Annotated in this window: 107 protein-coding genes, 2 CRISPR repeat arrays and 1 riboswitch (2 of these 110 running past the window's edge); of the genes, 56 read left to right on the top strand and 51 right to left on the bottom strand. The window is 45.1% G+C overall.

The window, feature by feature from the left end; all coding sequences use genetic code 11:
• On the top strand, nt 1-829 hold the 3' portion of the coding sequence (locus CTN_RS09655) for a glycerol-3-phosphate acyltransferase (protein WP_015919185.1). 335 nt of this gene lie to the left of the window's left edge; 829 of the gene's 1,164 nt are visible here — the last part of the coding sequence; its start codon lies off the left edge, out of view; the stop codon is at nt 827-829.
• 1 nt (nt 830) lies between these two features.
• Here CTN_RS09655 and CTN_RS03435 read toward each other — a convergent pair whose 3' ends face one another.
• Nucleotides 831-1,505: a cyclase family protein gene (locus tag CTN_RS03435; protein WP_038066989.1), complete on the bottom strand. Its 675-nt coding sequence runs from the start codon at nt 1,503-1,505 to the stop codon at nt 831-833.
• A 32-nt stretch (nt 1,506-1,537) separates the two neighbouring features.
• On the opposite strand from CTN_RS03435, the gene CTN_RS03440 reads away from it, so the two are divergent.
• The 8 genes from CTN_RS03440 (at nt 1,538) to cas10 (ending at nt 11,183) form a co-directional block, all read left to right on the top strand.
• The gene (locus CTN_RS03440; RefSeq protein WP_015919187.1) at nt 1,538-2,854 is read left to right on the top strand and encodes a transglutaminase-like domain-containing protein; all 1,317 of its coding nucleotides are present in this window, start codon (nt 1,538-1,540) and stop codon (nt 2,852-2,854) included.
• Between the two features lie 2 nt (nt 2,855-2,856).
• Nucleotides 2,857-3,894, top strand: a complete 1,038-nt coding sequence (locus CTN_RS03445) for an L-Ala-D/L-Glu epimerase (RefSeq protein WP_038066994.1) — start codon at nt 2,857-2,859, stop codon at nt 3,892-3,894.
• Nucleotides 3,891-5,843: an IGHMBP2 family helicase gene (locus tag CTN_RS03450; protein ID WP_015919189.1), complete on the top strand. Its 1,953-nt coding sequence runs from the start codon at nt 3,891-3,893 to the stop codon at nt 5,841-5,843. The genes CTN_RS03445 and CTN_RS03450 overlap by 4 nt, the downstream gene beginning before the upstream one ends.
• A 519-nt stretch (nt 5,844-6,362) precedes the next feature.
• Complete coding sequence (locus tag CTN_RS03455) at nt 6,363-6,767, top strand: YkvA family protein (protein WP_038066997.1); 405 nt, start codon at nt 6,363-6,365, stop codon at nt 6,765-6,767.
• 36 nt (nt 6,768-6,803) lie between these two features.
• Nucleotides 6,804-7,226, top strand: coding sequence for a hypothetical protein (locus tag CTN_RS03460; protein ID WP_038067000.1), 423 nt, complete (start codon nt 6,804-6,806; stop codon nt 7,224-7,226).
• A 160-nt stretch (nt 7,227-7,386) separates the two neighbouring features.
• Nucleotides 7,387-8,139 (top strand): CRISPR-associated endoribonuclease Cas6, encoded by a 753-nt coding sequence (gene cas6 / locus CTN_RS03465; protein ID WP_041437564.1) that lies wholly within the window; start codon nt 7,387-7,389, stop codon nt 8,137-8,139.
• 12 nt (nt 8,140-8,151) lie between these two features.
• The gene (locus CTN_RS03470) at nt 8,152-9,762 is read left to right on the top strand and encodes a CRISPR-associated DxTHG motif protein (protein ID WP_015919196.1); all 1,611 of its coding nucleotides are present in this window, start codon (nt 8,152-8,154) and stop codon (nt 9,760-9,762) included.
• A 20-nt stretch (nt 9,763-9,782) separates the two neighbouring features.
• Nucleotides 9,783-11,183 (top strand): type III-A CRISPR-associated protein Cas10/Csm1, encoded by a 1,401-nt coding sequence (gene cas10 / locus CTN_RS03475; protein ID WP_081434635.1) that lies wholly within the window; start codon nt 9,783-9,785, stop codon nt 11,181-11,183.
• Nucleotides 11,184-11,222: 39 nt separating this feature from the next.
• On the opposite strand, the gene CTN_RS03480 is transcribed toward cas10, so the two are convergent.
• Genes CTN_RS03480 through CTN_RS03490 form a run of 3 tightly spaced genes read right to left on the bottom strand, consistent with a single transcriptional unit; the run spans nt 11,223 to nt 12,834 of the window.
• Complete coding sequence (locus CTN_RS03480) at nt 11,223-12,035, bottom strand: DUF5685 family protein (RefSeq protein ID WP_015919198.1); 813 nt, start codon at nt 12,033-12,035, stop codon at nt 11,223-11,225.
• Nucleotides 12,032-12,496 carry a hypothetical protein gene (locus tag CTN_RS03485; RefSeq protein WP_231555996.1) on the bottom strand — a complete coding sequence of 155 codons (465 nt, stop codon included), beginning with the start codon at nt 12,494-12,496 and terminating at the stop codon, nt 12,032-12,034. Before CTN_RS03485 ends, CTN_RS03480 begins: the two co-directional genes overlap by 4 nt.
• Nucleotides 12,493-12,834 carry a J domain-containing protein gene (locus CTN_RS03490; protein WP_038067006.1) on the bottom strand — a complete coding sequence of 114 codons (342 nt, stop codon included), beginning with the start codon at nt 12,832-12,834 and terminating at the stop codon, nt 12,493-12,495. Before CTN_RS03490 ends, CTN_RS03485 begins: the two co-directional genes overlap by 4 nt.
• A gap of 633 nt (nt 12,835-13,467) precedes the next feature.
• Nucleotides 13,468-13,831: a CRISPR direct-repeat array (repeat unit 30 nt; unit sequence GTTTCAATACTTCCTTAGAGGTATGGAAAC).
• Nucleotides 13,832-14,055: 224 nt separating this feature from the next.
• On the opposite strand from CTN_RS03490, the gene cas6 (CTN_RS03500) reads away from it, so the two are divergent.
• The 10 genes from cas6 (CTN_RS03500) to CTN_RS03545 all read left to right on the top strand — a co-directional run bounded on the left by cas6 (CTN_RS03500) (nt 14,056) and on the right by CTN_RS03545 (nt 25,116).
• Entirely contained in the window at nt 14,056-14,709 is a 654-nt protein-coding gene (cas6, locus tag CTN_RS03500) for a CRISPR-associated endoribonuclease Cas6 (protein ID WP_231556002.1), read from the top strand.
• Nucleotides 14,700-16,067, top strand: coding sequence for a Cas8a1 family CRISPR/Cas system-associated protein (locus CTN_RS03505; RefSeq protein ID WP_015919203.1), 1,368 nt, complete (start codon nt 14,700-14,702; stop codon nt 16,065-16,067). The genes cas6 (CTN_RS03500) and CTN_RS03505 overlap by 10 nt, the downstream gene beginning before the upstream one ends.
• A complete protein-coding gene (gene cas7i, locus CTN_RS03510; RefSeq protein ID WP_015919204.1) occupies nt 16,060-17,076 on the top strand; it encodes a type I-B CRISPR-associated protein Cas7/Cst2/DevR in 1,017 nt (338 codons plus the stop codon). The genes CTN_RS03505 and cas7i overlap by 8 nt, the downstream gene beginning before the upstream one ends.
• On the top strand, nt 17,073-17,855 hold the full coding sequence (gene cas5b / locus CTN_RS03515) for a type I-B CRISPR-associated protein Cas5b (RefSeq protein ID WP_015919205.1): 783 nt from the start codon (nt 17,073-17,075) through the stop codon (nt 17,853-17,855). Before cas7i ends, cas5b begins: the two co-directional genes overlap by 4 nt.
• Nucleotides 17,856-17,857: 2 nt before the next feature.
• Nucleotides 17,858-19,018, top strand: coding sequence for a CRISPR-associated endonuclease Cas3'' (locus tag CTN_RS03520; protein WP_015919206.1), 1,161 nt, complete (start codon nt 17,858-17,860; stop codon nt 19,016-19,018).
• Nucleotides 19,008-20,198 (top strand): CRISPR-associated helicase Cas3', encoded by a 1,191-nt coding sequence (gene cas3 / locus CTN_RS03525; RefSeq protein WP_244857413.1) that lies wholly within the window; start codon nt 19,008-19,010, stop codon nt 20,196-20,198. Before CTN_RS03520 ends, cas3 begins: the two co-directional genes overlap by 11 nt.
• A 2-nt stretch (nt 20,199-20,200) precedes the next feature.
• Nucleotides 20,201-20,719 (top strand): CRISPR-associated protein Cas4, encoded by a 519-nt coding sequence (cas4, locus tag CTN_RS03530; RefSeq protein WP_015919208.1) that lies wholly within the window; start codon nt 20,201-20,203, stop codon nt 20,717-20,719.
• A 9-nt stretch (nt 20,720-20,728) separates the two neighbouring features.
• On the top strand, nt 20,729-21,709 hold the full coding sequence (gene cas1b, locus CTN_RS03535) for a type I-B CRISPR-associated endonuclease Cas1b (protein WP_038067041.1): 981 nt from the start codon (nt 20,729-20,731) through the stop codon (nt 21,707-21,709).
• Nucleotides 21,700-21,996, top strand: a complete 297-nt coding sequence (gene cas2 / locus CTN_RS03540; protein WP_015919210.1) for a CRISPR-associated endonuclease Cas2 — start codon at nt 21,700-21,702, stop codon at nt 21,994-21,996. Before cas1b ends, cas2 begins: the two co-directional genes overlap by 10 nt.
• Before the next feature lie 77 nt (nt 21,997-22,073).
• Nucleotides 22,074-23,943: direct repeats of the CRISPR family, unit length 29 nt; unit sequence GTTTTTATCTTCCTAAGAGGAATATGAAC.
• 333 nt (nt 23,944-24,276) lie between these two features.
• Nucleotides 24,277-25,116, top strand: a complete 840-nt coding sequence (locus CTN_RS03545; RefSeq protein ID WP_015919213.1) for a GGDEF domain-containing protein — start codon at nt 24,277-24,279, stop codon at nt 25,114-25,116.
• 8 nt (nt 25,117-25,124) lie between these two features.
• On the opposite strand, the gene CTN_RS03550 is transcribed toward CTN_RS03545, so the two are convergent.
• Nucleotides 25,125-25,601: a DUF192 domain-containing protein gene (locus CTN_RS03550; protein WP_231555999.1), complete on the bottom strand. Its 477-nt coding sequence runs from the start codon at nt 25,599-25,601 to the stop codon at nt 25,125-25,127.
• An 8-nt stretch (nt 25,602-25,609) separates the two neighbouring features.
• Nucleotides 25,610-26,944, bottom strand: coding sequence for a xylose isomerase (xylA, locus tag CTN_RS03555; RefSeq protein WP_015919215.1), 1,335 nt, complete (start codon nt 26,942-26,944; stop codon nt 25,610-25,612).
• A gap of 107 nt (nt 26,945-27,051) precedes the next feature.
• On the opposite strand from xylA, the gene CTN_RS03560 reads away from it, so the two are divergent.
• The 21 genes from CTN_RS03560 to CTN_RS03660 all read left to right on the top strand — a co-directional run bounded on the left by CTN_RS03560 (nt 27,052) and on the right by CTN_RS03660 (nt 45,312).
• The gene (locus CTN_RS03560; RefSeq protein ID WP_038067045.1) at nt 27,052-28,242 is read left to right on the top strand and encodes a M20 family metallo-hydrolase; all 1,191 of its coding nucleotides are present in this window, start codon (nt 27,052-27,054) and stop codon (nt 28,240-28,242) included.
• A 4-nt stretch (nt 28,243-28,246) separates the two neighbouring features.
• Nucleotides 28,247-28,795, top strand: a complete 549-nt coding sequence (locus CTN_RS03565) for an ATP-binding protein (RefSeq protein ID WP_038067049.1) — start codon at nt 28,247-28,249, stop codon at nt 28,793-28,795.
• A complete protein-coding gene (locus CTN_RS03570; RefSeq protein ID WP_015919218.1) occupies nt 28,792-29,427 on the top strand; it encodes a class I SAM-dependent methyltransferase in 636 nt (211 codons plus the stop codon). Before CTN_RS03565 ends, CTN_RS03570 begins: the two co-directional genes overlap by 4 nt.
• A complete protein-coding gene (ecfA1, locus tag CTN_RS03575) occupies nt 29,408-30,172 on the top strand; it encodes an energy-coupling factor ABC transporter ATP-binding protein EcfA1 (protein ID WP_015919219.1) in 765 nt (254 codons plus the stop codon). Before CTN_RS03570 ends, ecfA1 begins: the two co-directional genes overlap by 20 nt.
• Nucleotides 30,147-30,902 carry a 5'/3'-nucleotidase SurE gene (surE, locus tag CTN_RS03580; RefSeq protein ID WP_015919220.1) on the top strand — a complete coding sequence of 252 codons (756 nt, stop codon included), beginning with the start codon at nt 30,147-30,149 and terminating at the stop codon, nt 30,900-30,902. Before ecfA1 ends, surE begins: the two co-directional genes overlap by 26 nt.
• Nucleotides 30,890-31,384 carry a peptide deformylase gene (gene def, locus CTN_RS03585; RefSeq protein WP_015919221.1) on the top strand — a complete coding sequence of 165 codons (495 nt, stop codon included), beginning with the start codon at nt 30,890-30,892 and terminating at the stop codon, nt 31,382-31,384. The genes surE and def overlap by 13 nt, the downstream gene beginning before the upstream one ends.
• 13 nt (nt 31,385-31,397) lie before the next feature.
• Entirely contained in the window at nt 31,398-32,369 is a 972-nt protein-coding gene (locus CTN_RS03590) for a M23 family metallopeptidase (RefSeq protein ID WP_015919222.1), read from the top strand.
• 4 nt (nt 32,370-32,373) lie between these two features.
• Complete coding sequence (locus CTN_RS03595) at nt 32,374-32,700, top strand: hypothetical protein (protein WP_038067053.1); 327 nt, start codon at nt 32,374-32,376, stop codon at nt 32,698-32,700.
• A 73-nt stretch (nt 32,701-32,773) separates the two neighbouring features.
• On the top strand, nt 32,774-33,961 hold the full coding sequence (gene metK / locus CTN_RS03600) for a methionine adenosyltransferase (RefSeq protein WP_015919224.1): 1,188 nt from the start codon (nt 32,774-32,776) through the stop codon (nt 33,959-33,961).
• 15 nt (nt 33,962-33,976) lie between these two features.
• The gene (rpsT, locus tag CTN_RS03605) at nt 33,977-34,276 is read left to right on the top strand and encodes a 30S ribosomal protein S20 (RefSeq protein ID WP_015919225.1); all 300 of its coding nucleotides are present in this window, start codon (nt 33,977-33,979) and stop codon (nt 34,274-34,276) included.
• Nucleotides 34,277-34,349: 73 nt separating this feature from the next.
• The gene (locus CTN_RS03610) at nt 34,350-35,012 is read left to right on the top strand and encodes a hypothetical protein (protein WP_015919226.1); all 663 of its coding nucleotides are present in this window, start codon (nt 34,350-34,352) and stop codon (nt 35,010-35,012) included.
• Between the two features lie 59 nt (nt 35,013-35,071).
• The gene (locus tag CTN_RS03615; RefSeq protein WP_038067057.1) at nt 35,072-35,791 is read left to right on the top strand and encodes a response regulator transcription factor; all 720 of its coding nucleotides are present in this window, start codon (nt 35,072-35,074) and stop codon (nt 35,789-35,791) included.
• A 3-nt stretch (nt 35,792-35,794) separates the two neighbouring features.
• Nucleotides 35,795-37,033 (top strand): sensor histidine kinase, encoded by a 1,239-nt coding sequence (locus CTN_RS03620; protein WP_015919228.1) that lies wholly within the window; start codon nt 35,795-35,797, stop codon nt 37,031-37,033.
• Nucleotides 37,034-37,037: 4 nt separating this feature from the next.
• The gene (locus CTN_RS03625) at nt 37,038-38,342 is read left to right on the top strand and encodes a pyrimidine-nucleoside phosphorylase (protein WP_015919229.1); all 1,305 of its coding nucleotides are present in this window, start codon (nt 37,038-37,040) and stop codon (nt 38,340-38,342) included.
• The gene (locus CTN_RS03630) at nt 38,339-40,000 is read left to right on the top strand and encodes a phosphodiester glycosidase family protein (protein WP_015919230.1); all 1,662 of its coding nucleotides are present in this window, start codon (nt 38,339-38,341) and stop codon (nt 39,998-40,000) included. The genes CTN_RS03625 and CTN_RS03630 overlap by 4 nt, the downstream gene beginning before the upstream one ends.
• Nucleotides 40,000-42,051 (top strand): elongation factor G, encoded by a 2,052-nt coding sequence (gene fusA / locus CTN_RS03635; RefSeq protein ID WP_038067078.1) that lies wholly within the window; start codon nt 40,000-40,002, stop codon nt 42,049-42,051. Before CTN_RS03630 ends, fusA begins: the two co-directional genes overlap by 1 nt.
• 1 nt (nt 42,052) lies before the next feature.
• Nucleotides 42,053-43,321 carry an alpha-amylase family glycosyl hydrolase gene (locus tag CTN_RS03640; RefSeq protein WP_015919232.1) on the top strand — a complete coding sequence of 423 codons (1,269 nt, stop codon included), beginning with the start codon at nt 42,053-42,055 and terminating at the stop codon, nt 43,319-43,321.
• A 14-nt stretch (nt 43,322-43,335) separates the two neighbouring features.
• Nucleotides 43,336-43,617 (top strand): DUF503 domain-containing protein, encoded by a 282-nt coding sequence (locus CTN_RS03645; RefSeq protein ID WP_015919233.1) that lies wholly within the window; start codon nt 43,336-43,338, stop codon nt 43,615-43,617.
• A 3-nt stretch (nt 43,618-43,620) separates the two neighbouring features.
• Nucleotides 43,621-44,217 (top strand): bis(5'-nucleosyl)-tetraphosphatase (symmetrical) YqeK, encoded by a 597-nt coding sequence (yqeK, locus tag CTN_RS03650; RefSeq protein WP_015919234.1) that lies wholly within the window; start codon nt 43,621-43,623, stop codon nt 44,215-44,217.
• A complete protein-coding gene (locus tag CTN_RS03655; RefSeq protein WP_038067062.1) occupies nt 44,201-44,857 on the top strand; it encodes a hypothetical protein in 657 nt (218 codons plus the stop codon). The genes yqeK and CTN_RS03655 overlap by 17 nt, the downstream gene beginning before the upstream one ends.
• Nucleotides 44,854-45,312, top strand: a complete 459-nt coding sequence (locus CTN_RS03660) for a YaaR family protein (protein ID WP_015919236.1) — start codon at nt 44,854-44,856, stop codon at nt 45,310-45,312. Before CTN_RS03655 ends, CTN_RS03660 begins: the two co-directional genes overlap by 4 nt.
• Here CTN_RS03660 and nadC read toward each other — a convergent pair.
• The 3 genes from nadC to nadX are packed head-to-tail and all read right to left on the bottom strand — an operon-like array spanning nt 45,303 to nt 47,766.
• Complete coding sequence (gene nadC, locus CTN_RS03665) at nt 45,303-46,124, bottom strand: carboxylating nicotinate-nucleotide diphosphorylase (RefSeq protein WP_038067065.1); 822 nt, start codon at nt 46,122-46,124, stop codon at nt 45,303-45,305. The two genes, CTN_RS03660 and nadC, sit on opposite strands and share 10 nt — an antisense overlap.
• 4 nt (nt 46,125-46,128) lie before the next feature.
• Nucleotides 46,129-47,025, bottom strand: a complete 897-nt coding sequence (gene nadA, locus CTN_RS03670; RefSeq protein ID WP_015919239.1) for a quinolinate synthase NadA — start codon at nt 47,023-47,025, stop codon at nt 46,129-46,131.
• A gap of 12 nt (nt 47,026-47,037) precedes the next feature.
• Nucleotides 47,038-47,766: an aspartate dehydrogenase gene (gene nadX / locus CTN_RS03675; protein ID WP_038067070.1), complete on the bottom strand. Its 729-nt coding sequence runs from the start codon at nt 47,764-47,766 to the stop codon at nt 47,038-47,040.
• Between the two features lie 898 nt (nt 47,767-48,664).
• Between nadX and CTN_RS03680 the strand changes: the two genes are divergently transcribed.
• Both CTN_RS03680 and CTN_RS03685 read left to right on the top strand, forming a co-directional pair.
• Nucleotides 48,665-49,162 (top strand): 4Fe-4S dicluster domain-containing protein, encoded by a 498-nt coding sequence (locus CTN_RS03680; RefSeq protein ID WP_244857385.1) that lies wholly within the window; start codon nt 48,665-48,667, stop codon nt 49,160-49,162.
• A 13-nt stretch (nt 49,163-49,175) separates the two neighbouring features.
• Nucleotides 49,176-49,544, top strand: coding sequence for a NifB/NifX family molybdenum-iron cluster-binding protein (locus CTN_RS03685; protein ID WP_015919243.1), 369 nt, complete (start codon nt 49,176-49,178; stop codon nt 49,542-49,544).
• Between the two features lie 29 nt (nt 49,545-49,573).
• Here CTN_RS03685 and CTN_RS03690 read toward each other — a convergent pair whose 3' ends face one another.
• From CTN_RS03690 to CTN_RS03700, 3 genes are read right to left on the bottom strand one after another with little or no spacing between them, the layout of a single operon-like run.
• Complete coding sequence (locus CTN_RS03690) at nt 49,574-52,171, bottom strand: valine--tRNA ligase (protein WP_038067093.1); 2,598 nt, start codon at nt 52,169-52,171, stop codon at nt 49,574-49,576.
• Between the two features lie 31 nt (nt 52,172-52,202).
• Nucleotides 52,203-52,703 (bottom strand): chromate transporter, encoded by a 501-nt coding sequence (locus CTN_RS03695; protein WP_015919245.1) that lies wholly within the window; start codon nt 52,701-52,703, stop codon nt 52,203-52,205.
• 3 nt (nt 52,704-52,706) lie between these two features.
• On the bottom strand, nt 52,707-53,222 hold the full coding sequence (locus CTN_RS03700) for a chromate transporter (protein ID WP_038067096.1): 516 nt from the start codon (nt 53,220-53,222) through the stop codon (nt 52,707-52,709).
• Nucleotides 53,223-53,322: 100 nt separating this feature from the next.
• Here CTN_RS03700 and guaA point away from each other — a divergent pair, with 100 nt between their 5' ends.
• From guaA to hflC, 4 genes are read left to right on the top strand one after another with little or no spacing between them, the layout of a single operon-like run.
• Nucleotides 53,323-54,828, top strand: coding sequence for a glutamine-hydrolyzing GMP synthase (guaA, locus tag CTN_RS03705; protein ID WP_041437575.1), 1,506 nt, complete (start codon nt 53,323-53,325; stop codon nt 54,826-54,828).
• Nucleotides 54,829-54,832: 4 nt separating this feature from the next.
• A complete protein-coding gene (locus tag CTN_RS03710; RefSeq protein WP_004082367.1) occupies nt 54,833-55,456 on the top strand; it encodes an N-glycosylase/DNA lyase in 624 nt (207 codons plus the stop codon).
• An 11-nt stretch (nt 55,457-55,467) separates the two neighbouring features.
• The gene (gene hflK / locus CTN_RS03715) at nt 55,468-56,394 is read left to right on the top strand and encodes an FtsH protease activity modulator HflK (protein ID WP_015919248.1); all 927 of its coding nucleotides are present in this window, start codon (nt 55,468-55,470) and stop codon (nt 56,392-56,394) included.
• Nucleotides 56,391-57,242: a protease modulator HflC gene (gene hflC, locus CTN_RS03720; RefSeq protein ID WP_004082369.1), complete on the top strand. Its 852-nt coding sequence runs from the start codon at nt 56,391-56,393 to the stop codon at nt 57,240-57,242. The genes hflK and hflC overlap by 4 nt, the downstream gene beginning before the upstream one ends.
• A 12-nt stretch (nt 57,243-57,254) precedes the next feature.
• On the opposite strand, the gene CTN_RS03725 is transcribed toward hflC, so the two are convergent.
• The 10 genes from CTN_RS03725 to malE form a co-directional block, all read right to left on the bottom strand.
• Nucleotides 57,255-58,064, bottom strand: coding sequence for a glycosyltransferase (locus CTN_RS03725; RefSeq protein ID WP_015919249.1), 810 nt, complete (start codon nt 58,062-58,064; stop codon nt 57,255-57,257).
• A complete protein-coding gene (gene ribH, locus CTN_RS03730; protein WP_015919250.1) occupies nt 58,036-58,536 on the bottom strand; it encodes a 6,7-dimethyl-8-ribityllumazine synthase in 501 nt (166 codons plus the stop codon). The genes CTN_RS03725 and ribH overlap by 29 nt, the downstream gene beginning before the upstream one ends.
• A complete protein-coding gene (locus CTN_RS03735; protein ID WP_038067097.1) occupies nt 58,533-59,699 on the bottom strand; it encodes a bifunctional 3,4-dihydroxy-2-butanone-4-phosphate synthase/GTP cyclohydrolase II in 1,167 nt (388 codons plus the stop codon). The genes ribH and CTN_RS03735 overlap by 4 nt, the downstream gene beginning before the upstream one ends.
• Entirely contained in the window at nt 59,665-60,246 is a 582-nt protein-coding gene (locus CTN_RS03740) for a riboflavin synthase (RefSeq protein WP_015919252.1), read from the bottom strand. The genes CTN_RS03735 and CTN_RS03740 overlap by 35 nt, the downstream gene beginning before the upstream one ends.
• Nucleotides 60,231-61,277: a bifunctional diaminohydroxyphosphoribosylaminopyrimidine deaminase/5-amino-6-(5-phosphoribosylamino)uracil reductase RibD gene (ribD, locus tag CTN_RS03745; RefSeq protein WP_015919253.1), complete on the bottom strand. Its 1,047-nt coding sequence runs from the start codon at nt 61,275-61,277 to the stop codon at nt 60,231-60,233. The genes CTN_RS03740 and ribD overlap by 16 nt, the downstream gene beginning before the upstream one ends.
• A 58-nt stretch (nt 61,278-61,335) precedes the next feature.
• Nucleotides 61,336-61,457, bottom strand: a riboswitch (FMN riboswitch).
• Between the two features lie 56 nt (nt 61,458-61,513).
• Nucleotides 61,514-62,956 (bottom strand): alpha-glucosidase AglA, encoded by a 1,443-nt coding sequence (aglA, locus tag CTN_RS03750; RefSeq protein ID WP_015919254.1) that lies wholly within the window; start codon nt 62,954-62,956, stop codon nt 61,514-61,516.
• A gap of 132 nt (nt 62,957-63,088) precedes the next feature.
• Nucleotides 63,089-64,510: a cyclomaltodextrinase gene (gene aglB, locus CTN_RS03755; RefSeq protein WP_038067101.1), complete on the bottom strand. Its 1,422-nt coding sequence runs from the start codon at nt 64,508-64,510 to the stop codon at nt 63,089-63,091.
• Nucleotides 64,507-67,008, bottom strand: a complete 2,502-nt coding sequence (locus CTN_RS03760; protein ID WP_049750495.1) for an ABC transporter permease subunit — start codon at nt 67,006-67,008, stop codon at nt 64,507-64,509. Before CTN_RS03760 ends, aglB begins: the two co-directional genes overlap by 4 nt.
• On the bottom strand, nt 67,005-68,711 hold the full coding sequence (locus CTN_RS03765; protein ID WP_422095805.1) for an ABC transporter permease subunit: 1,707 nt from the start codon (nt 68,709-68,711) through the stop codon (nt 67,005-67,007). Before CTN_RS03765 ends, CTN_RS03760 begins: the two co-directional genes overlap by 4 nt.
• Nucleotides 68,712-68,814: 103 nt before the next feature.
• Nucleotides 68,815-69,993, bottom strand: a complete 1,179-nt coding sequence (malE, locus tag CTN_RS03770; protein ID WP_038067104.1) for a maltose/maltodextrin ABC transporter substrate-binding protein MalE — start codon at nt 69,991-69,993, stop codon at nt 68,815-68,817.
• Between the two features lie 253 nt (nt 69,994-70,246).
• Between malE and CTN_RS03775 the strand changes: the two genes are divergently transcribed.
• From CTN_RS03775 to CTN_RS03805, 8 genes are all read left to right on the top strand, one after another.
• Nucleotides 70,247-71,926, top strand: coding sequence for an alpha-amylase family glycosyl hydrolase (locus CTN_RS03775; RefSeq protein WP_015919259.1), 1,680 nt, complete (start codon nt 70,247-70,249; stop codon nt 71,924-71,926).
• Complete coding sequence (locus CTN_RS10065; RefSeq protein WP_015919260.1) at nt 71,923-72,765, top strand: hypothetical protein; 843 nt, start codon at nt 71,923-71,925, stop codon at nt 72,763-72,765. Before CTN_RS03775 ends, CTN_RS10065 begins: the two co-directional genes overlap by 4 nt.
• A 6-nt stretch (nt 72,766-72,771) precedes the next feature.
• Nucleotides 72,772-73,299, top strand: coding sequence for a hypothetical protein (locus tag CTN_RS10070; RefSeq protein ID WP_015919261.1), 528 nt, complete (start codon nt 72,772-72,774; stop codon nt 73,297-73,299).
• A gap of 13 nt (nt 73,300-73,312) precedes the next feature.
• Nucleotides 73,313-73,966, top strand: coding sequence for a hypothetical protein (locus tag CTN_RS03785; RefSeq protein ID WP_038067109.1), 654 nt, complete (start codon nt 73,313-73,315; stop codon nt 73,964-73,966).
• A 10-nt stretch (nt 73,967-73,976) separates the two neighbouring features.
• A complete protein-coding gene (locus CTN_RS03790) occupies nt 73,977-75,122 on the top strand; it encodes a hypothetical protein (RefSeq protein WP_038067112.1) in 1,146 nt (381 codons plus the stop codon).
• 15 nt (nt 75,123-75,137) lie between these two features.
• Nucleotides 75,138-77,120 carry an early set domain-containing protein gene (locus CTN_RS03795; RefSeq protein WP_015919264.1) on the top strand — a complete coding sequence of 661 codons (1,983 nt, stop codon included), beginning with the start codon at nt 75,138-75,140 and terminating at the stop codon, nt 77,118-77,120.
• A gap of 17 nt (nt 77,121-77,137) precedes the next feature.
• Nucleotides 77,138-79,669 carry a type I pullulanase gene (gene pulA / locus CTN_RS03800; RefSeq protein WP_015919265.1) on the top strand — a complete coding sequence of 844 codons (2,532 nt, stop codon included), beginning with the start codon at nt 77,138-77,140 and terminating at the stop codon, nt 79,667-79,669.
• A 73-nt stretch (nt 79,670-79,742) separates the two neighbouring features.
• Nucleotides 79,743-81,488: a WD40 repeat domain-containing protein gene (locus tag CTN_RS03805; RefSeq protein ID WP_015919266.1), complete on the top strand. Its 1,746-nt coding sequence runs from the start codon at nt 79,743-79,745 to the stop codon at nt 81,486-81,488.
• Nucleotides 81,489-81,510: 22 nt separating this feature from the next.
• Here CTN_RS03805 and CTN_RS03810 read toward each other — a convergent pair whose 3' ends face one another.
• The 11 genes from CTN_RS03810 to CTN_RS03855 form a co-directional block, all read right to left on the bottom strand.
• The gene (locus CTN_RS03810; RefSeq protein WP_041437582.1) at nt 81,511-82,659 is read right to left on the bottom strand and encodes an ROK family transcriptional regulator; all 1,149 of its coding nucleotides are present in this window, start codon (nt 82,657-82,659) and stop codon (nt 81,511-81,513) included.
• 14 nt (nt 82,660-82,673) lie between these two features.
• The gene (locus tag CTN_RS03815) at nt 82,674-84,161 is read right to left on the bottom strand and encodes a sugar ABC transporter ATP-binding protein (protein WP_015919268.1); all 1,488 of its coding nucleotides are present in this window, start codon (nt 84,159-84,161) and stop codon (nt 82,674-82,676) included.
• Nucleotides 84,158-85,108, bottom strand: a complete 951-nt coding sequence (locus tag CTN_RS03820; RefSeq protein ID WP_015919269.1) for an ABC transporter permease — start codon at nt 85,106-85,108, stop codon at nt 84,158-84,160. Before CTN_RS03820 ends, CTN_RS03815 begins: the two co-directional genes overlap by 4 nt.
• A gap of 66 nt (nt 85,109-85,174) precedes the next feature.
• Nucleotides 85,175-86,206, bottom strand: coding sequence for a sugar-binding protein (locus CTN_RS03825; RefSeq protein WP_015919270.1), 1,032 nt, complete (start codon nt 86,204-86,206; stop codon nt 85,175-85,177).
• Between the two features lie 264 nt (nt 86,207-86,470).
• Nucleotides 86,471-87,307, bottom strand: a complete 837-nt coding sequence (locus CTN_RS03830; RefSeq protein WP_015919271.1) for a carbohydrate ABC transporter permease — start codon at nt 87,305-87,307, stop codon at nt 86,471-86,473.
• 12 nt (nt 87,308-87,319) lie between these two features.
• Nucleotides 87,320-88,201, bottom strand: a complete 882-nt coding sequence (locus tag CTN_RS03835) for a carbohydrate ABC transporter permease (protein WP_015919272.1) — start codon at nt 88,199-88,201, stop codon at nt 87,320-87,322.
• A 57-nt stretch (nt 88,202-88,258) separates the two neighbouring features.
• Complete coding sequence (locus tag CTN_RS03840) at nt 88,259-89,494, bottom strand: ABC transporter substrate-binding protein (RefSeq protein WP_015919273.1); 1,236 nt, start codon at nt 89,492-89,494, stop codon at nt 88,259-88,261.
• Nucleotides 89,495-89,526: 32 nt separating this feature from the next.
• Entirely contained in the window at nt 89,527-91,578 is a 2,052-nt protein-coding gene (locus CTN_RS03845) for a glucodextranase DOMON-like domain-containing protein (protein ID WP_244857394.1), read from the bottom strand.
• On the bottom strand, nt 91,523-91,975 hold the full coding sequence (locus tag CTN_RS10075; RefSeq protein WP_244857399.1) for an alpha-amylase family glycosyl hydrolase: 453 nt from the start codon (nt 91,973-91,975) through the stop codon (nt 91,523-91,525). Before CTN_RS10075 ends, CTN_RS03845 begins: the two co-directional genes overlap by 56 nt.
• A 224-nt stretch (nt 91,976-92,199) precedes the next feature.
• Complete coding sequence (locus CTN_RS03850) at nt 92,200-93,540, bottom strand: GH1 family beta-glucosidase (RefSeq protein ID WP_041437585.1); 1,341 nt, start codon at nt 93,538-93,540, stop codon at nt 92,200-92,202.
• Between the two features lie 96 nt (nt 93,541-93,636).
• Entirely contained in the window at nt 93,637-96,078 is a 2,442-nt protein-coding gene (locus CTN_RS03855) for a cellobiose phosphorylase (protein ID WP_015919276.1), read from the bottom strand.
• 306 nt (nt 96,079-96,384) lie between these two features.
• Here CTN_RS03855 and CTN_RS03860 point away from each other — a divergent pair, with 306 nt between their 5' ends.
• Entirely contained in the window at nt 96,385-97,317 is a 933-nt protein-coding gene (locus CTN_RS03860; protein WP_015919277.1) for a DUF4382 domain-containing protein, read from the top strand.
• A 58-nt stretch (nt 97,318-97,375) separates the two neighbouring features.
• Here CTN_RS03860 and CTN_RS03865 read toward each other — a convergent pair whose 3' ends face one another.
• The 17 genes from CTN_RS03865 to CTN_RS03945 all read right to left on the bottom strand — a co-directional run bounded on the left by CTN_RS03865 (nt 97,376) and on the right by CTN_RS03945 (nt 114,360).
• Nucleotides 97,376-97,555 carry a hypothetical protein gene (locus CTN_RS03865; RefSeq protein ID WP_015919278.1) on the bottom strand — a complete coding sequence of 60 codons (180 nt, stop codon included), beginning with the start codon at nt 97,553-97,555 and terminating at the stop codon, nt 97,376-97,378.
• A gap of 207 nt (nt 97,556-97,762) precedes the next feature.
• Entirely contained in the window at nt 97,763-100,795 is a 3,033-nt protein-coding gene (locus tag CTN_RS03870) for an alpha-mannosidase (protein ID WP_015919279.1), read from the bottom strand.
• A 15-nt stretch (nt 100,796-100,810) separates the two neighbouring features.
• Complete coding sequence (locus CTN_RS03875; RefSeq protein WP_038067141.1) at nt 100,811-101,701, bottom strand: glycoside hydrolase family 130 protein; 891 nt, start codon at nt 101,699-101,701, stop codon at nt 100,811-100,813.
• Nucleotides 101,702-101,713: 12 nt separating this feature from the next.
• Nucleotides 101,714-102,532: a carbohydrate ABC transporter permease gene (locus CTN_RS03880; protein ID WP_015919281.1), complete on the bottom strand. Its 819-nt coding sequence runs from the start codon at nt 102,530-102,532 to the stop codon at nt 101,714-101,716.
• On the bottom strand, nt 102,529-103,401 hold the full coding sequence (locus tag CTN_RS03885) for a carbohydrate ABC transporter permease (RefSeq protein ID WP_015919282.1): 873 nt from the start codon (nt 103,399-103,401) through the stop codon (nt 102,529-102,531). Before CTN_RS03885 ends, CTN_RS03880 begins: the two co-directional genes overlap by 4 nt.
• Nucleotides 103,402-103,440: 39 nt before the next feature.
• On the bottom strand, nt 103,441-104,697 hold the full coding sequence (locus CTN_RS03890) for an extracellular solute-binding protein (protein ID WP_038067158.1): 1,257 nt from the start codon (nt 104,695-104,697) through the stop codon (nt 103,441-103,443).
• A 29-nt stretch (nt 104,698-104,726) separates the two neighbouring features.
• Nucleotides 104,727-105,713: a LacI family DNA-binding transcriptional regulator gene (locus tag CTN_RS03895; protein WP_015919284.1), complete on the bottom strand. Its 987-nt coding sequence runs from the start codon at nt 105,711-105,713 to the stop codon at nt 104,727-104,729.
• 179 nt (nt 105,714-105,892) lie between these two features.
• Nucleotides 105,893-107,416: a ribonuclease Y gene (gene rny, locus CTN_RS03900; RefSeq protein WP_174872579.1), complete on the bottom strand. Its 1,524-nt coding sequence runs from the start codon at nt 107,414-107,416 to the stop codon at nt 105,893-105,895.
• A complete protein-coding gene (locus tag CTN_RS03905) occupies nt 107,416-107,886 on the bottom strand; it encodes a regulatory protein RecX (protein ID WP_038067162.1) in 471 nt (156 codons plus the stop codon). Before CTN_RS03905 ends, rny begins: the two co-directional genes overlap by 1 nt.
• Nucleotides 107,831-108,886 (bottom strand): recombinase RecA, encoded by a 1,056-nt coding sequence (gene recA / locus CTN_RS03910; protein ID WP_015919287.1) that lies wholly within the window; start codon nt 108,884-108,886, stop codon nt 107,831-107,833. Before recA ends, CTN_RS03905 begins: the two co-directional genes overlap by 56 nt.
• The gene (thpR, locus tag CTN_RS03915) at nt 108,879-109,442 is read right to left on the bottom strand and encodes an RNA 2',3'-cyclic phosphodiesterase (RefSeq protein WP_015919288.1); all 564 of its coding nucleotides are present in this window, start codon (nt 109,440-109,442) and stop codon (nt 108,879-108,881) included. The genes recA and thpR overlap by 8 nt, the downstream gene beginning before the upstream one ends.
• A 3-nt stretch (nt 109,443-109,445) precedes the next feature.
• Complete coding sequence (gene pgsA, locus CTN_RS03920; protein WP_038067167.1) at nt 109,446-109,967, bottom strand: CDP-diacylglycerol--glycerol-3-phosphate 3-phosphatidyltransferase; 522 nt, start codon at nt 109,965-109,967, stop codon at nt 109,446-109,448.
• The gene (rimO, locus tag CTN_RS03925; RefSeq protein ID WP_015919290.1) at nt 109,964-111,256 is read right to left on the bottom strand and encodes a 30S ribosomal protein S12 methylthiotransferase RimO; all 1,293 of its coding nucleotides are present in this window, start codon (nt 111,254-111,256) and stop codon (nt 109,964-109,966) included. The genes pgsA and rimO overlap by 4 nt, the downstream gene beginning before the upstream one ends.
• Complete coding sequence (locus CTN_RS03930) at nt 111,253-111,792, bottom strand: DUF4416 family protein (RefSeq protein WP_038067169.1); 540 nt, start codon at nt 111,790-111,792, stop codon at nt 111,253-111,255. Before CTN_RS03930 ends, rimO begins: the two co-directional genes overlap by 4 nt.
• Nucleotides 111,780-112,355, bottom strand: coding sequence for a helix-turn-helix domain-containing protein (locus tag CTN_RS03935; RefSeq protein WP_038067172.1), 576 nt, complete (start codon nt 112,353-112,355; stop codon nt 111,780-111,782). Before CTN_RS03935 ends, CTN_RS03930 begins: the two co-directional genes overlap by 13 nt.
• A 70-nt stretch (nt 112,356-112,425) precedes the next feature.
• Entirely contained in the window at nt 112,426-113,103 is a 678-nt protein-coding gene (gene nfi, locus CTN_RS03940) for an endonuclease V (RefSeq protein ID WP_015919293.1), read from the bottom strand.
• A gap of 6 nt (nt 113,104-113,109) precedes the next feature.
• Nucleotides 113,110-114,360 carry an LCP family protein gene (locus CTN_RS03945; protein ID WP_244857401.1) on the bottom strand — a complete coding sequence of 417 codons (1,251 nt, stop codon included), beginning with the start codon at nt 114,358-114,360 and terminating at the stop codon, nt 113,110-113,112.
• On the opposite strand from CTN_RS03945, the gene CTN_RS03950 reads away from it, so the two are divergent.
• On the top strand, nt 114,347-115,291 hold the full coding sequence (locus tag CTN_RS03950; protein WP_038067175.1) for an L-lactate dehydrogenase: 945 nt from the start codon (nt 114,347-114,349) through the stop codon (nt 115,289-115,291). The two genes, CTN_RS03945 and CTN_RS03950, sit on opposite strands and share 14 nt — an antisense overlap.
• Here CTN_RS03950 and ecfT read toward each other — a convergent pair.
• On the bottom strand, nt 115,244-115,343 hold the final stretch of the coding sequence (gene ecfT / locus CTN_RS03955) for an energy-coupling factor transporter transmembrane protein EcfT (protein ID WP_015919296.1). 704 nt of this gene lie beyond the right edge of the window; 100 of the gene's 804 nt are visible here — the last part of the coding sequence; its start codon lies off the right edge, out of view — the gene reads right to left on this strand; the stop codon is at nt 115,244-115,246. The two genes, CTN_RS03950 and ecfT, sit on opposite strands and share 48 nt — an antisense overlap.

Genomic DNA, 115,343 nt, shown 5'->3' on the forward strand with positions numbered 1-115,343 from the left:
TCTTCTTTTCTTTCTCTGGAATACCTGGTTAAGGTTTCCAGTATGGTGGTTTCTTTCGGATCTGTTTGTCCTTTTGTCTCTTGTACTTGTTCTCCTCTGGAGCAGCAAAAAGGGAGACGTCGTCGGTTTGTTTGTTCTTCCTGCACTTGGTTTGCTCCTTTCTCTGAGGAAGGTTGATCACCTCTGGTTTCTCTGGGTCCTTGTGGGTACACTCTGGATGATCAATCTGAGAAACGTTCTTGAGGAAAAGGTCATCAAACTGGGGGAGGCTGGCTGGAGAGTTCTGATCAGACCCTCTGCTTTTTTGCTCCTTTTTCTTGGATTGAAGATGGAAAAGGAAAAATTTTTGCTTCTTGTGGTGATAGTTTTCTCCATTTTTCTTCTGGCAGACATCTCAAGGTTGATCAGCCGCAGAATTCACAGGTTTTTCCACGAGGAACTCGAGAACAGAATCTACAGAAGTGGTGAAAGAAAGAAGATCTCCTCCATGACACTGTTTCTACTTGGAGTACTTCTCAGTTTTCTGCTCTTTGAAAAGGAAATCTCTTTCGCAGCAGGATGTTTTCTCATCTTCGGTGATATGACCGCAAAGGTTGTCGGGGTCTCCTTTGGGAGGAAAAGACTGTTTCACAAAAGTTTCGAAGGAACGATGGCGGCCTTTGCCGTTAACCTCTTTGTTGCTTATGCGATCTTTCTTTCGGGATTGATGGATTTTCTTCCTGTCTTTCTTGGCAGCGTGGTTGCCACAACATGTGAGGTTCTTCCTCTGTCGATAGATGACAACGTATCCGTTCCTGTTTTCTCTTCTCTTGTGATGAACCTGTTTTGACTCATTCCACCTCTGCCAGCACGCTGACAGGCCCTCCATCCAGTCCCTTGAATCTCACCGGAAGTGCTATCACACGCTTTATCTTTCTTTCAACGATGGGTTCCAAGTTCACATCCTCAAAGATGATGATCGGTCTTTTTCTGCTGAACTTTTTCGAAAGAAGCCATCTGTGTGCAGGGTATCCTTCTTTTGCTCCCGAAACGATGGGATCGGCACTGAGAAAATCGAGCATGATCGCCCTGAGCGAGGGAACTTCTTCTCTCAAAAATCTTGCAAGTTCAGGAGAGATTCCAGGAAACAGGAATCTGTAAGTGGCAGGATCTTCTATTCTGAACCTAGAAAAGCCTGATCTGAACATGAGAAGATCTGCCCCGGTCAGGTCTACTCCCTTCAGATCTTCCAGCGTGAAAAGTTCCATGGGAGCTTTTTCTCTGTTCACGATCACAGGATGATCGAATATGAAGTACTCAAGTGGTATCTCATCCAGAGTCCAGCCGTCTTTGCAAAAATGATACGGAGCATCCACGTGGGTTCCCGTGTGTGAAAAATGATGAATCATCGTGGTGTTGGCGATATCTCCCTGCTCGATTCTGTCCACCACTTCAAAGCGAGTCGGAGGGTTATCTGGATAGGTCATCATTTTCTCTTCAATGGGGTAAGATAGTTCTATGAACATGTCCATCACTTCCCTTTCAGGAGGTTCAGATCATGGAGTTTCTCGTATACAGTTTACCAGAAGAGATCGCCAGGGAAGAAGCCCTGGGGAACTTTTCCACTGCTTTGAAACTGATCGATGAATTCCTGAAAAAAGACCTCCCAGAACTTCAGCGAAAAAGACTCATCTACGAAAAAGAAAGAATAGAAAGACTCATCGAAGATTATCCTTTCAGCGAAAAAGAGGCCCTCGAGAAACTCAAAGAGATGTTTGAAGATTTCTCCGAAGAAGAGTTTCACCGTCTTCTAAAGGAAGGAATTCTTGACTACATTGTTGTGAATGGAGAAAGAAGATTTGAAAGGCGCTTCTTTCACAACCTTGCCTTCGCAAAACCAGAGTACAGAGAAAGACTCAGAAAAAAAGATGAAAAAGTCGAAAAGGCACGAAAAATCCTCCATGACCGTCTTGAACGTCTCACAAAGGGTGAAAAACCAAAGGAATATCTCGTGAGGGCAAGGGTTACTCTGAGGCTGAAGAAAACTTCTTCCAGAAACCGTGTCTGGCTTCCGTTCCCGAAAGAGGGTTTTCAGATCGAAAACGTGAAACTTCTGAAAACAAGCCACAAGAACTTCTACCTGGCACCGAACGATGTTCCACAGAGAACGATATACTTCGAAGGAAAAGACTCCGTTTATTTCGTGGAGTTCGAGTACACCGTGAGGGAGTGGATAAACCGTGTTGATCCCGAAGTGGTCGAAGAACCTGGACATTTCGAAGAATTTCTGAGGAAAGAGCCACCTCACATCGTCTTCACACCGAAACTCAGATGGCTCACCAGAGAAGTTGTGGGAGACGAGGAAAATCCGTACCTCAGGGCAAAGAGAATCTACGACTGGATCACGTTCAACGTGAGGTACTCTTATGTGAAACCGTACGCTCTCTACGAGAACATCACGGATTTTGTGGTGAACAACCTGAAGGGTGATTGTGGTTTCCAGGCTTTGCTGTTCATAACGATGTGCAGGATCGCTGGGATTCCGGCAAGGTGGCAGTCTGGATGGTACATAAACCCCATCTTTGCTTCCCCACACGACTGGGCACTTTTCTACATCGAACCTTACGGGTGGCTTCCAGCGGATCTTTCCTTTGGAGGTGCAAGGAAGGAAAGGGAAGATTTCAGAAGTTTCTACTTTGGAAACCTGGATGGTTTCAGAATGGTGGCAAACGACGATTTCATGAAGAGTTTTGACCCAGAGCCACGCTACATCAGGCAGGATCCCACTGACAATCAGGTGGGAGAAGCAGAGGGAGAAGATGGAAGGCTTCCATTCGAAAGCACTCTGGAAGTTTTGAGTTTTGAGGAGGTGTGAGCATGTCGAAAATAGTGGACGTGAAGTTCACCCTCAGAAGGCACGAGTACGAAAAGCCCTTCCATATAACAGGGAGCATCTCCTCTGAGAGCAGAAACGTGGAGGTCGAGATCACACTCGAGAGCGGGATCAGGGGTTATGGAGAGGCCTCTCCTTCGTTCAGGGTGAACGGAGAGAGGGTGGAGGCTCTTCTGGCAGTAGAAAACGTGGTGAAGGACATGATCACCGGCTTTGACGTTCGAAACTACGCGAAGATCTTTGAGATCACGGATAAACTATTTGCTTTCCCGAGTTTGAAAGCGGCCGTTCAGTTTGCGGTGCTCGACGCTCTGGCGCAGGAACTCGACGTTCAGGTGTGTCATCTTCTTGGAGGTGCAAAGAGCAGGATAGAAACGGACAAAACGGTGGGAATAGATTCCATAGAGAAGCGAGTGGAGGAGGCAAGAAAGATCTTCGAAGAAGGCTTCAGGGTGATAAAGATCAAAGTGGGAGAAAACCTGAAGGAAGACATCGAAGCGATGATGGAGATAGCAAAGGTCACAAAAGGTGCAAAGTACATCGTAGATGCGAACATGGGCTACTCCCCGAAGGAAGCGGTGGAGTTTGTAAAGAAGATCTACCAAGCAGGAATAGACATCTCCGTTTATGAACAACCTGTGAGAAGAGAGGATATAGACGGTCTGAAGTTTGTGAGGTTTCACTCTCCGTTTCCTGTAGCGGCGGACGAATCTGCAAGAACAAAGTTTGACGTGATGAGACTGGTGAAAGAAGAGGCGGTGGACTATGTGAACATCAAACTCATGAAGTCCGGCATCTCCGATGCCCTGGCCATAGTGAAGATTGCAGAAGCATCGGGACTGAAACTCATGATAGGATGTATGGGAGAGTCCAGTCTTGGAATCAACCAGAGCGTGCACTTTGCCCTTGGAACGGGTGCGTTCGAATACCACGATCTGGACAGTCATCTTATGTTGAAGGAAGAAAAATTCAGAGGAAAGTTCATCCAGGAAGGTCCAGAAATGAGGGTGAGAGAAGAATGACGGTTCATCAGTTTGTGAAGAAACTCATAAAACTTGTGGAACTCGAAAGAAACGCCGAGATCTCCGCCATGCTCGATGAAATAAAGCGGCTCTCCGGAGAAGAAAGAGAAAAGAAGGGCCGTGCCATTCTCGGTCTTACGGGAAAGTTCGTGGGAGAGGAACTCGGCTACTTCTTTGTGAGGTTTGGAAGAAGAAAAGAGATAGACACGGAAATCGGAGTGGGAGATCTTGTTCTCATAAGCAAGGGAACCCCCCTGAAAAGCGATTACACGGGAACGGTGGTAGAGAAGGGAACAAGATTCATCACCGTTGCAGTCGACAGACTGCCTCCCTGGAAACTCAAAAACGTCAGAATAGACCTGTTTGCAAGCGATATCACCTTCAGAAGACAGATAGAGAACCTGATGGGACTTTCACCGGAGGGTAAGAGGTGTCTGGAGTTTCTCCTCGGAAAGAGAGAGCCAGAAGAGTCGGTCGAAGAGGAGTTCGTTCCCTTCGACGAAGGTCTCAACGAAAGTCAGAGAGAGGCTGTGTCTCTTGCCCTTGGAAGTTCTGACTTTTTCCTCATCCACGGTCCCTTCGGGACGGGAAAGACAAGAACCCTTGTGGAGTACATCAGACAGGAGACAGCGCGTGGAAGAAAACTTCTTGTCACAGCAGAGAGCAACCTCGCGGTGGACAACCTGGTGGAGAGGTTGTGGGGAAGTGTGTCCCTTGTGAGAATCGGCCATCCCTCGAGGGTGTCACCACACCTGAAAGAATCCACCCTCGCACACCAGATAGAAACTCACGATGAATATACGAAGGTGAAGGAGATGAAGGAAAATCTTTCAAAACTGATCGAGAAAAGGGACAGATTCACAAAACCGTCTCCCCAGTGGAGAAGAGGTCTGAGTGATGAAAAGATCCTGGAATACGCCGAAAAAAACTGGAGCGCCAGGGGAGTTCCAAAGGAAAGGATAAAAGAGATGGCTGAGTGGATAAAGCTGAACAATCAGATTCAGGAAATGCGAGAGTTGATCGAAGAAAAGGAAGAGGCGATAGCGAGAAGCATCGTGAGGAAGGCACAGGTGGTGCTCTCCACCAACTCGTCCGCCGCCCTCGATATAGTCTCTGGTATTCTCTTCGACGTCGTGGTGGTGGACGAGGCATCTCAGGCAACGATTCCCAGCATTCTGATTCCCATCTCCAGAGGAAAAAAGTTCGTTCTTGCAGGAGATCACAAACAACTTCCTCCAACGATACTTTCAGAGGAAGCAAGGGATCTGTCCAGAACACTCTTTGAAGAACTCATAAGGCTCTATCCTGAAAAGTCCGTTCTTCTCGACACCCAGTACCGGATGAATGAAATTTTGATGGAATTTCCAAGCAGGGAATTCTACGATGGAAAACTCAAAGCAGACGACAGCGTAAAAAACATCACCCTCCTCGATCTTGGTGTGGAGTCACCGAACTTCGACAAACTCTGGGATGTAATTCTCTCACCAAAGAACGTGCTTGTGTTTGTGGACACCAGAAACAGACCTGACAGGTTTGAAAGGCAAAGGAAAGACTCTCCGTCGAGGGAAAATCCTCTGGAAGCCAGGCTGGTGAAAGAAATCGTGGAAAAACTCATCTCCATGGGGGTCAAAGAAGAATGGATCGGGGTCATTACGCCCTACGATGACCAGGTGGATCTGGTAAGAACGCTTCTGGAAGAAAAGGTGGAAGTGCACAGTGTGGATGGGTTTCAGGGAAGGGAAAAAGAGGTGATCATCATATCCTTTGTGAGGTCCAACAAAAACGGTGAGATAGGTTTTCTCGAAGATCTCAGACGACTCAACGTCTCCCTCACAAGGGCCAAAAGAAAGTTGATAGCAATAGGAGATTCCAGCACGCTTTCTGTTCATCCAACATACAGAAGATTTGTAGAGTTTGCAAGGAAGAAGGGAACTTACGTAATACTCTGAAAATTGATCCAGGAAGAGACTTACCGGGCTTTGCGCCCGGTTTTTTGTTTTGTTGTTTTGCCAGAAAGTGTACCTACAAACTCGAGGAACGGAAACTGATAGGAGAGGAGGTGCGATCCATGAACATCAGAACGATTGGGATGATACTGTTTGGATTGGCAACAATATTACAGACCATTTCCGAATTGGTTGAGGAACTTAAGAAAGAATGATGGAGTTAAACTTCCGATGCTTTTTTGCTGATCGTTTCCGACGTCAGAAAGTGTACCTAAAAACACAGAGATGGAAAATCGAACAGAAAGGAGGTGAACATATGAATATCGAAATCATTGCAAAAGTATTGATAGGAACAGGTATGGTATTAGATGCCATTTCAAGAGAAGTCAAAGAAAGGGAGAAAGAAAAAGACAAGGACAAGGACAAAACAAGGTAAGATCACAACCTGATGAACCCTTCCTGGCAGTGGGGTTTCTCCACTGCCTTTTTTCAACGCAATTAAACACTTCGGGAGGTGAACATATGGAAGGAAGAGAATATCTGAACAGGTTTCTCAAAGGAAAAAGCGAGGAGGAAATCATCGAAAAATCGAGAAAATACGTAGAGAACGAAGAAGAAATTCTTGAAGGTGCATTTAGAAACATAGCAGAAGTTTTTGAAGAGTTCAAAACATTTCTTTCGATGCTGAAGGACTTTTTCACAGGAGAATATAAAGATGTCCCCGGGGGAACTATTGCTGCAGCGTCTCTCGCTATTTTCTACTACGTCTTTCCTTTCGACATAATACCGGACATCATACCTGTTGCTGGTTGGATTGATGACATTACAGTTATAAAGTTCCTCTGGAATCTCGTTAGGGAAGATTTGCAGAAATACATGGCCTGGAAGGGGAAACAGAGGAAGAGGAAACAGAAAGTGTTTGCTTGATGAAGATCAACTTCCGAAGATCCGGGGTGAGAGTACATGCCAGTTCTCCAAAAAAGAAGAATCAGAAGCGAACTCAAGCAGTTTGTGGGAAAAACTGTCGAAGTTGTTGGTAACGTAAAAAGATTCGGTTCTACAAGACACCCCTCTTGCAAGTATCCGATAGTTTTATTGACCAGCGTTACCGTCAGATATAAAAATAAATCCGTGAAAATCGATCATCTGTGGATGGTGATAAAAAGATTGCCACACACTCTTGATATTGCGACCGGAGACATCCTGGGTTTTAAAGCAGATATTGTCAGGTACAAAGTTTTGCCAGATTTCAAAAGCAAAAACGCCATATTACGCCCCAGATATAACTACGGAGTTACCAATCCGAGAAATTTTAGAATCATCAATCACTCGATGAATCTCGAAAAAAGTATGACTCTATACGATGCACTTTTGAAAGTATTGTGATTTAGAAAGTGTGCCTAAAAATCTGAAGACGCAAGACATCATCAAGGAGGGTCGGGTAGAAAAAGTACGGAGGGAGGGGCCTTCCCTTTCTTACGTGCAACTTATTACCGTGTTCTTGGTGGACAAAAATGATAAAATTATCACAAAAAGGGGGTGTGGTATGAGAATAAAAATCAATTTTCAAACTACCAAAGCCAGAATTCCTCTGAACTACAATTACTTTCTTTCATCCTTTATCTACAAAAGACTGGCCGCTCAGAACGAAAACTTTGCCAGATTTCTCCACGAAAGTGGGTACGGAAAGAGATTCAAGTTTTTCACGTTCTCTCAGCTCTTTTTTGAGAACTCAAAAGTAGATGGAGACAAGATAGTTATATTTCCGGGAAGGGGGTGGTGGCACATATCTTCTCCTGTCGTTGACTTTGTAAGGTACATGTTTTCTTCCCTATCTGAAGATCCTGTGATAAGGGTTGGGAAGACAGAGTTTTTTGTCCAGTCGATCACCGTCGAGGAATCTCTTCCAGCCCTTTCGGAGTATAACTTCGTTATGATCTCTCCTCTTGTTGTCAGTGTTCCCGAAGAGAAAAATGGAAAACTGGTTCACAGGTACCTTCACCCGTGTGAAGAAGAGTTTTACGAGGCCTTCAAGAAAAACCTGTACAAGAAGTACCGCATCTTCTACGGAAAAGACCCAGAAGGCGATGTGGAAATCATACCAGATTGGAACTACATAAAATCCAGAGAACGCATAACAAAGAGAATCAAGTTGAAGGATGTCTTCGTCAGAGCAGTTGTTTTTCCATTCAGAATGAGGGGTGATAGGAAACTGGTAGAGATCGGTTATGAAACAGGCTTTGGTGAAAAGAACAGCATGGGATTTGGAATGGTGGCTTTGAAAGAGAATAAGCCCTGAGGAGGTGATGGGGTGCATGAGTTTGTCAAACTTGTGACTTTCCTCGGTGTGGGAAATTATAGAGAAAGCCTGGTTAAGATTTCTCCAGATTTCTGTGTTCGACAAAAAGTTTTTCCTTTAGCGATAGTAGATTATTTACATCATCTGGGAAAATCAGTGGAGGTTCTATTTTTTCTGACGGAGGAATCAAGACAGAGTGAAACGTGGCTTGAATGTAGAAATTACCTGGAGAACAAAAATGTGTCTTACAAGTTTTTCAGCATACCAGAAAGGGTTTCCTCAGAGGTTGTGATGAATTCTCTTGTAAGGACACTCGTGGAAAATCTTAAGGAAGATGAGAACATTATACTGGACATTACGCATTCTTTCAGAAGTTTTCCCCTGATGGCAGGTGTGGTGGCACTGTATCTTAAGGAAGCCAAACGTATCGATGTTAGAGTAATCTACGGTAAATTTGACCCGGAAACAAACACAACCGAATGTGAAGACCTAACTCCTTTGACCAGGGCTACAGAGTGGATCTACGCAGTTCGCTTGTTCAGAGAGTATGGATATGCGAAAGAGCTGGCTCATCTGATAAGAAAAAGAAACGAAGAGATCCACAGAAAAAATAGTTCGAAAAAGCCGAGAATATTGAATTCTTTATCCAGTAGTTTGCAGAATATTTCTTTCTCTCTCAGAATAGGATCAATAAAAGCTATTAGAAAGAACCTATCAAATTTCTTTGAATTTTTTGATGGAAAAAGAAATCAGATAAGATCAGAAGTGAAAGAATTTGTTCCAGAAATTGCTGCCCTTTTGGATGTTCTGGAAAAAAGTTACAGGGTTTTTCACATCGAAAGAGGAGGTTTGAAACTGAATGAAGAGGAACTGGAATCTGAAAGAAAATTGTTGAATTTTTATCTTCAAACTGGTGATCTGGGAATGGCACTTCGCCTGGCAAGAGAATATTTGATAAACGCTTATCTGATGATGAGTGGAGAAGAAACGAATTTTCTCGAAAGAGATGTCAGAGAATCTGTTAACCTTTCAAAACTGGGTTACGATATCATTCTTCAGGCAAGAAATCATGTTGCTCGTTTTGGTTTCAACAAAGTTGACCTTCCTTCTTTGAACAAAATAGAGAAAGCCATCAAATCTCTCGTTTCATCACATCCGGAGAGAATCCTGATTTCTTCAGAAAAGTCCTATCAGAGTAGAAAAGCTGCCCTCCTCACGCCTCTTGGTACAACAAAAGGGGCTCTGTATACTGTCCTAAAGCATTTTTCACCTGATTTGCTTCTGATTGTGACATCAAAACAGGGGAAGGAAATCCTTCCTGAAATTCTGGAAAAAGTGAAATATAAGAATGATTACAAAGTGATACTCCTTGAGGACCCGTTTACAGGGGTGAATGAGATAAATCGAGTTATATCCGAAGCCAGAGAATACCTTGCAGACTCCGACGAGATAATAGTCAACCTAACTGGAGGAACCACACTTCTCACTTACCTAGTGGAGTGTATAAAAAATCATCTCAGATATGGAAGAAAGATAAAAACCGTTCTCGCTGTAGACAGAAGAAGCTATGAAGAGCAGATAAAAAATCCCTTTGTGGTAGGAGAAATTCTGGAACTTGAGTGAAGAAAGGGGGTGCTTTATTCTTGAATGACAGGAAAGAGCTCGTCGTAGGTGCTCTCATTCACGATGTAGGAAAAGTTGTGAGAAGAGCAGGTGATAGCAGAGCACATCAACTGGCAGGGTACGATTTCACAAATAAGGTAAAAAAGTTTGCAAAGTTTCAAAAGTACATACACTACCATCATGAAAAGGATCTTAAAGAAAAAAATTTAGAAGATGAAAAGGTCTGGTACGTGTGCTTTGCAGACAACCTGTCCAGCAGCGAGAGAATGACTGATGGGAACGTCTTCGACGAGTATCGAAGGTTAGAGAACCTCCTCTCGAAGATTCCAGAAAAGGAACAAAAAAAGCCCACCTATTTTCCTATCAGATCCGCAGATAAAATAACAGAAGCCGTCACGGAAATGGAAGAAGAAAAGGAGAGTTACGCTTCTCTTTACGAATCGTTCGTTGAGGATGCAGAGAAGATTAGTCTCTCACCGGACGATGTGAACTTTCTTGTGTACAAGTATTTTTCCTTCATCCCACAGGAAACAAGAGTGGAAGGAGACATGGACATTTCTCTTTACGACCATCTGAAAGTCACCGCCATGCTTTCTCTGGCCCTGTACGATTACGCAAAAGAGAATCACCTTGACTTCAAAACTTACGATGAGATGAAAAGATACTTCGAAGATCCTTCCGTAAAACCCTTCCTTCTTGTTGGAGGAGACGTCTCTGGAATCCAGAACTTCATCTCCAGTGTCTCTTCGAAGGGAGCACTCAGATCCTACAGAGGAAGAAGTTTCTTCATAGAGATCCTCCAGGAAGTTGTGGTTGATGAGATTCTCAGCAGAACAGGCTTTTACAGAACAAATGTTCACTACATCGGAGGAGGACACTTCCACCTTGTTTTGTCCAACACGGAAAAGGTGAAAGAAACCATTGAAAAGATCAGAAAAGAACTGAACGCCTGGTTCAGGAAAAGAGGGCTTTCACTCCATCTTGTGACGGAATACACGGAGTTTTCAACAAAAGATGTCAAGGACATGGGAAGCATTTTCGAGAGCATAGCAAAGAAGGTGAACCTGAGAAAACTCAGAATGTACACAGAAGAAGACCTTGAGGAACTCTTCCCGGATGATCTCTCTTCGATCGCGGAAAAGGGAGGTTTCACGTGCAAAGTGTGCGGAAACAGAGTCGAAAAACTCTTTGCCCTCGGTGACAGCGAAGAAGAAATAGCCTGTGATTTCTGCAGGAAGATGTACGAACTTGGAAGAGACCTTCTTAAAAAGGATGAAGAAGGAAATTATACTTACATCTATCTCGTTGAAAAGGACAATGGAAGGTTTGAAATCTTCAACAAACGCTTTGATTTCTCAAGAAAACCAGGTGAAGACTGTGTGGTGTGGGAGAGAACAGAAGACTTGGTATGGGGGATGTAGAAATCTACAGAATCGTTGAGTGAATCCCTTCCTGCTTTTTCAGGTTTTTCCCGCCGGTGAACTTTCTCTCTGTTTCATGAAAATTCTCTCCGTCACGGCAGGTGCTCCAAGATACATTATGTTGTCAAGAATTGACCTGTTTCTCTTTAAATTCAGAAGGTCGTATGCCTTCCAGATCTCGTTGATGCACATTTCAAGAACATCCTTTACAGCGTTCTTTGCTCTTTCAAAATCTCTGTACTCTTCTACGAGGGGGTTGTACACCCCCTTCTTTTTATCCTTTTCGAAATCATCGAGTGCGTCGACGATGTAGAGCCACTCTCCAAGGTGCACACCAAGATGGTAAAGGATTCTTCTCTGATCTTCTTCTTCAACGGTCGATTCCAGGATCTTTCCGAGTATTCTTCCCTGCTCTTTTGCGAGTTCTTCAAAGTTTGCTTTTTTCCTTTCCAGTGTGTAGAATCTGTCAAAGAGTTTCGATATTTTCGGGTCTTTTTTCAAAAACGATTTGACCAGAAGATAAATCGGATTTTTCGTGTCCAGATAGTTGTCCCTCATTTTCTCGGAAAGAAGGGCTACGAAGATTTCTGCAACACGGTTTATGGATTCAGACTGATAGTATTCCACTTTTTTCAGAGTGAAAAAGCAGAAGTTTCGCTTTCTCTCCACATGTTCACCCTTCAGACTAGAAAGAAGAAGAGAAAGTGAGGCAGCCTCGTAGGTGAGAAGAAGCCGGGGGACTATGGAGTACCTCTTCAGAGCACGGCAGACTCCACAATAATACCTTCTGAACTCTTCGTACTCTCTGACCTTGAGTTCACACTTCAGCGGTTTGATGTATCCAAACATCATCTTCTCTCCCTTACAAGGTGAAGGAGATAATCGAGAATCCTCGTGTAGAGATAATCATAGGCCAGAAAGGCAATTTGAAGACCTGCTATGCCAGGAATGTAGAGGATGGGAGAAACCTCTGGAAGTTCTACTTTGAAGAACCTGATGGCAACGATCAGGAGAAAGAAAAATCCCGCATTTAGATAAAAAAGCCTGTAAAGGAGAGATTTTTTCCTCACAAAGGAGTAGAAAGAGAGCACCAGAAATATCGAAACATATCCTGGATTTGGAACAAGAAGAAAAGAGAGTAGATTCAAAGCAGCGATCAATGGAATTGCCCCTTTTCCGAACAGTTCCACAAGAAATCCCACAAAAACACTGCACAGGGCGGCAAAGAAAATCTTGCTCTTTGTGAAGTTTCCCGTGTAGAGCAAAAGAACGACGAGGGCGGAAATCAGCCCTCCGTAGGAGATCTTTTTCACATGCAAGGGATGCAGTCACCCCCGCATGCTTCACAGCAGGTATCCGTACACCAGGCACATCCAAGACATGCGAGTATATCTCTGCATTCGTTGTTTCTGTATCCCATGGAGTAGGAGAAAAATCTAGAATCTTCTTCAGAATAATTCTTTTCTGGTTCTTCGTTCATCAGCATCTGGTAGGCCTCGTTTATCTGTTTCATCTTTTCTTCTGCCAGATCCCTGAGTGGATGATCCTTGTAGCGATCTGGATGATACTTTTTCACAAGTTCGCGGTAAGCCCTCTCTATTTCTTCCTTCGAAGCACCAGGCTCAACACCGAGAACTTCATAGGGATTCACGGAAATCACCTCCACAGTTATATGTTATCAGATCTTCAGAGTTTGTGATATATCCCACATTTGTATGTTAGTCAAAAGATTATTTAACTATACTTTGTATATTTTATTCACTAAACCAGGGTAAGTTCCATTTATTCACAAAGCGGGTGGTGATTGTAACTGACTCCTGATGTGCGATACGGAGTATGCAACTGTCGGTAACGAAAAAATTCATGCGGGTTTGAGAGAGGTGATGTATGCATGGAAAATGGAATAATGAGCGAGAATGTGAAACAGGGTATGAGAATATGTCTTCATCTGTGTTTATGTATCTATCATGAATAAAGAAACCACACACTTAGTCTCTAACCTTTTAAGGAGTGCCTTTTTGAACAAATTTGTGAAAATGAGAACTAGTTGATTTTCCCATAAAACAACTCAAAATGCCCTGACCTAGGTTAGGATAATTTATCTTTTGATTTTGTCTTTCTTTAGGCTTTCTATTGACTATGTAATTATTCCATTTTTCCAAACAGTACTTGACTTGATCTTTCTGTGTGTTAGAATCACCTGTGATGAAACACCTTCTGTATGTCCTCATATATTCTTGCTTTTTGAAATGCTTTGTGGTATAATTTCTCTGAAATCCAACGGGTTTCAATACTTCCTTAGAGGTATGGAAACCGTAGTTCCTCACGGTGCCGGAGCAAACCTCGAACTCGTTTCAATACTTCCTTAGAGGTATGGAAACTGTTTCGTGTAAGTGTGAATCTCAGAACGTTGCCTTGTTTCAATACTTCCTTAGAGGTATGGAAACTCTTGAGGGGGTGAGGGTTGATCTTCTTTCCACCTCGTTTCAATACTTCCTTAGAGGTATGGAAACAAAGGACACTGTCGTATATGGTAGGACATGACGGCACCGAGTTTCAATACTTCCTTAGAGGTATGGAAACTTTTTCTTTGCGTGAAGTAAGCGTTTGGGAATTCTGTTTCAATACTTCCTTAGAGGTATGGAAATTGAGCCATGAGCCAGGCTTCTCTTTTACAATTAGCAGTTTCAATACATCCTCAGAGGTATGATTTACCCACCAAAAGTATCCTGTGCTCTGACCTCAAAACATCCTCATCCCTAATCCTGTTGTACCGGGGGAGGCAGGGGGATTGAATATGAGAATATTCGTTAAAATCCAGCCCGAAAGTGGTTCTGAGGGTAAATTTCCTGCTGATTACAGAAGAATCTTTATGTCTCTATTGAAGCAAGTGTATAAGCGTACACCGTTTGAAGAAATTGTTAATTCTCACGATCGAATACCAAAACCCTATGTCTTCAGTGTTGGTTTCAACAAAATAAAAGATATCTCCGGAGACTCGATAATCTTTGAGTCTCCTATTTTTTTTAATTTTTCTTCCTCTATTCCCCAGATGGTGGGTTATTTATATAACTACATCGTTTCGCAGGATTCAATCATGAACGGATTGAAGGTTGCAGGTGTGGATCTTCCTGTTCCAAAGATCATAACATCCAAAACGGTGACCTTTAAAATCATGGGAAGCGCTGTTTTAACAAGGGCAGAAAAGGATAGATACTACGTGTTACCTGAAGACAACGATTTTGAAGAGGCTTTGAATCATTCCATACAGGTTCGATTGAATCTTTCAAGGGAACTCTTTGAAACATTCGGTGTCAGAATACCGAACTTTAAACCGGTGAAAGTTGTGAATAAAAACCTAAGAAAAGTTCCTGCCAAACACTATGGAGGATATATAGAAGCTTTCTCTGGAACAATCACGCTTGATGGTGACCCCGATGTCTTGAGTTTCCTCCATGAAAATGGTCTTGGTGTTCGAACAGGACAGGGGTTTGGTATGCTTAAGGTGGTGAGAGAGTGGCACTAGTCATATATCCTCAAGGTTGGCTTCACAATGCAAACGTTTATGGTTTTCTGAAAGTTATAAATGAAAAAAGCAGGGAAAGAAAGATCTCTTTCGAATTATCGGATATTTTAAAAGACGATGGCACGATAGTTCTGGAAGACAAAATGCTGGATGAGTTGTATCTGATCGACAATTTCGATAATTTATCACTGCCTCGATTATTTGTTTTTATCCTAGAAGAGACAGCAAGAATAGAAGGTGACATAAGAAAAGCGTATAACTACTTTAAAGGCAATGTAGGATATTACGAGAATTATGTAGCACAAGTCAAAGAAAAACAATTCATGGAAAATTTATCAAAAATTGTTCACTATATATTCAGAAAACCATCGCTGGAAGGAACCGATCGATGTTTCTTCTGTGGAAATTCCTTGAAAACAGACGAAGACAGATCGATTCTTCAGAGAAAACAGTTTTCGAGGATTCTTTTTAAGGATTTTTCATCATCAGAAGGAAAGTTCCCGAATTCATTCTGGAACATGTCCAATGAATTCTATCTCTGTGACGTTTGCTCCCAAATGGCTCTGTTCAGACATTTTGTTTTTCCAAAAAGCGGTGAGAGTATTTTCGTGAACGTTCCTTCTTTCAAAGCCATATGGTATTTGAACGAAGCAATTAAAGCATACAGAGATTTGTCTCTGGAACTTTCAGTTTCAAGGGCAATATCAGAGGTTCATTTAAAACTTCAAAGACTTCTAGGGATTTGGGAAAGACAGAACGTAGAAGTTATCTACTACAACAGCAAATCCTACAGAATTTACTACATGCCACAAAGGGTGATTAATCTTTTGCTGAACACACGGATTTCTTCCATTTTGAACTCTCTGAACAGCATAAAAATCTTTGAGGCAGTGATTTATCAGGAAAGGTTGAACGAAATTCTGGAATGTGAATATTTGCTGTTGAAATACCTTTTCGATGTCTCTTCATCGGGAAGAAGTCACCTGGCAGAGAACGTGAAACAGTATGTGGGAGATGTGAAAAGAAATGCCGGATACTACATGAATACCTTGCCTGATCTTTTCCAGGAAGTAAGGAGTGTTATGGGGGTGAAGCAAATGGTACCAGTCTGGAGGATGAGGGAACTTGGGAAAGAAGCGTCTCAACTGTTTGAGCGTACCAGGTATAGACTTCTGGAATTGATAAGGCTGGCAAAAAAAGATGAAGTTTATCATCTGATCCTGAAGACATACATGGCAAACAACAAACCTTTCCCAGAAGATTTGAACAGAGTCTTTTCGGCAAAGGATGAAGATTTCAAGAACCTGATGTTCGCTTATGTGAGTGGAATGATAAGTGGGGGTGAGGAAAATGAGTAATCCAAAGGCAATCACCGCTACAATCGTTTTCGAATCTTCTGCTGTGAACAGAGATGAAAACATAGCAAACAACATTCAATCATTAAAAAAACTTCGAAGAGAAGACGGTGTCTATACCTTCTTTTCGCGAGCCAGTATGAGACACCATGTTTTCAATGCCCTCGTGAGGAAGCATGGATGGAAACCTGCTAGAGTTGCAAAAGATGGTGACGTTATTCAGTTCGACGTGTTGGAAGAAAGCATTCTAACTTCAGAAGAACTTGACTTTTTTGGATACATGAGAACATTTGAAAGTGCCTCCCTCTCAAGAAAAGCGCCTGTTGGTATGACGAAAGCGGTTTCTCTGGAAAAATGGGAAGGAGACATGGCGTTTTATGCCAATCATGACCTGGTTCAGAGGGCGCGTGAAATCGGTGAAAGTGCTGATCCAAATCCGTTCTCCAAAGAAGAACATCTTTCACTTTACAAGTACTCTGTTGTGGTCGATCTTGAAAACATTGGCAAAGAGAAAGTCATAATCAATGAAAAACAGTGCGAAAAACTGAATAGATTATTTGGAATAGATCTGAAGGAGCTGAAAGAAAAGGAAAGCATTGCCAATGATAAAGGAACCATATCACTCGAATCTGTTGGTGAAAAGAGTTACAGGATTCTTGTAACACTCAATGATCCAGAAAAACAGAAGCGCTTGAAACAGTTCTTTGACATCATAATCAACGGTTTTGAAATCCACTCTTCAACGGAAAGCTGGTGTGTATCACCAGTGTTCATAGTAATTGCCACAACAAGACTACCGGTAACACTTTTCAATCCTTATATAAAGCTGGATGATGGGAAGATAGATGTAGATTTAGTAGCAAAAATTGCAGAAGAGAATACAAACGTTATAGATTATAGAATCTGGGGCGTTCCGTTCATTCTAAAGGGTGAGGTGGATAAACTCTGCAAAGGACCAAAAGATTTAAACGATTGGGTGACTGGTGTTATTGGAGGGAAGGAGAATTCATGAAGTTGCTAAGAATAGAAATCAAAGCATCAACAGGTCATTTTGCCATTCCTTTTCTCATATTCGAAAGAAAAACATTTCCCATTCCTATGTATTCGACCATGATCGGATTTGTTTGCAACATCCTTGCTGATGAAGCAAAAATAAGTCGGTTCTTGAGTTCAAACTTTTCAATGGCAGTAGTTGGAGATCATGATGGTGTAGTGGAAGAATACACCTGGTTCAGAAACTTGTCAAAGGAGTCTCATACGAAAAAATTCATATGTTCTTTTAACAGAGAGGCAAACAACGAAATAGAGCATCCTGGGGGGCAGTCACCGGTTAAGATTCAAACTCTTATAAACCCGAAGATAAACTTGTTTCTTAAAGCAGAGGAATGGATACTTGAGATGGTAAAAGAATCTTTTGAAAACCCTCAGTGCATTTCACGGCCACACCTCGGGAGGTCGGAAGACGTTGTCGACGATATAAAAGTTGAACTGATTGATTGCGAAAAGAAACAGGTTTTCGACACAAATGGTTACACATGGATGCCTTCCCCTGAATTTGTGGATGATGTGAGTGATTCCTACGAGGAACTTTACAAAAGAATATCAGGATCTGTGTACAGGGTATCCTCTGTTTACATCATACAGAATAACAGAAGAATCTTTGAGTTTGTTCATGCCAAACTTCATCGTGGTGCCATTCCTATGGTTGGATTCAAAGTTCCAGAGGTTCTTTCCTGGAACGGAACGCCTATTTTTCTCGCTAGGATAAGATTCCCTGATAAAGGGGGATAGATATGCCAATACTTGCCAAAAGTAATGGAATAAGTCTGAGAGAGCATGTAGAGGATGTTTTAAAGGTGCTGAATAACTTCTCAATAGAGCCGGATTTGAAAGAATTTTTGAGAAAGGCTGTTTTTTACCACGACTTAGGAAAAGTATCGTACGAATTTCAAAAGAAAGTAGGAGGTAATGTTCCGGAAGATGGTATACCGGAGGTGCCACACAGTTTCCTCAGCATAGCCTTTGTACCAGAAAACACTCTTGAAGAGATGGGAGAAGATCTTTCAAAAGTTTTTCTCTCTGCGATTCTCTATCATCACTGGCGTGAAACCTATCTTGATTATCTGTTCGGGAGCAAGCAGGGGAATGTACGCGAAGCTTTCAAAAGACTCCTGGAGGTAGGGAACAATCTAATTCGCATGATCAAAGAAGAAATGAAAGATTTCCTCGAGTATGATGTGGAACTCAACAGATCGTTGTGTGAGTATTTATCGCAAAATTCAATCCTCGACAGTGGACTAATACTTCCCCCTCATCTGATTTCCCTGCTTCCAAGCATTGTTCTCAAGGAGTTGAATCTGAAAGACGATGTTTACAGGTGCTACATTCTTACTCTGGGCACACTTATGAGGGCGGATAGATTTGCTTCCTGCGCTGAAGGAGTCGGGAAGAAGGATCTTCTGGAAAGAGCGGATATAGAGTTCAAAGAAGATACATTTGAAGTGATCGAAAGTGATCTAAAACGAAGATATGAAAAAGTATGGCAATCAGACGTTGTGAAAGAAATAAGAGGAAAAAACGTTGTTCTCGTTGCTCCCACAGGTGCCGGGAAGACAGAGTTTGCCCTGATGTGGAGCAAAGGGAAGACGGTTTTCACACTTCCTCTTCAAAGTGCAACGAACATGATGTATGAGAGGGTAAAGAAGTACTTTGGGGAAGAAAACGTGGGGCTTCTCCACTCTGACGCTGCCATCCACCTGTTTCTTACGAGCCTCTACAGAAAGGATTTCGAGGATAGAGAAGGAGAGATTCTGGAAATTGCGGAGCAATCGAGGTTCTTTTCCTATCCATTTGTTGTGGCAACCGGTGACCAGGTTTTTCCGGCAACCCTGAAATACCCCGGCTATGAAATGATTTACTCAGTGATGGCAAATTCTTTTCTTGGTGATAGATGAGATACAGGCCTATTCACCCGAAGCAGCTGCAATAATCGTTAAAACTGTGGAAGATGTGAACACCCTTGGTGGAAAATTCTTGATAATGACGGCTACTCTTCCTGGATTCATAAAAGATGAGATCATAAAAAGAACAGATCTGGATGAGGGCGTCAAAGACGTTTACGACAGTATTCCTCAAGGAAGATTGCGCCGAAACGTCCTGAAATTCAAAGACTCCTCTGATCCCACAGAAGAGGCAGTTAAACTCTATGAAGAAGGCTGGAAAGTTCTGGTTGTTAGAAACACTGTAAAGAAAGCGATTGAAACCTATCAGAAACTTGTGGAGAAAATTGGAAAAGAAAGAGTCTTGCTTGTTCATTCCCGTATGACATTAGAGGATCGAAAAGAAGTCGAACGTATTCTGGAGAACTACAGACCAGGAATGAACGGAGAAAGCATCGTACTGGTATCAACCCAGGTCGTTGAGGCATCCATGGACATAGATTTCGACATACTACTGACAGATGTAGCACCGGCGGATTCTTTGGTGCAGAGAATGGGAAGAATTTTCAGAAAAAGGGAATGGACTGAGAATAATCCAAACACTTTTATTTACATAGGAAAAAGCAAAAAAGAGTTTGATAGTTTGATCAAAGGAGTATACAGTAAAGACATCGTAGAGAATACCTTGAAAGCCTTATCTGAGGTGATTTTAGGTCTGGGCGAGGAAAAAATTGACGTTCTTTTCAAAAATCTTCCCAAACAGCAACCTTTTTCTTTGAACGAATCACAGAAACGAACATGGGTTGAGAAAACCTATGAAAAGCTGGAACTTGAAAAAGGTTATATGGAGAGATTTCGAAAAACTCTCGATGTGCTAGATAGCGGCTATTCATCGGAGAAAAAACATGAAGCTCATAGGATCTTCAGAAGGATATCGTCTATGAGTATCGTTCCAGAGAACCTGAAAGAGGATCTCGTAGAAGAGTTGAAAGGAGCAAGCAATTATTTTGAATTCAAACAGATTACATCGAGATACCTTGTGGATGTTCCACTTTATGATATGGATGGGTCTTTGCTTGAACCTCTGAAAGTAGAAGCACAGGATGAAAAAGTCCTGAGATGGACAAGTTCGCTTTATGTGTTGAAGGGAAGCAAGTATGAGAAAGGAATAGGAATTTTTCTGAAGGAGAAGTAAACGTGGAGGAACTTGATATACTGAACATATCAGGTACAATGGTTTCTTATTATTTTACCTGCAAGAGAAAACTCTGGCTGTTTGCCAAGAATATAGATATGGAGCAGTCACAGCCAACCACAGACCTCATAATTGGGAAACTGTTGAATTTTAAAAGCTTTAAACAGGAAAAACACAAAGAAATAGAGATTGAGGATTGTGTCATAGATTTCATTACTTTTCGTGGAGAGATAATAATTCATGAAACGAAAAAGAGTAGAAAGTTCGAAGAAGCACATGTCTGGCAAACTAAATATTACATGTTTGTTCTGAGGAAATACGGATTGGATATTACTCATGGTGTGATTCATTACCCTAAGCTGATGAGAAAAGAGGAGATAAACTTTGAAAAGGATGATGAAGAGAAAATAAGAAATGCGTTACTTGAGATAAAACGGATTACACATGAAAAAATTCCACCTCCCGTGTTGAACAAATCCTTTTGTAAAAGGTGTTCATATTACGAACTGTGCTATGTGTAGGTGATTTTCATGGGAAAAAATTATTACGTCTTCTCCTCTGGTAGAGTTAAAAGACATGAAAACACCATCCTGATAGAGTACCAGAAGGCTGGTATGCAGCAGAGGAAATTCATACCAGTGGAAAACATTGACCAGATATTCTTCCTGGGAGAGGTTGATTTGAATTCTAAATTCCTGGATTTTGCGGCTAAGAATAATATTGTTTTACATTTCTTCAACTATTATGGATACTACACAGGATCTTTTTATCCGAGGGAAAAGTTCATCTCAGGAGAGTTGTTAGTAAGGCAGGTTGAACATTACCTAGATTCAGAAAAAAGATTAACCCTGGCAAGAAAATTCGTAGAAGGTGCTGTTCACAATTTCAAACGAAATATCGAAAAAAGAGGTTTTGATATAACTGATAAGATATCTGAATACCTGGAAAGAACAAAGTATGCGAAAACTATACCAGAACTCATGAGTTGTGAAGCCCACGCCAGAAAACTCTATTACTCCACCTGGGAAGAAATAACGGGATGGCCATTCGAAGAAAGAAGCATGCAACCCCCTTTGAATGAATTGAACGCCCTCATCTCTTTTGGAAACTCTCTCACGTACTCCATTGTTTTAAAAGAACTCTATTTTACACACCTGAACCCAACGATAAGTTACCTTCATGAACCTGGCACCAAAAGGTTTTCTCTTGCTCTTGATATAGCGGAAATATTCAAACCAATTTTTGTTGATAGAATAATATTTAAGCTCATAAATCTTAAAAAGATTGATCGAGAAAAACACTTTCTTCAGGAAGCGAGAGGCGTATTTCTAAACGAAGAAGGCAGGAGGTTGTTCATAGAGGAGTTCGAAAATATGCTTCAACAAACCATTCTTCACAGGAAATTGAAAAGGAAAATTAAATATCAATCTCTCATAAGGCTAGAAGCATACAAAATCATAAAGCATTTGCTTGGAGAGGATGAATACAGGCCTCTTAAAGTGTGGTGGTGATAGTGGTAAAGGTTATACTGGTCTATGACATTTCAACAGAGACCAAGGAAGGTGTTAAGCGTTTAAACAAGGTGAGAAAAATTGCCAGGAGGTATCTTGACCATATACAGAAATCTGTCTTTGAAGGTGAACTGACAGAAGGAGAGGTCGAGAAATTGAAATTCGAATTATCATGTGTTATAGATAAGAACGAAGATTTCGTAATAATCTATAAAATGCCGCCTTCCATTATGATGGAAAGAGACTTTCTAACGAATACAGAGGATCCCTCCTCGAATTTCATCTAGACAAAACTGGAGGTTTGACGCAAAATCTGTTCAAAAGAATGGTTGTTTCATGCTTTTTTACTAAGAAAATAACTGCGGTTTTTATCTTCCTAAGAGGAATATGAACGCACAAATGTGTGTGTGTCGGCGTTTTTGTGGCGCCAGGTTTTTATCTTCCTAAGAGGAATATGAACGAAACTGCCCACGCCGTACCAGAGCGTTGGCGCCAGGTTTTTATCTTCCTAAGAGGAATATGAACGGGGATTACTCCCCGCTAAACTCTACCGCTATCCAGGTTTTTATCTTCCTAAGAGGAATATGAACAAGCCATCAGGACAGAAATAGACACGATAGCGCTCAGTTTTTATCTTCCTAAGAGGAATATGAACATGACATTTATAAACTATTTCATTCCAGGGGATTACTCGTTTTTATCTTCCTAAGAGGAATATGAACAGCTCTTTCGATGCGACAGTCGGCGAGTATGGAGTGTGTTTTTATCTTCCTAAGAGGAATATGAACCTCTACCCTCAATTAAGATCGACTGTCACATATCAAGTTTTTATCTTCCTAAGAGGAATATGAACTTGTAACCAGCCACGGCGATCTATCTGCCCTGTGAAAGTTTTTATCTTCCTAAGAGGAATATGAACCAATCTAGAAGGAGGGGATTGAGATGGTCAAGTATGAGTTTTTATCTTCCTAAGAGGAATATGAACATTCACAACTATATCTATGTGTTCGAGTGTAATCTCGTTTTTATCTTCCTAAGAGGAATATGAACAAGATAAGAATCTTCACCTTAAATCTCCTCCCACACCAGTTTTTATCTTCCTAAGAGGAATATGAACGGCGACAGAAGCCGCCAGTGTCGTTTGCAAACTGCGGTTTTTATCTTCCTAAGAGGAATATGAACGTAGGGAAGCTAGAGGTGGTAGGATGAGTGAATGGAGTTTTTATCTTCCTAAGAGGAATATGAACCAATCTTCTCTAACTCATTGGCGTTCTGAAAGATTTCAGTTTTTATCTTCCTAAGAGGAATATGAACATCTAGATAGAGGACATTTATAGGGTCTCGTGTTTTGTTTTTATCTTCCTAAGAGGAATATGAACCGTTCTGCAGGGGGTCTTTTTCAATCTCCCTGTCCAGGTTTTTATCTTCCTAAGAGGAATATGAACCTATATGGACAGACTCCTATATCCGCTTCCTGTATGAAAGTTTTTATCTTCCTAAGAGGAATATGAACTTCCTCCCTTACCTCATCGTGATGCGCACACCTTTCTGGTTTTTATCTTCCTAAGAGGAATATGAACTTTTCTTGAAGTCTTCCTCTACTCTTTTTTTATATCGTTTTTATCTTCCTAAGAGGAATATGAACTGATAAAAAAGGAGTTCGTTGAAAAGCTGATGAAAAGTTTTTATCTTCCTAAGAGGAATATGAACCTTTACCTCGTGATGAAGGCGGGGGTAGGTATATCCGGTTTTTATCTTCCTAAGAGGAATATGAACTCTATACAATTTTATCTCTTTGAGGGTGTTGGCGCAGTTTTTATCTTCCTAAGAGGAATATGAACTGTCTTCTCTCCTATCCGCCTGCCGTTTTTGGGAATGTTTTTATCTTCCTAAGAGGAATATGAACTGCTATCACTTCCTTACCTCTGTATCTCGTACTCGATCGTTTTTATCTTCCTAAGAGGAATATGAACCTTGAGAAGGCTGCTGCACAGGCTGACGCATGGATCGGTTTTTATCTTCCTAAGAGGAATATGAACATGGTCGGGTCATTCCCCTCCTTGTCTCTGAACAACGTTTTTATCTTCCTAAGAGGAATATGAACCAGAACTCCTTCCACCTGTTCACCGCTGCTTTGAACGTTTTTATCTTCCTAAGAGGAATATGAACTGCGGTGTGATAGGTCACACTCCCACCTCACACAACGTTTTTATCTTCCTAAGAGGAATATAGTAGAATGGTGGAAAAATGCCAACTGTTACTCTATTCCTCACAAACAGCATACTAAAGCAATATTTTCTGGTTCATCGTTTTTGAAGATCCAGAAAGACCGATCGGAAGTTCGGAAAAAAAGAATATAAGGGAAAGATTCATAGAAATGCTCAAAACCTATGGGCTGGGTGCGAAGACGAATTATGGATATGGCCGATTCGATGATATTTTATGATAAGATTTAAAGAAATTGTGATACAATCTCAGGTAAGGATTCCGAACTTTTTGAGATCTCGAAGAGAACGTGCCACGAGCCTGGAAGGCTCTGGCCGTTCTTTTTTTTAGGTGGGGGGAACATGAAAAACGGACGCTTCGAGTTCTTGAAGAGGGTCTTGGGTTCCATTCAGAGTATTCGAGGGTTTGTCCTTTTTGAAAGTGTGGGCGGAGAACTTTCTGTGAAGACGTCGGTTGGGAAGGTGCCCCTCTTTTTCAAAGAAGGTTTTTCTTTCACAACGGATGAAATATTTGAGCTTCTCAAGTTCCAATGTGACACTGCCGTGGTATCCGTCATGAAGGACAGGGAATGGAGTAAAATGCTGGTACTCTTTCTTGAAAAACCCCTGGAAAAAGAGACGCTCTCTCTGATACAGTCTCTGATGTCTGTTTCAGAGTGCGAGGATCTTTTCTTCGATATGAAGGAACTGGAGTACATGGCCTATCATGATCCTCTGACGGGACTTCCAAACAGGCGCTATTTCTTCGAACTTGGGGGTAAGTATCTCGATATTGCAAAACGTGAAGACAAAAAGGTTTTCATCCTCTTTCTGGATCTTTCAGGTTTTAAGAAGATAAACGACACCTATGGACACCCCTTTGGTGACGAAGTGTTGAAGACCGTATCGAAGAGAATTCTTGATAGAATAAGAAAGAGCGATGTTATATCCCGCTTTGGTGGAGATGAGTTCACTCTGCTTCTGTACGATATGAAAGAAGACTACCTGGATTCTTTCCTGAAGAGACTCTTTTCCGCTTTCAAGATGCCTGTTAAAATAGGAAACACCGAGATCAGTGTGTCTGCCAATGTGGGAGTTGCAAGATTTCCAGAGGATGGAACGAATCTAGAAGAACTTCTGAAGATGGCTGACTCGAGAATGTACGAGGCAAAGAAGATGAAGATTCCATACGTTTTTGTTTGAAAGTACCGCTACTTTTCTATCAGGACACGGCTTCCCACTCCAAATCCATGCCTTTCGAAAAAACCTCTTTTCACTTCAAGAGCGTATCTGAACGGCTTTGGTGCGTAGTAAACCTTGCAGGGTTCTTTTTCGCATGGCTCCATCTCCTGAATGGAAAATACGATGCCGTTTCTGTCTATGAAGGCGATTTCGAGGGGAACGTAGGTGTTCTTCATCCAGAAGCCGCTTCTTGTATCTTCTTCAAAAACAAAGAGCATCCCGAAGTCATCCGGGATGCTCTTTCTGTACATCAGACCGATCGAACGAAAAAAAGGAGTGTTCGCTATCTCGACACGAAGTTTCAGAGATCTTTCTCCGTCAGTTATCACAATCTCTCCTTCTGGAAATTTCACCCTGTTTTCCCGGTTGGATACGACTATGATCACTGAGATTCCAGCCGCAATCAGTGCCAGAAGAAGTAATCTTCGAAGATTCAAGAACTTCACACTCTGTTTCACCTCAGTTCCAGAATGGTCTTCACTATGTAACTGTTGATGAGGCTTTCCAGGTATTCTTGCTTTCCAGATGGAAGTTCTATCGTTTCTTTGTCTATTATATACTCTTCAAGTTTTTCAAAATCCACTTTACCTTCGACGATGTCCCTTCCAATGCCCTCCCTGAAACTTCTGTACTTTTCTTCGATGAATTTGTCCAGAACACCATCCTTCACGAGTTTGTATGCCACCTTGAAACCGAGTGCAAAGGTGTCCATTCCCGCTATGTGCCCTATGAAGAGGTCCTCCACTTTGTAAGAAGCCCTCCTCACCTTCGCATCGAAGTTGAGCCCACCTTTTGTGAAGCCTCCCGCTTTTATCACTTCGTACATTGCAAGGGTTGTATCGTAGACGTTTGTTGGGAACTGATCGGTGTCCCATCCAAGAAGAAGGTCTCCCTGGTTTGCATCGATGCTTCCGAGTTTTCCAAGGATCCTTGCCATTCTCAGTTCGTGCTGGAAGGTGTGACCGGCGAGTGTGGCGTGGTTTGCCTCGATGTTGAATTTGAAGTATTCATCGAGACCGTGGCTCTTCAGGAAGGCATAGGCGGTTGCAACGTCGAAGTCGTACTGGTGTTTGGTGGGTTCTTTCGGTTTTGGTTCGATGAGGAACTGTCCGGTGAAACCGATCCTTTTTGCATAATCCACAGCCATTCTGAGGAAGCGGGCGAGGTTTTCAAGTTCGAATCCAAGGTCCGTGTTGAGGAGTGTTTCGTATCCTTCTCTTCCACCCCAGAAGACGTACCCTTCTCCTCCAAGTTCTTTGGTGATCTCAAGGGCTTTTTTCACCTGGGCGGCCGCGTACGCAAAAACATCAGCACTGCAGGTTGTCGCTGCACCATGCATGTACCTTGGGTGGGAAAAGAGGTTTGCAGTACCCCAGAGGAGCTTCACGTTGCTGTCTTTCATTCTCTCTTTGATTCTCTCCACTACTTTGTCCAAAATTTTGTTTGTCTCCCTCAGCGTTTTTCCCTCGGGAGCGATGTCTCTGTCGTGGAAGCAGAAGTACTCGATGTTGAGTTTTTCGCAGAATTCAAAAAGGGCGTCCACCCTTGCAAAAGCCTTGTCCATGGGATCGGTGTACCTGTTCCAGGGACGATCGGCCGTTGGGTCTCCGAAGGGATCCCTTCCCTCGTTCACGAAGGTGTGCCAGAAGGCAACGGAGAACTTCAGATGGTCCTTGAGGGGTTTGCCGTCGATGATCTCTTCTGGATCGTAGAACTTGAACGCAAGTGGATTTGTGCTTTCTTTGCCTTCGAACTGCACTTTCGGGATTTCTGGAAAGAATTCAGCCATGTGAACACCTCCCTAAATTTTTTCTATCAATCAATTATATAAAATTCCCTGGGGTCATTTCAAATATTTTTTTGGAGAGATATACTTGTACTTGGGAGGTGTTTCAGATGGAGATAACAAGAAAGATAGAAGAATTGAAAGACGAAATGGTAGATTCGCTGAAAAGGTTCATATCGATCAATTCGGTGAATCCAGTCTTCGGTGGACCTGGAGAGAAAGAGAAGGCCGACTGGCTGGAGGAACTTCTCAAAAAGATGGGATACACTGTTGAGCGTCATGACACAAAAGACCAGAACGGAATTTGGAGGTCGAATCTGCTTGCAATCATTCCCGGCAGGGACAGAAGCAAAACATTGTGGATAGTGACACACATAGACACCGTTCCACCAGGGGATCTTTCGCTGTGGGAAACGGATCCCTTCATCCCCGTTGTGAAGGATGACAGGGTGTACGGAAGGGGTGCTGAGGACAACGGCGGATCGATGATAGCTTCCATATACGCAGGAAAGGCTCTCATGGAACTTGATGTTGTTCCCGAGTATAACTTTGGTCTTGCACTCGTTGCCGATGAAGAGGCAGGAAGTGAGTATGGAATCCAGTATCTCATAGAAAAGGGTGTTTTCAGGCCAGACGACATGTTTTTGGTGCCCGATGCTGGAAACAAGAAGGGAGATTTCATAGAGATCGCAGAAAAAAGCATCCTTTGGTTCAAAGTGACGGTGAACGGAAAGCAGGGACATGCCTCAAGACCGAAGACCACGGAGAATGCCCTCAGAAAGGGAGCACAGATCATAACAGAACTGGATGAAACACTCCACAGGAAATTTTCAGAAAAGGATGAACTCTTCGATGAACCACTCAGCACCTTCGAGCCGACTCGATCGGAAAAGACCGTGGACAACGTGAACACAGTTCCGGGAAGGTTCGTTTTCTATTTCGACTGCAGAGTCCTTCCGCGCTACGATCTCGAAGACGTTCTGTCTACTGTGAAGTCTGTTCTCGATGGAAGAGGAGCAGAACTTGAAGTGGTGGTGAAGCAGCCGGCTCCGGATCCCACACCAGCCGATTCTGATCTCGTCGTGAAACTTTCGAGTGTTTTGAAAAGTCTAAGAAACCTGGAAGTCAGGGTTGGTGGTATCGGGGGAGGTACCTGTGCGGCTTTCTTCAGAAAAAAAGGCTGGCCCGCTGTGGTCTGGAGCACCATAGAGGAAACTGCGCATCAACCAAACGAGTACAGAAAGATATCCCACATGGTGGAAGACGCAAAGGTCTTTGCACTTCTTGGTGTTGAGAGGTGAAGGAATGCTAAGAACGATAGCGGACCATCTGATGGACATCGCTCAGAACTCGGTGAAAGCGGGTGCCAGGAACATAAAGATAACGATAGAAGAAACCGACGAATGGTTCACGTTCACCGTAGAGGACGATGGTCCGGGAATAGAGAATCCAGAGAAGGTGTTTGATCCGTTCTTCACAACAAGAGATCCCCGTTTGAGAAAGGTGGGGCTTGGACTTCCTTTCCTCAAGCAGGCAGCAGAACAATCTGGAGGCAAGGTCAGTCTGTGGACTCAGCCTGGGAAAGGAACGGTTGTGAAGGCCTCTTTCAACCTGAAAAGCGTTGACTGTCAGCCCATAGGGGATCTGGCAGGTACACTGGCGAGTCTGATCCTGTCTGATCCGAATGTGAACTGGTACGTGTTGAGAAAAAAAGACGGAAGAGGCTATGAAATAGACACCAGCAAGTTGAAAGAAGCCGGGTTGTGGGACCCGGAAAATCCAAGGTTTGCCTCCTTTCTTTTTGAGACACTGGAAAATCTTGAAGAGGACCTGAAGAGAGGTGAAGAAAAATGAGTGAGAAAAAGTTCGAACACTACTACACGGTGGAGCCCACATCGAAACTCAAGGTCAGAGAAGCAAAACTCGTGCTGAAGAATGGGCACGAGTATGTCTTCAAGACACCCTCAGGGGTGTACTCCTACGGTAAGATAGACAAGGCGACGAAGGTTCTCCTTGAGAACATGAAGGTTCACGGAAAAAAGGTGCTCGATCTGGGATGTGGGTACGGTGTGATAGGGATCGTTCTGAAGAAAGAATATCCAGATCTGGAAGTCTACATGAGCGATATAAACAAACGGGCGGTGGAGTTTGCCAAGATAAATGCAAAGGACCACAACGTAGAGGTCGAAGTGCGTTGGGGAAATCTTTACGAGCCATGGGAGGGTATGAAGTTCGACATGATCGTGTGCAATCCTCCCATAGTTGCCGGCAAAGAGGTATGGATGGAGATTGTGAGAAGGGCTCCTGAGTTCCTGGAAGATGGGGGAAGTCTTCAACTGGTGGCTTACCACAACAAGGGTGGAAGACGTATCAGAGAGTACATGAGAGAGATCTTTGGAAACGTAGAGGAACTTTGTAAAAGCGGTGGAATAAGGGTTTACAGATCCGTAAAAGGGCTGAAGGAAGATGAAGATATCGTTGAATGATGTTTCCTTCGGATACAACGGAAGACACGTTCTGAAAAACGTGAACATGGAATTCGAAACGGGGAAAATCTACATCGTTGTCGGAAAGAACGGTTCCGGGAAGACCACCTTACTGAAGGTGGTATCCGGTCTTTTAGAGGCAGAGGGAACCATCCTTATAGACGGAGAACCTGCCGATCCTCTCATGCTCAGAAGGAACGTTGGATACGTCTTTCAGAATCCGTCGTCGCAGATAATTGGTGCTACCGTTGAGGAAGACGTGGCCTTTTCTCTTGAAATACTCGGGATCGACAGAGATGAGATGCAAAGGAGAATAAAAAGGGTTCTCGAACTTGTGGGACTCTCTGGACTGGAAAAAGAGGATCCTTTGAACCTCTCTGGGGGTCAAAAACAGAGACTGGCCATCGCTTCCATGCTGGCACGCGATACACACTTTCTAGCAATGGATGAGCCCCTTTCTATGCTCGATCCACCCTCCCAGAGGGAGATATCAAAAGTGATAGAGGATCTCAAAAGAGAGGGAAAAGGAATCATCATTGCCACTCACGAACTTGAATACCTGGAAGATTTCGATGTGGTACTGCACATGAGAGATGGTACAATTGATTTTTGCGGAAGCTGGGAAGCGTTCATGGATAAAGGATTCGAAGATGTAGAAGTGCCGTTCAAGTGGAAACTCTGGAAAAAATTTGGAAAAGAAAGCAAATGGGAGGTAGAGGATGCGGATACTTTTGACGAACGATGACGGAATAAATTCCAAGGGAATAATACTGCTGGCGGAGTACCTTTCGAAAGAGCACGAGGTCTTCGTTGTGGCACCGGACAAAGAGCGAAGTGCGACAGGGCATAGCATCACCATACACGTTCCACTCTGGATGAAGAAGGTCTTCATAAGTGAAGACGTGGTGGCTTACTCCACAACAGGGACACCCGCAGACTGTGTCAAACTCGGCTACAACGTGATCATGGAAAAGAGAGTGGATCTTGTGGTGAGTGGGATCAATAGAGGTCCAAACATGGGTATGGACATCCTTTACTCCGGTACCGTTTCCGGAGCCATGGAGGGTGCCATGATGAACATACCATCGATAGCGATCTCCAGCGCAAGTTATGAAAGTCCTGATTTCGAAGGAGCGGCAAGATTTCTGATAAGCTTTTTGAAGGAGTTCGATCTCTCGCTCCTTGATCCCTTCACCATGCTGAACATAAACGTTCCTGTAGGTGAAATAAAGGGATGGAAGTTAACAAGACAGAGTCGAAGAAGGTGGAACGATTATTTCGAAGAGAGAATATCACCCTTTGGAGAGAAATACTACTGGATGATGGGAGAAGTGATAGAAGACGACGATCGAGAGGACGTGGATTACAGGGTGGTTCAGCAGGGATATGTCTCCGTAACACCCATACACCCGTTTCTCACCAACGAAGGTTGTCTCAGGAAACTCAGGGAGGTGTATGAATCGTGTACAGAGTGAGAGTCTTCGGAGATCCTGTTTTGAGAAAGAGGGCAAAACCCGTGACGAAGTTCGATGAGGCTTTGAAGCGAACGATAGAGAGGATGATAGAAACGATGTATCACTACGATGGAGTGGGACTTGCAGCACCCCAGGTTGGAATATCCCAGAGGTTTTTTGTGATGGATGTGGGAAACGGCCCTGTGGCGGTGATAAATCCCGAAATCCTCGAAGCCAGTCCTGAGACGGAAATAGCAGAAGAGGGTTGTCTGAGTTTTCCAGAGATCTTCGTCGAGATAGAAAGGAGCAAGAGAGTGAAGGTGAGGTATCAGAATGTTCGTGGGGAGTTCGTTGAAGAGGAACTGGAAGGATATCCTGCAAGGGTCTTTCAACACGAGTTCGATCACCTGAACGGGGTACTTATAATAGACAGGATAAAACCTGCAAAAAGGCTTCTTCTGAGAAAAAGGCTGATGGACATAGCAAAATCTGCCAGAGGATGAGGAGGGAATCACTGTGAAAAAATGGCTTCTGATTTTGGCTCTGGTCCTTCTTTTTTCCGTGGTCTTTTCCTTCTCTCCACCTGTTGATTCCCCACGTGTTTCAGCGAGTTTCGGTGAGTACAGAGGAAGTGGAAACAGAGGACCGCATTTTCACATGGGGATGGACTTCTCCACTGGTTTGAAAGAAGGCGTTCCCATCTACGCTTCTGAAAGAGGGTGGCTCGTCAGGCTCGAGATCGACAGAGACGATATATACGGCTACACGGTGGTTCTAGAACACGAAAACGGCTACAGAACGCTGTACGCTCATTTGAGTGGTTTTGCAAAGAAACTCGAAGTGATCGTGGAGTCTCTGAAAGAAGAGTTCGGAGACGTGAGGATTGTTGTGGAGTTCCCAGAAAAAGAGATCTGGTTTGAAAAGGGAGAAGTTGTGGGATACTCCGGTACTACCGGGGAAGCGCCCATACCACACGCACACTTTGAGATAAGAGACAAAAAAGAAGAAGTTTCTTACGATCCATCGAATTTCCTGAACCTTCAAAAACCCGTGGATGAAGATATCTTCCTGGAAAATCTGAAAATAGGAGACAACGTTTATGACTTCGTTGAAAACAGAACCTACCCGTTCACCGGAAACTTTCCAGTTCTTTCCATAAAGGCCTATTCTCGAGGATTCAACAACACTCTGGGGCTCAAGAAGATCTCTCTCTTGATGGAAGGAGAAGAGATCTATCAGATCTCCTTTGAACAGATTCCATGGTCTGAGTTCACAAATGTCTGGGGAGTGTACGACAGAAAGTCCGTATCGGCGGCGTACAGATTCGAACTCTGGTACAAACTCTTTCCAGAGACGTTTTCTTCGCTTGTGAAAGTCAACAAATTTCCGGAAATTGGAAAGTTCCCAGACTTTGCCAAGTACACCATCGTGCTGGAGGATATATGGGGTATGAAGAAGGAGTTTTCCTTCTATCTGCAAAGGAGGTGAAGTGGTGCTCTTTTTGTTCTTCGGGAAAAAGAAGAAGAATCTGGATAGGGATCCTTTCTACAGAGAAAAGGGGGCTCTGGTTGTTTACATAAAGTGTGATCGATGTGGAGAGGTGTTCAGAAGTCATCTGAGGCGGGGATACGACTTCATCGTGGACTATGACAATCCAGGCGTTCCTTACAAGATAGATAAACTCTACGTAGGCTCTAAATGTCCCAACAGAATCCATCTTGTTGCAACGTTCACATCTTCCTACAAACCGGTGTCGGTTTCCATCGAGGGTGGCAGTTTTATCACAAAAGAAGAGTATGAAGACGCTCAAAAACAATAATGTAATCTTCTTTTAAGGGAAGATATGATAAACTATCAAGGCTGTCATACGACCAGCGAAAGGAGGATGGGAAATGAGGAGACTTTTCACCAGTGAAAGTGTCACAGAAGGTCACCCTGACAAGGTTGCGGATCAGATCTCGGATGCCATACTGGACGCCATGCTCGAGCAGGATCCAAAGAGCAGAGTCGCCGTTGAAACGCTCGTTACCACGGGGCTCGTCATCGTAGCAGGAGAAGTTACAACGAGGGCGTACGTGGAGATACCAGATATCGTGAGAAAAACGATCCTTGAGATAGGATACACAAGGGCAAAGTACGGTTTCGATGGAGAGACGTGTGGAGTGCTCACAAGCATACACAGTCAGTCTCCAGATATAGCGCTCGGTGTGGACAAGGCACTCGAGGTGAAAAGTGGAGAAGAGGTAGCGGACGAACTGGAGGCACTGGGTGCAGGAGACCAGGGAATCATGTTCGGTTACGCCACAAACGAAACACCCGAATACATGCCGCTTCCAATCACGCTTGCTCACCGCCTGGCTATGAGACTTGCTGAAGTCAGAAAGAAGGGCATACTTCCATTTCTGAGGCCAGATGGGAAAACACAGGTGACGATAGAGTACGAGGACGACAAGCCGGTGCGTGTTGACACCGTCCTCATATCCACTCAGCACGACCCGGACATCTCCCAGGCGGATCTGAGAGAGGCGATCATCGAACACGTTATAAATCCTGTCATACCGGAAGAGTACAGAGATGATAAGATGAAAATTCTCGTCAATCCTACAGGAAGGTTCGTCCTTGGTGGTCCAATGGCGGACACGGGGCTTACCGGCAGAAAGATAATAGTTGATACCTACGGAGGATGGGTGCCCCACGGAGGAGGTGCCTTCAGCGGTAAAGACCCAACGAAGGTTGACAGATCGGCTCACTATATGGCAAGATATGTAGCGAAGAACGTGGTCGCCGCAGGTCTTGCTGACAAATTCCTCATACAGCTCTCTTATGCTATAGGTGTCGCAAAACCCGTTTCCATACTGATCGACACGTTCGGCACAGCGAAGGTTGACGAGGAAAAACTCCTCAAGGTGATCACCGAGATCTTCGATTTCAGGCCCGGGGCGATCATAAAGAAACTCAATCTACTGAGGCCCATTTACAGGAAGACAGCAGCTTACGGTCATTTCGGTAGAAACGAGGAAGAATTCACATGGGAAAAACTCGACATGGTCGATGAGTTGAAAAGAGCCTTCAACATGTGAGGGAGGGATTGAGTAGTGCCTAACACGAAATCTGCTAAAAAGAGGGTCAGGGTTTCTGAAAAAAGAAGACTGAGGAACAAAGCTTACAAGACCTTTTTCAAAAACAGAATAAAGGAAGTCATCAAGGCCATAGAAAACGGCGAGCCAAAAGAAGTGGTCCTGGAACTCGCCAGGAAAGCGCAGGCTGCCATCGATAAAGCGGTATCAAAGGGAGTCATTCACAAAAACCAGGGAGCGAGAAGAAAAGAAAGACTCTTCAAGAGAGTGAACGAGTACCTGAAGAGCCTGGAAGCAGCTGAAACGACTCAGGAGTGAATTTTTCCTCGACCTTGAAATCCAGCCCCCTCAGCGGGGCATTTCTGGTTTTAAAATTTGAGGAGGGATACCTATGGAAAGGGTGATAGGGGATTTTTTGAAACTGGTTGTCGAGAACTGGTACTTTTCCCTTCCCGCAGCCCTCTTTCTGATGTTCGCATCCAGGTACGTTGAACACGTTGCGTTTGCCGTGCTGGGATTTGTGATGGGAATCAACTTCGTTTTTCCTCTTCTGTCAAAAGTGGAATCCCTGAGTAGTTATCTTTCCAACGAGAATGTGCGAACGATCGTCATGGTGGCCGTTGGAGTTCTGACAGCGGTTGTGATATACGTTCTGTACAAGTACCTGGTCTTTCTGGCTGCTTTTGTGACCGTTTCTTTTCTTGCCTACTATGTGATAAACTTCATGGTGAATTCTTTCAACATACAGGATGTACAGTATATGAACTGGATAACGCTGGGACTGTCCGTTCTGATAGGCTTTCTTGCAGGAATCACAGCGTACAGAAAAGAAAAAGACTTTGCGAGAATGCTTTCGGTGATAGTGGGGGCCGCTGTTTTGGCCGCTCTGGTCCTTCATTATCTTTCCGGGATGTTCGGCATGGAGTTTCGCCCAGAAAGCTTTTTTGAGAACAAATCGATGGTGCTCTTCTATGTTTCGCTCTTTCTTCTGTTTCTGTTCGTTGCCTCCTGGTACACGTTCAGGAAAAGACCTTCTCCAAAATCCGAATTGTAATGTTAAAATAGTATAGAAATCACATGAAAGGAGGTGTACCCCTCTCAGGGGGATTGAAAATGGCGAAGAAGAAGATCCTGGTTGTCGACGATGACCCTGCAATTTTGGAACTGGTAGGATACAACCTGGCAAAGGAAGGCTACGACGTTCTGAAGGCGTACGATGGAGAAGAAGCGCTGAAACTTGCCAACGAAGAAGACGTGGACATGTTCATCGTGGATATTATGCTTCCGGGAATGGACGGGTTCGAACTGGTAAGAAAGATCAGATCTATGGAAAAATACAGAAACACTCCGGTTATCTTTCTGAGCGCAAAGGGTGAAGAGTTCGACAAGGTTCTTGGATTGGAACTTGGAGCCGACGACTACATAACGAAACCCTTCAGCGTGAGAGAGCTTCTTGCAAGGGTGAAGGCTATATTCAGAAGACTGTCTGCTGCCGTGCAGAGCAAGGAGGAAAGACCCAAAAAGATCACTGCAAAGGATCTCGAGATCGATGTGGAGAAATACGAAGTGAAAGTGAGAGGAAAGAAAGTGAACCTCACACCTCTGGAATTCGAACTTCTGAGGTTTCTGGCAGAAAATGAAGGAAAGGTTTTCAGCAGGGATGTGCTTCTCGACAAGCTGTGGGGGTACGACTACTACGGTGACACGAGAACGGTCGATGTGCACATCAGAAGGTTGAGAACGAAGATAGAAGAAGACCCATCGAACCCGAAATACATCATCACCGTTCGTGGAAAAGGTTACAAGTTCAGAGATCCTGGAAAGGAAGAATGATCCATGGAACTGTTTTTGATCGTCGCAGGAGTCCTGCTGTTTGCCTTGCTTGTTTTCTTTTTCAGAAGGAAGTTATCTGAGTACAGGATATTCATAAAAAAAGTGGCGGATATGCTGGGGGAAAAGGATGTTCCCCCACTTTATCTTTTCGAGCGTTTGAAAAAGTACATCGACAATCTGAAAGACAGAATCGCTCGCGTGGAAGTCAGCCGGGACAATTTTCTCACCATACTCAACAGTCTCAGTGAACCCATATTCATCCTCGACAGAGAGGGGAACATCACATTTTTGAACGAAGCTGCTCGAAGGCTCGTTCAGGATAGAATCAGTCCTGAGGGAAGACGCTACTATGAGATATTCGAGGATTACTACATAAACGAAATGGTCGAGGAAACAATAAAAAGCCTGGAACCACAGGAAGGAACACTGGTCACATACATAGAAAACGACAAGAAGTACTTTCACGTGAAGGTGATTCCCGTCGATCTGAAAAGCGGTGACAAGATCTTTGTCATTCTCTTCCACGATGTGACGAAGGAAAGGAAACTGGATGAGATGAGACGTGAGTTCATCGCAACGGTCTCTCATGAACTCAGAACACCTCTCACTTCCATCCATGGATACGCGGAAACACTGCTGGAAGACGATCTCGAAAACAAAGAACTCGTCAAAAGATTTCTCAAGATCATTGAAGAAGAATCAGCACGCATGACACACCTTATAAACGACCTGCTGGATCTTGAAAAGATGGAAGAAAGTTCTGTTGAGTTTGAGATGAAGGAACTCGATCTTTGTGAAGTGGTGGATTACGTTTACAGGATAGTTCAGCCCATCGCGGAAGAAAACGAAGTGGAACTCGAGATCGATTGCGAGAATGTTACAGTCAAAGGAAACAAAGAAAGGCTCATCCAGATGCTTCTGAACCTCGTGGACAACGCTGTCAAGTACACTTCCCTCAAGGAAAAAGGAGAAAAGAAAGTCTGGGTTAGGGCTTACGATACACCCGATTGGGCCGTTATAGAGGTGGAAGATACGGGACCCGGTATTCCAAAAGAGGCCCAGAGCAGGATCTTTGAAAAATTCTTCAGAGTGGACAAGGCAAGATCGAGGAAAATGGGAGGCACTGGCCTTGGCCTCACCATAGTGAAGACGATTGTCGACAGGCACGGTGGAAAGATAGAAGTAGAAAGCGAGGTCGGACAGGGTACACTCATGAGGGTGTATCTGCCCAAGGGTAGGTGATGACATGAGGGCTTACGATGTTATTCTGAAGAAAAGAAACGGTGAAAAATTGTCCAGAGAAGAGATAAAGTTCATGGTGGAAGGATTCGTGAGAGGGGAAATACCTGACTACCAGATGGCGGCGTTTCTGATGGCGATCTTTTTTCGCCATCTGGACGAGGAGGAGACCTACTATCTCACCGAAGTCATGATGAGATCAGGAGAGGTTCTGGATCTTTCGGAAATACCTGGAAAGAAGGTTGACAAGCACTCAACTGGAGGTGTTGGGGATAAGACCACCCTCGTCGTTGCTCCACTCGTTGCCTCCTGCGGGGTTCCCATTGCGAAGATGTCTGGGCGAGCCCTTGGACACACGGGAGGAACAATCGACAAATTGGAGTCTATACCGGGATTCAGGACGGAGCTTTCCATAGATGAATTCGTTGAAAACGTAAAAAAATACGGCATAGCGATTGTGGGACAGACGGGAAATCTTGTCCCTGCGGACAAGAAAATATACGCTCTGCGTGATGCCACAGCAACCGTTGATGAACTCTCGCTGATCGCATCGAGTATTATGAGCAAAAAACTTGCTGCTGGGAGCGATGCGTTCGTTCTGGACGTGAAGTTTGGAACGGGTGCGTTCATAAAAGACATTGAAGAATCCAGAAAACTTGCCGGCTTGATGCTGGAAATAGCAAAACGCCATGGTAGAAAAGCGGCCGCTGTTCTTTCGAACATGAACCAGCCGCTGGGACGTTTCATAGGAAACTCTCTGGAAGTGATAGAGGCTATAGAGACCCTCAAAGGACGCGGCCCAGAGGATCTGGTAGAACTTTCGATCACCCTTGGTGCTTTGATGCTCGAACTTGCGGGAGTTTCTGAATTTGAAAATGGAAAGAAGATATTGAAGAAAAAGATCGAAACGGGGGAAGCCCTCGAAAAGTTCCGTGTACTCATAAAAGCACAGGGTGGAGATGAGAGAGTGGTTGACGATCCATGGAAGTTTTTGGCCGTTTCGAAGAAGATAGAGGAGTTCAAAGCCGAAAGAGATGGATACGTATCCTTCATAGACACCGAAAAGGTGGGAACGGCTTCCATGCTTTTGGGTGCTGGAAGAAAGAAAAAAGAGGATAGAATAGATCACAGCGTGGGAATAGTTGTTGAGAAGAAACTGGGAGACTTCGTGGAAAAAGGAGAAACGATCGCAAGGCTTTATGTTTCAGAAAAGAGCGACCTGGAAAGTGCTATGAAACTTCTGAAGGAAGCATATGTGGTGTCTGATACTCCACCAGAGCCATTCAGAGTGGTAGAAGAGGTGATCAAATGAAACAACTGATGTTCATCTTTCTCCTTCTTGCCTGTCTTTCCTTTGCTTCATACGTGATTAGCGGAAAAGAAGCATTTCCTGTAAGAAGTGTTTTCAGGGACGGTGTCTACTACGTTTACGTGGAAGATCTTTCACCGGTTGGTGTTGGTTACATACACGCAAACGGTTACCACTACGTTGTCTACGATGATCATGTGCTCTTTGTGAAAGAGAAAGAAACGGTACTGGATTTTGTGAAGAAACTCTCCCCACCTCTTTTTCTGGAAGGAAAACTCCTTCTTCCAATCGATGCTGTGAAAGAGTTGATGGAAGGCTTTCAGGTTTACACAAAAGGAGAAAACGTGCTCATCTACAACTCCCTGCCGATACTTCTTTCCGCCACAAAAGAAAAAGACAGGATAGTCATCTCTTACACGGGTGTTCTCGTGCCGGACATGGTGGAAGTTGAAAAGAGCATGGGCAGGGTCGTCTTGAAGATCTCCCCTGTGGTGGAAAACATTCCCGTGGTCTCAGAAGGAATAGAGGTGAAGCCGGGGAAAAATGAGATCACCATCATCACTAGCATCGGAAACTTCTACCCAGATGTGAGGTTGACTTTTGAGAAGAATCGCCTCGTCTGCCAGCTGGCGTTGATCGAGGGGTTTTTCGGGAAACTTGAGATAGCCGATGGTGTTGTGTTCGAACGTAAGATAGAAGAATTCGGAAAGGGAGAAAAAACGGTTGTGAACTACCTGATCATGGACCCAGAAAAGGTCGAGGTGAAACCCGTCATAGCCGAAAAGGGCTTTGGTTCACTTGAAAAACTGGACGATATGGTAAAGAGGGTCGGTGGTGTGGCTGGTATAAACGGAAACTATTTTGATCCTGTGACGAAGTTTCCCATTGGCCTTGTCGTGATAGATGGGAAGCCCTATTCTACGATGTTTTCCGGAAGACCCATTTTTGCGATCACCGAAGAAGGAGACGTGTTCATAGGAAGGGTGCTTGTGGATGTCACCTTGACGGTGAACGATGTGCTCTTTCTCGTCAAGGGAATCAACACGCTCGGAGAGGGAGAAGTGCTGGTTTACACGAAGGAGTTCTCAGGCACGATTCCGAAAAAGGATGACAAGTTGTATTTCGTCGTGGAAGGAAACACGGTGAAATATCTTGGATACAAAGAAAAGGCAGAAGGCTCAGAAAGTGTGATAGCCGTTTCGAGGAAATACGAAACCTACCTTTCCAACTTGAAGATAGGAGACAGGGCTTATCTTTCGATTCAGCCGAATCTGCCGATTCGAATAAGACAGGCGGTGGAGGGAGGGCCTCTTCTGATTCAAAATGGTGCTCCGATTCCAGATGCCCAGGAAGAAAAGGCAAGATACGGTGGTGGAATCGCCTATGCAAAGGCACCGAGAACGGTCGTTGCTACAAAAAATGGAAAGCTTTGGTTTATCGTCTTCGAAGGTTATAATCATATAACGAGAGGGTTGAACTATGATGAACTTGTTGATTTTCTTCTTTCCAGAGGGTTCGAAGATGCCATGTGTGTCGATGGGGGAAGTTCTTCGGTAATGGCGGTGGGCGGAAACCTCTTTGGAAAAGCAGAAAACAGCACGGCAGCCATACCTGTGGGGATCGTTGTTTGGGAGAAAAAAAGCACGGAGGTGGGTGAGTGATGGGAGACATCCGGAATGTGAGAACAGCAGCTTTGATAGGTCACAACGGGTCTGGGAAATCTTTGCTTCTGGCTCGTATTCTCTACAAGTTGAATATGATCGACAAACCAGAAACAAAGTATGTGGACTACGATCCTGTTGAGGAAGAGAAAGGTGCGAGTTTTTCCTCCCATGTGGCATCTTTTGAATGGAAGGGCAAGAGAATGTTTTTGATAGATACTCCGGGGTTTGCAGATTTCATCTCTGAAGTCATAAATGCGATCTTCGTTGCGGAAAACGTCGTATCAGTAGTGAACGCTGTGGCGGGTGTGGAGATACAGACGGAGAGGACCTGGAACCTGGCCGAAGAAATGAAAAAACCCATCATGGTGTTTGTGAACCAGATGGACAAGGAAAGAGCAAACTTTGACAACGTCGTTGCGGAGTTGAAGGAAAGGTTCTCAAGAAAAATACTGCCCCTTGTTGTTCCAATCGGTGCAGCAGAGAATTTTGAAGGTGTTGTTGATCTTCTCAAGAAGAAGGCCTACAGATACAACGGAGAAGAGCCGGTGGAAGAAGATATGCCATCTGAGTTCGATGAATTGAGATCAGAGATCCTCGAGGACATAGTGGAGCAGGACGAAGAGCTCATGATGAGATACCTCGATGGAGAAGAAATAGGATACGACGAACTCGTGAAAGTTCTCAAAGAAAGCTACAGAAAAGGTGAACTGGTACCTGTGATAGCAGGTTCTGCTCTGAGCGGAATCGGCGTTGATGTGCTTCTGGACTATCTGGAAAACATAGGTGTCTCTCCGGCAGAGGCGAGTCCCTACAGGGCAACGATGGAAGATGGTAAAGAAGTAGAGATACCTTTTTCTGAAGAAGAACCTTTCTGTGCCTACATCTTCAAATCTGTTGTTGACCAGTTCGTTGGAAGAATAACCTTTGCAAAAGTCATAGCGGGCACTCTGAAGAGTGGAGACACCATCGTCAACGTTCAGAAAGACACCTCGGAAAAGGTCGGACATGTTTATCTTCCTGTTCTCAAGCAGCAGAAAGAAGTCGAATCTGTTGGACCTGGCGAAATCGTGGTACTTTTGAAACTCAAAGAGGGTGCTGTTGGAGAAACACTGGCCCACAGGGATAGAAGGGTGAAGATAATCGCTCCTTCTTTCCCGGAGCCCATGTTCTCTCGTTCTGTTCATCCAAAGTCCAAGTCGGACATCGACAAGATCAGCGGTGGATTGTCCAGACTCTCCGACTCCGATCCTACTTTCGTGTGGGAGTACGATCCGGAGACTGGTGAAACGGTGATCTCTGGTCTTGGTGCGATGCACCTTGACGTTATGGTGGAAAGACTGAAGAAAATCTTCGGAGTCGATGTTGAGGTAGGAAGACCGAAGATCGCCTACAGAGAAACGATCACAGCAACAGCCATCGCAGAGCACAAACACAAGAAACAAACGGGTGGTCACGGTCAGTATGGACACGTGAAGATACAACTGGAACCTCTGCCAAGAGGTCAGGGGTATGAATTTGTTGACAAGATCGTTGGAGGTGTGATCCCCAGAAACTTCATTCCTTCCGTTGACAAAGGTGTCAGAGAAGCGATGAAGAGAGGTGTCCTTGCAGGCTATCCTGTTACGGACGTCAGGGTCATCCTCTTCGATGGTTCCTATCACGAAGTGGACTCCTCCGACATTTCGTTCCAGATAGCAGCGATACAGGCCTTCAAGAAAGGAATGGAAGCGGCAAAGCCTGTGATACTTGAGCCGATCATGGAGGTAGAGGTCTTCGTCCCAGAAGAAAACGCAGGAGACGTGATGGGTGAGATCTCCAGCAGAAGAGGAAGACCTCTTGGTATGGAACCCTCCGGCAAGGGCATGGTGAAGGTAAAAGCGGAAGTTCCCCTTGCAGAGATGCTAGACTTTTCCAACAAACTTTCTTCCATCACCAGCGGAAGAGGTTACTTCACCATGAGATTCCAGAGGTACGAGATAGTACCTCCGAACATTCAGGAAAAGATCATCGAAGAGAGAAGAAGAGAGATGCAGGAACAGGAGAAATGATATGAACCTCAAAAACCTGATAATATACGAAGCCTTCGCAAGGGCTTATCCGGGTGAAAAAGGGAAAAAGTTTCTCTCTCTCGAAAAAGATCTGGAAAGACTGAAGGGAATGGGCATCAACACGGTGTGGTTGATGCCCATTCATCCTACTGGTGTGGAAGGAAGGAAAGGGACTCTTGGCTCTCCGTATGCCATCCGTGACTACTACGAGATAGATCTTTTGATCGGGACAAAGGGAGATTTCAAAAAATTTGTGAAAAGAGCACACGAACTGAACATGTACGTTCTGATGGACATGGTGTTGAACCATGCTGCTGTCGACAATGTCCTAGTGAAGAAACACCCTGAGTGGTTTCTCAGGGATGAAAACGGAAACCCCACGAGGAAGGTTCCCGACTGGTCGGATGTCGTCGATTTTGACTATTCGAACGGAGAATTGAGAGAGTACATGATCAACATGATGAGGTACTGGGTTGAAGAGTTCGACGTGGATGGCTTTCGATGTGATGTGGCAGGCCTTGTTCCTCTGGATTTCTGGCTTCAGGCAAGAAAAAATCTCGATCCTGTGAAAAGACTCATATGGATATCCGAGACTCACGATCCGTACATGTACCAGGCGTTTGACATCACTTACGACTACGACGGTTATTACAGGTTCAGGGATTTCATAGAAGGGAAAAATAGTTTAAGGGAGTACATCGATTTTTTGAGGATGCAGGATCACATGTACCCAAGAGGATACATAAAGATGAGGTTTCTGGAAAACCACGATCAACCCAGAGTGGCGAAGTTTCTCTCTCGAGAATCACTGATGCACTGGATTGCTTTTCTCTTCACGGTGAAGGGAGTACCCCTGGTTCACAACGGGCAGGAATACGCTCTCAAGGAAGATCTTGACATATTCAACGAGTACACACTTCCCATTCCTGGAGAAGAAAACGAAATATTCTCTCTGCACAGAAAACTAGCACATTACAGATACAAAACGAACGTGTTTTCGAACGGAGAGATGATCTTCATAAGAAACGATCAGCCGGAGAGGGTGATATCCTATCTCTGGAGGCACGGAAACAGATTCATCCTCTGTGTCTTGAACCCTCTTTTGGAGAATACATCCGTTACTCTGGATTTTTCCGGCATATGGGAAAATATCTGTATTCACTCCAAAAATGTGTTCAACGACGATATTGTGAGGGTGAGTGTGAAAAATTCCAGAGCAAAAATAAAAGTCGGAAGAGAACCTCTGATACTTTCTTTCGTGCTCTACTGAGAGCAGGTGGTAGAATGAACATAGGTGTGGTGAATTTGCGCGTCAGACTCTTCGGTGTGAGATCCTTGAAAGAAAAAAGAGGCATACTGAGAAGACTCATGAATGACCTGAGAAAAAAGTACAACATATCCATTTCTGAAGTTGGGGCACACGATTCGAAGAACTTCTTCGAGATAGGAATCGCTATGGTGAACACCGACAAGGCTTTCATAGAGAAGGTTTTTGACGCCATCATAGATTATCTGGAACTCTATCCCGGTATGGAGGTAGAGGAAGCAGAGAGAGAGGTGTGGTAGAAAATGACGCTGGTCATAGATGAACTGGAAGCGATCCTGAACAGAGTCCTTTCAAAAAAAAGGATCGTTCATGTAAAGTCTGTGGTGGATTTTTCAAAAAGACTGGGAGAGATATACAACGTGGATCTGAACAGACTGGAACTTGCCGCTCTGTCACATGATATGTTCAGAGACGTGCCACCCAGAAAACTCTTGAAGATGTCCAGGGCTTACGGTCTGAAGATATCGGATCTAGAAAAGGCTCATCCTGTTTTGCTCCACGGAAAGGTGGCGGCAGAGTTTTTGAAAAGACGCTTCGGTGTGGATGACGAAGAAGTACTCATAGCCGTTGCTTATCATACTTCAGGACACGTTGGTTTCAGGGAAATAGGAAAGATCCTCTTCATAGCCGATTCTCTGGAGTTCACACGGGACTTTCCAGGGGTTGACGCTCTGAGGAAGATAGCGTTTCGAAACCTAGAGGAAGGATTCTTCCAGGTTTTGAAGAATAAAATCTTCTACGCGGTCGGAAGAGATCTTTTGCTCATACCCGAAACGGTGGAACTCTGGAACAGTATTCTCATGAGCAGAGGAGGTCATGTGGATGAAGAGGTCGAGTAAGATACTGCTCATCGTCGTCTTTGTGGTAGTGGCTGTTATCGCCGTTGGATTTCTCTACTACAGATCATTCCTTTCTTCTCCAGATTACAGAGCAAAAGAAATACACTATCTTTTCAGGGTGGAGGGCGAAAGTTACTTTGTGAGAATAGATGACACCAAAAGGATGGTGTACATCGTTTCCTTCCCAAAGGAGTCCTACGATCCGGAAAGAAAAGAGTCGCTCTTTTCTGAAAGACCCCTGAGCGATCTCGAAAAGATAGAGAACCTGCTGAAAGTAAAAGCGGAAAGGGTCTTCTACTCGGTGATGTCGAAAGAGGAGTTTTTGAAACTCTCTCAGAATCTTCTTGGAAAGCAGGTTGAAAGTTTCACGGATTTTGTCAAGGAACTTTCGAAGAGAAAGGTGAAACTCTTCGACTTTCTGTTTGTGGGAAGCTGGGTGAAGAATTTTGGGTTCAACAACCTGAACAGGTTCTCCCTGTACAAGTTCCTGGAAAAGGTATCTAGTTATGCGATCGACATCTTCGAAGCACCGACAATAACAAAAGCGCCTGTCATCGTGAAAGTTCAGGGAAAAGAGTACCGGAGGTTGTACCTTGACCCTGAGAAACTGGAGGTCATCACCGAGGAGATGAAAAGGTGAGGATAGACCCTCTCGGAGGGGAATCTCTGAAAAACCAGGAGGTCAAAGGAAAAAAATCCAAGAGAACTTCCAGAACCGGAGAAGTAGATAAAAAGGAATTCTTCGATATAATGAAGGACATCAGCGTAGAGCAATTTGAAAAACTCCTCAAAGAGGCCCTCGAGGAAGTGATCGAGTCCGGGAATGAACTTGTGAGGTCCCCCACTCCCTCTAACCTGAAAAGGTACAAGAATGCCATAAAGGAATTTCTGAAACTCGTTGAGAAAAAACTCTACAAACTGTCCGGTAGTTTCGATATGACAAGCGGGAAGGCAAAACTACACGTTGTGGTGGAGGAAGTGAACGAAAAACTGATGGACCTCGCCGAAAAGATCATGAAGAACGAATGGCAGACGATAAACCTGGCTGCCAGGATAGAAGAGATCAACGGACTCATACTCAACCTCTACCGCTGAATCTCAAGTGAAAGGTCCACAAAGACCTCACTCAAAGTCAGGCGGCTTGTTGAGATCACATCCACTGTTTCTATATCGTAATCCGATACGTTCTCCTCTGTGATGCCTCCAGACACCTCCACCACGACGTTTGGGTTCATCTCTTTGATCTTCTTCGATACCTTCTCTACCATTTCTGGCGACATGTTGTCCAGCATGACGATATCTGCTCCCATCTCAACGGCCTTCAGGGCGTCTTCCATGTTTTCGACCTCGATTTCGATCTTTCTTGTGAAGGAGGAAATTTTTTTAACTTCCTGGATCGCTTTTTCCACACTTCCGTAGAGTTTCAAATGGTTGTCCTTTATCATAACGCAGTCTCCCAGATTGAACCTGTGGGTGTCTCCGCCTCCGTGCATCACAGCAAGTTTCTGGAAAAGGGAAAAACCCGGAATCGTTTTCCTCGTGGCGGCTATCTTTGCGTGTTTGAGTTTTCTGGCAAACCTCCTTGTAACGGTGGCTGTTGAAAACATCAGTGATAGTGTGTTGAGGAGAGTTCTTTCGATCAAAAGCAGGCTGTACGTGTTGCCTTCTATTTCACCTATCGCACCTTTTTTGGGTATGAACTCACCATCCTTCACGTGGAAGATGGACTTCAGATGGTACTTTTCCAGAAATCTCTGGGCGAGTTCTATTCCGGAAGCGACCACGTTTTCTGTTTTCAGAAAAACAGTCGCTCTGGATGTCGTGTTTCGAAGGGGAAAAGAAGCGATATCCAGATTTCCTTCGTCTTCCCTCACGTGTGATGAAAGGATCTCAAGGAGTTTTTCCACATTATCACCCCATGATTTCAAACATTTTGAGAATGGGTCTTCTGGCTTTTTCGATGATGTCTTCAGGAAGAGTAACTTCGAAACTTTCTGTCTCAAGTGCCAAGAGTGTATTTTCCAGGGTGTTTTTCTTCATGTTCACACAGATGGCGCTTTCCAGTGGGATGAAGTTTCTATCCGGGAATTTCTTTTTCAATTTGTGGATCATACCCACTTCTGTTCCTATCACAAAGGTCTTTGCCGTGTCTTTCTCCGGTATCTTTTCCATCTGACCAGTGCTTCCAACGTAATCGGCTTTGTCCCTGACCGGTTTTGGACACTCTGGATGGACCACTACCCTGGCGTCAGGATGTTTTTTCTTTGCAATGTCAACGGAGTTTTCACTGAACTGATGAACAGGGCAGTGACCATCTTCGGGCATGGCGAAGATTTTCTTCCCTGTTTTCTCGGCCACGTACTCTGCCAGGTTTCTATCTGGGCCAAAGAGGATCACATCCGATTCGATTTTTCTTACAACCTCCACCGCGTTTGCTGAGGTGCATATGACGTCCGCAAGGGTTTTACACTCGGCTGTGCTGTTCACGTAAAGAACAACAGGAGCATTCGGGTATTTTCTTTTGTATTCCTCGATTGTCTCCGGTGTCAGGCGGTTTGCCATAGGGCATGTTGCGCTTCTGTCAGGAACTATGACCTTTTTTTCTGGATTCAATATCTTGACCAGTTCTGCCATGAAATCCACACCGAGGAAAAGAATCTTTTTTTCTTCCAGATCCATGGCTTTCCTTGCAAGTTGCAGTGAGTCTCCAACAAAGTCTGCTATATCCTGAAGTTCCGGGATCTGGTAGTTGTGAGCAAGTATCACATAACCTTTTTCCTTCTTCAGTTTCAGGATTTTGTCTATCACCCTTGTCCCTCCTCATCCGAAGACGATTTTGGAGTTCAGACTTTCGATGGTTTTCAAAATGGAATAAACCGTTACCATACTCGTTTTGGGATTTTCTGGAGATGGCAGGTTTTCTATTCTGAATTCATATTTTCCAACATCGGAGATAACACTTATGATGTGTACGTTGTTTGAGAGAGAAGAATCGGCTTTTATGATCACCTTTACCTTTTCAAAGCCGGCGATGAGACCAACGGTAGAAGCGATGTTTATGTTTCTGGGAAAAAGCTTTGCTGCCTCTTCTACACTTCCCTCGAAGACGGTCGTTTCTCCTTCGATGTTTATTCCAAGACTTTTCGGGTGTTTTCTTGTTTCAATGATCACTCGATGTATATTTTTTCTTACCGCTGCCAGCAAATCAAGCCCACCGATCGCACCGGAAGGGAAAAATACCTTTGCTGGTGAAACCTTAAGTTCTTCGAAAAACGATTCTCTGAAAACTCTGTCGGCAAAAGCGCTGGTGCTGATGATCAGATAGTTCACGGGGCTTTTCAGTATCTGAGAGGAGTACTCTTTAACCGCTTCTGGGGAGGCACATTCGATTACTGTATCCACATCCTCCGGGACATGAAACTCCTCAAGCCAGTGAATATCTGGAATGTGATCTTTTCGGAATTTGTCGAAGGCATAAACTTTCTCAAAGTGAGTCATCTTCAAAATCTGCTTTCCGATGTTGCCAACACCTATGATGAGAACTCTCATTGTCTTCACCCCTAACAAATTTTACACCTGCTGTAAACAACTGACAAGAGAGGTCGTATTTATGTTAGTTACAAATTGATTGATTTACTAAAATTATATTTTATTCACTAAAGTACGGTAAGTTCCATTTATTCACAAGGTGGGTGGTGATTGTAACTGGCATTGGATGTGTGATACAGAGTATGCAATTACCGGTAACGAAAAAATTCATGCGGGTTTGAGAGAGGTGATGTATGCAGGGAAAATGGAATTGTGAGTGAGAAAGCGAAAAAAAGATCTGTGAATATGTCTTCATCTGTGTTCATGTATCTATCATGAATAAAGAAACCGCACACTTAGCCTCTAACCTTTTAAGGAGAACCTTTTTGAACAAATTTGTGAAAATGAGAACTAGTTGATTTTCCCATAAAACAACTCAAAATGCCCCGACCTAGGTTAGAATAATTTATCTTTTGATTTTGTCTTTCTTTAGGCTTTTCATTGACTATGCAATTATTCCATTTTTCCAAACAGTACTTGACTGGATCTTTCTGTGTGTTAGAATCACCTGTGATGAAACACCCTTTGTATGTTCTCATATACTCTTGCTTTCTGACATGCTCTGTGGTATGATTCCCTTGAAATCCAACGGGTTTCAATACTTCCTTAGAGGTATGGAAACAGGTCTGTGTCTTTGACCGTCGCCAGGAACTGCTCGGGTTTCAATACTTCCTTAGAGGTATGGAAACGAGTGTTCTGGCAGGCGAAAGAACTTTTTGATGAGAAAGTTTCAATATTTCCTTATAGGTACAAACCCGCAGCGATTTTTCAGGCTGGAAAGCTTCTATTTTTTATTTTTATTTGACAAATATATGTAAAAAGTATATAATTTCCTCGAGGTGAAAGCTATGAGAAAAGTGTGCTGGTGCTGGTGGTGTGGTTATTAACACTCCCTCCCTATTGCAAAAAGATAAAAAACAGGATTGGGAGGGAGATTGGAATGGAATCTAAGAACACTCCGGTGATTGGAAAGGATGCCCTTGGGCGGGAGATTCGTGATCTTTCTAAAATTCCCTGGTGGGGTGTAGATAGAAAAGCAATAGAGTGGTATCCAGTCATCAACTACGATAAATGTGCAACGTGTGGTATTTGCTTTGTAACTTGTGGAAGGCGAGTATTTGACTTTGACAGAAAAGAAGGGAAAGTGATAGTAGCACGTCCTTACAATTGCATGGTCGCATGTCAGACGTGTATGAATCTTTGTCCAACAGGAGCAATAAGTTTTCCTGATGTTTCTTACATAAAGAAATTGGTCGCACAGAATAAAATTGTAAAAAAAACTTTTGAAATAATAAAACCTCTGCTACCTGATGAACACCTATCAATAAAGGAAACAGAAACTGATCCTGAACCATAAAGGAGGTGAAACCATGATCATAGCCATTCCCGTTTCTGAAAACAAAGGAAAAGACTCTCCTATATCGGAACACTTTGGTAGAGCACCCTACTTCGCATTTGTAAAAGTGGAAAACGACAAAGTGCTGGATATCTCCGTTGAAGAAAACCCTCTTGCACAGGATCATATCGCCGGTGCTGTTCCAAATTTCGTGAAAGAAAAAGGTGCAGAATTGGTTATAGTGAGAGGCATTGGGAAGAGAGCATTTTCCATCTTCGAGACTCTAGGCATAAAAGTGATAAGAGGAGCTTCAGGAACGGTGGAAGAGGTGGTGAACCGGTACTTGGCAGGACAATTAAGAGATTTGGACTATGAAGTTCGGGAGAAATTCCATCACCATTGAAACAAAAGAGGGGCCAAAGCCCCTCTTTTTCACTCCAGATCTTTCAGTATCGACTCTAATCTTTCGAGACGCTCTCTGTTGCTTTCCAGTCTTTCTTTTGTCTCTTCGACCACTTCTTCGGGGGCTTTTTCTAAGAAGTCTTTGTTGGAAAGTTTCTTTTCGAGGCGATCGATCTCCTTTTTGATTTTCTCCATGTTCTGTTTCAGTCTCTCTTTTTCCTTTTCGAAATCGATCAGACCACCAAGATCAACGTACACTTCCACGCTCTCTTCAACATAGGCAGTTGCTGTTTTTTGAGGCTTTTCATTCACGATGGCTATCTCTTCTATGTTTCCAAGAGTTTTGAGCAGTAGTTTCATTTCATCCGTGATTTCAAGCCCTTTTACGAAAATCCTCACTCTCTGAGACTGAGGAAGGTTCATCTCTGCTCTCACGTTTCTGACACCACGGATCATGTTCATAAGTCTTGTGAACTCTTTCTCTGCTGCTTCGTCGATGTTTTCTTCTTCCACCTCGGGCCACTTTGCTATCGTTATCGATTCACCATCGACAGGGAGCTTCTGCCAGAGCTCTTCTGTGAGAAACGGCATGAACGGGTGAAGGAGTCTCAGAGAGGTATCGAGTGTTTTCACCAGAAGCGTCTGAACGAGGTGCCTCTCTTCTGTTTTGAGTCTTGGCTTTGATGCTTCTATGTACCAGTCACAGAATTCATCCCAGAAGAAGTTGTATATGGTCCTTGCCGCTATGTTGAAGTCGTAGTTCTCCAGGGCACTGGTCACCTCTTTGACCGTTTTGTTGAGTCTTGTGAGTATCCACTTGTCCACCGTCTTGAGGTTTTCAAGTGGGACTTCTTTGTAATCTTCAAGGTTCATCAGGACAAACCTTGTGGCATTCCATATCTTGTTTGCGAACTTCTTGTAGGCGTCGAAGTACCTCGGATCGAGTTTTATGTCCCTTCCCTGAGCGGCAAGAATGGCAAGGGTGAATCTCATGGGATCTGCCCCGTATTCGTCTATCACCTCAAGAGGATCGATACCGTTTCCCAGAGATTTGCTCATCTTTCTTCCGTACTTGTCCCTGACCAGTTGATGGATGTACACGTGACTGAACGGTTTTTCGTTCATGAACTCATATCCCATCATGATCATTCTTGCAACCCAGAAGAAGATGATGTCGAATCCCGTGACGAGAAGATCAGTCGGATAGTACCTCTTGAGATCTTCCGTCTCCTCGGGCCAGCCAAGTGTTGAGAAGGGCCAGAGAGCGGAAGAAAACCACGTGTCGAGCACGTCTTCGTCCTGCTTCAGGTTGGTGGAACCGCATTTTTCACACTTTTCTACATCCTCTTCGGAAACGTTGATGTGTCCACAGTCCTGGCAGTACCACACGGGAATCCTGTGACCCCACCAGAGTTGTCTGGAGATACACCAGTCTCTGATCTCGTACATCCAGTTGAGATAGATCTTTGTCCACCTTTCCGGGAAGAATTTGATCTCTCCCTTTTCAACGGCTTCGATCCCTCTCTTTGCCAGAGGCTTTGTGGCGACGAACCACTGGTCTGACAACTTCGGCTCTATCACGGTATCACACCTGTAACAGTGACCGACAGAGTGTGTGTAGTCTTCTATTTTCACAAGAAAGCCCTGCTCTTCAAGATCTTTCACAATTTTCTCTCTTGCTTCGTATCTGTCGAGTCCCCTGTATTTTCCGCCGTTTTCGTTTATTCGTGCGTTGTCATCGAAGATCTCTACCATCGGGAGATTGTGTCTTTGTGCGATGAGATAATCGTTCGGGTCGTGAGCCGGTGTTACCTTCACCGCTCCTGTTCCAAACTTCGGGTCAACGTATTTGTCCGCAACAACCGGGATCTCCCTTCCAACAAGTGGAAGAATGAGAGTTTTGCCGACGAAGTCTTTGTACCTTTCGTCCTCCGGATGGACGGCCACCGCCGTGTCTCCAAGCATCGTTTCAGGCCTTGTGGTTGCAACGACTATGTATTCATCGGAGTCTTTGACGGGGTATTTCACATAGTAGAGTTTGGACTGATGCTCTTTGTGCTCTACCTCTTCGTCCGAGAGCACGGTTTTGCACCTTGGGCACCAGTTCACGATGTACTTTCCTCTGTATATCAAACCTTTTTTGTAGAGTTCGACGAAGACCTTCCTGACTGCTCTGCTGAGGCCCTCGTCGAGGGTGAAGCGCTCCCTTGTCCAGTCCACCGATGCTCCAAGGGCCTTTATCTGCTCTCTGATCTCTCTTCTGTACTTGTTCGCCCATTCCCAGGTGATCTCAAGGAACTTCTCTCTTCCTATCTCCTCTCTGGTTTTACCCTGCGTTTGAAGAAGGAATTTCTCCACAGCGTTCTGTGTGGCAATTCCGGCATGGTCTTCACCTGGAACCCACAGAACGTCGTACCCTTTCATTCTCTTGTACCTTACCACTATATCCTGAAGCGTTATGTTGAGGGCATGGCCCATGTGGATTCTTCCTGTGATGTTCGGTGGTGGTATCACGATGGAGAACTTTTCGCCAACACCCTTGGGAGTGAAGTAACCCTTTTCTTCCCAGTACCTGTACCATTTGGTTTCTATCTCGGCTGGATTGTATCTGGTCGAAAGTTCAGCCACTCTCAGCACCTCCTTCTCTTGAAATATTTTATCAGAACCTGAGAAGAGCCCCCACAAGACCACAACCGAATATGATTACAAGGGGATGAACCTTCGTGAAGGAGCACAGAAAGGCAACCACACTGAAGATGATCATGATGGGACTTCTGATACTCCCCATCAGGGAAAAGAGCGTGACGATCATAAGGGTGGTGGTGACACCCTCAAGTGCTTTCATCAACCTTTTCCTTTGAAGTTTCAAAAATCTTCCAAGGAAAATGGCAAAAGAGAGCACCAGAATCGGCGCTCCAAGGAAAGCGAGCGTGTTCAACACGGCTCCGGTCAATCCGAAGAATTTGTATCCCGTGTAGGTGGCAAGGTTTATCGCCACAGGCCCTGGTGTCATTTGAGCGATTGAGATGGCCTGAGAAAATTCTTCAAGGGTGAGAAATCCTCGAGAGACAAGCTCTTCCTTCAAAACACCAACAATTGCCCATCCGCCACCAAAGGAAAGAAATCCCACCTTAAGAAAGACAAACGCAAGATTCCACAAGATTCATTCCTCCTTCAGGTAGAGTAAAAAGGCAAGCAAGACGATCATCGGTATAACGAGAAAACTCTGGAAAATCAGAAGAAGAGCAGAAATACCCACAAGGGAAAATCTGTACAGATCCCAGCGCTGATTCTTCACAAGTCTGAAAAGAACACTTCCCACAAGCCCAACGATGGCAACGTATGCCCCTCTCAGAAAACTTCGAACGTAACTTACTCCTGAAAAAGACCGTATTATTTCTGTTACAGCAACGATGGCAAAAAACGGTGGTAGAACAACAGCCACTCCGGATGCAACCGCACCGGGCAGTCCCGAAAGTTTTCTTCCAACCAGAATGGCCGTGTTGAAGGCTATAGGACCTGGTATCACCTGTGCCGTACTGACTATCCGGAAAAACTCCTTCTCCGTCAGAAGGCCGGATTTTTCCAGTTCCCATTTCATCACGGGAATCATCGCGTATCCTCCACCTATCGTCAGGGTGGATATTCTGAGGAACAGAAAGAAAAGCCTTACAACCAAATTTCCCACCTCCAGATTCGATTTTAGTTCAACGCAAATTTCCTTCGGGTTAAATTTGTATATGATTTAATAGAATCAAAAGAGTCGGGAGGGGATGGATTTGGTACTTGTGGTGGACTATGGGTCACAGTACTCTCGATTGATAACAAGAAGAATCAGAGAAAACGAGGTTTACTCCGAGGTGGTCTTTCCAGATGATCCTGTGGATCTCTCCAAGGTGGACGCGGTGGTCCTCTCGGGCGGTCCAAAGAGTGTCTATGAGGAAGGCGCTCCAGGACTTCCAGAGTGGTTTCGCGAGTACAGAGGGCCTGTTCTTGCCATCTGCTATGGAATGCAGTTGATCGTGAAAGAGTTCGGTGGAGAAGTGAAGAGAGGAAGAGGAGAGTACGGAAGAACCCTAGTGGAACTCTCAGAGGATCCTCTCTTTGAAGGGATCCCGGACAGAATCCATGTGTGGATGAGTCACGGTGACGAGGTGGTGAAACTCCCGGAGGGATTCCACCCGATCGCTGTGTCCGAAACGGGTGTGATCGCCGCTGCCACAGATGGAAAAAGGTTCTGGCTGCTCCAGTTCCACCCGGAAGTGCACCACACCGAGTACGGTGATCGTATGATTTCCAACTTCCTCTTCAATGTGTGTAAGCTTGAGAAAAACTGGAAGATAGGAGACCTCGTGGAAGAGAAAATAAGACACATCAAAGAGACCATAGGGAACAAAAAAGCGATCCTCGCGCTTTCTGGAGGGGTAGATTCTTCCGTTGCAGCGGTCCTCGTGCACAGAGCGATAGGAAAGAACCTCGTGTGTGTCTTCGTGGACCACGGCCTTCTCAGAAAGAACGAGCGAGAAGAAGTGGAGAGAGTCTTCAAGGAACACTTCGACATGAATCTGGTTGTTGTGGATGCCAGGAAGAGATTTCTCGAAAAACTCAGAGGAGTCACGGATCCGGAGAAGAAGAGGAAGATCATAGGAGAAGAATTCATACGAGTGTTCGAAGAGGAAGCGAAAAAACACGATGTGGAATTTCTTGTTCAGGGAACGATCTATTCAGACGTCATAGAAAGCGCCGCATCCGGAAAGACGACTGCGAAGATAAAGAGCCACCACAACGTGGGCGGTCTTCCAGAGAAGATGAACCTGAAACTGGTAGAACCCCTCAGAGACCTCTTCAAAGACGAGGTGAGAAAAGTAGGAAAGTATCTCGGCATACCGGACAGGATCATAAACAGGCATCCGTTCCCTGGCCCTGGACTCGCCGTGAGGGTGCTGGGAGAGGTCACGGAAGAAAAGCTCGAAATCCTGAGAGAAGCGGACTACATATTCATAGAAACTCTCAGAAAGCATGACTACTACGATAAAGTGTGGCAGGCGTTTGCGGTTCTTCTTCCTATAAAAAGCGTAGGCGTGAAGGGTGACGCGAGGGCGTATGAGTACGTGGTGGCGCTTCGAGCCGTGAACAGCGTGGAGGGGATGACCGCAGACTGGTCCAGAATTCCGCATGATATACTGGACGAGGCATCAAGAAGGATCACAAGAGAAGTGAAAGGTGTCGGCAGAGTGGTCTACGATATAACTTCAAAACCGCCTGCAACCATAGAGTGGGAGTGAGAACTTGGAAGAACTGCTGAAAGAACTCGAAAGGATACGAGAAGAAGCAAAACCGCTCGTTGAACAGCGGTTCGAAGAGTTCAAAAGATTGGGCGAAGAAGGAACAGAAGAGGATCTCTTCTGTGAACTCTCTTTCTGTGTTCTCACAGCCAACTGGAGTGCGGAAGGTGGAATTAGAGCGCAGAAAGAAATCGGAAAGGGTTTTGTGCATCTTCCCCTTGAGGAACTCGCGGAAAAACTGAGAGAGGTTGGACACAGGTATCCTCAAAAGAGAGCCGAGTTCATAGTAGAAAACAGAAAACTGCTGGGAAAGTTGAAGAACCTTGTGAAGGGTGATCCTTTTCAATCCAGAGAGTTCCTAGTAAGAAACGCAAAGGGGATCGGCTGGAAAGAGGCGAGCCACTTTCTCAGAAACACCGGTGTGGAAGACCTCGCCATTTTGGATAAACACGTTCTGAGACTCATGAAAAGACACGGCCTGATTCAGGAGATACCAAAAGGATGGAGTAAGAAAAGATATCTCTACGTGGAAGAGATCCTCAGAAAAGTCGCCGAAGCGTTTGGAGAATCTCCCGGGAAGTTCGATCTCTACCTGTGGTACCTTGTGAAGGGGAAGGTGGATAAATAGGAGGTGATGGAGTGCGAAAATACGTGTGGATAGTCGTTTTCATCGTGCTGGGAATCTACTTTCTCACCGGTGTGTATCAGGTAGGACCCTCCGAAGTCGCCCTCCTCAAGACTTTTGGAAGATTCACCTCGGTCGTTCCTTCAGGAATCCACTACCACCTGCCGTATCCGATTCAGTCTCATGTGACCGTCGACGTCACAACTGTGAGAAAGATCGAAATAGGATTCAGAAGCATTCAACGAGGGGAGAGGATCTCTTACCAGTCGGTTCCTCAAGAAGCCATAATGATCACCGGTGACAACAACCTCGTGAGTGTCGAAGCGGTGGTGCAGTACAGGGTCAAAGACCCGGTAGCATTCGCTTTCAACATCACGGAAGCGGATTCGATCGTGAGGTTCACAACAGAATCTGTTCTTCGAGAAAAGGTAGCCATGCGAAGCATCGATGATGTCCTCACCACCGGAAGAGACGAGATAGGTTTTGAAACAGCCCGTATGCTCCAGCAGATTCTCGACTCTTACAACTGCGGTGTGAAGGTGGAGAACGTTTATCTTCAGGAAGTAGTTCCTCCGGATCCAGTGGTGGATGCCTTCGACGATGTGAACAACGCTCGTCAGGACAAAGAACGTCTCATAAACGAGGCAAGAAAATACGCCAACGACGTTGTTCCAAAAGCCCAGGGACAGGCACAAGAGATACTGAGACAGGCAGAGGCCTACGCTCAGGAAGTTTATCTGAAAGCACTCGGCGAAGCGAAAAGATTCGAAGAGGTGCTGGAAGAATACTCAAAGGCTCCTGATATCACGAGAAAACGAATGCTCCTCGACGCTCTCCAATCTTTGCTTGAAAAATCCGAAAACAAGGTTTTCTTCGTGGGAAACGGTGATTCTCTGAACATTCTCAACATTTCCGACCTTCTGAAGGGGATGGGAAAATGAAAATCTGGATGATTTCTCTTCTGATCATTCTGATCGTGGTGGGTGCGATCCTTCTTTTCTCTTCTTTCTACGTCCTGGATCAGACACAGCAAGCGGTGGTTCTGAGGTTCGGAAAGATCGTCGCGGTGGAAACAGAACCTGGGCTTCACTTCAAGCAGCCGTTCGTTGATAATGTGGTGAGATTCGATAAAAGAATCCTCCTCTACGATATAGAACCAGAAAAGATCATAGCCGCCGACAAGAAAACGCTCGTGATAGACACGTACGTTCTCTGGAGGATAAAAGATGCGGAAGCGTTCATAAAATCACTGAAGAGCGTGAAGCTCGCTCTTCCAAGAATCGACGATGTGGTTTACTCACACGTGAGGAACATCTTCGCAAAAGCGAACTTCGACGAGATCATCTCCGAGAAGAGAGAAGACCTTTTGAGGGAAGTCACGGCTCTTTCAAGAGAAGATCTGAAGGACTTCGGCATAGAAGTGGTCGATGTGAGGGTGAAGCACGCCGACCTCCCCGCTGAGAACGAAAAGGCCGTGTACGAAAGAATGAAAGCGGAAAGATACAGCATCGCTGCACAGATCAGGGCTGAAGGTGAGAAAGAGGCAAGAAAGATACGTGCGGAAGCCGACAAAACAGCGAAGGTTCTGATCGCGGAAGCTCAAAGCAAAGCAGAGCAAATCAAGGGAACCGGAGAAGCAAGCGCGGTGAAGATCTACGCGGAGGTGTTTTCAAAAGACAAGGACTTCTACGAATTCTGGAGAACGATGGAGGTTTACAGATCCATCGAGAAAGGAATTCTCATAATTGGAGACGAACTCGATGCACTGAAATACCTCAAAACGAAGTAAGGGAGAGTTCCCTCACTTCATTTTCAGAAAGTTACTCACGCTGAAGAGCATTCTGAACATCCATATGTTGAACTTGTTTACCCTGTTCTTTCCGGGGCCGTAACCGAAATCTTTCACCGGTCTGAGAAATCTGTACCTCCCAGCGTTGTGAACGATGGGAATGAGCTCACCATTTTCGAGATAGAACTTCGAATCTTTCACGTAGAATTTTTCTCGGGCCGTTGAAGGAATGAAGTTGTACTTCGAAGGAAGTTCCACATGAGGGTTCTTGTAGATCACGTAGTTTCCAATGACAGTATCTCCACCCCAGACGTTTATGTTTTTCAGACGTCTCTCCATTGTTCTTGCGAGCTCGAGGAAACCTTCCCTTGGTGCTATTATCACACCCACGTTGAAGAGCTTTTTGTTTGAAAGAAAAGACTTTATCTCCTTTCCATTCACAAGGTCTTCTTCCTTCACCACGAGATCAATGGGTGGACTCAACTGCTCCACAACCGCTCGAAAAGCATCTCTGTGTTCCTCGAATAGGTGCGAGATGTCACTCTGGAAGATGATGTCTCCGCCATCACAAAACAGGATCTGATCGTACTCAGGATGATTCTCAAGAAAAATGGCAAGATTGATGAAACGCGTGTTGTTTATGAGTCCAGAACGCTCCACAGCCGGAAAGTTGATAACCTCTTTAGGAAGTCCTGTGAGACCGTAGTTTATGACGAGAACGTCCGTTTTGCTCAGATCCACATTTTCCTTCAGAGATCTGTACCAGTCGTTCACAAGGAAATCCTGTATCTTTTCATTGCCTGCTGTTGCTATGAGGTTCAAGAAAATCCCTCCTGAGTTTCTTTCTGAGATTTGCCATCTCTATCGCCACCATGGCTGCTTCAAAGCCCTTGTTTCCACTTTTTGCTCCTGCCCTGTTGAGTGCCTGCTCCAGGGTATCGGTGGTGAGAACACCGAACACGATTGGAACATCCGAATTCATATTGAACTGAGCCACCGCTTTGCCTATCTCGTTCGCCACCACGTTGAAGTGGTACGTCTCTCCCCTTATCACAGCACCGAGAACGATTATAGCATCATGCACACCGAGATCGAGGAGTCTCTTGAGCGTGTATATCGCTTCCATACTTCCCGGAATTCTCACAACCGTTATGTTCTCGTCTGAGACACCGTGTCTTTTCAGCCCGTCGAGCGCTCCCTCGAGGAGTTTCGAAGTGACAAGGTCGTTGAACCTAGGAACGACTACGGCTATCTTCAAACCTTCTCCTCTGTAGTCTCCCTGAACAACCTTCATGAATTCACCTCCCTGAAGATTTCTTCGAGTTCGTGTCCGAGCTTTTTCATTTTTGTCGAAAGATAGAACCTGTTGTGAGGTGTTACTCTTCCGTACAGTCTCTTCGTTTCGACAACTTCGATCCCGTATTTTTCAAGACCAACCGTCTTTCTTTGGTTGTTGGTGAAGAGAAGAACCCTTTCGATGCCAAGGGCTTTCAAGATCTGCGCTGCCGGTGCGTAATCTCTTTCGTCTTCAGAAAAACCAAGAACTCTGTTTGCCTCCACCGTGTCCAAACCTTTGTCCTGAAGAGAATAGGCTGCAATTTTGTTCGAAAGGCCGATTCCTCTCCCTTCCTGTCTCAAATAGATCAGGATACCTCCGTGAGCTGACATGTATCTGAGAAAATTCGCAAGTTGTGAACCACAGTCACACTTCAAAGATGAAAGAACGTCTCCTGTTACACACTCTGAGTGAATTCGCACCGGAACTACTTCTCCAAAGGGTTCTTTGACGACGGCAAAATGTTCTTTGTTGTCAAGATGATTCTCAAAGGAGACGATTTTAAAGACACCAAAATCCGTTGGAAGGTTGGCTTCTGCCTTCTTCGTTATGAGCTGTTTTTTCCTTATGAATTCCTGCCAGACCTCTTCCATTTCCAGAACAGGAAGTGAGAATTTTTCTGCGAGGCGAAAGACAAAATCCAGATCATGGGAATCTCCTCGATCGCTCAGGATCTCAATTATCACCGCATACCGGTTGTATCCTGCCAGTTGTACAATTTCTAAAGATGCCTCCGTGTGTCCCTGGCGCCGCTGAAACCCCACGCCTCCGAGTACTGCAACATGCCCCGGGTATCTGAACTCGTGGAAGAACTTTCCTTCTGCTACCTTCCTGCACGTTTCTGCCCTTTCGGATGCGGAAATTCCCGTTCCACTTCCCCAGTCCACTGGCAAGAAGTAGTTGGCTTGGTAGTTGGAGGAAAGCTTTACAAAGCCCCTTCTTAGAAGGTCTTCTTCGTCGGCTGCTACACAGAAAAGCCCTTTTCCGTGGGTGACGAAGAAATTTGCAACCTCTTCTGTGATCAGTTGGGCCGGAAAGACAAAATCCGCTTCGTTTTCTCTCTTTCTGTCAACAAGAACGGCGGGTTTACCACTCTCGAAGAATTCTCTCAGACTTTCCACTCTCTATCACTCCCTTCAGATAACGTGCGATGATGTCTATTTCGTAGTTGACAGGATCTCCCGGAATCAGAAACCGAAGATTCGTGTTATGAAAGGTGTGTGGAATCACCTGGACGCTGAAGGTATCCAGAGACGTTTCAACAACGGTGAGACTCACTCCGTTCAGTGCAATGGAACCTCTGGGAACCACAGCCCACCTTTCTTCTGGCATGGAAAAGAACATGAAAACACTGCCGCCCCGCCTTTCTGAGCCAACAAACCGTACTACACCGTCTACGTGCCCTGTAACCAGATGACCACTCACACTGCTTCCAAAAGTTAATGCCTTCTCGAGGTTGTAGAATCGAGACACAGAAAGATTCGTCCTTCTTTTTGTTTCTTCTCCCACATCGAACCAGTACTCGTTCTCTGAGACTCCAGAAACAGTCAAACACACTCCGTTCACGGCCACGCTTTCTCCCACCTCAACTTCCCACGTTCTTTTGAAAAATAATCTCCCTTCCCTGAACACACCCTCTTCTACCCTCTGGATTATCCCCGTGAACACGGTCTCATCTCCAGGAAAAGTTCTGTGTCGGTGTGCTCTGATCGCACTATTCTGAACCTTGGTGGATCACTCACGGAGGATCTGTAGCCAGAAAAAACATCCAAACCTTCTCCGAATACCTTCGTAGAGTAAAATGCAAAAACTACATCTGCGTATTCGAGAAACTCTCCGAGCACCTCAGAACCTCCCTCCACAAGAACAGAGTCCACACCTTTCTCGTAGAGGACTTTCAGGATACCACCCACAGAGCAATCATTCAGCACTTTTTCCACATGGACCGGATATTTTGCTTCTTTGTTTTCTGTGAAAACGATCACTCGAGCGTTGTCTTCAAATACTCTGTAACTTCCTCCGCTCAAAATCCCCCTGCGATCGAGGATTACCCTTGTGGGATTTCTTCCACCTTTCAGTCTGCAGGTCAGTCTGGGATCATCTTTCAGAACGGTTCTGGCACCGACAAGAACGGCAGAATACACGTTTCTCATCTCATGGGCTTTGTGTCTCAGGTCCTGTGTGATCCATTTGGAGTTGCCTTCAGCGTCGGCTATCTTTCCGTCAAGAGTTGAAGCGTATTTCAAAGCGATGAAAGGCCTGTTTTCTGTTACGTACGTGATGAAAAACTCGCAGAGTTTTTTCACCTCTTCTTCCAGCACTCCTTCGACCACTTCTATTCCGTGTTTTTTGAGTTTTTCCACACCACTTCCTGAAACAGGGTTGGGATCTCTCATTCCGATTACTACTTTTTTTATCCCGCTTTCGATGATCAAGTCTGTGCACGGAGGGGTTTTCCCATGATGATCACAGGGCTCAAGGGTGACCACAAGGGTGGTTCCAGTTAGATCTTCCCCTTTCCTTTTCGCGCTTTCTATCGCCACCCGTTCGGCGTGTGGCCCACCAAAATAGGGATGAAACCCTTCCGATATGATCCTTCCTTCCTTCACTACAACGGCACCGACGGGAGGATTGGGATTCACTCTTCCAAGCCCTTTCTTTGCAAGTTCTATTGCTCTTTTCATGAACCTTTCGTACACATTTTCACCCCTTTTTAAAGAGAAAAGGGACCCTCTCGGGTCCCTGATGGTCTACACTCTTCGCTCTCTCCCATCCGGACTTTCACCGTCGGCCCCGGAATTCCACCGGGTCAACCCCCAGAAGGGGGCTCGCGGGCTTTCACCGCCGGTCGGGAATTCCACCCTGCCCCGAGAGCGATCTTCGAAACTATTCAGTTTCTTCCATTGTATCGGTTTCTCTTTTCTGGAAGATGAACTTATTTTTTCAGATAATTCTTTCTCATCTCTTCGTTTTCTGGAAGAGAAAGGATTTCTTCTATCACCTTCTCTACCTGTTCGTCACTCTTTGTCCTTGGGTCTCTGTAGAGAACTTCTTTTATGATCCTTATATCACCCGTGAGGAACGCTTCGAGTGCCATCTCCATTCTCATGATCCTCGGTCTCAGATAATACTTCACCACACGTTCTGGAAGTGGTGGGGCGATCTTTTCTGGATGGATACCGTCCCTGTCCACAACTGCTGGAACTTCAACAACCACATCGTCGTCGATACCCTGTATGATACCTTTGTTTGGAATGTTTATCACAAATCTACTTCTGTTGTCGTTGAGCAGGGCATCGATGAAAGGAATGTGCTGTTCACCGCTCTTTTTTTCAGGATCGAGAATCTTTTCCACTTCAAGGACGAACTGTTTTTCCGAAAGATCCTTTCCAAGAACACTTCCAAGGTCGGAGAGCCTCGCGGACGGATTTTCTTTGATGAACTTTGCCACCTTCTTTGTGATCTCCGTTACCTTTCCAAGTGTGTCCTGGTACCATTTCCAGCCTATTTCAGAATCTGCTCCTCCCCAGGGTTCACCGTACCATTTCTTCTTGGTCTCAAGATCCCTGTGGTACCTCCACGAAGAGTTTCTCACGGTGTCACCGATGGGCATCACACCGTAGAATCTGTACATGTCTATCGCAGCGGGAGAGAGCTGGTCGTTGAAGGGGTTCTCTGGTTTCCAGTCTTTCGATTTTTCACTGATCCATCTATCTAGAAGTGGGTACGCATCCTCGCCGTTGTATCTGAACCTGTTCAACCATATTCCGTGGTTCACACCGGCAACCTGCCAGTCTACCCTGTTTTCTTCCAGCCCCAGTTTCTCTACGATCTCCATCACGCCGTAGTGTCCATGGCAGAATCCCACTGCCTTTATGGGAACCGTTCTTGTCACAAGGGTTGTTCCTTCAAAGACAGGATTTGCCGCCTGCAGATACCACGCCTTTGGAGAGAGTCTCTCTATTTTCCTTGCGATATCCACGAAGTACTTGAGCTGGTTGTAGTTTGAAAACGTGTAGTAGTCGGAGACCATGTTGAACTCCTGCGCGTCTATTCCTCTGTAGTATCCGTACTTTTCGCTGATCCTTCTGACCTTTTCAAGATAGGTGTGGCCACCCACCATCGCTGTGTTTATCACAAAATCCGCATCAGCGATGGCTTCGTCTACGCTTGTTGTCTTTTCAAACTTCAGGTCGGCTCCCACTTCTTCAACGTACTTTTTTGCTATGGTCAGAACCGCATCTAGCCTTTCTTCGTCGATGTCCATGAGGGTAACGGTACTTCCGGAAAGACCGGGAGTTTTGCAAAGGTCGCTCACGAGCCTCAGTGAGAAAACGGCACTTCCTGCTCCGATGATACCGATCTTCACAGCTGGCATACCACTACCTCCCCATTCTTTGATTTCCCAATCACACTATACAACCTGTGCGAAATCTTTTCGAAAATTTATGTACTTCGTCAAGAAAAAACAAAAGCCGGCTTTCGCCGGCTGTTAAAGACCAGAATTTTTTCACACTCTCTTGTACAATCTGTACCTTCCAACTCTGAGGTCGATCGGCTTTAAGATCCTGAACGATCTTCTTCCAACGGGCACCTTCACGACTCCTCCATCCACATGGAACTTCTCACCGGTGAAGATGTCGAAAAGAGGAGTTGCGTTCATGATCTTTCCATCCGGAAGGGAGAGAACAACGTTTTTTTCCTCTTCAGGATTCACCACAACGATCGTGTCTTGAAGAGGATGCGGGGCTTTCCTCATGAAGGCAAGTGGCTTTTCTTTCAAAAGTATGAACTCGCCAAACCTCAAACCAGGATCGGTTCTCCTGAACCTGATCATCTTCTTGTAAAACTCAAACAACTCCATGTCCCACTTTTCCCTGTTCCATTCCATGGTGGCTCGACACTCCGGATCTTCTCCACCTGTGAGGCCTATCTCTGTTCCGTAATAGACGAGCGGAACGCCCGGATATGTGAACTGAAGCACTATAGCGAGTTTTCTGAGATCTTTGACTGGGACCGTCGTTGCAAGCCTTGGAGTATCGTGGCTGTCTAGCATGTTCCAGCACCCGAAGATGTTCTTTGTTTCTCTGTAAGCCCTTTCGAGTTCTGTCCCTATAGAATCCGTTTCTCCGTTCACATAGCTCAAAACAAGGCTCCTGAAATTGTAGTTCATCAATCCATCGACCATTTCCCATCCTGCCGGGTAGGTCCATATCTCGCTCACAAGATACTTTTCAGAAGAGAATTCCTTTACTTTCATGTTGATCCACAGGTTGACCAGAGGTCCAAGGTCGTGACCACAGTCGAGCCTCCAGCCGTCCACACCCACTTCCAGGTAGTGTTGAACGACTTTCAATATGTATTCTCTCACCTCTTCAACTTCCACGTTCAGTTCGGGCAAACTTCCCACGTCGAACCAAGATCTGTGCCTGTCTCTGTAAAGAAAGAAACGGTTCACGTATTCAGGATCTTTCTTCCTTGCCTTTTTGAACCAGGGATGCTGACTTCCAACGTGGTTGAACACACCGTCCAGAATGAGTTTGATGTTCCTGCTGTGAAGAACTTTCAGAAGGTGTACAAAGGCTCGTTTTCCTCCGAACTGTGGATCGATCTTGAAATAATCTATCGTATCGTATTTGTGATTTGTATCGGAAAGAAAGATAGGAGTGAGGTAAACTGCGTTAACTCCGAGTTCTTCTAAGTAATCGATCTTCTCTGCTATTCCCCATAGATCTCCTCCGTAGAAGACCTTCACGTGCTGAGCACCGGGAAGTTTTCGAGGAGGAACCCCCCATTTTTCGATGGTTCCCCCTCGTTTCAGATAAAGATCTTTTTTGTCCTCGACGGTCTTTCCTTTGCCGATGAAAAACCTGTCCGGGAATATCTGGTACACAACACTGTCGTATACCCAACTTGGTATGGGATACATCATCCTTTCACCGATCCTTTCGTGAGTCCACCGACTATGTATTTCTGAAGTGACAGGAACAGAATCACCATCGGTGTCATACCGAGAAGAGCAGCTGCCGTGAAGAGCCCCCATTCTGTTTCATATGCTCCCGTTGAGAACGTCCAGAGGCCAAGGGCATAAGTGTAATTCTTAACATCCTGCAGGATGATTCTTGCAAGGACGAATTCGTTGAACGTCCCTATGAAGGTCAATATCACGATAACGGATAGAATGGGGAGTGCAAGTGGGACGACTATCTTGTAAAACGTCTGAAAGCGTGTGGCACCGTCTATCATGGCGGCTTCTTCCAGAGACGAGGGTATCGTGTCGTAGAAACCTTTTATGAGATACATGTTGTACGCTATGTTACCAAGGTAAGCGAATATCAAACCACCCAGGGAATCGAGTCCCAAAAAGGGTAAGAACTGCCCGATGAGTTTCAGAAGTCCGTATATAGCGACCATGTACATGATGGCCGGGAACATCTGTATCAAAAGGAGTGCCATGATTCCGTACTGTCTTCCCCAGAACCTCATCCTGCTGAACGGATACGCTGCGAGCGCACAGACAGCCGTTGTGATTATAGAAACAAGTCCTGCGACGACGACGGAGTTTGCAACCCATCTGAGGAAGTAGTGTCTTGTCTTCTGTTCCCAGATTTGCGCTACTCTGTAAAGGTCTCCGTCAATCTTTTTGAAGTCACTTCTGAGTTCCTTCAAGGGGACACTGTCCATGAGGGATCCTGCCTTTCTTGAAGCAACGGCGGTGTTGGTGAGAACTTCCTGAACGAAGTTCATCTTCACCAGATCGTAGAGCATCTGAAGGTGTTCAGACGAGACAAAAACCCCTCTGTACGAAAGATCAAGAAGGTTTGGATAACTTCCTTTGAAATCGTAAAGCACCTTTCTGGAGTTTTCAAGGATGTCCAGAGCGTTTTTGTAACCCGTTTCCATTCTTCTGCTGAACTCTCTGTAATCCTCTATCCAGGAAAGTTCCGATACCATTTTTCTTATCGTCTGAATAAAACTGTCGTTTCCGTATTGGGAAATGTATAGACTTACAAAATTTTTTGAAGTTCTGTATATAGACAGCAGCTTTATCTGGGTTGCACTGTTGAAAGATTTTATATCTTCAACGACCCTCTTTCTGTTTTCTATTTCGTAGGAGAACACCCTCAGGTCCACATACCTTTTTGCCAGGGATATTCTGCTTTCTTTCTGAGAAGCGGTGTTTGTGAGTGTTGTCAGACTCTTCTTTAGGCCTTCCAGCCTGGAATTCAGGAAAGCCAGTTCGTTCTGCAGATCTTTCAATTCTTTCGCCTTCTGAATGAACGAATCGATGTTTTCACTCATCTGCTTCAGAACTCCATCAACAGTTGGTATAACTTCCTCGAACGACTGTAGAAAGTTCCTGTAGAGAGACTTCTTCGTTATGTTACCATCCTGAAGAAGGAGTTCCTTCATCTCCAGAAGTGACTCTTTCATTTTTGCTACACTGCCGGCAAGGTCTTTCAGGTCAGAGAAGGAGGATATCTTTTCGTGCAAAATGGACAGTTCAGAGATCGCTTTCTCGATGGAATCTTTCACAGCGCTATCGTCGGGGGTGAACATTGTTTCGATCTGGCTTTTGCTGATGCTTCTAAGCATTTCTGAAAGGTCGGCCAGTATCTCGGTCGCAAAATCAATGTCTGGTTTCAAGATCTCAAGAACTTTCTGTTTGTCCAGGATCTCTTCTTCGATGACTGCTTTTTGCTTTTCAAGTTGAGAGATCTTTTCCTGAACAGAAGAGATTTCGCTCTGGAGCTTTTCGATATTTTCCCTTACAGATCCAATTTCTTTTTGATAGATCAACTCCATATCAGAAAGGGCATTTTTGAGGTCGTCCTGTGTGTTCACGGAATAGCCGACCAGTCTTTCGAGTTCATCTTTCAGAGCAGAAAATTCTGAACTTTTTAAATTTTTTCCTTTCAGTTTCTCGTACAGAGCAATCGCAAGTTCCTGAGGTTGGGGAACAGGTGTCTTCTCCAGTTCTTTCTTTACAGCGTTTTCTATCTTTTCCAGAACACTCTCTGTATGAGCCTTCACTTCTTCTACTCTCTCTGAAAAGGTCTCTTCTGTCTTTGTGTACCTTCTATAGGAATCCTCCAGAAGTTTCCTGGTTTCATTCAGGTATCCATCGAACCTGCTGATGCGATCTTCGATGAGTTTTTCGGCTTTTTCTCTTGTCACATCTTTGAAAGGTTCAACACGTGAGACAAGACTCTGCATCTCCTGGATCAGAACAGGAAGGTTCTTCTCCGGTGCCACAAGGTCCTTGTAGTGTTGCAGTGTGAGGCGGGAGGAGAAGAGTTTTGGTGAAAAGGCCGCTTCGTCCCTTCTGAAAGAAGTGGACACCACCCAGACTATCGGAAAGAGAACAACTATCACCAGAATGATCAAAAGGATGTGTGTCAATAGTCTGTTTCTTTTTCTCACCATCACTCGCTCACCTCTTCAAAGGCTCCGGAGAGTTTGAAGTTCACAAAGCTGATACCACCGACCAGGAAGAAGATAATGATGGATATGGCACTTGCGAATCCAAAGTCCTGACCCCTTCCACCTTCAAACGCCAGTTTATAAACGTAAGAGATGAGAATATCCGTGTGTCCAACAGGTGTTGTGGCACCTGCCATCGCAGGACCACCGCCGGTGAGAAGGTATATGTTCACAAAGTTGTTAAAGTTGAAGGCAAAACTTCCAACAAGCAGGGGTGCCACCGTTGTCATCAAAAGAGGGAAGGTGATGGTCCAGAACCTTCTCCATCTTCCAGCACCATCTATCGACGCTGCTTCGTACAACTCTTCCGGTATGCTCTGAAGTGCTCCAAGAGAGACGGCCATCATGTATGGGAAACCAAGCCATGTGTTTACAGTGAGAACGGCAACCTTTGCCCAGAAGGGATCGTTGAACCACTTTACAGGTTCCAGACCAAGAAGTGGAAGAACAAATCTGTTCAATATTCCGTAAGTCTCGTTGAACATACCATTCCTCCAGACCAGAACGGAGATGAACGCTGGAACGGCCCAGGGAATGATGAGCAATGTTCTGTAGATGTTCCTTCCACGAAGGCTTCTGTCGTTCAAAACCAGAGCCAGGGAAAGTCCAATGGCAAATGTGAAAAGAACGCTCAAAGCGGCCCAGGTGAAGGTCCAGGTGAACACTTTGAAGAAAGGACCTGAAATCTTCGGATCAGTGAATATTCTGGAGAAGTTTTTGAAGCCAATGTAATCCATGTATCCGACAACAAATATTTCTTTTCCGTTTCTGTCGTAATCGTAGAAAGCACCGTCTTTCTCAGCAAGTTTTCTTCCTGTGAGGTTGTTTTTCACCACCAGTTTTGTAACGATCTTTCCGTTTTCAAAGGATTCTTCCAGAGAGAGCGAATAGAGTCTTTTCACCGGGTAAAAATACCATTTCCCGCTTTCGCTTATCCTCAACATCAGCATCTGATCGTCGTACCAGAATTCTGCTCTGTTCAGATGTTTTTGAGCGATGTTCACCTTGAAAAACGGTTCGTTTTTCTTCAAAGAAGGATCATCTGGAGAGTAGAGGGGTTTGTAAACTTTCCCGTTCGAGGTGATCGCGTCCACATCTTCCAGTGAGGAAACGGGCCAGGGAACAAATTCGTAAGTGGTACCGTCCAGTTGAACTGTTCCTTCCTTGACTGAAAAGAGTGAAGATTCCCTCAGAAGAACTTCATTTCCACTCTTTTTGGTTACAACGGGCTTTTCAGCGAGGAATATCCTTCCACCGTCTTCGAACAAGATCAGGAAATCCTCTGTTGGTTTCAACCCTTCGTAGACACTGAAAACCATGTAATTAACAGGGGTTGAATCTTCTGGTACGTAGGTGAAGTTTGGATCGAAGAGGATCCTTTCTATCGCTTCTTGTCTTGTCATCAGGTGACCCGTTCCGTAATTTGTAAACGCAATCTTCACGGTGAAGTATATCGGATACAGTACAAGAACGAAAAGCAGAATGAGAGCAGGGATGGTGTATCTGTAAGGATAGGCTTTGGGGTTGAACACAAAAAAGTCTATGAGAACAAGAAGAGTCAGAAGGACGATCCCCAGTTCATAATAAGCATTCTGAAAAAGAAAAACACCGGCCCATACGATTCCGGCATTGAAGAGTGCAAGAAGCATTATCAGAAAAACTCTTAGAATGCTTTTCACAGCACTCAGACCTCCCTGGATTTTTAAAAGAGGGGGAGCATCCCCCTCTTTATACTGCTTGTGAGTTGACATCTTATTTTTCGATCTGTGCTCTGATCTTCTCGACTGCTTCCTTTAGGGCATCTTCAACGGAAGCCTGGTCGTTTATTATGATGCTGAGGGCATCTCCCATAGCAGACCAAACAGGTGCCATCTCCGGAACATTTGGCATTGGCACTCCCATGGATGCGCTCTCTGTGAACGCAACTACGTCGGGATTGTCTTTTACAAGTTCAAGAACGTCTTTTCTTGCAGGAAGTCTAGGATCTGCAAGGTAGAGTTTGTACATGGTGTCTTTCTTTGCAATGAAGCTCGTGAGAAATTCGATTGCGATCAGTTTGTTCGGGGATTTTGCGTTGATCATGAATCCCTGAACACCGACGAACGGTTTTGCAGGAACACCCGGCTCAAGTTCTGGTATGGGGGCAACTGCGTAGTTGATTCCGGCATCTTTGTAAGCTTTTGTTGCCCATGGACCGTTGATGATCATGGCAGCGAGACCTTCTTTGAACATGGAATCCATCGTTCCGTAGTTATCACCCGGTGTGAGAATTCCTTCGTCTATCATCCTCTTTATGAGTCTGGCACCCTTTATAGCTCCCTCGTTCGCAAGACCGATGTCTGTTACATCCAGACCTTCACCTGTCTGTTTAAACACGTACCCACCGTAACCCAAAATGAACGGAGCGGAGAAGTAGAAATTAGCAACATCGTAGATGAAGCCTCTGACCTCTCCTCCGTATTCCTCATCGATCTGCTTTGCAAGTGAGATGAGTTCCTCCATGGTTTTAGGAGGTTCGGGAACGTAGTCTTTGTTGTAAATGAGTGCAACTGCTTCCATGGCATAGGGAACACCGTAGAGTTTTCCACCGTAGGAGAAGGCATTGAGGGCTGTTTCGTAGAAGTTTTTCAGATCGGCAAAATTCGGTATGGGTTCTATCAAACCGTTGACGGCGAGTTCTCCAACCCAGTCGTGTGCACCGACGATGATGTCTGCACCCTGTCCCTGTGGAGCGGCGGTCAGGAACTTGGACTTGATGCTACCGAAATCAACGTACTGAACTTCGACAGGAACCCCGTATTTTGCCTTGAACTCTTCTCCGAGTTTCTGAAGGATGTCAACTTGCTTTTCGGAGCACCAGATGGTGAGTTTAACCTGCGCTAACATCAAAACGGACACCAGAACCAGCATCAGAACAAAGAGCCTCTTCACCGTACGCACCTCCTTTTGTTAATAAAAGTTTCACCATCACGAAATTCATACAACGTTCCACCCAGGATTTTAACACCAATTTTTTATTGTGTCAATTTGTGTCAATCCGTACTTAATAAGGATGAGTCTCTCCGAATACGCAATGTATCATGGTTTTCGATAGAACGGCCAAATTTTTGTTAACCCTCTTGACACGATGTGAATTCAGAGTTAATATAAACGATCGGAAGTGTGTTAATTTATTGACACTGTAATGTTTTGCCAAGAAGGAGGAGCTGTTGTGAGAAAATCTCTTCTTATAGTGTGTTTGACGATCTTCGTCTTTATTTCCTCCTGTGTTCAAACGAGTGGCCAGCAATTTCAGTCAACTAGTCTTTTCCCTATTTCTTCCAACGGTTCTTCTGTTAAATACCCGGTAATTTATGAAATATTCATAAGATCTTTCTACGACAGTGACGGTGACGGCGTAGGAGATTTCAATGGGGTAATACAAGAGATTGATTACCTTAAAGAGCTAGGAATAGACGCTGTTTGGTTCATGCCTTTCAACGAATCTGTTTCGTACCATGGTTACGACGTGGTCGATTATTACGATGTTGAAGATGATTATGGAACGATGGAAGATTTTGAAAACATGGTTCAAGAACTCCACAAAAACGGTATCAAAGTCATCATGGATCTTGTGATCAATCACACCTCCGACCAGCATCCCTGGTTCAGAGACGCTGTAGAGAATACAAGGAATTCACCATACTGGAACTACTACATCATGAGCCTTGAAGACCACTCCGGTCAGGATCACTGGCACTGGAAGGTGAATTCCAGGGGTCAGAAAGTCTGGTACTTTGGACTTTTTGGTTACACAATGCCCGACTTGAACCACGACAATACTTCTGTGAAAGATGAAGTGAAAAAAATAGTGGATTTTTGGCTATCCAAAGGTGTGGACGGTTTCAGAATAGACGCTGCAAAGCACATATACGGATGGTCGTGGGATGACGGTGTTGTAGCATCTGCTGAGTATTTTGAGTGGTTCAAAGATTACGTTCTTTCAAAAAAACCCGATGCAATAATCGTGGGTGAGGTATTCAGTGGAAACGTATCTGATCTTTCGATTTACCCCATTTCCGTTTTCAACTTCGCCCTCATGTATGGAATACGAAACAACCTCGAGGGAATAGATGGTCTTCTGGAGAACAACTGGGTTGAAAATTCTTTTCCTTTTCTGGAAAATCACGATCTGAACCGCTTTTTCTCACACGTTCAGGATGTATACAACTTGTTCGACGCTTCTGGCTACGAACTCATAAAAAAGCGCGTGGCTTTGTGGTATTTTCTGCTTTTCACGTTGAAGGGATCTCCTGTGATCTACTATGGAGGGGAAATAGGAACAAGGGGTTTCAAGTGGTACGGTCCCATCTACGATGAACCCCTGAGAGAACCCATGCAGTGGTACGCAGAAGGTAGTGGTGAGGGACAGACTTTCTGGACCAGGGAAATATACGATGCTCGTGGTGTGACATATGGAAACGCAAATGTCGATGGATGTGTGTACGATGACCCGTTCGATGGATTCTCAGTTGAGGAACAGGAGAACGATCCTAAGAGTCTTTTGAACTTCTTCAAGTTCATGCTGGGTTTTCGAAAAGAACATGAATCCATTTTGAATGGAGATCAGAGAATCTTCAGAGACTGGAAAAATCTGATAGCGTTTTACAGATACTCTTCCAACGAAGAATTACTCGTCGTCGTGAATCCAGATCCGGTCTGGCCAAACAGTTTCAGTTTCGAAAAAGATATGACCATGATCCTCGAGGTGGACTTCGAGAATTTCACCTGGAGCGAAAAAAACAATTTCTTTTCTTCAGGAGAAAACTTCGAGGTTTCCCCCATGAAGGGATACATTTTCAAAAGTGAGGAGGTGCGAAAATGAAGAAACTTCTTCTGGTTCTTCTGGTCGTTTCGTTTCTGCTCTACGGATGTCTGAGAACACCGCCCGTTGTTAAGGAAATGGTTTCTGTGGATGGGAATCTGAGTGACTGGGGAGAAAAAGTAAAGTCCGATCCCACTGACGATTCAAAGTGGGGAGCAGACAACGAACTCTTGAAGGCAGGGCTTTTGTTCGATGGAGAAAATGTGTACATTTCTGGTGAATATGTTCTTGGTGGTGACGGCAATCAAAACGTATTTCTGGCTTTGATCGACCTTGTTGGTGTGAGTGGAGCACAGGAAGTTTCTTACACAGGACTGAACGGGGCAACGAGAGAGTTCAAAAATTCTCAGGGTGACATAGACATCATAGTCGAAGTAGCCCAAAATAACAGTTACAAAGTCTGGAGAGTAGCGCAAGACGGCACGCTGACAGAGATAACAGATCAGGTGAGTGCGCAGTTTGGAACAGGTTCTACAATAGTTGAGCTTTCAATACCTATCACTGAACAGGTCGATCAGGTAAAGGCTGTCTTTGCCATCAGCGGTGGAACAGGCGGAGGAAAACAGTGGATTGGAGACTTCTATCCCAACCAGCCTGATCACGACGCAACATCGGATGGGGGGCTTACACAGCCAGCATCCGTTGTGAACTTTGTTGTGTGTGACAGCCAAGGTAATGTGACAGAAGAGATAAATCAGACAGAACCTACTCCAAGTGAAGAACAGCCCGCTCCACAACCCACAGCTACGATAACCGTAGATGGAGATTTGAGTGATCTTGGAACTCCCGTTGCAACAAGCACAAATCCTGGTGGAGGAAATGGAGCAGATCTGTACTAGCTCTATGTGACATACGATGCAACGTATCTTTACATAGGGTTCGATACTAAAAACACAGCAATCGATTCTGAGAACACTGGATCCTGGGATGTTGCATACGGAATAGGAATCGATACAAAACCTGGTGGTTATTACACTGGAGACAGCGATGCGTGGGGAAGAAAGATAAACTTCGACGCTGGATACGCTGTGGACTACGAGATCTATTTCTGGTGGATTGGAGGATCTGGCCTGGATAGCGACAATTTCTGCATATGGACTGGATCGGGCTGGGATTACAAATCAATAAGTGATGTTTCCGGAACGTTTGCCCACACAGGGGACACAACAGACGGTCTTCAGACGATGGAGATAGCGATTCCATGGAGTGCCATAGGTGGAAAACAGGATGTGGCTTTGATCGTCTGGGTAACAGGCGGATATGGTTCTTCAGCTGTAGACAGCATTCCTGATGATAGTACTATTGGTGATAACAGCAATGAATGGGGTGATTCTGATACATTCACAAACTTGTACTTTCTCAATGTAAACTGAGGGGGTGAAGATCTTGAAGAAGTTGATTCCTGCTTTTTTGCTGATTGTGTTTCTTTCTGGATGTATGACTTTGCTCAACATAAAGCTTCTAGATGGGGTTTATGTCGTTGGTGACTTTTCAAACGGAGTACCGAGTCCAGAGTACAAAATGACGCTTCAGGGTGGTTTTTACACCCTGGAGCTTCCCTCCTCCGTTTTGAACTTTGAAAATGACATCGCGTGGTATCAGGTCGTGGTCGTCGAAAATGGAGAGGTGGTGAAGACCTCTTCTGGGATTCCGCTGTGGAAACAACTCGTAGGAGAGAGCGTTACAGTGTACGCAACACCGAACCTGATGGAAAACAACACGGCAAAAGGAGTGGGAGACTCAGAAAAAGAAACACCTCCCTGGTACTGTGCTGGAGATTTCAACAACTGGGCACCTGAAGAGATGACCCTTCAAGATGGAAAGTTCATACTGAACACGGGATACACCATTTCTTCCGGTGAAACGGTGAAATACAAAATCGCAAGAAGCGAGGGCTGGAAACCATACGAAGAACAGTTCGACGGGACAAGTTACAACGCTGGATACGGTATGGACGCAACCTTCACCGCCGACAAAGATGGAACGCTCGTCATAGAGTACGATCCACGAACAAGCACGCTTCAAGCACGTGTGGAGTGAGGTGAGAAAGATGAAAAAATTCTGGATACTCATCTTCAGCGTGTTGATTTTGAGTTATGCGTTCTCCTTCTCCCCGTCAGGATCCATGAAGGTTGGCTATTCCTACGATCTGGAAAATCAGACCGGGTCGAACTACACAGAACTCTATCTTTCGGGGAACAACCTCTCCGGCGAGTTCACAACGAAAGATCTGAAACTCGACTCCGGATACATAAACCTCGATACAGACTTGATAGACTTCAAGGCGTATTACAACAGGTTGTTTGGTTCTACAGGAGACTGGATGGGAATATACACCTTTGACGACGATGGAGAGCAGAGAAACGGTGTTGAGGTCACATCCTTTGGATTCAGGGGCGTGATCGCAGGCGATGTTCAGTACCTTCAGTACCGTGGCAATCTTTCTGATATTTCTTTCAGCATGATGGCAGGAAAACATTCCTCGGTCAACGACATTTACTTTGATTTCAACTGGGAGCCCAACCTGAGATACTTTGGAGAAGTCGGCGTGAGTTACGAGGAAAAAGTGGGCGCAGAGAATTTCTTCTACATGATGGGAATCTCCTCCGTTGACTGGAAACACGGTGTGAAGATAACTGGTGTTGGATCCGAAACGCGTCTGGATTACTGTGACTTCGTGAACGACAACAGCCTGAAAGGGGAGATACTCGCAAACCTCTGGACAACGCTGGGAGATTTCAAACTCTGGATGGATTACAGGTTCAAGTCAAAAACCCCAAAGTACGGTTTTGAATACTCAATAAACGACTTCTGGTTCAAGGCCTGGAAAGAAGGAACGAAGTTTGACTCCGATATCCTCAACTGGGACGATTTTGGAATGGAAGTAGGAAAGAACTTCACTTTCATAGGCTTCAATGGAAAGGTCTCTTACAAGTTTGGAAAGCCTGCTCACGATTCCACAACGGCCCTGGGAGAAGTTTTCTATGCAGAACTTTCCAGATCCTTTGGGAACATCAACTTCTTCGCCAAATGGCAGTACTTGAACACACTCTACACAAAGGATTACACAGCCTATTACGAGTTGAAGGTATCCCAGGGAAGTTCTGAGTTCAAAATCGCCCTCGGTGATGGAGATTTCTCAAGCAAAACGACGTTTCAGAAAAAGGTTACCCTTGAATTTTCAACATGGTGGTAAGGAGGTGCTTGGGGCATGAAAAAGATCCTGCTTTTTGCTGCTTTGATAATGAGTATCTTTGCGTTCTCTGATGTCTTCGTCGAAAACGGCAAGGTGGTTTTCACCTTCCAGTGGGAAGGTGCAAAAGTGGTTTATCTTGCCGGAAATTTCAACAACTGGAGTCCAACGGCTCTTCCGATGAAAGAAGTTGAACCTGGACTCTGGAGAGCAGAACTCGAACTTGAACCTGGAACGTACCAGTACAAGTACGTGATAGATGGAACCACTTGGAAAGAGGATCCGAACGCTCCCGGATACGTGGACGACGGATTCGGGGGCTACAATGGAATATTCACACTTGTGGAAAAGGACGGAGAGCTCTTCATAGTTGCTTCTCAGAAGAAGGGAGAGGAAAAGAAATACGAACCCAATCCGGAAAGGGAAGACACTATCTTCGTTGAAGATGGCGTTGTGGTAATCAGGTACTACAACCCCGATGCGGAGTTTGTAACCATAGCCGGAAACTTCAACAACTGGAACGCAGAGGAGATAGAAATGTATCCAGTAGAGGACAGCTGGTGGGAAGGAGTACTGGAACTCGAACCTGGTATCTACGAATACAAGTTTGTCGTCAACGGAGAAGAGTGGGTCACAGATCCGAACGCGTTTGCGTTCGTTGACGATGGATTCGGTGGAAAGAACGGAGTTTTCGAAGTCTACGAAGAGAACGGAGAGTTGAAGGTGAAATCTCCTGTTGAAGAGGAAGAAAGCGTCGCTGAAGAAAAAGAACCTGTCGTTCAGGAAAAAACGCTCGAAGAAGGCCTCAGTGTGGAAGATGGATACGTTGTCTTTGTCGTGAAGAAACCGGAAGCCTCCGAAGCCTACGTTGCCGGAAACTTCAACAACTGGAGCACAACTGCAAATCCAATGGAAAGAAAAGGAGACCTGTGGGTGGCAAAAATTCAACTGAGCCCGGGAACCTACCAGTACAAGTACGTGTTCACAATAGCAGGAAGCCAGGTCTGGCAGGAGGATCCTTATGCTCCTTCCTATGTGCCCGATGGTTTTGGAGGGAAAAATGGTGCCTTCAGGCTCGTGGAGAAAGATGGAGAACTGGTGATAGAACCCCTTGAGGAGAAAGCAGGCGGTGAAACACCGTTCTTTGGAAAGTACTCCATCGATCTTACCTACCAGTATGCAACAGATACCTTTTTGAAGCCCCTTGAAAGTTCCCACGAACTCGTACTCGGTGTGGAAACCGATTTTCTGAAAGCAACTCTTGGTTTTAACCCTGGCGGATCTTTGCTTGAAAGCGCAAAAGTAGATGTAACAAGCGACAGTTTCAGGGTTTTTGGTCATTACAACACACCCATTCTGGGAGAGGAAACACCTTACGAAGACTGGCTCCAGAAAACTGGTTTTGGTCTTGGTTTTTCCGTTCTCTCGTACGAGATCATGGCAGATGTTGGGTTCGACATCGATGCCACAAAGGAAAGATTTCTCCTTGGTGTCTCGGGAGAAAACTTCGGTGCGTATTTTGGTATCAACTACCTTCTTGGAATGGAAAAGGTGAATCTTTTGGGCTTCTTCTCCTTTGATCTTCTCGGTGCCACGACAACCATCTGGGCAGGAACGATTTTCGACAATCCGGTTCTCTACTTCGTGAATCTCTCAATCGATGCCGATGTCTACGATCTGAAATACCTCTATTACGAGAAAACTTCTGCTGATGACAAAGGCCTTTTGAAGGCCAGTCTGGATGTCTTCAATCTGGAACTCTACGGAGACTACAACATGAACAACAACACCTACACCTTGAGTGCTGGGTACGTGTTCGATGATACGTACGTTCTTGGGCTTTCCTACAGATACGGCGATTACAACAACTTCGAAATCGACCCTGACAGAATTTCCGTCTTTGGAGAACTCAGAAACGACACGGCAAAGGCAAGGCTCAGCGTTACATACGATGCTTACAAGAACATCTTCGTGGAATTTTACGGTGAGGTCAACTTCTGAAGGTGAGGTGATCTTTCATGAAGACCAGATTCTGGATCCTGCTTGTTCTTCTTTTCGCTGTACTGATCTTTTCCGAAACTACCATAATAGTTCACTACCATCGGTACGATGGAAAGTACGACGGATGGAACCTCTGGATATGGCCTGTAGAACCCGTTTCCCAGGAAGGGAAAGCCTACCAGTTTACAGATGAAGACGACTTTGGTAAAGTTGCTGTAGTGAAACTGCCTCTTGATCTTACAACGGTGGGGATCATCGTGAGACTCAACGAATGGCAGGCAAAAGACGTCGCGAAGGACAGATTCATAGAGATAAAAGACGGAAAAGCAGAAGTGTGGATCCTTCAGGGAGTGGAAGAGATATTCTACGAAAAGCCAGATACTTCTCCACGAATTTTCTTCGCACAGGCAAGATCGAACAAGGTGATAGAAGCATACCTGACAAATCCCGTTGATACCAAGAAGAAAGGACTCTTCAAAGTCACAGTGGATGGAAAAGAGATACCCATCTCAAGAGTGGAGAAGGCAGATCCCACGGATGTGGACGTGACAAACTACGTGAGGGTCGTTCTCTCTGAGCCTCTGAAGGAAGAAGATCTCAGAAAAGATGTGGAACTGATCGTAGAAGGATACAAACCTGCCAGGGTCATCATGATGGAGATCCTGGACGATTACTACTACGACGGTGAACTTGGTGCCATTTACTCTCCTGAGAGAACGATCTTTAGAGTATGGTCTCCCGTTGCAAAATGGGCGAAGGTGCTTCTTTTCAGAAGCGGAGATGACACAGAGCCGTTCAAAGAAGTGGATATGGACTATAAAGGAAACGGTGTGTGGGAAGCGGTGGTGGAAGGAAATCTGGATGGTGTTTTCTATCTTTATCAACTGGAAAGTTATGGAAAGGTGAGAACAACGGTCGATCCTTACTCCAAAGCAGTTTACGCAAACAGCAAAAAGAGCGCTGTAGTGGATCTTTCCAAAACGAATCCAGAAGGCTGGGAAAGCGACAAAAGGCCACAGATCGGAGGATATGAAGATGCCATAATCTACGAAATTCACATAGCGGACATAACTGGCTTTGAAAACTCCGGAGTGAAGAACAGAGGCCTTTACCTTGGACTCACAGAAGAAGGCACAAAAGGACCTGGAGGAGTGACAACAGGCCTTTCACACCTTGTGGAACTTGGAGTTACACACGTTCACATACTGCCTTTCTTCGACTTCTACACGGGAGATGAACTGGACAAAGACTTTGAAAAGTACTACAACTGGGGCTACGATCCTTACCTTTTCATGGTACCTGAGGGAAGGTACTCAACAGATCCAAGGAATCCATACGCGAGAATCAGAGAAGTCAAAGAAATGGTGAAAGCCCTGCACAGACACGACATAGGTGTGATCATGGACATGGTGTTTCCTCACACTTACGGTATTGGAGAACTCTCTGCCTTCGATCAGACGGTACCCTACTACTTCTACAGGATCGACAAGACAGGGGCATATCTGAACGAAAGTGGATGTGGAAACGTAATCGCAAGTGAAAGGCCCATGATGAGAAAATTCATCGTGGACACAGTTACATACTGGGTGAAAGAATACCACATAGACGGCTTCAGATTCGATCAGATGGGTCTCATAGACAAAAAGACCATGCTTGAGGTGGAAAAGGCTCTCCACAAGATCGATCCAACGATCATTCTGTACGGTGAACCCTGGGGAGGCTGGGGTGCTCCCATCAGGTTTGGAAAGAACGATGTTGCCGGCACACACGTGGCCGCCTTCAACGATGAGTTCAGAGATGCAATAAGGGGCTCTGTGTTCAACCCAAGTGTCAAGGGATTCGCCATGGGTGGATACGGAAAGGAAACCAAAATCAAAAGAGGTGTTGTGGGAAGCATCAACTACGATGGAAAACTCATAAAGAGTTTTGCTTCAGATCCGGAAGAGACCATCAACTACGTTGCCTGTCATGACAACCACACCCTCTGGGACAAAAACTACCTTGCCGCAAAGGCAGACAAAAGGAAAAAATGGACCGAAGAAGAGTTGAAGAACGCTCAAAAGCTTTCCGGAGCCATAATACTCACCTCACAGGGAGTTGCTTTCCTCCATGGAGGGCAGGATTTCTGCAGGACGAAGAACTTCAACGACAACTCCTACAACGCTCCCATCTCGATAAACGGATTCGACTACGAAAGAAAGCGTCAGTTCATAGATGTGTTCAACTATTACAAGGGACTCATAAAACTCAGAAAGGAACATCCTGCTTTCAGGTTGAAAACGGCGGAGGAGATCAAAAAGCACCTGGAATTTCTGCCTGGTGGAAGAAGGATCGTTGCGTTCATCCTCAAAGATCACGCAGGTGGAGATCCGTGGAAAGACATAGTGGTGATTTACAACGGAAATCCAGAGAAGAGTACGTATAAACTTCCAGAAGGAAAGTGGAACCTCGTTGTGAACGGGCAGAAGGCGGGTACAGAGGTGATTGAAGTCGTTGAGGGAACGATCGAACTAGAACCACTTTCTGCCTACGTTCTGTACAGGGAATGAAAGAAGTGATAAAATGTCACAGGAAGCCCCAGCACCCGCTGGGGCTTTGAGATTCAATTCAGGAGGTTGATTCATGATGAAAAAACTGGTATTCGGTATCCTGGTTCTTGCAACGGTGCTTCTCTTTTCCCAGACTTTCCGCCTGGAGAAGATCCTTGGGTTCAGTGAAGTCTCCGCCATGACTTTTGAAAATGGCTACCTTGTTCTTGGAACAGGAAACGGTGAGATCGTTGTCTACAGGGATGGATCCTATTACAGGGCATTCAAAGTCCATGAAAACAGGGTAAACAGCGTCGTATACAGCGATGGTTTCGTTGTGAGCGCCTCAGACGATAAAACAGTCGGCATCACGAACATTGAAACGGGAGAATCTCACTTGCTCGAAGGTCATATGAAGGGAGTTTCCTCTGTTTCGGTTTCAAACGGAAAAATCTTCAGCGCCTCTTTCGATGGAACGGTGAGGATATGGTCCTTCCCTGACGGAAAAGAAATATCTTCTCAGAGATTCGGTCCTTCAGTTGTTCAAATTGCCGCAAGTGGAAACAGGTATGTCGTTGGTCTGGCCAACGGGCTTGCTGTGATCAGAGATCTTTCGAACCCATCTCTTTCTATCCCTCTCAAGGCCCATCCGGAGGGAATAAAGAAGATAGTCTTCTCTGAAAACGGCAAACTCATAGCCACATGCGGGGGAAATTCAGTGAAGGTCTGGGGCGCCTCAAGCGGAAGACTCGTTCTTCAAAAAGACCATGTCATAACGGTGAACGATGTTGATTTCCTCGGCAACGATATGGTTGTTTTCGTAACAGACGACTACAAGGCCGTGATCCTGAACGTTGAAAAGGGAGAGACGGTAAAATCTGTGAACGCCCACAACAACTTTGTCCTTCTGGTCTCATCGGACGATGACACCATAGTCACCTATGGTATGGACGGCATTGTGAACGTCTGGAATGCACAACTGGAACTCAAGTACTCTCTCTTTGGACACAAACTCTCGGTGAATGCGCTGGCAATCTCAGACGATGGAAAAACACTGGTCAGTGGTGGCGACGATAGAGAGATACTCGTCTGGGATGTGGAGAAGGGAAGGGTAACACACAGAATCAAAGCGCTTGCAAGTGTGAGAAAACTTCTGATAGTTGAAAACACCATCATTTCCTGTCTGGACAGTAACACAATCAAGATGTACAGTCTGGAAAACGGAAAACTAATCAAGAGAGTGAAGGTTGGAACAACCAGCACCATGGATGTGTCCCTCTTCGATGGAAAAGTTGCTGTTGGCTTTTATGATGGAAGTGTTGCGCTGTTTGATTATCCTTCCTTCAACGAGATATGGAGAAAAGATACAGAACACGAGATCGTTCAAACCATCGATATGAACGAAAAGTTCGTTGCCTTTGGAGTGTCTTATTCTGATCCAAAGGGAAAAACAGGATATGTGGAGGTCCTTTCAAAGGAAACGGGTGAAAAGGTGTTTTCCTTTGATGCCCACAGCGGAAACGTGAACGCTGTGAAGTTTGCGGAAGATTACCTTGTATCCGGTGGTGAAGACGGAAAGATCGTGCTCTGGAGTTTAAGCACTGGTTCAAAGGTGAGAGAGATCTCTCTTGGTGAGGCCGTATCTTCTTTGCTTTTCAGCGAAGAAAATCTTTTTGTTGGGACATGGAACGGAAACCTTTATGTTTTCGATTTTCCGGAACTGACTTTGAAAACCAAACTGAAGGTATCGGATCAAAAGGTGGGACATTTTGTGAAGGTAGGCAGTCAACTCCTGATTCCCTGTGGAGACGGAAAGATAAGGATCTTCGAAGAGAAATGAGGGGGAGTTCCCCCTCTTTCTTTCACACCAGTCTTTCACTTATCATCATGGATGAAAGAATCGAAGTTCCAACCAGGACCACTTCTTTGTTCGAAAGACTTCCTTTCTCAACGGACACCTCTTTGTTCATAGGATGAACCTGTCTTTTTGTCTCCGAGACAATTTTCTCGAAAACACTATCAGGGAGAAACACTCCTTCTCCTCCAACGATCACGATTTCTGGACTTAAAATGTTAACAAGATTCACAATTCCATCTATCAGGATGGTTGTGAACTCGTCCAGGATCTTCTTTGCGAGGTCATCCTTTTCGTACAGGCTGCACAAAGCCTCGAATTTCTCGTACATGGTCTTTCCAGGAAGGGCTTTTTCCTTTTCGTACTGATGCACACAGTGGGATATGGAGGTGTTTGCCTCCCAGCACCCCACTCTTCCACAGAAACAGGGCCCTCTGTCGTACATCTTCATGTGACCGATCTCTCCGGCTGCGTTGAACGATCCTTTGTACAACCTTCCTTCAATGATGATTCCTCCACCTATTCCTTCCCTCACAAGGATGTACACTATGTTCTTTCGATCTCCGAAGTGTTTGTTTTTCATCGTTTCTGCGAGGGCTGCAAGGTTTGCATCGTTTTCCAGATAGACTTCGAACACCTTGAAGTACTTCTCTACATCGACGTCTCGCCATCTGTTCAGGTTCGGAGCGAACGCCAGCTTTTTGTGGGTCTTATCGACAGAACCAGGAACGCCTATCACGATGAGAGGAAACACACCGGGAAACCTGGAAACCCTCTCCGTCAGGACTCTGAAGCATTCCTCTGGTGTGTCCGGTGTATCGAATTCATCGATGACCTCTACAGAACCATCGAAGAAGGAAAGCCCAACCAGAGAGTGTGTCACACCAAGATCGACCACTATCGCTTTAGAAAACTCTTTGTTCACATAAAGTCTTTTGGAGTGTCTTCCAAGTTTAGAGGGGAGAATTCCCTTCTCGTAGATCATCTTCTTTCTCTTCATCTCGTTCACGAGTTTTGTGACGGTGCTGGGATCGAGCCCTGTTTTTTCTGAGATCATGTTTCGAGTGATCCCGGGCTCAAACCTGATCGTGTTGAGAACCCTCAATTTGTTGATGGTCCTCGTCTGCTTCAGAGAGTATATTTCCATGTTCTGCAATTTCTGAACCTCCTTCACCCACTCAAACCAGCTGCGAGTTTCATAACCTTTTCCTGGGAAGCCTCTTTGGCATCGATGATACCAGCGAGTTTTCCAAAGCTCATAACGGCTATTCTGTCACTCATTTGAAGAACCTCTGGAAGTTCTGAGGAGATCATGATGACTCCAACTCCCTCTTTTGCAAGATGCGACATGATCCTGTATATTTCTGCCTTTGCTCCAACGTCTATTCCCCGTGTTGGTTCATCCAGTATGAGAACCTTTGGTTTCAAAGCAAGCCATTTTGCCAGAACAACTTTCTGCTGGTTTCCTCCAGAAAGGTACAGAACTTTCCTGTCTGGATAGGGTGGCCTTATGTCGAACGTTTCTATCGCCCACTTTGCCAGTTCTTTTTCTTTTCTGAACGATATGAACGGTCCTTTCTTTATTCTGTCAAGGCTTGGAAGCGATACGTTGTGCATGATGCTCATGATGAGTATGAGCCCAAGTCTTTTTCTGTCCTCCGGTACAAGTCCCATACCATGTTCTATCGCATCCAGTGGATGGTTTATCTCAACTTTCTTTCCTTCTATGTATATCTCCCCACTTTTCTTCGGCCTGAAGCCAAATATCGTTTCCATCAACTCTGTCCTTCCTGCACCAACAAGTCCTGCAAATCCAAGGATTTCTCCTTTTCTCAAACTGAACGACACGTTCTCAAAGCCATCTCCAGAAAGGTTCTTCACTTCCAGTACCACTTCCCCGGGCTCGTGTTCTTCTTTTATGTAGAATTTCTCCAGTTTTCTTCCCACCATCATCTCCACGATCTTTTCTTTCGTCAGGTTCTCTATCCTGTCTGTTCCTATGTACTCTCCATCCCTCAGAACGCTCACCCTGTCACATATCTCGAAGATCTCCTCCAGTCTGTGAGATATGAAGAGTATCGCAACTCCCTTCTCCTTGAGTTTCTTCACCACCTCGAAGAGTTTCTCTGTCTCTTTCTGTGTGAGGGATGATGTGGGCTCGTCCAGTATGAGTACTTTCGCCTTCTTGTAAACTGCCCTCGCTATCTCCACCATCTGCTGGATCGCTATGGAGTATCTCCCCAGTTTCTCCTCAGGATCTATCTCTATGCCAAATTCTTCTCTCATGAATCTTTCCGTCTCCCTGTACATTTTCTTGTAGTCTACAAATATCCCTCTCTTCTCTTCATCTCCCATGAACATGTTCTCCGCCACGGACAGATTGTCCATTACCGACAACTCCTGAAACACCGTCACTATCCCCGCTTTTATCGCTTCACTCGGATGACTCCACCTCACACTTCTGCCGTCGTATATGATCTCCCCTTCATCGGGTTCATACACCCCTGCTATGATCTTCATCAACGTACTCTTTCCCGCTCCGTTCTCTCCTACTATCGCATGTACCTCCCCCGGATAAAATTCTATACTCACTCCCTTGAGTGCATGTACCCCGGGGAATCTTTTGTGTATCCCCCTTACCTCGAGTATGGGCTTCATCTCTCTTTCGCCCTCCTGATCTGGTCTATCGCTATCGCTATGATGATCACTATCCCTATCACTACTTGCTGCCAGAACGACGATACACCAAGCAGTATCATCCCGTTCCTCAAAACACCCATTATCACCGCTCCCAAAAACGCCCCAAGTATCGTCCCTTCTCCACCTGACAAACTCGTTCCTCCTATCACCGTCGCCGCTATCACGTCAAGTTCGTATCCCTGACCCGCATTGGGCTGTGCCACACCAAGCCATGCCGTCAATAGAAAACCTGCAAATGCCGCCAAAAAGCCGTTTATCGTGTACACCATGATTAGTATCCTGTCCGTCTTGATCCCAACCAGCCTGGACGCCTCTTCATTCCCACCTATCGCATAGATCCTCCGCCCCGTCACGGTGTACTTCAAAAATATGTGGCTGATCACACCTATCACTGCCATGTAGATCACCGGAACCGGTACGGGCCCTACCATTCCCTGACCGTGTATCGTGAAACTCTCAGGAAACGGTGATATGGGCCAGCCACCACTCAACACGTATGCAAGACCCCTTCCTACACTGAGCATACCAAGTGTGCTGATGAACGGTGCAAGTTTTGCCTTTGTGATCAAAAAACCGTTTGCAAGCCCAAATCCAACACCAACTAAAAGCCCCAAAACTACACTCCAGAAGGGTGATAACCCTCTTTCATTCATCAAAAGCCCCATCACCACGCTTGCTACACCCAGTACCGACCCAACCGAAAGATCTATCCCGGCTGTGATGATCACCATCGTCATCCCAAACGACATGATCGCTATGAACGATACGTTCAGTATTACCGTGAATATGTTCTCTACCGTCAAAAACTCTTCCGTCGTTATCCCCAAAAATATCACGATCGCTACCAGTATCAAAAATATTCCCGCTTCTTTAGCCTTGAACAACCTCTTCCACAACTCGACCACGCCTCCCTTGTCTTTATTCTTTAATGAAGGGGGGTTTAACCCCCCTTCTTCGTTGATTCTACATTATCAGCGCTTAGAATAGATCTTCTTTGCGTATTCGTAAAATTGATCAACGTTTTCTTCTGTTACAACGTCCACTCCTGTGTCGATGATATAGTCAACTGTTCCATCTTCTCTGACAACTTTCGGGAGTATCTTCAATGTGTTTTCTACACCAACTTTTACCATGTTGTAGAGAACAAGAACGGAGAGGTAACCCATGTCATAAGGTCTCTGACCAACAAGACCTTTGACAGCACCAGCTTTGACGAGTTCAAGTTCTGGAAGCAGAGTATCAAAGCCAACCACCAGCAGATCTTTCATTCTTTCGGGACCGCCAAGAGCGGAGATCACGGTTTCTTTTGGAGCAAAGAGAGGCCATCCACCGGACATGAACCAACCATCGAGGTCTGTGTATTTCCTGGTCACGTCCCTGATGATCTGAATAGCCTTTGCTGAATCGTCGTCACACGGGAACGGGTCAGCCACATAGACGATCTCTCTTCCACTCTGTTTGGAGTATTCTTCGAGGGCGTCTCTGAATCCTCTGATTCTCTCGTTCAGGTTGAGGGCCGCAAGACCACCGGTGAGTATGGCAAGTTTGATGGTCTTTTTCTCGGGCTTGTACTTTTCGATAAGCTGTGCCATCAACTTTCCAGCCTCGTATCCTGCATTGTAGTTGTTGGTTCCTATGTACACGTACCTTCCACTGTCTGGTGAATCAGAATCGAACATGATCACCGGTATTCCCTTGTCGAGTGCCCTTTTAACCACCACTTTTATCGCTTCTGGGTCGTTTGGAGAGATACCTATTCCGTCGACACCTTTCACAATGTAACTCAGGATCTTTTCTGCCTGCTTCGCAGCGTCTGCTTCAACGGGTGCGTCGAAGATTGCTTTGATCCCCAGTTTCTCTGCCGCGTCTCTCATCCCGTTTTCAACTGCAAACCAGTATGGATTGTTGAGAGATTTAGGAGCAAGAAGAATGGTGATGTCTTCTGCAAAGACGAACACGGAGAGCGCAAGAAACAGTCCCAGAAAAACCAGTCCCTTCTTCATGAAAACACCTCCTCAACAGAGAGTGTAATTTAAATTTAACGTAGAATTATGCTGTTTTAGGAAATTGTCTTTTTTTCAGTAAAAGAACAACACAGGTTATTAATTTCCAACGGAATCAAATTAACTCCTGCTATATTATCGCACATGGGGTCCTTTTTCTTCAAATTACTTTTTGACAAGAAAAAAGAAGATAGAAGGAGATTCCGTACCATAATCGGAAATAATTTGCTGTAAAAGTAAATAATCACCAAAAATGATTGGTTATTAGCCCTTCACCGCTCCGGCACTCAATCCCGCTATGATCCTGTTCTGGAATATCAGAACGAGGATGACAAGGGGAAGTGTGACTATGACAGCAGCTGCCATGAGTTGCCCCCAGGGTATTTCGTACTGAGATGCTCCTTTGAAGAGGGCAACTGCAACAGGGACGGTGTACAGACTCGGCTTTTGCATGAAGGTGAGTGCAAAGAGGAACTCGTTCCAAGCTGCAATGAAGGTCAAAAGACCCGTTGCCACAAGTCCCGGTGCCGACATGGGAAGAACGATGGACCAAAGTGTTCTCAGTTTTGAAGCACCATCGATGAAGGCAGATTCCTCAACTTCTTTAGGAAGTTCTCTGAAGAAACTCTGAAGTACCCAGACCGTCAGAGGAAGGTTCATGGCGGTGTAGGGTATGATGAGACCTGTGTAGGTGTTTATCAGTTTCATGCTCCTCAAGATCAGAAAGAGAGAACCGAGGATCGAAACCTGCGGGAACATGCTCACCGCAAGAATCAACGACATCACGATGACCTTTCCTCTGAACTTGAGTCTTGCGATTGCGTATCCGGCAAGCGACCCTACAACCAATGCCAAAACCGTGGTTATACCTGCCACTATGATACTGTTTTTGATGTTTATGTGGAACGGTCTTTCCTTGAAGACCTTCACATAATTTTCAAAGGTGACTCTCTTTGGGAAAAGAGAGGGGTTCTTTTCGAAAAGATCCTGATCCGGTTTTATCGAAGAAACAAAAGCCCAGTAGAGAGGAAAAACACACCACACGAGAATGAAGGCAACGGCAACGTAAAGAAGTATCTTCTGTGTTAAGGAACGGCTCATTTCTTTCCCTCCTCAATCGAGTCTCAATCTCAGAGACTTTATGTAGAGGATTGCAAAGATCGAAATGAGAACGAATATGAACACAGAGATCGCCGAACCGTACCCAAACCACGCACCGGTGAAAGCCCTGTCCATTAGAACATGTCTGTTGTACACGGCCAGGGTTTCCGTGTTCACCGCTCCCCTTGTCATGATGTAGACGACGTCGAACACACGCAGTGCATCGAGTGTTCTGAAAATCAAAGCCACCCCGATCGTGGGTGTTATGAGTGGAAGGGTGATCCTGAAGAATCTCTGCAGCGTACTGGCGCCATCTATCCTCGCTGCTTCGTAGATATCCTCAGGAATCACCTGAAGCCCAGCGAGTATCAGCAGAGCCATGAAAGGTGTGGTTTTCCATACGTCAACGAATATGATGGCCCACATAGCAAGCCCCGGAGTTCCAAGAATAGGAGTTCCAGGATCTATTATCCCCAGTTTTTCCCAGAGCCTTGACATTATTCCGAACTGATCATGAAACATCCATCTCCACATTTGAGAAGAAATGGCAGTTGGTATCGCCCACGGAACAAGCATCGCTGCCCTCACCATACCCCTCAGGGCGAACTTCTGGTGAACAACAAGGGCGATGAGAACCCCAAGAACAGTCTCCAGTGACACCGAAATGACAGTGAAAAAGATGGTGTTCTTCAATGCCATTAAAAAGCGTGTGTCCTGAAAGAGTCTGAAATAATTTTGAAGGCCCACAAATTTCCTTTCTATGCCGGGCCTCAATCCAAAACTGTAGAAACTGTCGTAAAAGGTCTTGAAAAGAGGAAAAAATGCCACTATCGATATAACAAGGATTGTCGGCAGTATCATCCAGAACGCTGTCCAGCCGCTTCTTTTCTCCATGTTTTTTCCTCCTCGCTTCTTCTAAAGATAAGCGAGGGGGCGCCCCCCTCGCATCTGTCACTGGCCGAGTAAGAACTTCAGCTCTTTTGCGATGTTCTTTATCGCCTCTTCCGGTGTTGTCTGCCTCGTCAGAGCAGCGTGCACATACCTCTGAATTACATCGGACACTTCACTGTAGTTTGCAACTCTTGGTCTTGGAAGAGCGTTCAGGAAGACGCTGAGGAGTTCTACCATGAATGGAGCTGCTTCTTTGAGTCTTGGATCCTTGTAGACGGCTTTCCTTGTTGGGTTCTGACCAGCGTTTATTGCTTTGTAGAGCTGCTGCTCATAACTTGTGAGGAACTTTATGAGTTTCTTTGCCGCTTCTTTCTCTTCAGGAGAAGAGAAGCTGTTTATTCCAAGCATCCAGCCACCGAGAGTTGCCGCCCTTCTTCCGCCGGGTCCCATCGGAAGAGGTGCTACTCCAACCTTTCCTTTGATTGGAGATTCGTCGCTGTTCACAAGGGACCACGCGTACGGCCAGTTTCTCATGAAGACTGCCTCTCCGTTCTGGAAGATTCTTCTTGCGTCTTCTTCCATGTAGGTGGTGACACCCTCGGGCGTGACTTTGTGTTTGTAGATGAGATCAACCATGAATCGAAGTGCATCGACGGCCTGTGGCGAATCGATCACAACGTTTCCGTTTTCGTCCAGAACGTCTCCACCAAAAGACCAAAGGTACTCGAGGAAATCACACACGAGCCCTTCGTATCTTGCACCCTGCCAGACGAATCCGTGAATACCTTCGGCCTGAGAGATCTTCTTTGCCATCTCAACGAGTTCATCCCATGTTCTTGGAGGATGATCGTAGCCGTACTTTTCGAGAAGATCTTTTCTGTAGTAAAGAAGGCCCGCATCGGTGAACCATGGAACTGCAACGATCTTTCCGTTGACTGTAGCAGCCATCACCGTTCCGGGGAGGAACTCACCGAGTTCGAAGTAGTCTTTATCGGCCGTCAGATCCTCGAGGAACGGTGCAAACTCTGCCGGCCAGATCACATCGAGCATGAGAACATCCGGGTCACTCTCACCGGCGGCGAAGTACGTGACATAGAGGTCGTGCCTTTCGGTTGAACTGTCCGGCATGGGTATGATCTCTACTTCGATGTCTGGATACTGCTGCTGGAACATCTCGATCTGCTTCTTCAAAACCTCAAGTTCTTTTCCGACCCCTCCAGATGTCATGGTGATCTTCACGGCGAAGAGACCACCAACCAGAAGAACAGCAAGAAGCAGAGCAAGAAACTTTCTCATGATAAGAACACCTCCTTTTGATAAGGATAATGCTATTTTTCGATTTTAATCCAGAGATCATCCATCACGTATGGATCTGTCTCTTTTCCACCTCCAAATATATAAGCTTTTGGTTCTTCTTCAAGAGGCCTGAACCTGTTTTCAACACCATCATAGTCCCATGTTGTAATGTAGATTTTCCAACCAGTGAATTCTTCTGGGAAACCAAGCCATTCACCTTTTACAACGATCTTTATCCATCCATCCGTTGTCAAGACTTCGGGAGAACCAAGTTGTGTACCAAATTTCCTTTCATCTGCTCCCTTTGAAGAGAAAATAGCGGAGCTCCAGCCCGTAATGAAAATTTCATAATCCCAATCTTCTATAACGTAATTCTGAAACGGCAGGATGCTTTTACCATCTTTTCTAGGATCATCAAGAAAAATCTGAAAACTCACATGATCAAACCCAAAGGGAGGATTCCAACTTGTGGTAATTTCTCTTGGTTTTATCCAGAGAATCAAATTGGGGCCCATGCGTTCAACTTTTGCAGCAACTATGTCCATCTGACGTTTGAAGGTTATGTCCGTTGGATATTCATACTTTCCGAAGGGACCATAATCATCATTAAGAGGGTCTGTCACCTCTGACAATTTTTCAATAGGTATTGACACTTCAAACCAGAGTTCTTTAGAATAAAGAACTTCCCTCGGAGTTGATCCGTAAACTTTTAAAACAACAAAGTGTTTTCCTGGGCCTATTCTATAGGGATCCAATGTATAACTGAACTTCCCACTTTCAAGTTTTATTTTGTCTCCGATGGCTCGATACATACCATCTACGTATGCAAAAATCTTCTTACCATTCGTTTCACCAGAAATGATAACTTTCTCTTTTCCGACATTTACTTCAGCGTTTAGCTTAAGATTAAGATCCGGTGGTTGTTTTCCAGACGTTTCAGATAGAACTTTATAGACCGTCAAACTTTTTGGAGGAACTCGAAAGACAGTGGAATCCTGTTGAATAATCATCTGTGCTTTCCGGCCTGTTGAGAATACTTCTTCCACCTCAGGAAATGCGTCGGAATAGACCCTTATCCTTTCATCATTAGATGTGTTCATAACAACAATCAATGTTTCATGTTCATCTTCGATTTTGTAAACCAAAAGACCTGCTCCTTCTTTATTGGATAAAATTGTCTTTACAGTTCCGTATCTCGTTGCTGTATGGTTCTTTCTAAATCCAATTGCGCTTTTTATAAACTCATACATTGAGCCTTTTTCAAAGTGATCCCTACCACCTGACCCCCATCCACTCGCAAACATAGAAGCACGTGTTTCTTCGAAAGATTGTTCTGTCCCGTAGTAAATAACTGGTATTCCTGGTAAGGTCATTAGGAAAGCTATTGCCATTTTCAATGTCTTTTCGTCCGTCCCTCTGATAAATCGTTCCATATCGTGATTGTCGATGAAAGTAACCAAGAGTCCTTTTCTGAGCGTTTCGTTACGCCTTTCTATTCTATAAGCAAGCCAGGAAGTGGGTTTCCCACCTTTTAAAACCCGCCGTATCTCTTCACAAAGTGGAAAATCAAGCATAGCGTTGAAACCATGTTCAAAGTAACTCTCAATTTCTTTTTCTGCACTATCATCCAAAGGTGGTGAAGTAAGCCATGCTTCACCGAAAGCGATGAAATTTCTTTTCTGCTTCATTACGCCATTTTCACCATTAAAGAAGTCATCCCAAAAATCTTTAGGAACATACATAGCGGTATCTACTCTGAAACCATCCACTCCTACTTCCCTTATCCAGAAGTTGTAAGAGTCTTTCAGTGCTTCTCTAACCAGAGGGTTTTCGGTGTTTAAATCATCCAGGCCAGAAAGTTGATAGTACAGTTTCTGATGAAGATCACTGTAATTAGTGATGTCAGGTGTCCAGTGGTAAACATTCATTTCTCTCTGTTCTGGATCGTTGTAGTTATTCATATTGAATGGAAACTGTGTTGGTGCAGAAGTAGGAATACTATCCTTGTTGAGTTCAAACTTTCCATCTTTAAATCGGAAATAATTCCCAACATGGTTTACAACTATATCCTGAATAAGGACCATTCCCCTTCTTTTTAAGCTCTTCTGAAAGACTCTTGTACGTTTCAAGATCTCCAAAATGTTCATCTACTTCTTTAAAATTTCTAGCCCAGTATCCATGGTAACCTCCATAATTTACCCATGGATCCCACCATTGGTTAGCAACTGGTGGGGTGATCCAAATTCCATCGACCCCTAGCCCCTTTATGTAATCTAATTTCTCTATTATCCCTTTCAAATCTCCTCCGCTATATTTTGATGGATTACTTGGATCATACTCACCATAACCTTGATCATTGTTCATAGGATCACCGTCGTAGAATCTGTCTATCATGATTTCATACAATACAACGTCATGCCAAGAAGTAGCAAATAAAACAGCAGTTAGAATCAAAAGAAACAGAACCAAACACTTTCTCATTGAAATATCCCTCCTTCAGTGGTGTGGTTGAGTTAACTGACGGTATAATCAAATTAACCTAATAGATATTTTGCCAGACTCATAGTTTCAATGCAAACGAGATATCGGGAGAAAACAGGAGATTTTTTTCGTTAAATGAAAATAATCGGGGATAATCGCCCGGGATGGACAGATAGGAAGGAAAATGAGGTATCAAAAAGAAAGGGCGGATTGCTCCGCCCTTTTCAATCTGTTAGTCCGTTGTTTTTGATCACGTTCGAGTACCAGTATCCACTGTCTTTTATGATCCTCTTCTGTGTGTTGTAGTCCACGTACACTATACCGAACCTCTTCGAATATCCTTCCGCCCACTCGAAGTTATCAAGGAGTGACCACACGAAGTAACCCTTCAGTGGGACTCCATCCTGGATTGCTCTCCAGACCTGTTCGATGTGGGCTCTCAAGTAATCTATCCTGTTCTGGTCGTGAACTTTTCCGCCCTCACTTACCACGTCGTCGAATGCAGCTCCGTTCTCTGTGATGTACACCTCCTGTGGGTTGTACTCTTCTTTGACACCTTTGAGAATCCAGTAGATACCCTCAGGAACGATCTCCCATCCCATGGCGGTTTTGGGAAGGTTTCTTTCGACGAAGGACACCCTGGCCGGTGAGTTCGGATCGTATTTCACCATGTGACCTGAATAGTAGTTCAGCCCAACGAAGTCGATCTCCTGTTTTATCTCTTCCATGTCATCCTCATAGTTTCTGGGGAGGTACTCTCTTGCAAATTCCAGGACAAGATCCGGGTATTCTCCCCTGTAGATGGGGTTCAAAAAGAGCGGGTAGTTGTTGAACTGATGCATGAATCTGGCGGCTCTGATATCTTCTTCTCTCTCACTTGCAGGTTCGAAGTATCCGTTGTTGAAAACAATCCCTATCTTTCCGTCTTTCACCGTTTCTCTGAACACCTTCACGGATTTTGCGTGCGCTCTCAAGAGGTTGTGAACCGTATGGAATGCTACGTAGATGTCTTTCATCCCAGGGGCATGGACTCCGTACAGATGTCCCACTATAGCGACGACCCAGGGTTCGTTCAAAGTGATCCAGTGTTTGACGCGGTCACCGAAGTTTTCAAAGAGAACCCTTGAGTACTCTGCGAACCAGTCGGCTATGTCCCGATTTGCCCAGCCACCCTTCAACTGCAGAGAAAAGGGAAGGTCCCAGTGGTAGATGGTTATAAATGGTGTTATGTTCTTCTCCAGGAGGGTGTCTATGATCCTGTTGTAGAAGTCCAGACCTTTCTGGTTCACTTTTCCCGTTCCTTCCGGAAGGATCCTTGGCCAGCTGATGGAGAATCTGTAGGCCTTTGCACCGATTTTTTCGATGATCTCGATGTCCTCTTTCCATCTGTTGTAGTGATCGCAGGCCACATCTCCAGTGTCACCGTTTTTCACGTTTCCGGGTGTATGGGAGAAGGTGTGCCAGATGGACATACCTGCTCCGTCTGCAAGGGGAGAGCCTTCGATCTGGTAGGAAGCTGTCGCAACTCCCCAGAGGAACCCTTCGGGAAACTTTTTCACGATCATCACCTCGCTCTTTGCTGTAGTTTGTTTGCCGAACTATTGTACCCCAAAAAAAGAAGGGGATGGCCCCTTCTTCAAAGTTTGAAACATGAGGGAAGATCATCCCATCAGAACTTCTACTCTGTGCACTTTTCCATCGTTGAAAACTGGCAGGACCTGTCCCTCAATTTTCTTTCCGTCGACGATTATCTCCTTTACACCTTTGGAAACGTGGTGGGGATTTTTCACCGTTATCTCGTAGGTTGCTCCCCTGAACCTTCTTGTGATTTTGAAGCCGTCCCAATCTTCAGGTATGCACGGGTCCACCATGAGGCCATCGTAGGTGGGCCTTACTCCCAGAATGTACTGAGTTATCGCAACAAAGCTCCATGCCGCTGTTCCTGTGAGCCAGGAGTTTTTGGCTTCTCCGTGTCTTGGTGCATCTTTTCCTGCCACCATCTGTGCGTAGACGTAGGGCTCTGTTCTGTGGATTTCACTTATGTCTTCCAGATAGGCGGGAGTGATCTTTCTGTAGATCTCAAAGGCTCTGTCTCCTCTTCCAATGACAGTTTCTGCTATCGCTACCCACGGATTGTTGTGACAGAATATACCAGCGTTTTCCTTGTAGCCCGGTGGATAACTCGAGATCTCACCTAGTTCTATGTAGTATCTGCTGTAAGCGGGCTGCTGAAGAACAAGGCCGTAAGGTGTGTCGAGGTGCTCTTTCACTGAATCAAGTGCTTTCTTTGCGTATCCGTTTTCCACTCCTATTCCCGCCATCACGCACATTCCCTGTGGTTCTATGAAGATCTTCCCTTCTTCACATTCTTTACTTCCCACTTTCCTTCCAAAGGCATCGTACGCCCTGAGGAACCACTCTCCGTCCCAGCCGTACTCCAGAGTGGTCTCTATCATTTTCTTCACGTGTTTTTCTGCCTCTTTTGCTTCATCCTCGAGTCCGAGTCTTCTGCAGATCTCCACGAACTCTTTTCCAGCCAGAACGAACAGTCCTGCTATGAAGACGGATTCTGCTACCCTTCCATCGAGGGCGTTGACGGTTGTCTGGAAGGATTCATCTGGATTTTTGGAAAAACAGTTCAGGTTGAGACAGTCGTTCCAGTCCGCCCTTCCTATGAGTGGAAGACCATGTGGACCGAGGTTGTTCACGGTGAAGTAGAAAGATCTTTTCAGGTGTTCAAAAAGCGTTGCCTTTTTGTCTGGATCGTTGTCAAACGGAACCTCTTCGTTCAGAATGCTCCAGTCTCCCGTTTCCTTGATGTACGCACTGGTTGAGAGAATGAGCCAGAGGGGATCGTCGTTGAATCCTCCACCGATTTCGTTGTTTCCCTTTTTTGTGAGCGGCTGGAACTGATGATAGGTGCTTCCGTCTTCAAACTGGATGGAGGCAAGGTCGAGAATCCTCTGTCTTGCCTTTTCCGGTATCATGTGGACAAATCCAAGTATATCCTGATTTGAATCTCTGAAACCTATACCCCTGCTGATTCCGGATTCAAAGTAGGAAGCGCTCCGCGCGATGTTGAAAGTGACCATGCACTGATACTGGTTCCAGATGTTCACCATCCTGTTGAGTTTTTCATCGTGTGTTTCCACCTGTATTCTTCCAAGAAGTTCATCCCAGTATTCCTTCAGTTCCTTCAGAGCGCGTTCAACGTCTTCACCTGTTTTGAACCTTTCTATCATTTCTTTTGCACGCTTTTTGTTTATCACCCCGGGTCTTTCCCATTTTTCCTCTTCGGGATTTTCTACGTAGCCGAGTATGAAGATGAGTTCTTTTTCGCCAAGAGGTGGGATCTCAAGTTCAAGATAGTGAGATGCAATGGGTGCCCAGCCACTCGCCACGGAGTTTCTGGGATTGCCCTCCACAACCGCCTGAGGAGCCTCAAAACCGTTGTAAAGACCCATGAATGACTCCCTGTCTGTGTCGAAACCATCTATCGAATGGTTCACGGAGTAGAACGCGTAGTGGTTTCTTCTTTCTCTGTACTCTGTTTTGTGGTATATCACAGAACCTTCTATCTCCACTTCTCCGGTGCTGTAGTTTCTCTGAAAGTTCGTCATGTCATCGAGGGCGTTCCAGAGACAGAACTCTATGAAGGAAAAGAGTTTGATCCTTCTTGGTCGTTCCGTTCTGTTTTGAAGTACAAGATGATGGACCTCTCCTGTGAAATGCCTTGGAACAAAAAAGGTGATGGTCGCTCTCAGACCGTTTCTCTCCCCAGCGATCTTCGTGTACCCAAGGCCGTGTCTTGCTTCAAAGAACGAAAGATCTCTCCTCACCGGCATCCAGGTGGGAGACCAGAAATCTCCGTCTTCTTCTCTTATGTAAAAATACCTTCCTCCAGCGTCTGTTGGCACGTTGTTGTACCTGAACCTGGTGATCCTTCTGAGCCTTGCATCTTTATAGAAACAGTAGCCCCCCGCCATGTGGGAGATGATGGAAAAGAAATCTTCTGTCCCCAGGTAATTTATCCACGGATAGGGTGTCCTGGGAGTTACTATGACGTATTCTCTGTTTTTGTCATCGAAGTAGCCGAACTTCATGCTATCACCTCTCTGAGGCTTTTTATCGTGAGTATTCTAATGTGAAAATGTTTTCATTCAAAATCCAAGGAAGGAAAGCCACGAGCAAGTATCGATGAATATTGTCGAAAAGAAACCATTTTCTTCTGATTCTGCTTTGTTTTAATTTCTGGATGGTTTATACAAATTCAATGTTGTTAGTTTATTGAGATGACAAAATGTGCTTTTTAAAAAGACATTTATTCTCACAAGAAAAACATTTCGTTGCTCAAAATTGACTTTTTGCTAATCTGGAGTTAAAATACTTCAACGAAAGGAGGTGAAACCATGAAGTACGCTCTCTGGGCAGTTTTGTTTCTGGGACTGATATCTGGATGTGTGCTTTTCACCACAGGAACGAACATAACAAAAGTTCCTGTGTATCTCACAGACAACCCATCCTTTGATATTGAACAGTTGCAGGTGAAGATTTCCGATGTGACGTACCACTACTCACTGAACGGAGAGGGGTATGACGCCACTGCCACCCTGCTGGAAAACGAGTTCGATCTTCTCTCACTTGCAGGAACTGAAGTACAGTTTTTCGAAATGGAACTGCCCGAAGGTGCCGAACTCGATTGGATCAGACTCTACGTTGACGCTGCAACCGCTGTTGTAAACGGTCAGAGCGAAACCGTCAACATTCCCTCCAGGAAGATTAAGATCATAAAGCCTATCATAGTGCAAAGTGGTGATGAGATCGTTCTCGATTTCGATGTGGCAAGATCCCTTCGAGTTGTTCAGGGAAAAAATCAGTACATACTCAGACCGGTCATTGTTCCATACCACAGAGAAAGACACGAATACGAACACGGCCCAGGTGAAGGTGAAGAGTACAGATACAGGTACGAAGTTGAAGGAGAGCTTAAGGAGACACTGGCGGGAACCACATGTCTTGTTGCTCTCTTTGAAGGAGAGACAAGTTCTGCTACACTCGTTGATCTTGAAATCACAGACGACGATTTCTCCTTCGAGGAATTGAAAGAGGCAACTTACACCCTTTACGTGTGCGAGTTCACACTTCCGGAAACAACGGACACCGGTGAATCCTCCGAAGAAGAATTTGAAGTAGACGAAGACGAAGTGGAAAATGTGAACAGCGAGATCCAGAACTGGCTTTCAGATTTGACCTCGGTTGCATCTGTAGTCTTCTACCTGAACGATTCAACGATCACGTACATTCAAAACTCTGCCGATATAGAACTCAGGCTGGATGATTAAAATGGGGGAGGGACGCCTGGGAGGTCTGAGATACTGAAAGGTAGGAAATGAGAGTTTTTCAAACTTCCACTGGTTCTTTCTCTTTCCTTCTCCTCCTTCTGGAGGAGACTTTTTCTTCTTCTTTTGCTCTTTCAAGGAGTTTTTCTTCGAGTTCGATGGCTTTGAGGTTTTCAAGGGCCTTCTTTACTCTTTCTTCGTGAATCTCCCTTATAACTTCTGGTGGCAGGAACATCATCATAGTATCACCTCCTTCTCAAGTTGTCATGGTCTTATTGACATTCATTTCTTCCGTCCTGGTATTTTTATAACATAAGTGTGATACAAATTGAGAACATTTCTCAAAAGAATCCCTTAAGTTATTTTTTATGGGAGATTACGTAGAATTAGTTAGGTTAAACAAAGAGCGGGAAGAAATCCCGCTCTTTCAAAGGCAAAAGAAGCCTTCTCACTCCACAACGAACGTGTAGATTTTGAACGGTCGGTAACTCAAGGGGAAAGAGACCTCTTTCCTTTCCTCTTCCAGAAGGTTTGTCAGATAGATCTTTCCTTCCCAGGGGATCTTAATCGAGAGTTTACCGGATGTTCCGAAGATCTCGACAAGTCTTATGACGATCTTTCCTTTCACCTTTCTGAGTGAAGTGAGTTTGAAATTCTGTGGAGAAACTTCCAGAAAAGAAGAGGGAATGTTCAACCTTCCAGAAACGGCAAGAAGGGGTCTGTTCAGTTCTTCTGCTTCTCTCACAACGTCTCTCAGGTCATCACCGGGGTGAACATATATGGAGTAGGTGAACTCGTGTTTTCCTTCATCGCAGAGAAAATCCGGAAAGATCCCGGCTTTTATCAGAGAAACTGCCATAACGTTCTGATGAACACTTCCACCGTACTTTCCATCGTTTAGAATGGAAACACCAAAGTCTGTTTGCGAAAGATCCATCCACCTGTGGAAGGGCACTTCAAAGCGCGCCTTTTCAAAACTGGTGTTTCTGTGTGTGGGTCTTTCTATAAAGCCACCTGAGATGTCAAACCTTGCTCTTCTCGACAGAACGGTGGTGGGAAAGTACGCCCTCAAAAGGGCCCTTCTTGTGTGCCAGTCTATCTTTGTTTCTATATCGAGCCTTCTGCTTTTTCTGTAAAGGATGTAGTATTGTGTGATCTTGCTGCCTTCTGCCTCGTATTCGACACGTACCACCTCTCGAACAGGACCGAACTCTACTTTTTCCACGCTTTTTGCTTTCAGGGTGTATCCTGTCTTTTCCACACCCTCTGCTATGTCCCAGTTGTCCCAGTAGGGAGGAATGTTTTTGTGGAGTTTCAAGATGTTTCCTTTTTCCTCGAAGATGTACCTGTCCAGTTCTTTATCGTAGATCTGTATCGTTCCATCTTCCTTCACTTCGACCCTCATGTACTCATTTTCCATGAAAAGACTTTCGTCTTTCCTTGCGGGCTTTTCAATTGTGCTCTTCTGAACCTCCAGCTCTATCTTTGAGAAAGGAGCGATCTCTGTGTCCAGGAAGTACACGTACTTTCCATCGTGTGTTCTTTGTTTCAGAAGGACTCTGCCCTGGAAGGAAAGATAAAGATTAAGATCTTCGTTGAGTTTAAAACAGAACCTCTTCGGGAAAGACGAAGCGTTCAGAAGGGTCAGAGTGTTTTCGCCCTCGACTCGAAGAGAGTCTATGGACTCTCTGACGATCTTTTCTGCTCTTTCTTTCACGAAGGTCAGCTCTTTTTCTGCGTCCTCATAGACCTCTCTTATCGAAGAACCAGGAAGGATATCGTGAAACTCGTTTCTCAAGACAGCCTTCCAGAGATCGTCAATTTCTTCGGAAAAGTCTCTATCGGAGAAGGCAGATATCAACTCTGCAAGATAAAGACCGTCTTCTGCTTCTTTGTGGAGTTTCTTCACCCTGGACTGGGAGGTGTACGTTCCTCTGTGGACTTCAAGGTACAGCTCTCCGTCCCACACGGGAAGGTCTCCATCAACGTTCATTTTCTCAAAGAAACTTCCGACCGTTCCCATTTCAAGATGCGGAATTCCCGGGATCTGATTCATTATCCTGTAGTTTTCGAGCATCTCCTCGGTTGGTCCTCCTCCACCGTCACCGTGGCCGAAAGAGAGAAGCACCCTGTTTGTCAGATCCTTCTGTCTGAAGTTGCTCCAGGTTTTGCAGATGGTGTCTGGATCTATCTTTCCGTTGTATCCTTCGTTTGGATTTTTGAAACTGAAGTACAGAACCTCTGAGCCGTCTATTCCCCTCCAGCGGCACAGATCGTACGGGAACTCGTTCGTATCGTTCCAGTTGAGTTTGGTGGTAACAAAGTACTCTATTCCCACATCTCTCAGAATCTGAGGAAGGACCCAGGAAAAGCCGAACACATCCGGCAGCCAGCAAACCCTGCTTTTTTTACCGAACTCTTTCTCAAAGAACTTCTGTCCATAGTAGAACTGTCTTATCAGGGACTCCAGTGAAGGAACATTGCAGTCTGACTCCACCCACATGCCTCCAACAGGCTCCCATCTTCCTTCTTCAACGAGTTTCTTAACCTCTTCGAAGAGTTCAGGCGAGTTTTTCTTGAGATCTTCATACATCTGAGCAGAGGACTGGGTGTAGACGAACTCCGGATACAGTTTTGAAAGTAGAACAGAATTTGCGAAGGTGCGAAGGATCTTTCTTTTCGTCTCTTCAACCGGCCAGAGCCAGGCATAATCTATGTGGGCATGTCCCACAAGGTGAACGATCCCGGCACTCGGATGCTCTTCTTTGAGTTTCTTCAGCTTCTCTTTGAACCTTTCAAACTCGTCCACTATGCTTTTTCTCAACTCGTCTGGAAGCAGTGCTCCAAAAAACTCCCTGAACTCAGGTGTACTCCAGGTGTTTTTGATTTCGTCTTTTATTCCAGGATCCATAGGGGCAGTTTTCAGATATGTTTCTGTGTCCCTTGGAATCCATATCTTCGAGAGAAACTCTTCGGAGATATCTAAAAGTTTCTTCGACAGGGCCTTATCTTCTATCACTTCTGCTGTTTTTATGACAAGTTCCAGTGTCTTTACCACTCTCATCAACTCTTCATCGATGATCGTGAAAAACGCTTCGCTGAACACCGGTTTTTTTGGTTTTCCAAAGAGCCCCCTTGGCATTACCTGAGCCTCTATTGTGTGTGGTTTTCCATCGGCAAGAAGCGTGATGTTCAGCGTCCTGTGATACTCGTTGATTTCACCGTAGGGCTTCCCATCTACAAGAACAAGGGTCTCTCCGCCGAACCAGAGTTCCAGATAGGCCCTTTGTCTTTCAGCGACGGAGAAGGGTTCCAACTCTTTCCTGAACCATACAGGAGCGGAGTTGAAGTTCCACTCAAAAGGGGGAATGACGGTTTTTTCCTCTGAACCGTCGGAAAAAGACCAGTCTTTCAGTTTTTCTTTCCTTGAGATGGTGTAGGGAACCATTTCTGAAAGCATTCTCCACAGTTTTCCCTTCACACTGAAAGCCCCCTGTCATTCTCTACACCACTTCATCACTTTTTCCACGGGAATTGTGGCAAGGGCGATGCAGTTGTCCGCTGCTCCGTAGTACACGTAGTAGTAGCCGTTGTATTCTATCATCGCATCGCTGAAGACCACGTTTGGAACGCCGCCGAATTTTTCCCAGTCTTCTTCTGGCTCAAGGATCGGCTCTTTCGATCTCTTTATCACCTTTGTGGGATCCTCCAGGTCAAGCAGCATGAAACCAAGGCGATAGATTGGCCGGGAGGTTCCCGTGTTTTGAACACCATGGTACAGGACAAGCCAGCCGTACTCGGTCTTTATCGGAGGGGCACCAACTCCTATCTTCAGGTCATCCCACATTCCCTGACGAGGAGATGCGATCTTCACGAAGTTGTCCCAGTGTACAAGATCGTCTGAGAAGGCAAGCCACATATCAGGTGGTATTCTGTGGAACATGACGTACTTTCCGTTGATCTTCTCCGGAAACAGAGCGGCATCCTTGTTGTCTATGTCCGGTATCACAACCCCATATCTTTTCCAGGTGATGAAGTTCTTTGTCGATGCCATGGCGATTCTCACGCCACGAGGCGAATAGGCAGTGTAGACCATGTAATATTCATCACCAATTTTCGTGATCCTGGGATCTTCCACTCCGTAGAGCTCGTCGTCACTCTTTGGTGAGAAAACGGGCTTTTCGAACTTGTTGAAGTGGATTCCGTCGGTGCTCACAGCGTAGCCAATCCTTGATACCATGTCCTCTCCCTGGGCTCTGTAGAGCATGTGGAAGAGTTCTCCGTCGTACACCACAGCCGGGTTGAAAACAAAGCGGCTTTCCCAGAGAAAGTACGGAGAAGGTTCCAGAATGGGATTCGCCGGGTGTCTTTCGAGTTTGAGTTCCATGCTCTCCCTCCTCTACTTGAAAGACATAGAGATTCCCTGCAAGAATTGCTTTCTGAAGATCAAAAAGATAAGAACCATGGGTATCGTCTGAATCACAGACCCTGCCATCAGCGGACCAACGTAGGCGGCGTACTCATGGTTGAAGGTGGCCAGAAGAACAGAAAGCGGCATTTTATTGTAGTCTTTCACCACCATGAGGGGCCAGAGGAAGTTGTCCCAGATTCCTATGAATGTGAAAAGACCCACGATAGAGAGGGTGCTTCTCGAGAGGGGAATCATCACTTTAAATATTATCCACAAGGTGCTCGCACCGTCAATCTTTGCAGCTTCTATGTAATCCTGTGGAATCGTTTTGTAGGACTGCGTGATCATAAAAAGACCCCACGCACTCATGAGAAAGGGAACGATCATGGCCGGGTAAGTATTGTAAAGGCCAAGTTTTCTTATCAACACAAAGAGAGGAATGATGAACATGAACCCCGGAAAGAGCATCTGAAAGATAATGAAGTTGAATACGGCATTGCTTCCTTTGAATCTGAGTTTTGCCAGACCGTATCCGATTATTGCAGAGGTCAGGACCACAGAAAGAGTCACAGTGACCGTGACAAAGACACTGTTCAGGAAAGCCCTCAGAAAGGGTCGTTCCATCTTTTCTGCCATTGTGAATATGTATTCGTAATGTTCAAGAGTTATTCTTGTTGGAAAGAACCTCGTGAAGATCTCTTCTGCTGGTTTTATCGATGAGAGAAACAGCCAGATATATGGATAGATCCATATCAAAGCAAGGACCAACATCACCCCGTGGAAGATAACCTCCTTAACCTTCTTCATACTATGGTCACCTCTTTTTCAATGACCTTTCTGATGAAGATGACTATCGAGAAGTTTATGAGAGCGGTCATGACCGCTATGGTTGTCGCGTAACTGGGATTTATCCTCTGAAAGGCGGTGTTGTACATGTAAAGCATGAACGTGAGAGTTCTGTTCATGGGACCTCCACCCGTGATCATGTATGGTTCGGTGAATATACCAAAGGAGAGGTTCACAGCCAGAATCAAAACCGTCACGATGGCAGGATTCAGGAGAGGAAGTGTGATCTTCCAGAATCTGATCCATGGAGTTGCACCATCCAGCTCTGCTGCTTCATATATGGACTTTGGAATGGCTTGAAGTCCTGAGTAAAGAATGAGGCCGTAGTATCCAACGAACTTCCAGGTGACCATGATGGCTATTGTCAGCATTGCAAGCTGTGGATCGGTGAACCACGGTATCGTGATACCGAAGGTGTTGTACAGGAACCTGTTTATCGGTCCCACCTCTGAAAAGATCCTCTGGAACATAATGGAGTAGGCAACACCTGAAGAGACATAAGCGACTAAGAAGCTGAGAGTCACAAAGGTTTTGAAATATTTCATTCTGTTCAGAGCGAGTGCAAACAGGATAGAAGCAACGAACACCATGGGGATGAAGTAAGAAAGAAAGTTCATCGTGTTCAGAAAAACTCTCCAGAACATCTTGTCTTCAAAGATCCGGAAGAAGTTCTGAAGGCCAATGAATCTGGGAGATCCCACGAACTTCCATTTGGAAAAAGCAAGAATCAACATCCAGACGAACGGATAGCCCCAAAATATCGCCGTGTAGAGAAGATATATCGATATCAAACTCCAACCCAATCCCGCTTCCTTCTTTTTTAGCGACATTCTATCCCTCCTGATGAAAAAGGTGAGGGGATGTCCCCCTCACCAGAGAAGTGCGTTGATCTCTTCGACGGCTCTTTTCAGTGCTTCTTCGGGGGTGGCTTTCAGGTACATGAGAGGCTCAATCAGGTACGTGGTCATGGTGTTTTGGACATCAATCGTGTTGGTGATCAGTGCTGGAGGAACAGCGTATGCAACCGCTTCTGCTATCTTTGCAAAGTATGGATCCTTCATGTACTCGGCAAACACAGGATTCGTTCCAAGATCTTCTCTGGCTGGCGGCATGTGGGTGAGTTCGATCCATCTTGCATCGTTTTGGGCATTGGAGAAGACCCATTTGATGAACTCGAACGCTTCTTTCTTATATTTGCAGTGTTTGAACATCACAAGTCCCTTGGTATCGGCGAACGTGTAGACAGGTTTGTCTTCGGGATAGTTGTCTGGAACAGGAGGAGGTGTCATCACTATGTGTGGGTAGACGTCGGGATAGTGCTCTTTCGTGTAGCTCAGATGCCACGGTCCCATGATCTGGCCAAGGATCGTGCCGTTTTCAAATGGATCCTGTCCCAGATCTACAGCAGTCCAACTGTTCTTGAAGAGAGTGTAGATAAACTCAGCAACGGCCTTTCCGTACTCATTGTCGAAAACTGCTTTTCCGTTTTCGATGTAGGGTTTTCCGCCGCTTGCTGCGTAGTAGAACGTGATGAAATCAAACCATCTGTCCCACCAGTTTCTTCCGGCTACGGCTCTTATAACGTACCTTTCCTTGGGAACGACCCATTTTCTGGCTACTTCGTAAACTTCAGAGTAAGTTCTTGGAGGCTTCTCGTAACCTAGTTCCTTCAAAAGATCTCCTCTCCACCAGAAGAGCATCGGGTTAGAGTAAATGGGGATCACGTAGTAGTGTCCGTTGAGTTTCCAGCCTTCGAGTATGTTTCTCATTTTCCTTGCGTCTGCAAGTTTCCAGAACTCTTCTCCGAACTCCTCATCGAAGGCAACCAGAACATCCAGTTCCTCTGCAAGTTGAGCTGCAAAACCACTGAAGATGTTGGTACAGATATCGGGGGCGTTTCCGGCAGCGATGGCGTTCAGGATGGCCTCCTCAGAACTTCCTGCCGCTGGTATGACGGACCATTCGATCTGAACATCCGGATGCTCTGCGTTCCACTTTTCAACGAGGGCTTTCCAGAAGGCTTCCTGGTTTGGATTTGGAGCCGTCCAGAACACGATCTTTTTGACATCAGCGAGTGCAAAGACCGAAAGAGCTACCAGAGTGATGAAAAGAACCCTTTTCCACATAAAGATCCCTCCTCTATAGAAGGTTGAAGTCATTTTGTGCTTTTTCTCTTTACAAACTGAGTGAAGACAAGTGTTCGAAGAGGATGGGGATTCACCTTTGTCAACAATTCGTGTAAGCGCTTACATGCAACACAACCCATTTCGTATTTGAACACCCTCAAAGTGGTCAGCGGTGGATCGAAATTTTCTGCGTCAACAATATCGTCGAAACCTACAACGGAAACGTCATCTGGAATTTTCAAGCCATGTTCTTTGAGTCGTTTGATCACCCAGAAGGCAATGCTGTCGTTGGATGTAAAAATGGCCTCGGGTATTCCGTAAGAGTTCAGCATTATATCTACAATTTTTCTTGTACCTTCTTCTGTATCATCGCATTCATAAAAACGAGGCATCAGACCGGCTTTTTCCATGGCGTCTTTGTAACCGTCGTATCTCATCTTGAAACCATACGGTTGAAGCGGTCCGTGAATGTGTACGATCTTTTTGAACCCTCTGGATATGAGGTAATTCGTTGCGTAAACAGCACCGTCGTATCCATCACTTATCACACAATCCACTCTTTCACCGGGTATGTAATGATCCACGAGAACAAAGGGTTTCTTCTCGGATTTCGCCTCTCTTATGAACTCTCTTGTGACGTCTCCACCAACGAATATGTATCCATCTGTGTCGGTGTACTTTGAAAATTCCTCGAGAAATTTCAATTCCACTTTTATCCCCAGTTTCTCACAATTTTCCTCTATGGCTTTTATTATCACTCCGTAGAACTCACCGAGAATACCGCTGGTTTGAAGGGGCGAAAGAATTCTTTTGCTGGCGAAAATATAAGCGTGGAACAGTTTTCCCTTCGAAGCGAGGATTTTCGCCGAGATTTCTGGCCTGTATCCGAGTTCTTCTATTGCTTTCCAGACTCTGTATCTGGTTCTTTCAGAAACGTACCCTGATCCGTTTATCACCCGTGAGACCGTGGCGATGGAAACTCCTGCAAGTTTTGCAACATCTTCTATTGTTGGCAATCTCTACACCTCCTGTAAGCGCTTACATAACCTTTATACAAAAAATGCCCATGTTAAATCAAGCTCCATTTTTTGCAAATATCTGTCAATATATCCAAACAGGAGAAATTATTCCGTTTTATGATCAAAAATCGCAATTTTACAAAAAAAAAAATAAAAGCCCCCTTGCGGGGGCTTTTTTATTTTGCGTAAGCAACGCTTCTTTTTTCTCTTATGACCACTACCTTAAGCACACCTGGATATTCTAGTTCCTCCTCTATCTTCTTTGAGATGTCGTAAGCGAGTTTTTCGGCGAGTGCATCGTCCACCTTGTCCGGTTCAACTATCACCCTTATTTCTCTTCCCGCCTGAATAGCGTATGCCTTTTCAACATACTTGAAGCTCTTTGCAATTTCCTCGAGTTTCATGAGTCGCTTGATGTAATTTTCCAGGCTTTCTCTTCTTGCACCTGGTCTTGCGGCAGACAGTGCATCGGCGGCTGCCACGAGCACCGCTTCTGGTGTTCTTGGATCTTCTTCTCCGTGGTGACTGAGTATCATGTTGATGATGTCTTCTTTTTCACCGTATCTTCTGGCAAGTTCTGCCCCTATGGTGGTGTGTGATCCTTCGAGTTCCTGATCCACCGCTTTTCCTATGTCGTGGAGCAGTCCACCTCTTCTTGCTTTGTCGGCATTCAAACCGAGTTCCGAAGCCATGTAGCCAGCAAGAAGAGCCACCTCTATGGAATGGTTCAAAACGTTCTGACCGTAACTTGTTCTGTATTTGAGTTTTCCAAGGAGTTTCACGAGTTCCGGATGGAGTCCCATAACTCCTGCTTTGAATGTGGCTTCCTGTCCTGCCTCCTTTATGGCCTTCTCAACTTCCTGTTTTGCCTTTTCGTACATCTCCTCTATCCTTGCAGGATGTATCCTCCCATCTGCTACGAGTTTTTCCAGAGTGATGCGGGCGATCTCCCTTCTGAGTGGATTGAAACAGGAAAGCACAACCACTTCTGGTGTGTCGTCTATTATCAGATCGACGCCTGTGATCTTCTCAAAGGTCCTGATGTTTCTTCCTTCCCTTCCTATGATTCTCCCTTTCATATCATCGGATGGAAGAGAAACGGTGGAAACGGTGATTTCTCCCACGTAATCCGGCGCGTATCTTTGTACGGCAAACGCTATGACCTTCTTTGCTTCTTTTTCGGCCTCCTCTTCTACCTGCTCTTTCATTTCTTTGTAGAGCTTTGCAAGATCGTGTTCGTATCTCTGTCTCGCTTCCTCCAGAATCAACTCTCTTGCCTCCTCAACGGTCATACCCGCGAGTTTGTTGAGTTCTTCGTCTATTCGTTTTTCCTTTTCTTCCACTTCTTTCATCTTCTCTTCCAGTTTTGCTTTCATTTCCTCGATCTGGATTTCTCTCTTTTCCAGATTCTCTTCCTTTCTGGTGAGAAGTTCTTCCCTTTTTAGAAGCCTTTCCTCGAGTGATCTGAGTTCTTCTTCCTTTCGTGCTCTTTCTCTTTCGAACTCTTCCCTCAATCTGTGAACTTCTTCTCTACCTTCCACAATGGCCTTTTTCTTTATCTCGTTTGCTTCCTTTTCTGCTTTTTCAAGGATGGACTTTGCGTCTTTTTCTGCCTTTTTGAGTTTTTGATTTATCTGATAGCTTGCGATTAGATATCCCACCAGAAGTCCTCCGACACCTGCGAGTACATACCACAACATCATCGTTCACCTCCATCTATTTGATCGAGAATTTCCTCGATGTGAGAAATCTCGAACCCTCTTTTGTAGAGGTAGTCTTTCATTTCCTGGCGACTTTCAAAACGTGTCTTCAATCTCTTCAGCTCTTCAGGAAAATCTATTTCAGAGAGAGCTCTTTCTATCGCCCTTTCGGATGTTTCTTCGTCTACTCCGAGTGATCTCAGTTTCATCTTCACTATCTTTGGTCCAAAGAGCTTCAAGCGCATCTCGTCCACTGCAAAAAGATAAGCAGCCTTCTCATCGTCGATGTAGCCTTGCTTTTTCAATGTGGCGATCGTGTTTTCAACCTCTTCATCAGAAAAACCCTTGCTTTTCAAACGATTTCTCAGTTCGTTTTCAAACCTGACGCGGTATTTTAAGAGTCTCAAAGCGTACTTAAGAGGATTTGTCTGCTTTCTCTGGTTCCTTCTCCGTTTGCCGTAGTAAGCCATATTTTTCCTTTATTCTCCTTTCGATTTCCTCCGCTATTTGTGGATTTTCCTTGAGGAACTGAACGACGTTGGATCCGCCCTGTCCCAAAGAGACTTCTTCTCCTTTAAGAGTGGTGTAGTAGTACCAGCTGCCCTTCCTGGTTATAACACCTTCGTCCACCCCGATATGGAACAATTCGTACTCCCTGTCGATACCTTTTCCGTAGATGATGTAGGTTTGAGCTGTCTTGAACGGAGGTGCCACTTTGTTCTTCACGATCTTTACGTTCACCACGTTGCCTATGACGTCTTTTCCTTCCTTGAGTGCTTCTCCTCTTCTGACCTCGAGTCTCATGGTTGCATAGAACTTCAGGGCAAGGCCACCGGTTGTAGTTTCAGGGCTTCCAAACATGACGCCTATCTTCATCCTTATCTGGTTTGTGAATATGACAACTGCTTTCGATTTGTTCACACTCCCTGCGATCTTCCTCAGTGCCTGTGACATGAGACGTGCCTGAAGTCCCACCTGCATGTCTCCCATGGCACCTTCTATCTCGGCTCTGGGTACCAGTGCGGCGACGGAATCAACAACGATGAGATCCACAACACCGCTTCTCACGAGTTCGTCCACTATCTCGAGTGCCTGCTCTCCGTGATCAGGCTGGGAGATGAGAAGGCTCTTCAAATCCACACCAAGATTTTTCGCGTACACGGGATCGAGGGCGTGCTCTGCGTCTATGAAAGCGGCCACACCACCCATCTTCTGGGCTTCCGCTATAGCGTGAAGTGCCAGCGTGGTCTTTCCGCTGGACTCCGGTCCGAAGATTTCCACGATCCTTCCCCTTGGGTATCCTCCAACGCCGGTTGCGATGTCGATCGCGATGGAACCCGTCGGAATGACCTCCACAGGCTGGACCTGGGTTTCGTCACCCAGTATCATTATGGAACCCTTGCCGAAGTTTTCTTCTATCCTCTTCAAAGCCTTCTCCAGTACACTCTTTTTCTGCTTTTCCTCAGCCATGTCTGATCAATCCTCCTTCGAAATGACATTCGTAAAGTGCTCTGTAAATAGGACCTGAAGGTGTCAGTGTGGAGGAATAAATCTTAAAACTGTCCACCGCCACCTCAACGGGGGAAAAATCGATGTCTTCAACCAGTTTTTCCCACTTGTCAGGATAGTACTTTACTCTGCCTATGGTGATGTGAGGTATGAACTTCTCTTCAAAGGAAAAACCGTGATGTGAAAGTTCATTTCTCAGCTCCTCGTACAACCTGTTGAGACGGTCTGCGTTTTCCACTCCAAGCCAGAAAACCCGGGGGGCTTTCCCCCTTCTGAAATATCCGAAACCTTTCACCGTGAAGGAAAACGAAGGAAACCCTCTCACACGCCTGCAAAGATGCTCTGCTATCTCAGAAACTTTCTGTTCAGTGACTTCTCCAAGAAAAAAGAGGGTGAGATGCAAGTTTTCTTCAGAAACCCAACTTGCACCGAAACCTCTTCTCATGAGTTTTTCAATAACTTCGGAAGCCTGTTTTTTGACCTCATCGTTCACATCGATGGCAATGAAGGTTCTCATGTGCTATCCCTCCATATTCATAAATCTTGCAAGGTCCATCGTGTACGTGATCCCGGACAGAATTGTTACCGCAAATGATATGATCACGAGTGACTGCAGAATCGGTGGTTCAAGAAATCCCAGTTTGAGAAGAAAAACTCCTATCAGCACCACAAACTGAGATACGGTTTTCATCTTTCCTGTCCATCTGGCTGGAACGACGTTTCCCCTGCTCGCTGCCAGGATCCTGAGACCGTTCACAAAGGTGTCCCTTGCAAAAACAGTCAGAACGTACCAGATCGGAAGAATATCCATCATCGAAACGGCTGTGGATATCACAAGGATCTTGTCTGCCACCTGATCGAAGACCTTTCCGAAGTCCGTAATCTGATTTCTCCTTCTTGCGAAGAAACCATCCAGATAGTCTGTGAACGCAGCAAACAGGAAAACAAAAAAAGCCAGAGCGTACCAGCCTTCCATGTAGAACCAGACAACAGGTATCGTCAGAACTGCCCTCAGAATGGAAAAGAAGTTCGCCAGATTCATCGAGCAATCCCCCACATGTCGTACTCATCGTGTTCTTCTATGGTTACTTCGAGAAAATCTCCCATCTCACCCCTTCCTTTTATGAAAACAACTCCGTCCACCTCGGGAGCTTCTGTAAAGGTGCGCCCTATCAGATAGCCGTTTTCTCTTCCCTCAACGAGTGCCTTCATACTTTTTCCCACGAACCTGTCCAGTCTTTCGTAGGAGATCTCTGCTTGAAGGAGCAGGAGTTCTTCCTGTCTTCTTCGGGCTGTTTCTGGATCGACTTTGTTTTTCAAAGAAGAAGCGACTGTTCCTTCCTCGTCCGAGTAAACAAAAACACCGAGTTTGTCGAATTTTACCTCTTCCACGAATCTCTTCAACTCTTCAAAATCTTCTTCAGTTTCTCCTGGAAAGCCCACTATTACACTGGTTCTGAGAACAGCATCCGGGGCTTTATCTCTTATTCTCAACAACATGTTTTTCAACTCTTTAGAACTTCTGATCCTTCCCATGAGGGTCAGTATCCTGTCGCTTCCATGCTGAACGGGAACGTCGAAGTAGTTCACAACCTTTTCCAGTTTCAGGATGGTGTCTATTATCTCGTCCGTCAGGTGATCGGGATGAAGGTACATGACCCTAATCCAGAAATCACCCTTTAGACTGTTCAGCCGTCTCAAAAGATCAGACAGGGCCTGTTTCCCGTAGAGATCTTCACCGTAAGAGGTCGTATCCTGGGCAACCAGGATTATTTCCTTTTTTCCCTCTGCAAGAAGATCTTCCACCTCGTGAACTATGTCTTCTACGCTTCTACTTTTCAGGTTCCCTTTGAAGGAGGGTATAGAACAGAAAGTACACTTTCTGTCGCAACCGTCGGATATTTTCACGTACGCGTAGGGCTTTTCCTCCAGATTTATCCTCTTTCTGTAACTGTAGACAGTCTCAGGGCGCTGTGGTACCAGATCCTCTCCGTTCTCGAGAAGCGAGACGATTTTTTCCGGTGCGACAACACCTATCCACTGGTCCACCTCTGGGATTTCTTTTTTCAGTTCCCTGTAGTATCGCTGAACGAGACATCCTTTCACAACGAGTCTGTAACCGTAATCCTCTTTTGCCTCGACGAACGAGAGGATCTCATCTATCGATTCCTTCTTGGCATCCTCGATGAAGGCACAGGTGTCTAACACGACAACGTCTGCTTCTTCCACGTTGTGGACTATCTCATGTCCTCTTTCTTTGAGAAGACCTGCCAGAATTTCACAGTCGGCTTCGTTCTTCGGACAGCCAAGTACCTTTATTCCAACTTTCACTTCAGGATTTTCCTCCTCTTCTTCAGATAGATCTCTCTGATCTTTTCCAGATGCTTCTTGTACTCTTCTTCTCTGTAGTTCGGATAGGTGAACTCCATGTCTTTGAACTTTCCTCTCACGTAAGCAAGCGTCACTTCGGCGTAGATTCCCTTTCCTATGTAGATGCGGTTCCCCCAGTGCTTTGTTGACGCAAGAACGAACTGTGTATGGTGGATGTATCCTGGGTCGATGTTCACTTTTCTTTTTCCCTCTATGGAAAACATCTTCTCTATGGAGTTCGTCTCCAGTTTTATGTCTGCAAGTTGATAGGGGTGTATGAGTCTTTCAAAACTCACCAGTTTTCCCTTCAGGCCCTGTCCCATCTCTTCTGAATAGTAAAGTGTGTATTTTTCAAAATCGAGGTTGTCGGAAACATAATCCATTGGTCCAAATCTTTCCTCGAGAACAGGCTTTAACTCGTTGAACCAGTAATCTATGTGAGATGCGAATATGAACATGACCAGATTCACCAGATCCGGTACCTTCACCTCTCCCACTGGACCCTCACCTCGAACTCTTTGAGTTTTATCTTCCACTCTTCAGATGCAGTTCTCAAGATGACCTCGCCCTGAGTCTCCACCGTGTACTTTCCCTCCGAAAGTGGGATTGTTCCTTTCACCGTTTTGCCGTTTAGAATCACTTCATCTGAAGTGATCAGGTACGCTGGTGGTGTTCTCTGCAGTCTGAGATTTTCAAAGATCGCAAAAGCAAGAAGCATCACTCCTATCACCAGAAATGGAATCAGAACAAGGTTGTGACTTCTGCTTTTTTCCTCCTCTTTCTTTCTCTTCTCTTTCTTTTCTTGCGGTGCTACGTCACCTTTTCCCTCCTCGTACATTTTGAGCATCTCTTCTGGAGGGAGTTCTAAAAATTCTGCGTATCGTTTTATGTAGCTTTTGACATAGATTTCTGCGTCGAGATTTTGAAGATCTCCCTCTTCAATGCGTTTCAGTTTAGAGGGATTTATGTTTGTAAACAAAGACGCATCAAGGAGCGTGATGCCTTTTTCTTCACGCTTTTTCCTGAAAATTTCCCCCATCTCTTTCCATTTTTCGCTCAAAACAATCTCCCTCCAGACATCCGTCTGGTTCAAGGCTGAATCTATTTTATCACAGTCCGGAAAAAACTTCTCAGAAGAGACCCTTCTTCAAGCGCTGGGTGTAGATGTGTGCCATTCTGGTGGGCTCTGGAAGTCTTCTTCCAGGTAAGGTGAACGACTTGACCAGCCTGATGGAACTTTCCACATCTATAAGATGGCCGGGGGAGACAAAGATGGGGGCACTTCCTTCCCTGGTCCTCATCACACAGCCTATTATCTCTTCGTTATCGTAGAGATAACTCCAGGAACATCTTCTGTTCTCCGGTTCTCTGTAGGTTCCATAGAGCCTCGACTTTGCTACACCGATCGTTGGTATCTCTATGAAGAGTCCCATGTGCGACGCGATACCGAGTTTTCTTGGATGTGCGATACCCTGTCCATCGAAGACCACAACGTCTGGCTTCGTCTTCAGTTTTTCCCATGCTTTCAAAAACAGAGGGCCTTCTCTGAAGGCAAGAAGTCCTGGAATGTATGGAAAATCAACCTTTCCTCTCTCTGAGACGAGTTCCACTATCTTGAAGGTGGGATATTCCATCACTACGATCACAGCAAGTCCTTCTTCTCTTTTTGGAAACGAAAGATCAACCCCCGCCACGTACTTCGGTTCACCCTCAAAGGGTTTGAAGAGAATCTTCTCTCTCAGAACATTCTGGATCTTCATTGCCTCTTCTGGGGATAGATCCCACTCGTGAAGTTTTTTGTAGGTCACCTCTTCTCACTCCCTGAAATCATCTATCAATATCAGCGCTGAAACAGGAAAATCCAGGTATATCCTGTTTTCTGCCAGTTTTTCCAGAATGAAATAGTATTCTTCGAAATCTTCTTTTCTGTCGAATCGATGAACCGTGAACCTCCTCGACGGGTGTGCTTTTTTGAGAATCTCCAGGATTTCTTTTTCTTTCTCTATCTGCGCTATGAAGACCTGATCACCTTCTAATTCTCTGGATATACCAACGTCCTCCCAGACGACTCGATCTGGTTCAAATCCTACCCTTTCTTTCCAGACACCCCTTAGATTTGCCTCGAACACCCTTGAAACGAGTGAAGAAATGTTCACAACCACCAGATTCAACGAAGAGGTTTCCATGCTGTCTTCTTCAAACAATTTTTCCTTGAACATAGAAAGTTCCTTTTCGTTCACAAAGACCTCTCCGTTTTCACTCACAACGTAGGGAAGCGTGAAAAACTGCATCTTCAATCCTTCTCTTACCTTCAAAAAGAGCGTTAGAAGTTCGGAGAGTTTTATGTTCGTTTCGATGTAGGGACTCACCTTTCTGTATATGTTCGAGATCTCAAAAGGACTTTTGTTCAGAGCCTTGCTGAGGAGTTTTTTGAGCACGTCCTTCTGGCGTTCTATTCGTGCGAGATCCCCCATGGAGTCCTTTCTGTATCTAATGTACGCAAGAAGCTGTTTGCCAGACAACATGTAAGGTACACCAGGTTTGAAGTCTATGACGAGATCTTGAGAGAGGTCTTCATAGAACATCACTTCGTTCGGGATCACCTTCACCGGTCCGAGTTCATCTCCGAGAACCCTGAATGCCCTGTAGTCGAAAACCACGTAGGAATCTATCTTCATTCCGAAAATCGATTCGACGATCTGAAAGAGCTTTTCAATTCCAAAGGAGTTATAAATGGAGTTGATCTTTCTTCCCTCAATTATCAGATCACGGGGTATGGAAACAAAGGAGAGCACTCCCTTTTTCCAGTCGAGCACACCGAGCACTATCACATCGGTTCGAACGGTGTGCTCGATCTCTTCGTCTTTTCCGAGAACAAGAAAGACATAAGGATTCTTCACTTCTCCTTTGAAAAGAAAAGACACCACTCTGTTCAGGAAAAATATGGATGATATAATTAAAAAGAAGGCTAAACTAATTGATAAAAAAAGCAGTATTTTTTTCGTCATGCCATCACCCTGTCTGTATTCTATCACCACGGAGGTGATATCCATGAAGATAGGCATAGTTGGTCTTGGAAGAGTGGGTTCCAGTACCGCTTTTGCACTTCTGATGAAAGGACTGGCAAGGGAAATGGTGTTGATCGACGTCGACAGAAAGAGGGCAGAAGGAGACGCCCTCGACCTCATACACGGGACACCGTTCACAAGGCGTACAAACATATACGCAGGAGACTATAAAGACCTGAAAGGATCCGATGTGATCGTAATTGCTGCGGGTGTTCCGCAGAAACCGGGTGAGACCAGGCTTCAGCTTCTTGGAAGAAACGCCAGAGTGATGAGGGAAATAGCCCGGAACGTTTCAAAATACGCTCCTGATTCCATCGTGATAGTTGTTACAAACCCGGTTGACGTGCTGACCTACTTTTTCCTCAAGGAATCTGGAATGGACAGAAGGAAGGTTTTTGGATCGGGAACCGTTCTGGATACCGCAAGGCTTCGAACTCTGATTGCCCAGCACTGTGGTTTTTCCCCAAGAAGTGTTCACGTGTATGTGATAGGAGAGCATGGTGATTCTGAAGTTCCAGTCTGGAGCGGTGCCATGATCGGTGGTATACCCCTTCAAAACATGTGCCAGATCTGCAACAGGTGCGATTCTCATATCCTTGAAGAGTTTGCAGAGAAGACTAAAAGAGCAGCGTACGAGATCATAGAAAGAAAGGGAGCAACACATTACGCTATTGCCCTTGCGGTAACAGACATAGTGGAGACGATTTTCTTCGATGAAAAAAGAGTTCTGACACTTTCGGTGTACCTTGAGGATTACCTCGGAATACAGGACGTGTGTATCAGCGTTCCTGCGGTCCTTGGTAGGCATGGTGTGGAAAGGATCCTGAAACTTGAGTTAAGCGAAGAAGAAATGAAAGCATTCAGAGAATCCGCAAAAATATTAAAGAGTGCCATTGAAGAGATTCTGGCCGAAGAGAACAAAGAGTAAAACACACAGAGTGAACAGAATGTACAGGGTGTCGGTGAGTTTCCACTCAAGG

Source organism: Thermotoga neapolitana DSM 4359 (assembly GCF_000018945.1).
Classification (GTDB): Bacteria; Thermotogota; Thermotogae; order Thermotogales; family Thermotogaceae; genus Thermotoga; species Thermotoga neapolitana.

Excerpts from the sequence above, each read along its gene's own strand:
- CTN_RS03435 (WP_038066989.1), bottom strand. The coding sequence starts at position 1,505 with ATGTTCATAGAACTATCTTACCCCATTGAAGAGAAAATGATGACCTAT.
- CTN_RS03440 (WP_015919187.1), top strand. The coding sequence starts at position 1,538 with ATGGAGTTTCTCGTATACAGTTTACCAGAAGAGATCGCCAGGGAAGAA.
- CTN_RS03445 (WP_038066994.1), top strand. The coding sequence starts at position 2,857 with ATGTCGAAAATAGTGGACGTGAAGTTCACCCTCAGAAGGCACGAGTAC.
- CTN_RS03450 (WP_015919189.1), top strand. The coding sequence starts at position 3,891 with ATGACGGTTCATCAGTTTGTGAAGAAACTCATAAAACTTGTGGAACTC.
- CTN_RS03455 (WP_038066997.1), top strand. The coding sequence starts at position 6,363 with ATGGAAGGAAGAGAATATCTGAACAGGTTTCTCAAAGGAAAAAGCGAG.
- CTN_RS03460 (WP_038067000.1), top strand. The coding sequence starts at position 6,804 with ATGCCAGTTCTCCAAAAAAGAAGAATCAGAAGCGAACTCAAGCAGTTT.
- cas6 (WP_041437564.1), top strand. The coding sequence starts at position 7,387 with ATGAGAATAAAAATCAATTTTCAAACTACCAAAGCCAGAATTCCTCTG.
- CTN_RS03480 (WP_015919198.1), bottom strand. The coding sequence starts at position 12,035 with ATGATGTTTGGATACATCAAACCGCTGAAGTGTGAACTCAAGGTCAGA.
- cas6 (WP_231556002.1), top strand. The coding sequence starts at position 14,056 with ATGTCTCTATTGAAGCAAGTGTATAAGCGTACACCGTTTGAAGAAATT.
- cas7i (WP_015919204.1), top strand. The coding sequence starts at position 16,060 with ATGAGTAATCCAAAGGCAATCACCGCTACAATCGTTTTCGAATCTTCT.
- cas5b (WP_015919205.1), top strand. The coding sequence starts at position 17,073 with ATGAAGTTGCTAAGAATAGAAATCAAAGCATCAACAGGTCATTTTGCC.
- CTN_RS03520 (WP_015919206.1), top strand. The coding sequence starts at position 17,858 with ATGCCAATACTTGCCAAAAGTAATGGAATAAGTCTGAGAGAGCATGTA.
- cas1b (WP_038067041.1), top strand. The coding sequence starts at position 20,729 with ATGGGAAAAAATTATTACGTCTTCTCCTCTGGTAGAGTTAAAAGACAT.
- CTN_RS03545 (WP_015919213.1), top strand. The coding sequence starts at position 24,277 with ATGAAAAACGGACGCTTCGAGTTCTTGAAGAGGGTCTTGGGTTCCATT.
- xylA (WP_015919215.1), bottom strand. The coding sequence starts at position 26,944 with ATGGCTGAATTCTTTCCAGAAATCCCGAAAGTGCAGTTCGAAGGCAAA.
- CTN_RS03560 (WP_038067045.1), top strand. The coding sequence starts at position 27,052 with ATGGAGATAACAAGAAAGATAGAAGAATTGAAAGACGAAATGGTAGAT.
- CTN_RS03565 (WP_038067049.1), top strand. The coding sequence starts at position 28,247 with ATGCTAAGAACGATAGCGGACCATCTGATGGACATCGCTCAGAACTCG.
- CTN_RS03570 (WP_015919218.1), top strand. The coding sequence starts at position 28,792 with ATGAGTGAGAAAAAGTTCGAACACTACTACACGGTGGAGCCCACATCG.
- ecfA1 (WP_015919219.1), top strand. The coding sequence starts at position 29,408 with ATGAAGATATCGTTGAATGATGTTTCCTTCGGATACAACGGAAGACAC.
- surE (WP_015919220.1), top strand. The coding sequence starts at position 30,147 with ATGCGGATACTTTTGACGAACGATGACGGAATAAATTCCAAGGGAATA.
- metK (WP_015919224.1), top strand. The coding sequence starts at position 32,774 with ATGAGGAGACTTTTCACCAGTGAAAGTGTCACAGAAGGTCACCCTGAC.
- CTN_RS03610 (WP_015919226.1), top strand. The coding sequence starts at position 34,350 with ATGGAAAGGGTGATAGGGGATTTTTTGAAACTGGTTGTCGAGAACTGG.
- CTN_RS03615 (WP_038067057.1), top strand. The coding sequence starts at position 35,072 with ATGGCGAAGAAGAAGATCCTGGTTGTCGACGATGACCCTGCAATTTTG.
- CTN_RS03620 (WP_015919228.1), top strand. The coding sequence starts at position 35,795 with ATGGAACTGTTTTTGATCGTCGCAGGAGTCCTGCTGTTTGCCTTGCTT.
- CTN_RS03625 (WP_015919229.1), top strand. The coding sequence starts at position 37,038 with ATGAGGGCTTACGATGTTATTCTGAAGAAAAGAAACGGTGAAAAATTG.
- CTN_RS03630 (WP_015919230.1), top strand. The coding sequence starts at position 38,339 with ATGAAACAACTGATGTTCATCTTTCTCCTTCTTGCCTGTCTTTCCTTT.
- fusA (WP_038067078.1), top strand. The coding sequence starts at position 40,000 with ATGGGAGACATCCGGAATGTGAGAACAGCAGCTTTGATAGGTCACAAC.
- CTN_RS03640 (WP_015919232.1), top strand. The coding sequence starts at position 42,053 with ATGAACCTCAAAAACCTGATAATATACGAAGCCTTCGCAAGGGCTTAT.
- CTN_RS03645 (WP_015919233.1), top strand. The coding sequence starts at position 43,336 with ATGAACATAGGTGTGGTGAATTTGCGCGTCAGACTCTTCGGTGTGAGA.
- yqeK (WP_015919234.1), top strand. The coding sequence starts at position 43,621 with ATGACGCTGGTCATAGATGAACTGGAAGCGATCCTGAACAGAGTCCTT.
- CTN_RS03655 (WP_038067062.1), top strand. The coding sequence starts at position 44,201 with ATGAAGAGGTCGAGTAAGATACTGCTCATCGTCGTCTTTGTGGTAGTG.
- nadX (WP_038067070.1), bottom strand. The coding sequence starts at position 47,766 with ATGAGAGTTCTCATCATAGGTGTTGGCAACATCGGAAAGCAGATTTTG.
- CTN_RS03685 (WP_015919243.1), top strand. The coding sequence starts at position 49,176 with ATGATCATAGCCATTCCCGTTTCTGAAAACAAAGGAAAAGACTCTCCT.
- hflC (WP_004082369.1), top strand. The coding sequence starts at position 56,391 with ATGAAAATCTGGATGATTTCTCTTCTGATCATTCTGATCGTGGTGGGT.
- ribH (WP_015919250.1), bottom strand. The coding sequence starts at position 58,536 with ATGAAGGTTGTTCAGGGAGACTACAGAGGAGAAGGTTTGAAGATAGCC.
- aglA (WP_015919254.1), bottom strand. The coding sequence starts at position 62,956 with ATGCCAGCTGTGAAGATCGGTATCATCGGAGCAGGAAGTGCCGTTTTC.
- aglB (WP_038067101.1), bottom strand. The coding sequence starts at position 64,510 with ATGATGTATCCCATACCAAGTTGGGTATACGACAGTGTTGTGTACCAG.
- CTN_RS03765 (WP_422095805.1), bottom strand. The coding sequence starts at position 68,711 with ATGCTTCTTGCACTCTTCAATGCCGGAATCGTATGGGCCGGTGTTTTT.
- CTN_RS03775 (WP_015919259.1), top strand. The coding sequence starts at position 70,247 with ATGTTTTGCCAAGAAGGAGGAGCTGTTGTGAGAAAATCTCTTCTTATA.
- CTN_RS10065 (WP_015919260.1), top strand. The coding sequence starts at position 71,923 with ATGAAGAAACTTCTTCTGGTTCTTCTGGTCGTTTCGTTTCTGCTCTAC.
- CTN_RS03790 (WP_038067112.1), top strand. The coding sequence starts at position 73,977 with ATGAAAAAATTCTGGATACTCATCTTCAGCGTGTTGATTTTGAGTTAT.
- CTN_RS03795 (WP_015919264.1), top strand. The coding sequence starts at position 75,138 with ATGAAAAAGATCCTGCTTTTTGCTGCTTTGATAATGAGTATCTTTGCG.
- pulA (WP_015919265.1), top strand. The coding sequence starts at position 77,138 with ATGAAGACCAGATTCTGGATCCTGCTTGTTCTTCTTTTCGCTGTACTG.
- CTN_RS03805 (WP_015919266.1), top strand. The coding sequence starts at position 79,743 with ATGATGAAAAAACTGGTATTCGGTATCCTGGTTCTTGCAACGGTGCTT.
- CTN_RS03815 (WP_015919268.1), bottom strand. The coding sequence starts at position 84,161 with ATGAAGCCCATACTCGAGGTAAGGGGGATACACAAAAGATTCCCCGGG.
- CTN_RS03825 (WP_015919270.1), bottom strand. The coding sequence starts at position 86,206 with ATGAAGAAGGGACTGGTTTTTCTGGGACTGTTTCTTGCGCTCTCCGTG.
- CTN_RS03830 (WP_015919271.1), bottom strand. The coding sequence starts at position 87,307 with ATGAGCCGTTCCTTAACACAGAAGATACTTCTTTACGTTGCCGTTGCC.
- CTN_RS03835 (WP_015919272.1), bottom strand. The coding sequence starts at position 88,201 with ATGGAGAAAAGAAGCGGCTGGACAGCGTTCTGGATGATACTGCCGACA.
- CTN_RS03840 (WP_015919273.1), bottom strand. The coding sequence starts at position 89,494 with ATGAGAAAGTTTCTTGCTCTGCTTCTTGCTGTTCTTCTGGTTGGTGGT.
- CTN_RS03845 (WP_244857394.1), bottom strand. The coding sequence starts at position 91,578 with ATGGTCCTTATTCAGGATATAGTTGTAAACCATGTTGGGAATTATTTC.
- CTN_RS10075 (WP_244857399.1), bottom strand. The coding sequence starts at position 91,975 with ATGAGAAAGTGTTTGGTTCTGTTTCTTTTGATTCTAACTGCTGTTTTA.
- CTN_RS03850 (WP_041437585.1), bottom strand. The coding sequence starts at position 93,540 with ATGATCGTGAAAAAGTTTCCCGAAGGGTTCCTCTGGGGAGTTGCGACA.
- CTN_RS03855 (WP_015919276.1), bottom strand. The coding sequence starts at position 96,078 with ATGAAGTTCGGCTACTTCGATGACAAAAACAGAGAATACGTCATAGTA.
- CTN_RS03860 (WP_015919277.1), top strand. The coding sequence starts at position 96,385 with ATGAAGTACGCTCTCTGGGCAGTTTTGTTTCTGGGACTGATATCTGGA.
- CTN_RS03865 (WP_015919278.1), bottom strand. The coding sequence starts at position 97,555 with ATGATGATGTTCCTGCCACCAGAAGTTATAAGGGAGATTCACGAAGAA.
- CTN_RS03875 (WP_038067141.1), bottom strand. The coding sequence starts at position 101,701 with ATGGAACTCAAACTCGAAAGACACCCGGCGAATCCCATTCTGGAACCT.
- CTN_RS03880 (WP_015919281.1), bottom strand. The coding sequence starts at position 102,532 with ATGAAGAAGGTTAAGGAGGTTATCTTCCACGGGGTGATGTTGGTCCTT.
- CTN_RS03885 (WP_015919282.1), bottom strand. The coding sequence starts at position 103,401 with ATGTCGCTAAAAAAGAAGGAAGCGGGATTGGGTTGGAGTTTGATATCG.
- CTN_RS03890 (WP_038067158.1), bottom strand. The coding sequence starts at position 104,697 with ATGTGGAAAAGGGTTCTTTTCATCACTCTGGTAGCTCTTTCGGTCTTT.
- rny (WP_174872579.1), bottom strand. The coding sequence starts at position 107,416 with ATGTTGTGGTATGTACTCGCAGGTGTCGGAGGACTTCTGGTGGGATAT.
- CTN_RS03905 (WP_038067162.1), bottom strand. The coding sequence starts at position 107,886 with ATGGCTTACTACGGCAAACGGAGAAGGAACCAGAGAAAGCAGACAAAT.
- recA (WP_015919287.1), bottom strand. The coding sequence starts at position 108,886 with ATGGCTGAGGAAAAGCAGAAAAAGAGTGTACTGGAGAAGGCTTTGAAG.
- thpR (WP_015919288.1), bottom strand. The coding sequence starts at position 109,442 with ATGAGAACCTTCATTGCCATCGATGTGAACGATGAGGTCAAAAAACAG.
- pgsA (WP_038067167.1), bottom strand. The coding sequence starts at position 109,967 with ATGAATCTGGCGAACTTCTTTTCCATTCTGAGGGCAGTTCTGACGATA.
- CTN_RS03950 (WP_038067175.1), top strand. The coding sequence starts at position 114,347 with ATGAAGATAGGCATAGTTGGTCTTGGAAGAGTGGGTTCCAGTACCGCT.
- CTN_RS03945 (WP_244857401.1), bottom strand. The coding sequence starts at position 114,360 with ATGCCTATCTTCATGGATATCACCTCCGTGGTGATAGAATACAGACAG.